The sequence below is a fragment of the Burkholderia sp. B21-005 genome (assembly GCF_020843965.1).
In the GTDB taxonomy this organism is placed as follows: Bacteria; Pseudomonadota; Gammaproteobacteria; order Burkholderiales; family Burkholderiaceae; genus Burkholderia; species Burkholderia ambifaria.
In genome coordinates this window covers 2866692-2979310 of sequence record NZ_CP086302.1, presented here as the reverse complement: position 1 = coordinate 2979310, position 112619 = coordinate 2866692, and the positions used below count along the sequence as shown (strand labels likewise).

General features: G+C 67.6%; 104 protein-coding genes (2 of these 104 cut by a window edge). 64 read left to right on the top strand and 40 right to left on the bottom strand.

The window, feature by feature from the left end; all coding sequences use genetic code 11:
* The 3 genes from LMA02_RS29870 to LMA02_RS29860 all read left to right on the top strand — a co-directional run.
* Positions 1-653: the 3' portion of a porin gene (locus LMA02_RS29870; RefSeq protein ID WP_228908643.1), read on the top strand. The gene continues 496 nt to the left of window position 1, outside the view; 653 of the gene's 1149 nt are visible here — the last part of the coding sequence; its start codon lies beyond the left edge, outside the window; its stop codon occupies positions 651-653.
* Between the two features lie 28 nt (positions 654-681).
* On the top strand, positions 682-2403 hold the full coding sequence (locus tag LMA02_RS29865; RefSeq protein ID WP_228908642.1) for a tannase/feruloyl esterase family alpha/beta hydrolase: 1722 nt from the start codon (positions 682-684) through the stop codon (positions 2401-2403).
* A gap of 231 nt (positions 2404-2634) precedes the next feature.
* The gene (locus tag LMA02_RS29860) at positions 2635-3252 is read left to right on the top strand and encodes a PolC-type DNA polymerase III (RefSeq protein ID WP_175741035.1); all 618 of its coding nucleotides are present in this window, start codon (positions 2635-2637) and stop codon (positions 3250-3252) included.
* 2 nt (positions 3253-3254) lie between these two features.
* Here the strand turns inward: LMA02_RS29860 and LMA02_RS29855 are convergent, their stop codons facing one another.
* Complete coding sequence (locus LMA02_RS29855; RefSeq protein WP_228908641.1) at positions 3255-3731, bottom strand: Lrp/AsnC family transcriptional regulator; 477 nt, start codon at positions 3729-3731, stop codon at positions 3255-3257.
* Positions 3732-3912: 181 nt separating this feature from the next.
* Between LMA02_RS29855 and LMA02_RS29850 the strand changes: the two genes are divergently transcribed.
* Positions 3913-5157: a diaminopropionate ammonia-lyase gene (locus LMA02_RS29850; RefSeq protein ID WP_228908640.1), complete on the top strand. Its 1245-nt coding sequence runs from the start codon at positions 3913-3915 to the stop codon at positions 5155-5157.
* A 38-nt stretch (positions 5158-5195) separates the two neighbouring features.
* Complete coding sequence (locus tag LMA02_RS29845) at positions 5196-6380, top strand: M20 aminoacylase family protein (protein ID WP_228910029.1); 1185 nt, start codon at positions 5196-5198, stop codon at positions 6378-6380.
* A 66-nt stretch (positions 6381-6446) separates the two neighbouring features.
* On the opposite strand, the gene LMA02_RS29840 is transcribed toward LMA02_RS29845, so the two are convergent.
* Positions 6447-7160: a GntR family transcriptional regulator gene (locus LMA02_RS29840; RefSeq protein WP_175714230.1), complete on the bottom strand. Its 714-nt coding sequence runs from the start codon at positions 7158-7160 to the stop codon at positions 6447-6449.
* 172 nt (positions 7161-7332) lie between these two features.
* On the opposite strand from LMA02_RS29840, the gene LMA02_RS29835 reads away from it, so the two are divergent.
* The 5 genes from LMA02_RS29835 (at position 7333) to LMA02_RS29815 (ending at position 13396) form a co-directional block, all read left to right on the top strand.
* The gene (locus LMA02_RS29835) at positions 7333-8631 is read left to right on the top strand and encodes an MFS transporter (RefSeq protein WP_228908639.1); all 1299 of its coding nucleotides are present in this window, start codon (positions 7333-7335) and stop codon (positions 8629-8631) included.
* Positions 8632-8694: 63 nt separating this feature from the next.
* Positions 8695-9423 (top strand): aspartate/glutamate racemase family protein, encoded by a 729-nt coding sequence (locus LMA02_RS29830; RefSeq protein ID WP_228908638.1) that lies wholly within the window; start codon positions 8695-8697, stop codon positions 9421-9423.
* A gap of 10 nt (positions 9424-9433) precedes the next feature.
* Positions 9434-10849: a dihydropyrimidinase gene (gene hydA, locus LMA02_RS29825; RefSeq protein WP_228908637.1), complete on the top strand. Its 1416-nt coding sequence runs from the start codon at positions 9434-9436 to the stop codon at positions 10847-10849.
* A 64-nt stretch (positions 10850-10913) separates the two neighbouring features.
* The gene (locus LMA02_RS29820; RefSeq protein WP_228908636.1) at positions 10914-12110 is read left to right on the top strand and encodes a serine hydrolase domain-containing protein; all 1197 of its coding nucleotides are present in this window, start codon (positions 10914-10916) and stop codon (positions 12108-12110) included.
* Entirely contained in the window at positions 12110-13396 is a 1287-nt protein-coding gene (locus LMA02_RS29815; protein ID WP_228908635.1) for a serine hydrolase domain-containing protein, read from the top strand. The genes LMA02_RS29820 and LMA02_RS29815 overlap by 1 nt, the downstream gene beginning before the upstream one ends.
* A 58-nt stretch (positions 13397-13454) precedes the next feature.
* Here the strand turns inward: LMA02_RS29815 and LMA02_RS29810 are convergent, their stop codons facing one another.
* Positions 13455-14813: an aspartate aminotransferase family protein gene (locus tag LMA02_RS29810; RefSeq protein WP_228908634.1), complete on the bottom strand. Its 1359-nt coding sequence runs from the start codon at positions 14811-14813 to the stop codon at positions 13455-13457.
* Positions 14814-15137: 324 nt separating this feature from the next.
* On the opposite strand from LMA02_RS29810, the gene LMA02_RS29805 reads away from it, so the two are divergent.
* Entirely contained in the window at positions 15138-17132 is a 1995-nt protein-coding gene (locus LMA02_RS29805; protein WP_228908633.1) for a glycoside hydrolase family 28 protein, read from the top strand.
* Between the two features lie 52 nt (positions 17133-17184).
* On the opposite strand, the gene LMA02_RS29800 is transcribed toward LMA02_RS29805, so the two are convergent.
* Positions 17185-17691, bottom strand: a complete 507-nt coding sequence (locus LMA02_RS29800; protein ID WP_228908632.1) for a GNAT family N-acetyltransferase — start codon at positions 17689-17691, stop codon at positions 17185-17187.
* A 266-nt stretch (positions 17692-17957) separates the two neighbouring features.
* Positions 17958-18584, bottom strand: coding sequence for a glycine zipper 2TM domain-containing protein (locus tag LMA02_RS29795; protein ID WP_228908631.1), 627 nt, complete (start codon positions 18582-18584; stop codon positions 17958-17960).
* Positions 18585-19249: 665 nt separating this feature from the next.
* Between LMA02_RS29795 and LMA02_RS29790 the strand changes: the two genes are divergently transcribed.
* Positions 19250-20434 (top strand): amidohydrolase family protein, encoded by a 1185-nt coding sequence (locus tag LMA02_RS29790; protein WP_228908630.1) that lies wholly within the window; start codon positions 19250-19252, stop codon positions 20432-20434.
* A 64-nt stretch (positions 20435-20498) separates the two neighbouring features.
* Complete coding sequence (locus LMA02_RS29785) at positions 20499-20987, top strand: nuclear transport factor 2 family protein (RefSeq protein WP_228908629.1); 489 nt, start codon at positions 20499-20501, stop codon at positions 20985-20987.
* Between the two features lie 66 nt (positions 20988-21053).
* Here LMA02_RS29785 and LMA02_RS29780 read toward each other — a convergent pair whose 3' ends face one another.
* From LMA02_RS29780 to LMA02_RS29770, 3 genes are all read right to left on the bottom strand, one after another.
* Complete coding sequence (locus LMA02_RS29780; RefSeq protein WP_228908628.1) at positions 21054-21920, bottom strand: LysR family transcriptional regulator; 867 nt, start codon at positions 21918-21920, stop codon at positions 21054-21056.
* Between the two features lie 117 nt (positions 21921-22037).
* Positions 22038-22523, bottom strand: coding sequence for a nucleotidyl transferase AbiEii/AbiGii toxin family protein (locus tag LMA02_RS29775; RefSeq protein WP_228908627.1), 486 nt, complete (start codon positions 22521-22523; stop codon positions 22038-22040).
* Between the two features lie 200 nt (positions 22524-22723).
* A complete protein-coding gene (locus LMA02_RS29770; RefSeq protein WP_165754018.1) occupies positions 22724-23203 on the bottom strand; it encodes a helix-turn-helix domain-containing protein in 480 nt (159 codons plus the stop codon).
* Between the two features lie 467 nt (positions 23204-23670).
* Between LMA02_RS29770 and LMA02_RS29765 the strand changes: the two genes are divergently transcribed.
* Together LMA02_RS29765 and LMA02_RS29760 are read left to right on the top strand one after the other, a co-directional pair.
* A complete protein-coding gene (locus tag LMA02_RS29765) occupies positions 23671-24474 on the top strand; it encodes an ABC transporter substrate-binding protein (protein ID WP_228908626.1) in 804 nt (267 codons plus the stop codon).
* Between the two features lie 57 nt (positions 24475-24531).
* A complete protein-coding gene (locus LMA02_RS29760) occupies positions 24532-25380 on the top strand; it encodes a phytanoyl-CoA dioxygenase family protein (protein WP_228908625.1) in 849 nt (282 codons plus the stop codon).
* 100 nt (positions 25381-25480) lie between these two features.
* Here LMA02_RS29760 and hutC read toward each other — a convergent pair whose 3' ends face one another.
* Both hutC and LMA02_RS29750 read right to left on the bottom strand, forming a co-directional pair.
* Entirely contained in the window at positions 25481-26218 is a 738-nt protein-coding gene (gene hutC / locus LMA02_RS29755; RefSeq protein WP_228908624.1) for a histidine utilization repressor, read from the bottom strand.
* Positions 26219-26249: 31 nt separating this feature from the next.
* Positions 26250-26792 carry a helix-turn-helix domain-containing protein gene (locus LMA02_RS29750; protein ID WP_228908623.1) on the bottom strand — a complete coding sequence of 181 codons (543 nt, stop codon included), beginning with the start codon at positions 26790-26792 and terminating at the stop codon, positions 26250-26252.
* Positions 26793-26926: 134 nt separating this feature from the next.
* Between LMA02_RS29750 and LMA02_RS29745 the strand changes: the two genes are divergently transcribed.
* The 3 genes from LMA02_RS29745 to LMA02_RS29735 are packed head-to-tail and all read left to right on the top strand — an operon-like array spanning position 26927 to position 29357.
* Complete coding sequence (locus LMA02_RS29745; RefSeq protein ID WP_228908622.1) at positions 26927-27709, top strand: aldolase; 783 nt, start codon at positions 26927-26929, stop codon at positions 27707-27709.
* A 50-nt stretch (positions 27710-27759) separates the two neighbouring features.
* A complete protein-coding gene (locus tag LMA02_RS29740; RefSeq protein ID WP_228908621.1) occupies positions 27760-28656 on the top strand; it encodes a dihydrodipicolinate synthase family protein in 897 nt (298 codons plus the stop codon).
* Positions 28653-29357, top strand: a complete 705-nt coding sequence (locus LMA02_RS29735; protein WP_228908620.1) for an MOSC domain-containing protein — start codon at positions 28653-28655, stop codon at positions 29355-29357. The genes LMA02_RS29740 and LMA02_RS29735 overlap by 4 nt, the downstream gene beginning before the upstream one ends.
* 17 nt (positions 29358-29374) lie before the next feature.
* Here LMA02_RS29735 and LMA02_RS29730 read toward each other — a convergent pair whose 3' ends face one another.
* Positions 29375-30139, bottom strand: a complete 765-nt coding sequence (locus tag LMA02_RS29730) for an SDR family oxidoreductase (RefSeq protein ID WP_228908619.1) — start codon at positions 30137-30139, stop codon at positions 29375-29377.
* A 418-nt stretch (positions 30140-30557) separates the two neighbouring features.
* Between LMA02_RS29730 and LMA02_RS29725 the strand changes: the two genes are divergently transcribed.
* Positions 30558-31268, top strand: a complete 711-nt coding sequence (locus tag LMA02_RS29725) for a YceH family protein (protein ID WP_228908618.1) — start codon at positions 30558-30560, stop codon at positions 31266-31268.
* Between the two features lie 84 nt (positions 31269-31352).
* Here LMA02_RS29725 and LMA02_RS29720 read toward each other — a convergent pair whose 3' ends face one another.
* Together LMA02_RS29720 and LMA02_RS29715 are read right to left on the bottom strand one after the other, a co-directional pair.
* Positions 31353-31775 (bottom strand): hypothetical protein, encoded by a 423-nt coding sequence (locus LMA02_RS29720; protein WP_105832578.1) that lies wholly within the window; start codon positions 31773-31775, stop codon positions 31353-31355.
* A gap of 28 nt (positions 31776-31803) precedes the next feature.
* Complete coding sequence (locus LMA02_RS29715; protein ID WP_228908617.1) at positions 31804-32358, bottom strand: hypothetical protein; 555 nt, start codon at positions 32356-32358, stop codon at positions 31804-31806.
* Between the two features lie 533 nt (positions 32359-32891).
* Here LMA02_RS29715 and LMA02_RS29710 point away from each other — a divergent pair.
* The 5 genes from LMA02_RS29710 (at position 32892) to trhA (ending at position 38263) form a co-directional block, all read left to right on the top strand.
* Positions 32892-34022: a 3-deoxy-7-phosphoheptulonate synthase gene (locus LMA02_RS29710; protein WP_012367089.1), complete on the top strand. Its 1131-nt coding sequence runs from the start codon at positions 32892-32894 to the stop codon at positions 34020-34022.
* A 401-nt stretch (positions 34023-34423) separates the two neighbouring features.
* Entirely contained in the window at positions 34424-34852 is a 429-nt protein-coding gene (locus LMA02_RS29705) for a PRC-barrel domain-containing protein (protein WP_228908616.1), read from the top strand.
* Between the two features lie 279 nt (positions 34853-35131).
* Positions 35132-37210, top strand: coding sequence for a carbon starvation CstA family protein (locus tag LMA02_RS29700; RefSeq protein ID WP_228908615.1), 2079 nt, complete (start codon positions 35132-35134; stop codon positions 37208-37210).
* 12 nt (positions 37211-37222) lie between these two features.
* Positions 37223-37429, top strand: a complete 207-nt coding sequence (locus tag LMA02_RS29695) for a YbdD/YjiX family protein (protein WP_006761279.1) — start codon at positions 37223-37225, stop codon at positions 37427-37429.
* A gap of 213 nt (positions 37430-37642) precedes the next feature.
* On the top strand, positions 37643-38263 hold the full coding sequence (gene trhA, locus LMA02_RS29690) for a PAQR family membrane homeostasis protein TrhA (protein WP_006761278.1): 621 nt from the start codon (positions 37643-37645) through the stop codon (positions 38261-38263).
* Between the two features lie 27 nt (positions 38264-38290).
* Here the strand turns inward: trhA and LMA02_RS29685 are convergent, their stop codons facing one another.
* Positions 38291-38722: a nuclear transport factor 2 family protein gene (locus LMA02_RS29685; protein WP_228908614.1), complete on the bottom strand. Its 432-nt coding sequence runs from the start codon at positions 38720-38722 to the stop codon at positions 38291-38293.
* Between the two features lie 101 nt (positions 38723-38823).
* Positions 38824-39177: a DOPA 4,5-dioxygenase family protein gene (locus LMA02_RS29680; RefSeq protein WP_175784171.1), complete on the bottom strand. Its 354-nt coding sequence runs from the start codon at positions 39175-39177 to the stop codon at positions 38824-38826.
* 493 nt (positions 39178-39670) lie between these two features.
* Here LMA02_RS29680 and LMA02_RS29675 point away from each other — a divergent pair, with 493 nt between their 5' ends.
* The 3 genes from LMA02_RS29675 to LMA02_RS29665 all read left to right on the top strand — a co-directional run bounded on the left by LMA02_RS29675 (position 39671) and on the right by LMA02_RS29665 (position 41193).
* The gene (locus LMA02_RS29675) at positions 39671-40048 is read left to right on the top strand and encodes a hypothetical protein (RefSeq protein ID WP_228910028.1); all 378 of its coding nucleotides are present in this window, start codon (positions 39671-39673) and stop codon (positions 40046-40048) included.
* A 223-nt stretch (positions 40049-40271) separates the two neighbouring features.
* Positions 40272-40751 (top strand): hypothetical protein, encoded by a 480-nt coding sequence (locus LMA02_RS29670; RefSeq protein ID WP_228908613.1) that lies wholly within the window; start codon positions 40272-40274, stop codon positions 40749-40751.
* Positions 40752-40932: 181 nt separating this feature from the next.
* Positions 40933-41193 carry a hypothetical protein gene (locus tag LMA02_RS29665; RefSeq protein WP_228908612.1) on the top strand — a complete coding sequence of 87 codons (261 nt, stop codon included), beginning with the start codon at positions 40933-40935 and terminating at the stop codon, positions 41191-41193.
* Between the two features lie 152 nt (positions 41194-41345).
* Here the strand turns inward: LMA02_RS29665 and hpnH are convergent, their stop codons facing one another.
* Together hpnH and ispH are read right to left on the bottom strand one after the other, a co-directional pair.
* A complete protein-coding gene (gene hpnH, locus LMA02_RS29660; RefSeq protein ID WP_011659819.1) occupies positions 41346-42506 on the bottom strand; it encodes an adenosyl-hopene transferase HpnH in 1161 nt (386 codons plus the stop codon).
* A 12-nt stretch (positions 42507-42518) separates the two neighbouring features.
* Positions 42519-43460: a 4-hydroxy-3-methylbut-2-enyl diphosphate reductase gene (gene ispH, locus LMA02_RS29655; protein ID WP_011659818.1), complete on the bottom strand. Its 942-nt coding sequence runs from the start codon at positions 43458-43460 to the stop codon at positions 42519-42521.
* Positions 43461-43892: 432 nt separating this feature from the next.
* Between ispH and LMA02_RS29650 the strand changes: the two genes are divergently transcribed.
* The gene (locus LMA02_RS29650; protein WP_228908611.1) at positions 43893-45080 is read left to right on the top strand and encodes a glycosyltransferase; all 1188 of its coding nucleotides are present in this window, start codon (positions 43893-43895) and stop codon (positions 45078-45080) included.
* A 108-nt stretch (positions 45081-45188) separates the two neighbouring features.
* Here the strand turns inward: LMA02_RS29650 and LMA02_RS29645 are convergent, their stop codons facing one another.
* Positions 45189-46589, bottom strand: a complete 1401-nt coding sequence (locus tag LMA02_RS29645) for a phage tail protein (protein WP_228908610.1) — start codon at positions 46587-46589, stop codon at positions 45189-45191.
* A 108-nt stretch (positions 46590-46697) separates the two neighbouring features.
* The gene (gene hpnA, locus LMA02_RS29640) at positions 46698-47705 is read right to left on the bottom strand and encodes a hopanoid-associated sugar epimerase (RefSeq protein WP_006760929.1); all 1008 of its coding nucleotides are present in this window, start codon (positions 47703-47705) and stop codon (positions 46698-46700) included.
* A 199-nt stretch (positions 47706-47904) separates the two neighbouring features.
* Here hpnA and LMA02_RS29635 point away from each other — a divergent pair, with 199 nt between their 5' ends.
* From LMA02_RS29635 to LMA02_RS29625, 3 genes are all read left to right on the top strand, one after another.
* A complete protein-coding gene (locus LMA02_RS29635) occupies positions 47905-48201 on the top strand; it encodes an acylphosphatase (protein WP_041491699.1) in 297 nt (98 codons plus the stop codon).
* Positions 48202-48213: 12 nt separating this feature from the next.
* A complete protein-coding gene (gene rarD / locus LMA02_RS29630; RefSeq protein ID WP_228908609.1) occupies positions 48214-49113 on the top strand; it encodes an EamA family transporter RarD in 900 nt (299 codons plus the stop codon).
* A 397-nt stretch (positions 49114-49510) separates the two neighbouring features.
* A complete protein-coding gene (locus LMA02_RS29625) occupies positions 49511-50635 on the top strand; it encodes an OpgC domain-containing protein (protein ID WP_228908608.1) in 1125 nt (374 codons plus the stop codon).
* Positions 50636-50690: 55 nt separating this feature from the next.
* On the opposite strand, the gene LMA02_RS29620 is transcribed toward LMA02_RS29625, so the two are convergent.
* The gene (locus LMA02_RS29620) at positions 50691-50897 is read right to left on the bottom strand and encodes a hypothetical protein (RefSeq protein ID WP_105832592.1); all 207 of its coding nucleotides are present in this window, start codon (positions 50895-50897) and stop codon (positions 50691-50693) included.
* A gap of 120 nt (positions 50898-51017) precedes the next feature.
* On the bottom strand, positions 51018-52541 hold the full coding sequence (locus LMA02_RS29615; RefSeq protein WP_228908607.1) for a peptide MFS transporter: 1524 nt from the start codon (positions 52539-52541) through the stop codon (positions 51018-51020).
* A gap of 498 nt (positions 52542-53039) precedes the next feature.
* Between LMA02_RS29615 and LMA02_RS29610 the strand changes: the two genes are divergently transcribed.
* From LMA02_RS29610 to LMA02_RS29580, 7 genes are all read left to right on the top strand, one after another.
* Positions 53040-53618, top strand: a complete 579-nt coding sequence (locus LMA02_RS29610) for a cupin domain-containing protein (RefSeq protein WP_006753630.1) — start codon at positions 53040-53042, stop codon at positions 53616-53618.
* 177 nt (positions 53619-53795) lie between these two features.
* A complete protein-coding gene (locus tag LMA02_RS29605) occupies positions 53796-55409 on the top strand; it encodes a peptide ABC transporter substrate-binding protein (protein WP_228908606.1) in 1614 nt (537 codons plus the stop codon).
* An 11-nt stretch (positions 55410-55420) separates the two neighbouring features.
* Positions 55421-56359 (top strand): ABC transporter permease subunit, encoded by a 939-nt coding sequence (locus LMA02_RS29600; protein ID WP_166725271.1) that lies wholly within the window; start codon positions 55421-55423, stop codon positions 56357-56359.
* Between the two features lie 13 nt (positions 56360-56372).
* The gene (locus LMA02_RS29595) at positions 56373-57275 is read left to right on the top strand and encodes an ABC transporter permease (RefSeq protein ID WP_228908605.1); all 903 of its coding nucleotides are present in this window, start codon (positions 56373-56375) and stop codon (positions 57273-57275) included.
* 133 nt (positions 57276-57408) lie between these two features.
* A complete protein-coding gene (locus LMA02_RS29590; protein WP_228908604.1) occupies positions 57409-58401 on the top strand; it encodes an ABC transporter ATP-binding protein in 993 nt (330 codons plus the stop codon).
* Positions 58398-59420, top strand: a complete 1023-nt coding sequence (locus LMA02_RS29585; RefSeq protein WP_228908603.1) for an ABC transporter ATP-binding protein — start codon at positions 58398-58400, stop codon at positions 59418-59420. Before LMA02_RS29590 ends, LMA02_RS29585 begins: the two co-directional genes overlap by 4 nt.
* Positions 59421-59580: 160 nt before the next feature.
* Positions 59581-61053, top strand: a complete 1473-nt coding sequence (locus tag LMA02_RS29580) for an OprD family outer membrane porin (protein WP_166725267.1) — start codon at positions 59581-59583, stop codon at positions 61051-61053.
* Between the two features lie 67 nt (positions 61054-61120).
* On the opposite strand, the gene LMA02_RS29575 is transcribed toward LMA02_RS29580, so the two are convergent.
* The 3 genes from LMA02_RS29575 to LMA02_RS29565 form a co-directional block, all read right to left on the bottom strand.
* The gene (locus tag LMA02_RS29575; RefSeq protein ID WP_228908602.1) at positions 61121-62113 is read right to left on the bottom strand and encodes a DedA family protein/thiosulfate sulfurtransferase GlpE; all 993 of its coding nucleotides are present in this window, start codon (positions 62111-62113) and stop codon (positions 61121-61123) included.
* A gap of 163 nt (positions 62114-62276) precedes the next feature.
* Positions 62277-62546 carry a hypothetical protein gene (locus LMA02_RS29570; protein WP_040138862.1) on the bottom strand — a complete coding sequence of 90 codons (270 nt, stop codon included), beginning with the start codon at positions 62544-62546 and terminating at the stop codon, positions 62277-62279.
* Between the two features lie 237 nt (positions 62547-62783).
* On the bottom strand, positions 62784-65129 hold the full coding sequence (locus LMA02_RS29565; protein WP_228908601.1) for a phosphocholine-specific phospholipase C: 2346 nt from the start codon (positions 65127-65129) through the stop codon (positions 62784-62786).
* Positions 65130-65656: 527 nt separating this feature from the next.
* Here LMA02_RS29565 and LMA02_RS29560 point away from each other — a divergent pair.
* Together LMA02_RS29560 and LMA02_RS29555 are read left to right on the top strand one after the other, a co-directional pair.
* Positions 65657-66157: a GNAT family N-acetyltransferase gene (locus LMA02_RS29560; protein WP_228908600.1), complete on the top strand. Its 501-nt coding sequence runs from the start codon at positions 65657-65659 to the stop codon at positions 66155-66157.
* Positions 66158-66508: 351 nt separating this feature from the next.
* A complete protein-coding gene (locus LMA02_RS29555) occupies positions 66509-68104 on the top strand; it encodes a thioredoxin family protein (protein ID WP_228908599.1) in 1596 nt (531 codons plus the stop codon).
* 48 nt (positions 68105-68152) lie between these two features.
* Here LMA02_RS29555 and LMA02_RS29550 read toward each other — a convergent pair whose 3' ends face one another.
* The gene (locus tag LMA02_RS29550; protein ID WP_228908598.1) at positions 68153-68404 is read right to left on the bottom strand and encodes a DUF4148 domain-containing protein; all 252 of its coding nucleotides are present in this window, start codon (positions 68402-68404) and stop codon (positions 68153-68155) included.
* 252 nt (positions 68405-68656) lie between these two features.
* Entirely contained in the window at positions 68657-70060 is a 1404-nt protein-coding gene (locus tag LMA02_RS29545) for a GntP family permease (RefSeq protein WP_175677677.1), read from the bottom strand.
* Positions 70061-70378: 318 nt separating this feature from the next.
* Between LMA02_RS29545 and LMA02_RS29540 the strand changes: the two genes are divergently transcribed.
* The 5 genes from LMA02_RS29540 to LMA02_RS29520 all read left to right on the top strand — a co-directional run bounded on the left by LMA02_RS29540 (position 70379) and on the right by LMA02_RS29520 (position 76135).
* Positions 70379-71911, top strand: a complete 1533-nt coding sequence (locus LMA02_RS29540) for a sigma-54 interaction domain-containing protein (protein ID WP_228908597.1) — start codon at positions 70379-70381, stop codon at positions 71909-71911.
* 21 nt (positions 71912-71932) lie between these two features.
* Entirely contained in the window at positions 71933-72460 is a 528-nt protein-coding gene (locus tag LMA02_RS29535; RefSeq protein ID WP_228908596.1) for a BON domain-containing protein, read from the top strand.
* A 61-nt stretch (positions 72461-72521) separates the two neighbouring features.
* Positions 72522-72806: a hypothetical protein gene (locus LMA02_RS29530; protein WP_012367057.1), complete on the top strand. Its 285-nt coding sequence runs from the start codon at positions 72522-72524 to the stop codon at positions 72804-72806.
* 103 nt (positions 72807-72909) lie between these two features.
* Positions 72910-73206, top strand: coding sequence for an H-NS family nucleoid-associated regulatory protein (locus LMA02_RS29525; RefSeq protein WP_166725803.1), 297 nt, complete (start codon positions 72910-72912; stop codon positions 73204-73206).
* Positions 73207-73777: 571 nt separating this feature from the next.
* Positions 73778-76135, top strand: coding sequence for a GNAT family N-acetyltransferase (locus tag LMA02_RS29520; protein ID WP_228908595.1), 2358 nt, complete (start codon positions 73778-73780; stop codon positions 76133-76135).
* Between the two features lie 634 nt (positions 76136-76769).
* On the opposite strand, the gene LMA02_RS29515 is transcribed toward LMA02_RS29520, so the two are convergent.
* Both LMA02_RS29515 and LMA02_RS29510 read right to left on the bottom strand, forming a co-directional pair.
* A complete protein-coding gene (locus LMA02_RS29515; protein ID WP_006754155.1) occupies positions 76770-77321 on the bottom strand; it encodes a hypothetical protein in 552 nt (183 codons plus the stop codon).
* Positions 77322-77409: 88 nt separating this feature from the next.
* On the bottom strand, positions 77410-78234 hold the full coding sequence (locus tag LMA02_RS29510; RefSeq protein WP_228908594.1) for an IclR family transcriptional regulator: 825 nt from the start codon (positions 78232-78234) through the stop codon (positions 77410-77412).
* Between the two features lie 656 nt (positions 78235-78890).
* Between LMA02_RS29510 and LMA02_RS29505 the strand changes: the two genes are divergently transcribed.
* Positions 78891-79739 (top strand): ureidoglycolate lyase, encoded by an 849-nt coding sequence (locus LMA02_RS29505; protein ID WP_228908593.1) that lies wholly within the window; start codon positions 78891-78893, stop codon positions 79737-79739.
* A gap of 192 nt (positions 79740-79931) precedes the next feature.
* Here LMA02_RS29505 and LMA02_RS29500 read toward each other — a convergent pair whose 3' ends face one another.
* Positions 79932-80315: a VOC family protein gene (locus LMA02_RS29500; protein WP_166725800.1), complete on the bottom strand. Its 384-nt coding sequence runs from the start codon at positions 80313-80315 to the stop codon at positions 79932-79934.
* A 99-nt stretch (positions 80316-80414) separates the two neighbouring features.
* On the opposite strand from LMA02_RS29500, the gene LMA02_RS29495 reads away from it, so the two are divergent.
* A complete protein-coding gene (locus LMA02_RS29495) occupies positions 80415-81071 on the top strand; it encodes a CGNR zinc finger domain-containing protein (protein ID WP_228908592.1) in 657 nt (218 codons plus the stop codon).
* Between the two features lie 69 nt (positions 81072-81140).
* Here the strand turns inward: LMA02_RS29495 and prpR are convergent, their stop codons facing one another.
* Positions 81141-83123: a propionate catabolism operon regulatory protein PrpR gene (gene prpR, locus LMA02_RS29490; protein ID WP_228908591.1), complete on the bottom strand. Its 1983-nt coding sequence runs from the start codon at positions 83121-83123 to the stop codon at positions 81141-81143.
* 170 nt (positions 83124-83293) lie between these two features.
* Here prpR and prpB point away from each other — a divergent pair, with 170 nt between their 5' ends.
* The 4 genes from prpB (at position 83294) to prpF (ending at position 89450) form a co-directional block, all read left to right on the top strand.
* The gene (gene prpB / locus LMA02_RS29485) at positions 83294-84187 is read left to right on the top strand and encodes a methylisocitrate lyase (protein ID WP_228908590.1); all 894 of its coding nucleotides are present in this window, start codon (positions 83294-83296) and stop codon (positions 84185-84187) included.
* A gap of 199 nt (positions 84188-84386) precedes the next feature.
* Entirely contained in the window at positions 84387-85559 is a 1173-nt protein-coding gene (prpC, locus tag LMA02_RS29480) for a bifunctional 2-methylcitrate synthase/citrate synthase (RefSeq protein WP_166725730.1), read from the top strand.
* Between the two features lie 79 nt (positions 85560-85638).
* On the top strand, positions 85639-88233 hold the full coding sequence (gene acnD / locus LMA02_RS29475; RefSeq protein WP_228910027.1) for a Fe/S-dependent 2-methylisocitrate dehydratase AcnD: 2595 nt from the start codon (positions 85639-85641) through the stop codon (positions 88231-88233).
* Positions 88234-88259: 26 nt separating this feature from the next.
* A complete protein-coding gene (prpF, locus tag LMA02_RS29470) occupies positions 88260-89450 on the top strand; it encodes a 2-methylaconitate cis-trans isomerase PrpF (RefSeq protein ID WP_166725732.1) in 1191 nt (396 codons plus the stop codon).
* Positions 89451-89516: 66 nt separating this feature from the next.
* Here prpF and LMA02_RS29465 read toward each other — a convergent pair whose 3' ends face one another.
* The 7 genes from LMA02_RS29465 to LMA02_RS29435 form a co-directional block, all read right to left on the bottom strand.
* Entirely contained in the window at positions 89517-90455 is a 939-nt protein-coding gene (locus LMA02_RS29465) for an alpha/beta hydrolase (protein ID WP_228908589.1), read from the bottom strand.
* Positions 90456-90502: 47 nt separating this feature from the next.
* Positions 90503-91657, bottom strand: a complete 1155-nt coding sequence (locus tag LMA02_RS29460) for an acyl-CoA dehydrogenase family protein (RefSeq protein WP_228908588.1) — start codon at positions 91655-91657, stop codon at positions 90503-90505.
* Positions 91658-91694: 37 nt separating this feature from the next.
* Complete coding sequence (locus tag LMA02_RS29455; protein ID WP_228908587.1) at positions 91695-93017, bottom strand: MFS transporter; 1323 nt, start codon at positions 93015-93017, stop codon at positions 91695-91697.
* A gap of 10 nt (positions 93018-93027) precedes the next feature.
* Entirely contained in the window at positions 93028-94080 is a 1053-nt protein-coding gene (locus LMA02_RS29450; RefSeq protein WP_228908586.1) for a porin, read from the bottom strand.
* A gap of 58 nt (positions 94081-94138) precedes the next feature.
* Positions 94139-94939: an enoyl-CoA hydratase/isomerase family protein gene (locus tag LMA02_RS29445; RefSeq protein WP_228908585.1), complete on the bottom strand. Its 801-nt coding sequence runs from the start codon at positions 94937-94939 to the stop codon at positions 94139-94141.
* On the bottom strand, positions 94936-96156 hold the full coding sequence (locus tag LMA02_RS29440) for a CaiB/BaiF CoA transferase family protein (protein ID WP_228908584.1): 1221 nt from the start codon (positions 96154-96156) through the stop codon (positions 94936-94938). The genes LMA02_RS29445 and LMA02_RS29440 overlap by 4 nt, the downstream gene beginning before the upstream one ends.
* A gap of 70 nt (positions 96157-96226) precedes the next feature.
* Entirely contained in the window at positions 96227-97009 is a 783-nt protein-coding gene (locus tag LMA02_RS29435; RefSeq protein ID WP_228908583.1) for a crotonase/enoyl-CoA hydratase family protein, read from the bottom strand.
* A 135-nt stretch (positions 97010-97144) separates the two neighbouring features.
* Between LMA02_RS29435 and LMA02_RS29430 the strand changes: the two genes are divergently transcribed.
* The 6 genes from LMA02_RS29430 to LMA02_RS29405 all read left to right on the top strand — a co-directional run bounded on the left by LMA02_RS29430 (position 97145) and on the right by LMA02_RS29405 (position 101962).
* On the top strand, positions 97145-97909 hold the full coding sequence (locus tag LMA02_RS29430; protein WP_228908582.1) for an IclR family transcriptional regulator: 765 nt from the start codon (positions 97145-97147) through the stop codon (positions 97907-97909).
* A gap of 189 nt (positions 97910-98098) precedes the next feature.
* Positions 98099-99148, top strand: coding sequence for a CaiB/BaiF CoA transferase family protein (locus LMA02_RS29425; protein WP_228908581.1), 1050 nt, complete (start codon positions 98099-98101; stop codon positions 99146-99148).
* Between the two features lie 267 nt (positions 99149-99415).
* Positions 99416-100093 (top strand): PAAR domain-containing protein, encoded by a 678-nt coding sequence (locus tag LMA02_RS29420; RefSeq protein ID WP_228908580.1) that lies wholly within the window; start codon positions 99416-99418, stop codon positions 100091-100093.
* Positions 100090-100650, top strand: a complete 561-nt coding sequence (locus LMA02_RS29415) for a hypothetical protein (RefSeq protein WP_228908579.1) — start codon at positions 100090-100092, stop codon at positions 100648-100650. Before LMA02_RS29420 ends, LMA02_RS29415 begins: the two co-directional genes overlap by 4 nt.
* Positions 100647-101261: a hypothetical protein gene (locus tag LMA02_RS29410; protein WP_228908578.1), complete on the top strand. Its 615-nt coding sequence runs from the start codon at positions 100647-100649 to the stop codon at positions 101259-101261. The genes LMA02_RS29415 and LMA02_RS29410 overlap by 4 nt, the downstream gene beginning before the upstream one ends.
* Positions 101258-101962: a hypothetical protein gene (locus LMA02_RS29405; protein ID WP_228908577.1), complete on the top strand. Its 705-nt coding sequence runs from the start codon at positions 101258-101260 to the stop codon at positions 101960-101962. Before LMA02_RS29410 ends, LMA02_RS29405 begins: the two co-directional genes overlap by 4 nt.
* Positions 101963-101994: 32 nt before the next feature.
* Here LMA02_RS29405 and LMA02_RS29400 read toward each other — a convergent pair whose 3' ends face one another.
* Positions 101995-102438 (bottom strand): PaaI family thioesterase, encoded by a 444-nt coding sequence (locus LMA02_RS29400; protein ID WP_228908576.1) that lies wholly within the window; start codon positions 102436-102438, stop codon positions 101995-101997.
* A 260-nt stretch (positions 102439-102698) separates the two neighbouring features.
* Here LMA02_RS29400 and LMA02_RS29395 point away from each other — a divergent pair, with 260 nt between their 5' ends.
* The gene (locus LMA02_RS29395) at positions 102699-104324 is read left to right on the top strand and encodes a methyl-accepting chemotaxis protein (RefSeq protein ID WP_228908575.1); all 1626 of its coding nucleotides are present in this window, start codon (positions 102699-102701) and stop codon (positions 104322-104324) included.
* Here LMA02_RS29395 and LMA02_RS29390 read toward each other — a convergent pair.
* Positions 104297-105406, bottom strand: coding sequence for an AGE family epimerase/isomerase (locus tag LMA02_RS29390; RefSeq protein ID WP_228908574.1), 1110 nt, complete (start codon positions 105404-105406; stop codon positions 104297-104299). The two genes, LMA02_RS29395 and LMA02_RS29390, sit on opposite strands and share 28 nt — an antisense overlap.
* Before the next feature lie 111 nt (positions 105407-105517).
* Here LMA02_RS29390 and LMA02_RS29385 point away from each other — a divergent pair, with 111 nt between their 5' ends.
* From LMA02_RS29385 to LMA02_RS29365, 5 genes are all read left to right on the top strand, one after another.
* A complete protein-coding gene (locus LMA02_RS29385) occupies positions 105518-106216 on the top strand; it encodes an MgtC/SapB family protein (RefSeq protein ID WP_105830587.1) in 699 nt (232 codons plus the stop codon).
* Between the two features lie 103 nt (positions 106217-106319).
* Positions 106320-107750, top strand: a complete 1431-nt coding sequence (locus LMA02_RS29380) for a flagellar hook-length control protein FliK (protein ID WP_228908573.1) — start codon at positions 106320-106322, stop codon at positions 107748-107750.
* Positions 107751-107911: 161 nt separating this feature from the next.
* Complete coding sequence (locus LMA02_RS29375; RefSeq protein WP_166726631.1) at positions 107912-108067, top strand: hypothetical protein; 156 nt, start codon at positions 107912-107914, stop codon at positions 108065-108067.
* 143 nt (positions 108068-108210) lie between these two features.
* Positions 108211-108690 (top strand): GNAT family N-acetyltransferase, encoded by a 480-nt coding sequence (locus tag LMA02_RS29370; protein WP_006754996.1) that lies wholly within the window; start codon positions 108211-108213, stop codon positions 108688-108690.
* Positions 108691-108953: 263 nt separating this feature from the next.
* A complete protein-coding gene (locus LMA02_RS29365; protein ID WP_228908572.1) occupies positions 108954-109190 on the top strand; it encodes a hypothetical protein in 237 nt (78 codons plus the stop codon).
* 54 nt (positions 109191-109244) lie between these two features.
* On the opposite strand, the gene LMA02_RS29360 is transcribed toward LMA02_RS29365, so the two are convergent.
* Positions 109245-112055, bottom strand: coding sequence for a heavy metal translocating P-type ATPase (locus LMA02_RS29360; RefSeq protein ID WP_228908571.1), 2811 nt, complete (start codon positions 112053-112055; stop codon positions 109245-109247).
* A 393-nt stretch (positions 112056-112448) separates the two neighbouring features.
* Here LMA02_RS29360 and LMA02_RS29355 point away from each other — a divergent pair, with 393 nt between their 5' ends.
* On the top strand, positions 112449-112619 hold the 5' end (the start) of the coding sequence (locus LMA02_RS29355; RefSeq protein WP_228908570.1) for a DUF1254 domain-containing protein. 1269 nt of this gene lie beyond the right edge of the window; the window shows 171 of its 1440 coding nt (coding positions 1-171); its start codon is at positions 112449-112451; its stop codon lies beyond the right edge, outside the window.

Genomic DNA, 112619 nt, shown 5'->3' with positions numbered 1-112619 from the left:
GCGGCGTGACGCTCGGCGCCGCGTATTCGTTCGGTCGCGACGGCGCGGGCACCGGCAACTCGCCGGGGCAGGGCACGTGCGCGGGGCAGGTGCCGGGCGACGCGGTGCAATGCCGCAACTGGTCGGTGATGCTCAAGTACGACAGCGCGTATTTCGGTGCGGCGGCGTCGTACGAGGAGCAGCGCGGCGGCACGGGCGCCGCCGCGAACTTCTTCGACGGCGTCGCGCCGGTCGCCTTCACCAGCAGCGGCGGCAAGGATGCACGCACGCACGTGAGCGCCTACGCGCAGGCGGCGGGCGCGCGCATCGGCGCGGGCTGGATCGGGCGGCGCGTGTCGACCGGTTCGCCGGCCGCGGCCGGCGCGCATTCGGACCTGTTCTTTCTCGACGCGTCGTATGCGATCAAGCCCGACTTCGTCGTCGACGGCGAAGGCTACCGGATCGTCAACAGTGCGCACGACACGCGCGCGACGATGGCCACGCTGCGCGCGACCTATCTGCTGACCAAGCGCACGGCCGTCTACGCGCAATCGTCGTATCTGTGGAACAGCGCGCATGCGCGCTACGCGGTCAGCGGCGGCGGGGCCGGCACGACGCCCGGCCAGGGGATGGGGCAGCTCGGCGCGATGGTCGGCGTCCGGCACATGTTCTGATTCGGCAGCCTGACGAACGGGAGATATCGTGAAGAGAAAATCTGCATTCCTCTGTATCGCGCCGCTGTCGGCGGCCATGCTCGCCGGTTGCGGCGGCGACGATTCGGTCAGCTCCGCGCCGACGCATCTGAGCGCCGCGACGCCGGCCGCGATGACGCAGACCTGCGACGCGCTCGCCGCGAAGCTCGCGTATGCGAACACGTCGTTCACATCGGTGACGACCGCGGCCGCCGGCGCGCTGACGGTGGCCGGCAAGCCGATCGCCGAGCACTGCGTGATCGCCGGCAAGATGAACGAGCGCGTGAGCGCGGTGGACGGCAACACCTACGCGATCGGCTTCCAGATGCGCTTGCCGAAGGCGTGGAACGGCCGCTTCTTCTATCAGGCGAACGGCGGCCTCGACGGCAACGTCGTAACCGCGACCGGCGAGATCGGCGGCGGCGGGCCGCTGACCGACGCGCTGAACATGGGTTTCGCGGTGATCAGCTCGGATTCCGGGCACAGCGCCGCGCAGAACCCGCTGTTCGGCCTCGATCCGCAGGCGCGGCTCGACTACGGCTACGGCGCGGTCGATGCGCTCACGCCGATGGCCAAGCAGGTGATCCGGCTCGCGTACGGGAAGGCGCCCGACCGCAGCTATTTCGGCGGCTGCTCGAACGGCGGCCGTCACGCGATGGTCACGGCCGTGCGCAACCCGGCCGACTACGACGGGATCATCGCCGGCGACCCGGGCTTTCACCTGCCGAAGGCGGCGATCGGCGAGATGTACGGCGCGCAGCAGTTCGCGAAGATCGCGTCCGCCACCGGCTCGAACGGGCTGCCGGACATCCGCAGCGGCTTCAACGACGCGGAGCGCCAGTTCGTCGGCGCGAAGATTCTCGACAAGTGCGATGCGCTCGACGGCTCGACGGACGGCATGGTGCAGGACGTCGCCGCCTGTCAGGCGCACTTCAGCGTCGAGACGGACATCCCGGCCTGCGCGAACGGCACGCGCACCGGAGCCTGCCTGACGACCGCGCAGAAGAGCGCGCTCGAGAACGTGTTCGCGGGTGCGCGCAACAGCGCGGGCAAAGCGCTCTACGCGAGCTTTCCGTACGATCCGGGTGTGGCCGCCGCCGGCTGGGCCGGCTGGAAGCAGTCGAATTCGATCACGCTCGACCCGGCCGCGATGGCGTTCACGTTCATGACCCCGCCGAAAACCGCCGCCACGCTCGCGAACCTCGCCGGCTTCGCGCTCGGCTTCGACATGGACAACGACGCGCCGGCGATCTTCGCGACGAACGGCGTGTACACGCAATCGTCGTGGTCGTTCATGACGCCGCCCGACGAGACCAACCTGTCCGCGTTGAAGTCGCGCGGCGCGAAGCTGCTCGTCTATCACGGTACCGGCGATCCGGTGTTCTCGTTCAACGACACGCGCGACTGGTATGCGCAGGTCGCACAGGCAAACGGCGGCGATGCGTCGAGCTTTGCGCGCTTCTATCCGGTGCCGGGGATGAACCACTGCGCGGGCGGGCCGGCGGCCGACCAGTTCGACATGCTGACGCCGCTCGTGGCGTGGGTCGAGCAGGGGCAGGCGCCCGCCGCCGTCGTTGCCACCGCGCGCGACGCGACGAACGCGGTGCCGAATGCGGACGTGCCGAGCTCGTGGGGGGCCGGCCGCACGCGTCCGCTGTGCCCGTATCCGCAGGTCGCGCGCTACAACGGCTCGGGCGACGTGAACTCGGCGGCGAGCTTCAGTTGTCGCTGACGTAGCGGGTGTGCGGATGTGCCGATGGGTACGTGGATCGGACCATCCGCCGTGGTTCCGCCGCGGCAATGGCGCGCGCGCCGGTGCGCAGGGAAAAAAACGGCGGTGAGCCGCGCGTGACGAGGGCGTTTGCCGCCGCAGGCGGCGTCCCGGGATACTATGGCGCTTTCTTGTCGGCGCGACGCGTGCTGACCGACGTTCCTCGCCAGGTATCTTTCCTCCGATTCAACCATGCAAACCGTAGCGGTACTGGACTTCGAAACCACCGGGCTTTCTCCGAACCTGGGCGACAGGGCGACCGAGATCGCCGTGATCCTTCTGCGCGACGGCGAGATCGTCGACCGTTACCAGAGCCTGATGAACGCGGGACGCCGCATTCCGTCCGACGTCGTCGCGCTCACCGGGATCACGAACGAGATGATTGCGTCGGCGCCGCCGGTGTCGACGGTCATGAAGGAAGCCGCCGCGTTCGTCGGAAACCATCCGGTCGTCGCGCACAACGCCGGCTTCGACAAGCGGTTCTGGCAGGCCGAGCTCGGGATGCTCGGCATGGCGGCCGAGCATGCGTTTGCGTGCACGATGCTCGTCGCGCGGCGCATCTATCCGCACGCGCGGAGTCACCGCTTGTCGAGCCTGGCGGACATGCTGCGCTTGCCGCAGACGGGCCGCGCTCACCGGGCGATGGTCGACGCGGAGATCGCGAGCCATCTGTGGTGCCGGTTGCAGCGCGACATCGGCGCGACTTACGGCCTGCGGCACATCGATCACGGGCTCATGTCGCGCTTGCAGACGACGAGCAAGGCCAAGGTCGCGACGTTTTTCGGGTCATTGGCCGCCGACGGGCGCTGACGTCACGCGTCGAGGTCCACCGGCACCTCGAGCCCGACCTTCACGCGGCTCATGCTCACCAGCGTCTTGAACCGCTTCACGTTGTTGTTCGCGAAGAACAGCGCGCGCGTGAGCGCGCTGTACTGATCCATGTTGCGCACGGCCAGGATCAGCACGAAATCCCATTCCCCGGTCACGTAGTAGCACTGCTGGATCTGCGGGCAGCGCTCGAAGGTCCGCTTCATCGCGTCGAGCAGATCGATCTGCTCGCTCTCGACCTCCACGTTCACGACGATCGTCAGCGGATGATCGACCTTGTCCGGCGCGACCACCGCCGTGTAGCGCTCGATCACGCCGTCGTCCGCGAGCCGCCGCAGGCGGCGGTTCACGGCGGCGGTCGACAGGTTCACGCGGGCGCCGAGTTCATTCTGCGGCGTGTGCGCGTCGCGCTGGACTTCCATCAGCAGCTTGCGATCGAATGCATCGAGTGGGGTGGGCATGATGGCGCGGCAACCTCGAAAGAATGAGAAATTTTTGCGTCCGGTCCGTCGATTTGGAGATTTTTTTGACCGGCCCGCGCAATATTATTTTTCGGACCGACGGCGAGCGCAACCCGTATGCGCCCGCACCGCACCCACTGACGGGCCGCCCGCGCGGCCCTTTTCCGGAGCCCTTCCCGCCATGCTGATCGCCAACCCCCGTGCGTCGCGCACCGACTATCCCGATACGCTGCGCCGCGTCATGAACATCGCGGCGGCCGACGAGAGCGGCGCGTGGCTGTCGCACTGGCCGCTCGTCGGCGCCGCGCGCACGCCGTTGCGCATGCTGCCGGATCTCGCCGCGCGGCTCGGCGTCGCGAGCGTCAGCGTGAAGGACGAGGCGTGCCGCTCGCCGCTCGGCAGCTTCAAGGCGCTCGGCGCGCCGATCGCGCTGATGCGGCTGGTGAAGCGGTTGCGGCCCCGCGAGGAACTCGATCCGCAAGGGCTCGTCACGGGCCGCTACGCGGCGTCGCTGGCCGACCTCACGGTGATCAGCGCGACCGACGGCAATCACGGCCGCGCGCTGGCCGCCGCTGCGCGCGCGATCGGTTGCCGCTGCGTGATCGTGCTGCATGCGCACGTCGACGCGGAGCGCGAGCACGCGATCGCCGCGCACGGCGCGCGGATCGTGCGGATCGCCGGCAACTACGACGAATCGGTCGTGCACGCCGCGCGGCTCGCGCACGAGAACGGCTGGCACGTGGTGTCGGATACGTCGTACGACGGCTACGAAGCGATTCCGCGCGACGTGATGCAGGGCTACGGCGTGATCGCGGCCGAAGCGCTCGCGCAGCAGCGGGCGGACGATCCCGACGATGGCGGCCGGCCGTTCACGCACGTGTTCCTGCAGGGCGGCGTCGGCGGTCTGGCGGCCGGCATCGCGAGCTATCTCTGGGAGCACGCTGGCGTGCGGCGGCCGCATTTCATCGTCGTCGAGCCGCGCCAGGCCGATTGCCTGTACCAGAGCGCGCTCGCCGGGCGCGCGACGAAGGCGACCGGCAGCGTCGACTCGGTGATGGCCGGGCTCGCGTGCGGCGAGGCGTCGCCGCTCGCATGGGACTTCCTCGAGCCGAGCATCGACCACTTCATGCTGATCGACGACGACGACGCAGTGCGGGCGATGCGTGCGCTGGCCGCCGGCAGCGCGCGCGACGTGCCGTTCGTGTCCGGCGAATCGGGCGCGGCGGGCATCGCGGGGCTGACCGTGCTGATGCGCGACCCGGCGCTGGCGCGTCAGGCGGGGCTCGATGCGCATTCGCGCGTGCTGGCGATCAACACGGAAGGCGCGACTGCGCCGTCTGTCTACCGGCAGTGCGCCGGCGACACGGCCGACGCGGTGCTCGCGCGCCAGCGCGACTGGCTGAACCACGCGGCCGCGATGGCCTGAGCGAACCGAACGACATGACGATCGACGAGGCAAGCACGATGGACGCAATCGACGCAACGGAAGAAAGCACGCTGCAGGGGCAGCTGAAGACCTGGCGCCGGCATCTGCACCAACACCCGGAGACGGGCTTCGAGGAAGTGAACACGTCGGACTACGTCGCACGGATCCTGACGACGCTCGGGCTCGACGTGCATCGCGGGATCGGCGGCACGGGCGTCGTCGCGAACCTGACGGTCGGCACCGGCACGCGCGCGATCGGCATCCGCGCGGACATGGACGCGCTGAACATCGCTGAGCACGCGCCGGGCCGCGAACATGCGTCGCGCACGCCGGGCAAGATGCACGCGTGCGGGCACGACGGCCACATGTCGATGGTGCTCGGCGCCGCGCGGCTGCTGGCCGAGCGCAAGGGCTTCGACGGCACGGTGCGCTTCATTTTCCAGCCGGCCGAGGAGCATGGGCGCGGCGCGAAGGCGATGATGGCCGACGGCCTGTTCGAGCGCTTTCCGGTGGACGCGATCTTCGGTGCGCACAACATGCCGGGCATGCGCGCCGGCACGTTCTCGACGCGAGCGGGCGGCATCATGGCGAGCGAGGACAACTTCGTGATCCGGATCGACGGGCGCGGCACGCATGCGGCGCGCCCGCACATGGGCATCGATCCGATCGTGATCGGTTCGCAGATCGTGCTCGCGCTGCAGACGATCGTGTCGCGCAATCTCGATCCGGGCCAGCCGGCCGTGATCTCGTGCACGGAGTTCATCACCGACGGGCTGCGCAACGTGATTCCGTCGACGGTGACGATCAAGGGCGACACGCGCAGCTATTCGCGCGACGTGCAGGCGCTGCTGGAAACGCGGATGCGCGAGATCAGCGACGGAATCTGCCGCACGCACGGCGCGACCTGCACGTTCGAGTACACGCACGAGTTCGCGCCGACGGTGAATTCTCCGGAATGGGTCGACACGGCCGTGCATGCCGCCGCGCAGGTCGCGGGCGCCGACGCGGTGAACCCCAACGTGCAGCCGATGATGATCTCGGAAGACTTCGGCGCGTTCTTGCAGGCGGTGCCGGGCAACTTCGTGTTCATCGGCAACGGCGAAGCGGCCGGGCACGGCGGCGTGCCGCTGCACAACGCGACGTACGATTTCAACGACGAGATCCTGCCGGTCGGCGCGCGCTATTTCGCGGAAGTGGCGCGGCGCGCGTTGAAGGCCGCGTAGCGCGGCGCTGGTGGGCCGCCACGCGGCCGGTTCGGTCGTGCGTTTGTGCGTTCGTTCGGCAGGCCGCTACGCGCGGGCCGCCCGCTTGCCGGGCGCGTCGGCGGTGCCGGTGCGATCGAGGATCGCCAGCACTTCGCGCGCGGTGTTCTCCGAATGGCGGCGCAGCACCTGTGGCAGCACCGCATGGTCGGGATCGGCGAGCGCTGCCATGATTTCCTCGTGCTCGTTCAGCGATTCGGCCCAGCGCAGCGTGTCGGCGTTCGCGGCGCCGCGCGCGCGGTGCACCTTCGACATCAGCGACGCATAGATGCCCGACAGCACCGGGTTGCCCGCCGCGTCAATGATCATCTGGTGGATCTGCTGGTTCAGCCGGAAATATTCGACCCGCTTGCCGGCCTCGTGGCACTCGACCATCCGCCGGTGCTTCGCCTGCAGCGCGGCGAGCGCGGACGCGCCGATGCGCTTGCGCAGCAATTCTCCCGCCATCGCCTCGAGCCCGTGCAGCAGCTCGAACGTCGAGACGAGATCGTCGACGTCGATCGACGCGACCCGATAGCCGATGTACTGGCGATGCGTGACGGCGCCTTCCGCGACGAGCACCTTCAGCGCCTCGCGCAGCGGCGTCTTCGACACGTCGAACGCGAGGCTCAGCTCTTTTTCGTCGATGCGCGCGCCGGGCGGCAATTCGCCCTCGTCGATCATCACGCGCAGGCGCGCGGCGATCTCCGCGGCCATGCCGCGCGTGCGCAGAAGGAGGGGATTGCGGGGTGTCTGGCTCATGATGGTGCGAGCTTATCACGATATCGGGGCTTACCCTGCACCATCGCAGTGACAAAACAAATTCAATAAAACCAATCGTTTACGATAACTGTAATTATAAATTTCTAATCCTATACTCGGCTCAACGTTGCGCGACGTCCTGATCATCCTCGTCCATCCCTGGAGTCCGTCCATGTCTTCAACCTCCGGTGTCGCTGCCATGACGGTCGGCAAGTCCGCCGTCCGCTGGAAGATATTCGTCGTCATGCTGAGCCTCATCGCGATCAACTACGTCGATCGCGCGTCGCTGTCCGTCGCCATGCCTTACATCTCGCAGGAGTTCCACATCGGGCCGGCGATGGAGGGTCTGATCCTCAGTTCGTTTTTCTGGACCTATGCGGTCATGCAAATCCCGGGCGGGATGCTGGCCGACCGGTTCAAGCCGCGCATCGTGATCGCGATGGCGACCGTGTTCTGGGGCTTCTTCCAGGCGATCGCCGCGCTGTGCACGAACGCACCGTCGCTCTTGCTCACCCGCCTCGGCCTCGGTGCGTCCGAAGCGCCGATCTACCCGGCTGGCGGCAAGCTCAACGCGATCTGGATGACGCAGACCGAGCGCGGCCGCGGCGCCACGCTGCTCGACGGCGGCGCGCCGCTCGGTGCGGCCCTGGGCGCGGTGCTGATCGCCGGCCTGATCGCGCTGCTCGGGTCGTGGCGGCTCGCGTTCGCGGTGGCCGGCGTTGGCACGGTGCTCGCCGGTTTCCTCGCGTGGCACTACATCCGCAATACGCCGCGCGAGCATCCGGGCGTCAATGACCTCGAAGCCGACTACATCGAGGCGTCGCACGCGAGCGATCTCGCGGCCGAGCCGGCCGGTGCGTCGGGCCGCTCGCGCGACTTCTTCAAGTACCGCTCGGTGTGGTGCATGTTCTTCGGCTGGATGTGCTTCAACAGCGTGTTCTACGGGCTGCTCACGTGGATGCCGAACTACCTGCACAAGGTGCACGGCTTCGACATCAAGCAGATGGGCGGCTCGACTTTCATTATCTTTTTCTGCGGCTTCATCGGCGAGCTGCTCGGCGGCTGGATCGCCGACAAGTGGAAAGCCGCGGGCGGCCGCCCGAACGTCGTGATGCGCACGCTGTTCGGCATCGCCGCGGTGATCGCGACCGTGTCGATCTTTTCCGTCGCCTATGTGAAGAGCCCGGTGGTGTGCGTCGCGCTGCTGTCGTCGACGCTGTTCTTCCTGCGCTGGTGCGGCCTGTACTGGTGCATCCCGTCGTCGCTCGGCACGCGTAACAAGATCGGCTTCCTCGGCGGCCTCATGAACCTCGGCGGCAACCTCGGCGGCGTCACCGTGCCGATCCTCGTCGGCGCGATCGTGCAGTTCACCGGTTCCTACTTCCTTGCGTTGATGGTGTTCGCGGCGGCCGGCGTCGGCCTGCTCGTGTGCTCCAGCGCGATCGACTACGAAAACAAGCTCCCGGTCTGACCGACCCCTTGACCGACCCTTTTCACCGCATTGATTGCATTCACTGGTAGAGAGAACCTCATCATGAAGAAACGTACCCTGCTCGGCATGCTCACGCCTTCCTCCAACACGTCGCTCGAGCCGCTGACGAGCGCGATGGTCGCCGGGCTGCCGGGCGTGTCCGCGCACTTCGCGCGCTTTCCGGTCACCGAGATCTCGCTGACGGGCCAGGCGCTCGGCCAGTTCGACGACGACAAGATCATCCAGGCCGCGATGCTGCTCGCCGATGCGAAGGTCGACGTGATCGCGTGGAACGGCACGTCGTCCGGCTGGCTCGGCTTCGAGGCCGACGAGCGGCTGTGCGAGCGCATCACCGAAGCGACCGGCATTCCGGCCACGACCTCGGTGCTCGCGCTCAACGAGATCCTGAAGAAGACCCGCGCACACGAGTTCGGCCTCGTCACGCCGTATCTCGACGACGTGCAGACGAAGATCGTCGACAACTACCGCCGCTCGGGCCTGGACTGCGTCGCCGAGCGCCACCTGAACCTGAAGGTCAATTTCTCGTTCTCCGAAGTGACGGGCGACCAGATCGGCGCAATGGTGCGCGAAGTCGCGGAGGCCGGCCCGCGCGCGATCTCGATCTTCTGCACGAACCTGAACGCCGCGCACCTGGTGCCCGCGCTCGAGGAAGAGACGGGCATCCCGATCTACGACACGATCTCGACCGTCGTGTGGAAGTCGCTGCAGCTCGCCGACTACGACACGCGGCAAGTGAAGGGCTGGGGGCGTCTCTTCAGCGACGTGATCTGAGGCGCGCGTCATGTCGAACGATCTCGATTTCGTAATCCGTCACGCGGACGTCGTGACGGCGGCGGACCGGTTCTCGTGCGACATCGGCATCCGCGCGGGGCGCGTGGCCATGCTCGGCCACGGGCTGCCGCGCGCGCCGCGCGAGCTCGATGCGAGCGGGTTGCTCGTGATGCCGGGCGGCGTCGATGCGCACTGCCATCTCGACCAGCCGATGCCCGACGGACTGAAGATGGCCGACGACTTCCTGTCCGGCACGCGCTCCGCGCTGTGCGGCGGCACGACCACCGTGGTTCCGTTCGCCGCGCAGGCGAAGGGGCAGTCGCTGCAGGCGGCCGTCGACGACTATCACCGGCGCGCGCAAGGGCGCGCGCTGATCGACTACGGCTTTCACCTGATCGTCGCCGATCCGACGCCGCATGTGCTGGCCGAGGAGCTGCCGCGGCTGATCGCGAACGGCTATACGTCGTTCAAGGTGTACATGACCTACGACGACCTGAAGCTGAACGACCGGCAGATGCTCGACGTGCTGTCGGTCGCGCGCGAGCACGGCGCGCTCGTGATGGTGCATGCGGAGAACTCGGACTGCATCGGCTGGCTGACCGAGCGGCTGCTCGGCGACGGCCACGTCGCGCCGCATTTCCATGCGCAGGCGCGGCCGGCCGTGGTCGAGCGCGAGGCGACGCATCGCGCGATCGCGTTTGCGGAACTGGTCGACGTGCCGATCCTGATCGTGCACGTGTCGGGTGCGGAAGCGATCGAGCAGATCCGCTGGGGGCAGTCGCGCGGGTTGCCGATCCTGGCCGAAACCTGCCCGCAGTACCTGTACCTGACGGCCGACGATCTCGGCCACGGCGGTCACGACGGCTACGAAGGCGCAAAGTGCGTGTGCAGTCCGCCGCCGCGCGACCCGGCGAACCAGCAGGCCGTGTGGAAGGCGCTGAAGCAGGGCGTGTTCTCGGTGTTTTCCTCGGACCATGCGCCGTTCAACTACGACGATCCGTGCGGCAAGCATCCGGGCGGCCATGCCGTTTCGTTCGACCATATTCCGAACGGAATTCCGGGGCTCGAGACGCGCTTGCCGCTGCTGTTCGACGGCGTGCGCAACGGACGGATATCGCTGCACCAGTTCGTCGAGCTGACGTCGCTGCGGCCCGCGAAGCTGTACGGGCTGTATCCGCGCAAGGGGACGATCGCGGTCGGCGCCGATGCGGATATCGTCGTATGGGATCCGGACAAGCGCGTGCGGATCGCGAATGCGTCGCTTCATCATGCGGTCGACTACACGCCTTATGAAGGGATCGAGGTGACGGGCTGGCCGCGTCATTGCCTGTCGCGTGGCGAGCTGCTCGTCGAGGATGGCCGGCTGCTCGCGGCGGAGCCGGGGCGCGGACAGTTCCTGCCGGCCGGCAAACCGTGTCTCGACTGACGTCACGGCACGTGATGTGACGTGCCGCCGGAGACGGCGGTTGCGCATTTCAACAGGAGCAACGATGAGCGTTTCCCAAGCAATGCGCGGCATCGCGGCCGTCGCGATCGTCGCCGGGTCGTGCGGCGGCCCGGCGCTGGCCGCCGGTAGCGCGCCGCAGGATCTGCCGAGCGTGGTGCCCGAAGCGGCGGGCGTCGATTCGGCGCCGCTCGTGCGGATGTCCGAATGGCTGCGCCGCGACCGGATGGATGTACGCAGCCTCGTCGTCGTGAAGGACGGCAAGATCGTGTTCGAGCGCTACGGCGACGGCCTCACGCGCGACAACAACTACGAGCTCTATTCGGTGACGAAGACGATTACCGCGCTGCTCGCCGGCATCCTCGACGGCGAGGGCAAGCTCGGCCCGTCGACGAAGATCGCGCCGCTGATCGGCGCCGCGCGGCCCGATCTCGCGAGCGAACTCGCGGACAAGCAGGACATCGAGCTGCGGCACCTGATGTCGATGTCGAGCGGCTTGCGCTACACGACGCGCGAAGGCACCGATCCGCTGTATTACGACGCGCCCGACCGGCTGCGCGTCGCGGTGACGAGCCGTGCCGCGCAGCCGCCCGGCGCGCATTTCGACTACATCGACGTGAACCCGGTGCTGGTCGGCACGGCCGTGTCGATCGCCGCGGGCGAGCGCGAGGACGACTTCGCGCGCAAGCGGCTGTTCGCGCCGCTCGGCTTCGCGCACTACCGCTGGAGTGGCGCCGACGGTACCGGCGCGGTGGCGGGCGGCTGGGGCCTGCGGCTGCGCGCGATCGACATGGCGAAGATCGGCATGCTGCTGCTCGACCAGGGCCGCTGGAACGGCAAGCCGATCGTGCCGGCCGGCTGGGTCCGGCAGATGACGACGCCGTCGCCTGCCGCGGCCGATTACGGCTATTACTGCTGGATCAGTCATGTCGTCGAGCACGGCACGCCGGAATTCGGCGCGATGGGTTTCAAGGGGCAGTTCATCACGGTGCTGCCCGCGCAGCGCGCGGTCGTCGTGATGACGAGCCTGCTGCCGACGGATGGCGGCCTGCGCGATGCGACCTACCTGAACCTGTATCGGCGGATGGTCGGCGACTACATCCTGCCGGCGCTCACGCCGGCGCGGCCGCCGGTCGAAAGCGTGCAGGCCACGCAGGCGCTGCGCGACGAACTGGCGCGCAGCCGGCAGACGAAGGGCGTGCCCGGTACCGCCGCCGCGTTCAACGATGCACCGGAGATTTGATGAGGATCACGAACGTCATTGGCCAATTACCCGCGTGGCCCGATGCGCGGCGGCCCGCAGCGCCTCTCGTGCGCCGGCTGCTCGCGCGGCTCGCGGCGCTGCTGATCGGCGGCGGTGCGCTTTCGCCGGTGCCGATGCTGTCTGCGGCGCACGCGGCCGACGCGCTGCCGCCGCTGCATGAAACCGGCCTCGCGGCGGCCGCACCCGAAGACGCCGGCGTCGATTCGCGCAAGCTCGTCGACCTGTCGCGCTGGATCCGCGAGCAGAAGCTCGACGTGTACAGCCTGCTCGTCGTGAAGGACGGCAAGCTGATCTTCGAGCGCTACGGTGCGAATGCGTCGCGCGATTCGACCTACGAGCTGTACTCGGTGACGAAGGCCGTGACGTCGCTCGTCGCCGGCATCCTGGTCGATCGCGGGGCCGTGCATCTCGACGAGCCGGTGGCCGCGCGGCTCGCCGCATGGCGCCCCGACCTCGGCGGCGCGCTCGCGGACAAGCGCGGCATCGCGCTGACGCACGTGCTGTCGATGTCGAGCGGGCTGCATTACGACTTCAGCCCGAAGGACGATCCGATCTACTACACCGCGCCGGACCGGCTGAAGCTCGCCGCGTCGGCCGCACCGAAGGTCGCGCCCGGCACCGCGTTCGAGTACACCGACGTGAACCCGATCCTCGCATCGGCGATGTTGAGCGCGGCGGCCGGCGAGCCCGTCGAGCGCTATGCGCAGACGCATCTGTTCGGCCCGCTGGACATGAAGCGGGCCGCATGGGAACGCGCGGACCGCACGGGGCTCGTGTCGGCCGGCTGGGGCTTGCGGCTGCGCGCGGTCGACATGGCGAAGATCGGCATGCTCGTGCTCGACGGCGGGCGCTGGCAGGGGCGGCAGGTGGTGCCGCAAGCGTGGATCGCACAGATGACGGCGCCGCGCGTGTCGCCGCATTTCGGCTACTACTGGTGGATCAACAACATCGTCGAGCGCGAGCCCGAATTCGACGCGATGGGTTTCAAGGGGCAATTCATCACGGTGCTGCCGAAGCGCAATACGGTGATCGTGATGACCGGCGTGCTGCCGGTGGACGGCGGCCTGCGCGACGCGGAGAACGTGAAGCTGTTCCGCCGGATGGTGAACGGCTACATCCTGCCGGCGCTCGACGGTGGCGCTGCGTCGGCGCAGGGTCCGGGCGGTGGCGATACGCGCGCGGCGTTGCGCGACGAGCTTGAAGTGAGCGCACGCACTGCAGGCGTGCCGGGCACGCAGGTCGATCCGACGGATCTGCCGAAGTAGCTTGGGTGCAGGCGTCGGGCTCGCGCATGCCGGCGAGCTCGACGCGCCGCTCGTCACATCACGCCAGCTCGCCCAGACACGCGTCGAACTGCGCGACGAGCGTGTCGACGTCGTCGGCCGTCGTCTGCGGACACACGAGCATCATGTTGTGGAACGGCGTGATCAGCACGCCGCGGTTCAGCAGGTACAGATGCACGATGTGCTCGAGTTCGCTGTCGAGCTGTTCGCCCGCGATCGTGCCGTTGCGCGGCGGCGTGGGCGAGAACTGGAACTCGGTGCGCGCGCCGATGCGTGTCACGCACCACGGCAGACCGTGTTTCGCGATCGCCTGTTCGAGCCCGGTGGCGAGTCGCGCGGCCAGTTCGAACATGTGCGCATACGCGGCGTCGGTCGCGACTTCGGCGAGCGTCGCGCGCATCGCTCGCATCGCGAGCATGTTCGCGGTGAGCGTCGTACCGATCCCGGAATGGCCGGGCGGCGCGTTCAGCTTCGCCTGCTTCGCGCGTTCCGCGAATTCGGCGCTGAAACCGTACACCGCGCACGGCACGCCGCCGGCGATCGGCTTGCCGACCACCAGCGCGTCCGCCTCCAGGCCGTGCGCGGCAGCGTAGCCGCCCGGGCCGCTGCTGATCGTATGCGTTTCGTCGATCACGAGCAGCGTGCCGTAGCGGCGCGTCAGCGCGCGCGCCGCCTCCCAGAAGCCCGGCTCCGGCAGCACCATCCCGATGTTCGTCATCGCGGGCTCGGCGAGCACGCATGCGACATCACCGTCCTTCAGCGCCACTTCGAGCGCGTCGAGATCATTGAACTCGACGACGCGCGTGTTCGCGAGCAGGTCGTAGGATTGCCCGAGCAGGCTGTCGCGCTGCATGGGGCGGCCGTTGACGAGATCGACGAACACGTCGTCGACGGTCCCGTGATAGCAGCCGTTGAACACGACGATCGTGTTGCGGCCGGTGGCCGCGCGCACCCAGCGCAGCACGAAGCGGTTCGCGTCGCTCGCGCTCAGCGCGAACTGCCAGACCGGCAGCCGGAAGCGGCGCGCGAGTTCGCGCGACACCCAGGCGGCGTCCTCGCTCGGCAGCATCGTCGTGTAGCCGCGGGTCGCCTGGTCGGCGAGCGCGCGCGCGACCGGCTCGGGCGCATGGCCGAACATCGCGCCGGTGTCGCCGAGGCAGAAGTCCGCGTAGCGATGACCGTCGACGTCGGTGAAGGTCGCGCCGCGCGCCTCCTTCACGACGAGCGAGAACGGGGTCGACCAGTCCTGCATCCAGTGCAACGGCACGCCGAACAGCAAATGCTCGGCGGCTTCCGCGGACAACGCGCGGGAGGTCGGCATGGCTTCGGTGAATGCACGCCGCTCGCGATCGAACAGCGCGCGGGCGCGGATGAGGTCGACTCCGTGTCGGGTCTGCAATTGAGGCTCCTGTGACGGGTTGGAATGGACGGGTGAGGCCCCCGCGAGCTTGTCATATTCCACGCACGCGGTCGATTCGGGCTCGACCGCGTCGCCGTCAGACATCGAGTTTTTGCGCATAAAGATACGACAACATATATCTTTGTGTGTGGATCAAAAAGTGAGTGCGTGCTCACATATTCGATGTTAAGCCGGTAAAACAGGGTAAACGACAGATACATCCGCGGCTTCGATCGCGTCTAGACTGCGCGATGTAGTCCGACGACGTATGAATCGTGATCCGCCGTCCGGCGCATCGATCCCCCCACCATTGAAGGAGTGCCCATGGCCGCAAACCGTCGCCGTTCGTCTTCGTCTGTCCGATCGCCCGCGTCGCGGCGTGTATCGCGTCGCGACTTCATCGGCTGGACCGGCGCGCTCGCTGGCGGCGCCGCACTCGGCGGACCGCTCGCGGCGACCCGCGCGTTTGCGGCCGGCACGTCGCCCCATGCGGCGGTCGACCTGATCTGGGGCGAGCACGGTGCGGCGGCGCGCATCGCGGCATCGCTCGCGCATGTGTCGCGTCTCGCGTTCCGCAGGCACGACTTCGACGTCACGCACTACGGCGCACGCGCGTGCGCGACCGTCGCGCAGACGTCGCCTTACCCGGCGGCGAAATCTCCGGTCAGCCCCGGTTCCGAACTGACGACCGCGCCCGGCGCGTTCGACTCGCGTCCGGCGTTTCTCGCGGCGATCGACGCGTGCGTGCGCGCAGGCGGCGGCCGCGTGGTCGTGCCGCCCGGCAACTGGTACTGCGCGGGGCCGATCGTGCTGCAGAGCAACGTGAATTTCCACCTCAGCGCGAACTGCACGATCTACTTCAGCCCGAACCCGGCCGACTACGCGAAGGACGGCCCGGTCGACTGCGGTGCGAACGGCCGCCTGTACTACAGCCGCTGGCAGGCGAACGACTGCCTGAACTACGGCGCACCCGTCTATGCGCGCAACGCGACGAACATCGCGCTGACCGGCGAAGGACCGACGTCGGTGCTGAACGGACAGGCGATGACGCCGTTCTCCGGCACCGGCAGCAGCAGCGTGTGCTGGTGGACTTACAAGGGTTCGTCGGGTGCATACGGTGCCGGCGCGACGGTGCCGGCCCAGAACTATGCGAATCCGAACAACGTCGACCTGCGGATCGTCGCGCCCGCGATCCCCGACGCGCTCTATGCGCTGCTCACGTCGCCCGTCACGCCGTGGCAGCAGGATCAGAACTACCTGCCCGCGCTGTCCGAGGCCGGCGTGCCGGTCGAGCAGCGCATCTTCGGCCTCGGTCACTACCTGCGGCCGTGCATGGTCGAATTCATCGGCTGCACCAACGTGCTGATGGAGCACTACCAGACGCAGAACACGCCGTTCTGGCAGCACCATCCGACCGCGAGCCGCAACGTCGTGATGCGCGGCGTGACGACGAACAGCATCGGCCCGAACAACGACGGCTTCGATCCGGACGCGTGCACCGACGTGCTGTGCGAAGGCTGCACGTTCAACACCGGCGACGACTGCATCGCGATCAAGTCGGGCAAGGACCGCGACACGGAGTACGGCCCCGCGAAGCGGCACCTGATCCGTAACTGCACGATGAACAGCGGGCACGGCGGCATCACGCTCGGCAGCGAGATGGGCGGCGGCGTCGAGCAGATCTACGCGACCAACCTGTCGATGCTGAACGCGAACTGGCAGACCAACCCGCTGAACATCGCGATTCGCGTGAAGACGAACATGAACCGGGGCGGCTACGTGAAGGACTTCCACGTGAAGGGCGTCACGCTGCCGAACGGCGTGACGCTGAAGGGCGGCGGCTACGGCAGCGCGCTGCTCGCGGGCAGCCCGGTCAACGCGAGCGTGCCGCTCGGCGTGGCGACGCCGTCGGCCGGCAATCCGTCGGCTGCGCAGGGCGGCATCGTCACGTTCGACTGCGACTACCAGCCCGCGAACGACGCCGTGCGCACGCGGCCGCCGGTCGTGCAGAACGTGACGATCTCCGACGTGAAAGCGAGCAACGTGACGCTGAACGGCGTGACCGCGTCGTGCTTCCAGGCGATCGTCGCGCAGGGGCCGGTCGCGTTCGACTACAACGGCACGCCGCCGACGCCGGCCGTGCAGCCGATCTCCGGCGTGACGATCAGCAACTGCGACTTCGGCACGCCGGTCGCGTCGGGCACGCCGACCGTCACGTCGCCGGGGCCGATCTACGCGTTCAACGTGAGCGCGATGACGCTGACGAACGTGACGATCGCCGGGCAGGCCGTCAACATGACGGTCACCGACACGCGGTGACGGAACGCGCGAGCACGCGTTCGCGTGCGGCCGGTCGATGCACGCGAACGCGTTACGCCAGTGTCTTGACCATGTGGTGCTCGTCGTAGAAGCGGCCGTCGATGAGCAGCGCGCGCGGTTCCGTGCCGAACCGCACGAACCCTTGCGATGCGTACAGGCGTTCGGCGGTGCCGTTGATCTCGTTGACGCACAGCATCAGTTGCCTGCATTGCCAGGCTTGCGATGCATGCGCGGTCGCGCTGTCGAGCAGCGATTGCGCGATGCCGCGCCCGCGATACGCAGGATCGACGAACACGCCCCAGATCACCGCCTTGTGCGCGACCTTCGCCCGTGGATCGCGGCGCACGCCCGTGATGCCGACGAGCGTTGCGCCGTCGAACGCGCCGAACACGGCCCGCACGCCGCTCGGCGTGATGCGCGTCGCGAATTCGTCGACCGTGATGCCGGCTTCTTCGTCGCGGGTCGGCAGGAACGAGGTCGGCGACGTGTCGATTGCGCGCAGGCGCACGGACTGGAACTGCGCCGCATCGGCGGCGTCGAGCAGGCGGATCGTGATCATCGGATGCGGTTCTTGTTGGGGTGTCGGAATCTGCTGCGCGATGCGCGGCAGGGCATCGACAATGCTAAGCGCAAACGGGTTGCGCGCGCGAGTATCGGCGGTGTGCGGAAGCTGGCGGTGACGTGTCTGCGCGGCAAGCGTGCTGCGCAGACAGAAGGAAGGAGATGAAGTGGAGCGCGCTCGCTGGCGCGCCGCGGCGGCGCGCGGCGTCGAGGGCGCGCAATCCGCGCGATGCGCCCGATCAGGTCAGGCGCATGCGGTCTGGATCAATAACGCGACAGCTGATTGCCGTTGATCTGCACGCGATCGCCCGGGCGCAGGTCGCCGGGCGACTGCACGTCGAACGAGCGCGTCGAGCCGTCGCTGACCCGCACGTCGATCCGGTAGCTGCTCGGCGGTTGGGCCGCGCCCATCTGCTGGCCGATCTGGTTGCCGGCGACGGCGCCGCCCAGCGCGCCGATCACGGTAGCCGCATCGCGGCCGTGGCCGCGGCCGAACTGGTTGCCCAGCACGCCGCCGACCAGCGCCCCGACGACGGTGCCGGCCACGCCTGACGTGCCGACCGAGCCGTTGACCGGCTGGATGTTCGCGACCGTGCCGTATTGCGTTCCGTATTGCGCGCCGTAGCCGTTGCCGTACTGGCCGCCGTAAGGCTGCGGGTTGCCGTATTGGTCGTACTGCGGCGCCTGATTCGGATAGGCTGGCTGCTGCGGCTGCACGTAGCCGGGTTGCGAATACGCGGGCTGTGCGTAGCCGGGCGTCGCGTATTGCTGCTGCGGATAGCCGGGTTGCGCACCATAGTAGCCGGGCGCGACGCAGGCGGTCAGCGGAAGCGCCGCCACGGCGACGAGCGAGGCGAACAGAACGGTCTTCGTGGAAGGCATGCGCATCATGATGGTTCCTGCATCGGCAACGTGTTCGCCGACGGATTCCGGGACGGGTGGCGAACTCGGCGTGAGTATAAGGAATGGGCGGATGCGCGTCCGGTGCGGCCGGGTAACAACGTGTAAAGTCTGTTGCCGAGCAACTCGCCGGCACGGCGGGGCGTTGAAGTGGGCGCCCGACACGGCGCGACGTGGCCTCCCGGCGCTCATATTCCGGTGACGCGGCGCGCTGCGCGACGGTTGGCCTTTTCGCCGCTTCCGCCGCTTCCACTGCTTCCGCCGTTTCCACTGCTTCCGCCGTTTCCGCCGTTTCCGCCGTCTCCGCCGTTTCCACCGCTTCCACCGCTACCGCCGCTACCGCCGCTTCCACCGCTACCGCCGCTTCCACCGCTTCCGCCGCTTCCGCCGCGATCCCGCCCCATCGTCGCGCCCGGTCAGCCGAGCATGCGCGCCGCGCATCGCGAAATCGAATGCGCGGCATCGCGACATTTAATTGGCCTCGGTCGGCCCCGTCCGATATCGTGACCGCATTCCCTGCCACCGGTCGCGCTGCGCCGGCCGCGGTTGCTTCCCCTGTCCGCGCCGGCGCTGCGTTTCACGCGATCACGACCTGACCGCCGTCATGGTGCGTGCATCGTGACGGCCCTGCTCTGACCGACCACCCCGGAACCGACATGACGAACCTGCTGATCCGCAACGTCCGCACGCACGCCGACGAAGCGCTCGACATCCTGATCGAAGGCGAGCGCATCGCGCGCGTCGGCCCGTCGCTCGACGCGCCCGCGGGCTGCGCGATCGAGGACGGCGCGCTCGCGCTTGCGCTGCCCGGCCTCGTCGAAGGCCACACGCATCTCGACAAGACCCACTGGGGCATGCCGTGGTATCGCAACGCGGTGGGGCCGCGCCTCGTCGACCGCATCGAGAACGAGCGCAACTACCGCGCGACGAGTGGCCACGATGCGGGCGCCGCGTCGCTCGCGCTGGCGCGCGCGTTCCTCGCGGCCGGCACGACGCGCATCCGCACGCACGTCGACGTCGATACCGATGCCGGGCTGCGGCATCTGCACGGCGTGCTCGCGACGCGCGAGACACTGCGCGGCCAGGTGGACATCCAGATCGTCGCGTTTCCGCAGTCGGGCGTGCTCAAGCGGCCCGGCACCGCTGCGCTGCTGTCCGACGCGCTCGGCGCGGGCGCCGACCTGCTCGGCGGCCTCGACCCGTGCGCGATCGAAGGCGATCCGGTCGAAGCGGTGGACGTGCTGTTCGGAATCGCCGAGCGCTACGGCCGCGGGCTCGACCTGCACCTCCACGAGCGCGGGTCGATGGGCGCGTACTCGCTCGACCTGATCCTGCAGCGCACGGCCGCGCTCGGCATGCAGGGAAAGGTCACGATCAGCCATGGCTTCTGCCTCGGCGACGTTGCCGAACGTGAGCGCGATGCGCTGCTCGCGCGGATGGCCGAACTCGGCGTCGCGATCGTCACGACCGCGCCGGCCGCGGTGCCGGTGCCGTCGGTCGTCGCCTGCCGCGCGGCCGGCGTGACCGTCATCGGCGGCAACGACGGCGTGCGCGATACGTGGACGCCGTACGGTTCGCCCGACATGCTGGAGCGCGCGATGCTGATCGGCATGCGCAACGATTTCCGTCGCGACGACGCGCTCGAAGTCGCACTCGACTGCGTGACGCACAGCGCGGCGCGCGGTTGCGGCTTCGCCGACTACGGGCTGGAGGCCGGCAAGCGTGCGGACGTCGTGCTCGTCGATGCGCTGACGTTCGCCGAGGCCGTCGTCGCGCGGCCGACGCGTCGGCTCGTCGTGTCGTCGGGGCGGATCGTCGCGCGCAACGGCGTGCTGGTCTGAGCGCGGTGCTGCATCGCGCCGGGTATGATCGGGCTCTTTCAGCCTGATCCTGCGGGAGACGACGATGCGACACACACGCACGATGGCGGCACGCGCCGCGCGATGGACGCGATGGATGGCCGCGGCGACGTTCGCGGTGACGGCCGCGCACGCGGCGGCGGCCGGACCGGATCAAGCGCAGCAGGAAGCGAATCGCCGCACGGTGCTGGCGTTCTACGAGAAAGGCCTGAACGAGAAGGATGCCGATGCCGCGCTCGCGTATGTCGGCGACCAGTACGTGCAGCACAACCCGAACGCGGCCGACGGCCGCGACGGTTTCCGCAAGTTCGTCGCGTTCCTGCGCGACAAATATCCGCAGTCGCACAGCGAGATCAAGCGCGCGTTCGTCGACGGCGACTACGTGATCCTGCACGTGCATGCGGTGCGCGAGCCCGGCACGCGCGGTAGCGCGATCATGGACATCTTCCGGCTGGAGCACGGCAAGATCGTCGAGCACTGGGACGTGAACCAGCCGGTGCCCGAACATGCGGCGAACGGGAACACGATGTTCTGACGGGCGCGGTCTTCCACGGTTACGCCGCTGCTCCGTCGACGCCGATCCGCATCGCGACGGCTGCGCTTATTCCGGCTCGTGTTCGAGCATCGCCGCGAGCGCTTTCGTCAGTTCGCTGACCATCGGATCGGCCGTCGGCCGATGCAGGATCGCGATGTCCATGTTCTCGATCGGCGCGAAGCCGCCGTGCTCGTCGGTCAGCACCACGTGTTCGTCGGTCACCACGCGCGCGGGCAGCACGCTGATGCCGAGCCCGTCCGCGACGGCCGCCTGAATGCCGCTCAGGCTCGACGTCGTGAAGCTGATCCGCCAGCGGCGGCCGCGTTCCTCGATCGCCTTGATCATGTCGTCGCGATAGAGCCCGCGCGGCGGAAACACGACGAGCGGCACCGGGTCGAGTTCGATCGTCGGATGCCGCGCGCTGTCGATCCAGCGCAGCTTCTCCGGCCAGCGCACCACCGCCTCGCGGCTGTCGCGCCGCTGCTTGATCAGCACGAGATCGAGCTCGCCGCGATCGTAGGCCGCGCAGATGTCGCGGCTCAGCCCGCACGTCACTTCGAGTTTCACCTGCGGATGATCGCGCTTGAACGCGGCGAGCGCATGGGTCGTGCGGCCCGCCGCGAAATCGTCGGGCACGCCGAGCCGGATCGTGAGCGCGACGGTCGCGCCCGACAGCGCTTCCAGCATCTCGTCGTTCAGCGCGATCATGCGCCGCGCGTAGCTGAGCACCGTCACGCCGGCATCGGTCGGCCGCACGTCGCGCGTGCCGCGGTCGAGCAGGCGATGCCCGGCGATCTCCTCGAGCCGCCGCACCTTCTGGCTGACCGTCGACTGCGTCGAATGCAGGCGCGCGGACGCGGTCGTGAAGCTGCCGCAATCGGCGACCATCACGAGTGCGCGCAACAGGTCGAGGTCGAACAAAGGTCGATTCATTTCTGCACTTTTCTGGATTCGAGCATTTCATTTCCAAATGCGTGCGACGACTTTTAGCATGGCCGGAGACCGTGGGCAATCGCGGTTTCGCCGGACACGGGGCTGCTGGCGGTAGGGTCAGCGCGGGGGCGATTTGCGGGCGGTGCTGGTGTCGGGAAGCTGTCGGAGAAACTCGCTGGCCAGCTTCACGCAGTAGTCGAACGACGGCATATAGCCGAGTGTCCGGATATCGTCGAAACGCGACTGCACGAATGCACGGCGCTCGTCGAGCAGACTCAGGAAGGTATCGCGATGACGAACGAGAAATGCGCTTGCGTCCATCAAGCTCTCCGGTTCCCGCTCGATGACCAGACAGAGATCGAACAGGTCTCGCGCGGTGGGCCGATCTCCGCGATGCCACATTTTCTTGGCGATGATTTCCGCTGAAGTCTCGACCTTGACGACGTGGTCCATCAGCGTCCATTCGTCATAACCGGGGGACATCAGGTTTCGGGAAACCACGAAGTCGATCTCGCCGTCGGGCAACACCAGTTTCACGAAGCCGGCGTGTTCCTCGTATTCGCTCGTGATGTCCGATGCGGCGTCGCTGATGCGCGGGTTCACGTACCCGAGATACTGCGGGTCGGGTACGAAGATGTCGATGTCCTTGCTGACACGATGTCAGTGACGCAGCATGAGGACGGTGCCACCGCCGAAGGTCCAGAACGGGCGGGACGTGCCGTGCTTCCGTATCTCGTCGATGAGTGTCAGTGCGTGACGGAAAAGGCCTTGCCACGGGCCGTCGGGCAAAGCGGCTGGTGCAATCATGCCCATACCTCCCGGTACAGATGAAGATCCTTCGACCATGCGGCAAGGTTCTTCCAGATGGCGCGAAGCGGCGTGCCGGAGCGTGCGGCAGCTTCTTCGGCGGCCTTTACCACCACCGGCAACGGCACTTCGTCGAGGATCACGGAGATCTGCGATTCGTATCCTGCGGGAATCTGTCCCGTGGTCAACGCGTCGGCCAGCAGTCGCTCGGTCAATTCACCTCTATAGCTGACGTTTGAGCTCACAACCGCCTTGTAGAGGCCGCTTTGGGCCGGCCTTGGCTGTGCCTGGAGTTCGATGCCGAGCACGCCGAGCAGCGGGATCAGCTTGTTGACGCCAAGATCCTTGATCTTGCCGGTTTCAAGCTGGTTCACCGTGAGGCGAGACAATCCGGCGAGTTTCGCAAGCTGGGCCTGTGTGAGGTCGAGTTCGGCCCTCCGTTTTGCAACGGCCTGGCCGATTTCATAGAGTTGCATGTTGACCTCCGGACGCAGGTTTATCGCGCGTGAATGTAAAGTATATCTTACATCTCGACGAGGCTCGTCGCCACCCATGGTTGGTGGTGCGGTATAGGGTGCATGGGCGGCGCAGGTGAAAAATGTCTCGATGGACCGCGCTGTATAGACATTCGCCTCCGGCGGATATCCGCGAAAACTCGTTCTGTGGCAGCCAAACATCACGCCGGGTAAACACTAGAAACACAAGGAAAATCCCGCGAATTTGGCTATTTCCCGGTCATCAATCCAGCCCTTCGTTCTGATTTAACCCTGGAGCCTCCGCCAACCCGCTCTCCCCGCTTGCGCTCAAAAATTGAGCGGTCTAGACTGCATCGCAGTTTCATCGAAGTCCCAGTCTTTCGCGTACCGCGCCGGGCCTGCCGGCACGACGCTCCCCAACGGACGCCCGGCGCTTGCCCGCCGCGTCGAGACCACAAGGACACACCATGAACCGCACTGCAAAGCTCATCGTTTCGGCGCTGGCGTTCGCGCCGCTCGTCTCGTTCGCGCAGGACACGGCGACGATCCGCTGGGGCATCGATCCCACCTATCCGCCGTTCGAGGCGAAGCAGCCCGACGGCTCGCTCGCCGGCTTCGACATCGACCTGCGCAATGCGATCTGCGAGCAGCTGCGCGCGAAGTGCGTGTGGGTCGAGCAGGGCTTCGACGGGATGATTCCGGCGCTGCGCGCGCGCAAGTTCGACGTGATCATGTCCGCGATGACGGCCACCGACGAGCGGCTCAAGCAGATCGACTTCTCGAACAAGCTGTACGCGTCGCCGGGTGCGCTCGTCGCGCCGGCCGGCTCGAAGCTGCTGCCGACCGCGGCGTCGCTCGCCGGCAAGCGCATCGGGATCGATCAGGGCACGACGCAGGAGGCGTACGCGAAGGCCGAATGGGCGACCAAGGGCGTGACGATCGTGTCGTACCAGAACCAGGACCAGGTGTATCAGGATCTGGTGAATGGCCGTCTCGACGCGACCTTCCAGGACAAGACGCAGGCCGGCTATTCGTTCCTGAAGACGCCGCGCGGCAAGGGCTACGCGTTCGCGGGCCCCGACGTGACCGACGTGCGCATCACCGGCTACGGCGTCGCGATGGGCGTGCGCAAGGGCGACGCCGACATGAAGAAGCGGCTGAACGACGCGATCGCCGCGATCCGCGCGAACGGCACGTACCAGAAGATCGCCGCCAAATACTTCGACTTCGACATCTACGGGGCGAAGCAGCAGCTGACCAGCGCGCCGTGACCGCATGCGCCCCATGCCCCCCGTGATCCCGTGCTTCATTCAATCGACAGGCAAGCCATGACGAGTATCCAGGACCGCGTCGCGAAAGCCGTGACGTCCGAACTGATCGCCGCCTTCCGCGACGAAGGCGCGGTGTGCATCAAGGGCATTTTCTCGCCCGACGAAGTGGCCGCGCTGCGCGCCGGTATCGACGCGAACCTCGCGCAGCCGAGCGAGCGTGCGAAGGTCGCGAGCCGACCCGACGACCCGGGCTGGTTCTTCGAGGACTTCTGCAACTGGCGGCACAACGATGCATACCGCGACTTCATCGTGCGGTCGCCCGCGCCGTCGGTGGCCGCCGCGCTGATGGGCACGAAGACTGTTCGCCTGCATCACGACCATCTGCTCGTGAAGGAGCCCGGCACGCGGCAGCGCACGCCGTGGCACCAGGACCAGCCGTACTACAACATCGAAGGCGACGACAACGTCAGCATGTGGATTCCGGTCGACCCGGTGCCGCTCGAATCGACGCTGGAATTCGTCGCGGGTTCGCACCAGGGGCCATGGCTGATGCCGCGCACGTTCATGGACAAGGAGGCGAAGTGGTTCCCCGAAGGCAGCCTCGCCGACCTGCCCGACATCGAGGCCGACCGCTCGGCATTCCCGATTCGCCACTGGGCGCTCGAGCCCGGCGACATGGTGTGCTTCCGGATGCTGACGCTGCATGCGTCGGGCGGTACCCAGAACCGCCGGCGCGCGTTCTCGATCCGCTTTGTCGGCGACGACATCCGTCACGCGCCGCGCCGCTGGAAGACGTCGCCCGATTTCCCCGGGCTGGCCGACGAACTGCCGGACGGCGCGCCGCTCGAGCATCCGCTGTTTCCGGTCGTGTGGACGCGCGACGCGGGGCAGGTCGGGACGATCTGAGCGGTGAATATCGACGACATCGAGCGACGTCACACGCGCGGCGGCCGTTTCGCGGTGAAGCGGCCGCCGCGCGTGGTCGTTTTCAGGTGCCGAAGCAGGTTCAGGTCTGGTGACGTCCGGCGCCCGGCTTGAAGCGCGAGCCGAGCCGGTAGCGATTGCCCGGATGCAGGAAGTGCACGAACGTGACGGGCAGCCCGTTCGTCCAGGTGCGGCGGGTGAGGGTGAGACACGGTTCGTCGGCGCGCATGTCGAGCAGCCGCGCCTGTTCGCTCGTCGGCAGCGCCGCGTCGACGACGTGCTCGATCTCCAGTTCGTAGTGCGACACGTTGTTGAACAGGTATTCGGACGGCGGCTCGGCCTGGAAGTCCTGATCGATGAATTCGGGTGCGGCGGCCGGATTCACGTAGCGATCCTCGAGCTGGATCGGGCGGCCGTTTTCCTCGTGCACGCACACCACGTGAAAGACCGGCGTGTTGACCGCCAGCCCGAACGCGGCCGCGACGTCGAACGACGCGGGTTCGCGCGACTGGCTGAGCACGCGGCAGCGATATTCGTGCCCGCGCGCGCGGATCTCGTCGCGGATGTGCGCGATCATCAGCAGGTTCGACTGCGGCTTCACTTCGGCGACGAAAGTGCCGACGCCCGCGATGCGCTTGAGCACGCCTTCCTCGGTCAGCTCGCGCAGCGCGCGGTTCACCGTCATGCGCGCGACGCCGAATTGCGCGGCGAGATCGAGTTCGGACGGAATGCGGTCGCCCGGGCGCCAGTCGCCTGCCTCGACATTCTGGCGAACGAGCGTCTTGATCTGCTGGAACGGTGCGGTGGCCTTGGTGACCATCGGAAGATCCTTGCGCGAAGAAGTGACGAGGCTAGTCGTCGTGACTGACGATGACCAGGATCTCCGCCTGCGCGGCGCCGAGGCTGCGCGTGCGGTGCGGGATGAGTGCGTTGAAATAGACTGAATCGCCGGTCTTGAGTTGCACCGTCTCGTTCGGGAATTCGATTTCGACGCGCCCCTTGTGCACGAACAGGAATTCCTCGCCTTCGTGCTCGCGGAACGTCGACGCGACGAATTCGTGCGGCGGATGCACGACGAACGGCAGCATCTTCTTCGGCGCGACGCCGGCCGCGATGCTTTCGAAGCGGTGCGCGTGGCTGTCGGCCGTCGCACCCATCGCCGTGCGCTCGCCGGCGCGCGTGACCGTGATCAGCTCGCGGTTGTGGCTTTCCGAGAACAGCTGCTCGACGTCGATGTTCAGCGCCTTCGACAGCTTCAGCGCGACCGCGATCGACGGCACGCTCAGGCCGCGCTCGACTTTCGACAGGTAGCTCTTGGTCAGGCCGGTCTCGTCGGCCAGCACATCGAGCGTCCAGCCCTTCTGTTTTCTGAGCAGCTTCAGGCGAATCGTCATGGGGCGCCGGGTGTTCTTCGAAAAATCGATTGTAACGCATGACACAAAGTGTCCTGTGGTGTATCGTGTGTCTTGCGTGTCCACGGACACGGCCGCGGACGGCGCGGCAGATCCGATCCATTCAGGAGGTGAACATGGCGGAAACGCTGAATTTGACGAAGGAGGCGCTGGTCGCGCTGGCGGAGCGGCGTCTCGAGAACGAGGTGGGCGACAGCGGCTGGTCCGCGCGGCAAAAGCTCGCGCTCACGTGCCGGATCCTGTTCGACGCCGGTCACGATTCGGGCCTGGCCGGGCAGATCACCTGCCGCGCGGGCGACGCCGGCACGTACTACACGCAGCGGCTGGGGCTCGGCTTCGACGAGATCTCGGCCGCGAACCTGCTGCGCGTCAACGAGGATCTCGACGTCGTCGACGGCGAAGGCATTCCGAACCCGGCCAACCGGTTCCATACGTGGATCTATCGCGAGCGCCCGGACGTGAACTGCATCATCCATACCCATCCGGCGCATGTCGCGGCGCTGTCGATGCTCGAGCAGCCGCTCGTCGTGTCGCACATGGACACCTGCCCGCTGTACGACGATTGCGCGTTCCTGAAGGACTGGCCCGGCGTGCCGGTCGGCAACGAAGAAGGCGAGATCATTTCGAAGGCGCTCGGCGGCAAGCGCGCGATCCTGCTGTCGCATCACGGCCAGCTCGTGGTCGGCAGGACGACCGAGGAAGCCTGCATCCTCGCGCTGCTGATCGAGCGGGCCGCGAAGCTGCAACTGCTGGCGATGTCGGCCGGCGAGATCAAGCCGGTTCCGCCGGCGCTCGCGCAGGAAGCGCACGACTGGATTTCGAAGCCGAAACGCGATGCCGTGACGTTCGACTACTACGCGCGTCGCGCATTGCGCACGCATCGGGACTGTATTGCATGAGCGGGCGCATGGCTTCCGTCTCGTCCATCCATCATTGAGGAATCCACATCGTGTCCATCCTGCTGCAAGGCGTCATCGCCTATCCGGTTACGCCGTTCTCTGCCGACGGCGGCATCGACCTGCCGGCGCTCGATGCGCTGATCGAGCGCCTGATCGCCGATGGCGTCCACGCGATCGCGCCGCTGGGCAGTACCGGCGAGAGCGCGTACCTGTCCGACGCCGAATGGGAGTCGGTCGCCACCGCGTCGATTCGCGCGGTGCGCCGGCGCGTGCCGACCGTCGTCGGCATCTCCGATCTGACGACGGCCGGTGCGGTGCGCCGCGCGCGCTTCGCCGAACAGGCCGGCGCCGATGCCGTGATGGTGCTGCCCGTGTCGTACTGGAAGCTCGGCAACGACGAGATCGTCGCGCATTACCGCGCGATCGGCGACGCCATCGGCATCCCGATCATGCTGTACAACAACCCCGCGACGAGCGGCGTCGACATGTCGCCCGACCTGATCGCGACGATCTGCAGGACCGTCGACAACGTGACGATGGTCAAGGAGAGCACCGGCGACATCGGGCGGATGCACCGGCTCGCGCAGTTGAGCGACGGGACGATTCCGTTCTACAACGGCAGCAATCCGATGGCGCTTGCCGCGCTGGCCGCGGGCGCGGCCGGATGGTGCACGGCCGCGCCGAACCTGAATGCCGCGTTGCCGATTGCACTGGTCGACGCGATGCGCGTGGGCGACCTGGCGCGCGCCAGGACGGTTTTTCACGCGCAGTTGCCGCTGCTGCAGTTCATCGTCGACGGCGGCCTGCCGGTGACCGTGAAGGCCGGGTTGCGGCTGCGCGGCTTCGACGCGGGCGACCCGAGGCGGCCGTTGCTGCCGCTCGGCGACGTGCGCACGCGCGAGCTCGAACGCCTGCTTGCGGCGCTGCCGGACGGTGTGCCGGCATGAGCGGCGACGCGCGGCCGGTGATCGCGGTCGCCATCGCCGCGGTGCGGGTCGGCACGAGCCGGCCGCTGGCCGGCACGCCGCACCTGAGTGCGATCGACAAGCAGCCGGTCGACGCGCGTCTGTGGCTCGGCGCGCTCGGCTTTGCGGGCGACGGGCAGGCCGATGCGCGGCATCACGGCGGCCCCGACAAGGCGGCCCATCACTATGCGTACGATCACTATGCGTGGTGGTCCGAGCAGATCGGGGCGCGCGACGTGCTCGGGCGGCCGGGCGCATTTGGCGAGAACCTGTCGACGCACGGCGTGACCGAGCACGACGTGTGTCTCGGCGACGTGTTCACGCTGGGCGGCGCCGTGCTGCAGGTGTCGCAGTCGCGGCAGCCGTGCTGGAAGCTCAATGCGCGCTTCGACCATCCGCGCATGGCGGCGCTCGTGCAGCAAAGCGGCCGGACCGGCTGGTACTACCGTGTGCTGGACGAAGGCTGGGTGGCGCCGGGCGATGTGCTGGCGCTGCACGAGCGCCGGTATCCGCAATGGCCGCTGTCGACGGTGCTCGACGTGCTGTACCGGCGCACGCTCGACATGGCCGCGCTCGATGCGCTGTGCGGCGTTCCGGTATTGCCGCCCGGCTGGCGCAAGATGCTCGACAAGCGCCGGACGGAGCGGCAGGTCGAAGACTGGACGAAGCGGCTCGAAGGCTGACGCGCCGCGTGCGCGGCTTAAGCCGCCGGCAGGTTCCGCACGTCGGTCGTCGGCTCGGCGCCGAACGCGTCGCTCAGCGCATGGCCGATCAGGTGCCGCGCGGCGGCCTCGGGCGTCGACAGCGCGCCGCTCGCCTTCAACTGGTCGAATTTCTCGCGCATCGGGAAGTTCGCTTCGGCGGTCGAGCGGATCGTCGCCTGCATCCCCGTATCGACGACGCCCGGCGCGACGCTGCAGATCCGCAGCGCGCGGTTCGCGTCGAGCGCGACGGCGCGTGCGTGATGATCGAGCGCGGCCTTGGTCGCGCAATAGACGCTCCAGCCCGCGTATGCGTTGCGCGCGGCGCCGCTCGACACGTGCAGGATCCGGCATTCGGTTCGCGCCGATACCGCCTGCACGAGCGCGGCCGACAGCATCAGCGGCGCCGCGACGTTCAGGCCGACCGCGCGTGCGACGAGCGCCGGGTCCTGCGCGTCGAGCGGCCCGATCGGATCGACGATGCCCGCGTTGTTGAAGAGCAGCACGATCGACGCGCCGTCGACGAAGCTGCGCAGCGTGTCGCCGGCCAGCCACGTCGCGACGGCCGACGTATCCGACAGGTCGAGTTCGATTTCGGCGAATCGGTCGCCGGCCTGCGCGGCGAGCGACGGATGACGGCTGCGCGACACGCCGAGCACGGCGATGCCTTCCTGCAGCAGTTGTTCCGCGAGCGACGCGCCGAGGCCGCGCGTGTGTCCGGTGACGATGGCGCGCACGTTCGGCGCTGAAGAGGATGTGGTCATGGTGGTGAGCGAGTGAACGGTTGAACCGTGTTGACGAGTGACGAGTGACGCGCATGCGCGGCAACCCGGCGTGCGGGGACGGGCGATGCGCGGTGCCGGCGTGGCGTGCGAAGGCGGCCGCGTGCGGCGGCGCCTCTCCGGCTGAACGCGTATCGTAGCGCCGGCTTGCACGACGCGCAAACGCGCAGCGATGCCAGGCGCGGCCGCGCGGCGTGAATGCGCTGCGCCGAATGCACGCATCGTCGCGCGCCGCCGCACGCCCGATCCGTTGGACGAAAGCCGTCTGCGGCAAGTGCGCGCGGCGCGGCGGCAAGTGGCGCCGGCCCCCACGTCGCGAGCTATCATATGGCTCGCCCGTTCGCGACGCCGGACGGGCCGCGACGTTTCCCTTCACCTGCTGCACGCTGCGACGCCATCCATGAACACCACGCCGGATATGCCCACGCCACGCGCCCTGCGCGAACTCACGCCTCTCGAGGCCCGCATTCTCGGGGTGCTCGTCGAGAAGCAGCATACGGTGCCGGACACCTATCCGCTGTCGCTGAATGCGCTGACCGCGGGCTGCAACCAGAAAACCGCACGCTCGCCGGTGATGAATGTCAGCGACGACGAAGTCACGGCCGCGCTCGACAGTCTCAAGCACCTGAGCCTCGTGATGGAGGGCAGCAGCAGCCGCGTGCCGCGTTTCGAGCACAACATGAATCGCGTGCTCGGCATCCCGAGTCAGGCGATCGCGCTGCTGACGATCCTGTTGCTGCGCGGCCCGCAGACGGCCGCCGAACTGCGCCTGAACAGCGCGCGCCTGCACGGCTTCGCGGACATCTCGTCGGTCGAGGCCTTCCTCGACGAACTCGCGGCGCGTGCGCAGCCGCTCGTCATCCGACTGCCGCGTGCGGCCGGTGCGCGCGAGAACCGCTGGATGCACCTGATGTGCGGCGAGGTGAACATCGCTGACTTCGCCGGTCCGGATACCGGTGGCGGCACGGATTCCGTTCCGCCGTCCGAGTTCGAGGCGCTGAAGGCCGAGCAGAAGCGGCTTGCGGATGAAGTGGCGCGGCTGAACGCGCTCGTTCAGCGGATGGCGACCGAACTCGGGATCGACGTCGACGCGCCGGGCGACGCGGGCTGACGGGCTGCTCGAGTCAACCTCGCGCCGGCGCGCAAGCGGGCGCGCCGGTTGACAGCCTCGCGTCGCGATACCGCCCGATCCGGATCACCAGCGGCACCCCGTCTTCGCGGACGCATCGACGTCCTGCGCCCACGCGAAATCGGTCTTCTTGCCGGTACGCGCGTTGGTGTACGTCATCGAATAGACGATCGCACCCTGACTCATCATTTCATATTCGCCGTTGATCTTGCCGTCGACCATTTCCCACCACGTTGTCGTGTACTGGTACGGGCGGCCTTCCGCGAGTTCTTCGTGATCCTCGTGCTTGAACAGCAGCGGAATGGCCGACTTCGATTTTGCATACCGGACGACGCCACCTTGCCACTTGGCCACGTCGTCGTAATACGTGCGCAGCTCGAATCGCACGGGTTTGTCGCCGGTCGTCCTGAAGCACAGCACTTCCGTGCTGACCTCGGCCGACGCGGGCAATGCGATGCACAGCAGCAACGCGGCGAATGCTTTTTTCATGTTGGCAGGTGAGTGAGGGAGAGGCGATTCAGCCGATGCTGATTCGCGTGGCGCCTGCGTCGACGAGCCGGAACAGCAGGTCTTCCACGGCCGCGCCCGGCGCCGAACCGAGATCCGCGTTGACCCGCCATCCGTGCTCGGTGCGCACCGGCTCCGACAGATAGTGAACGATGCCGTGCAGGCCGTCCTCGGCCGGCACGCGTGCGTCGTCGGTGTCGAACCACGCGAAGAACCATGTCTTGAACGCGTCGGTGGCCGCGGCTTCGTCGAGCCCGTCGGCTTCGACCGTCACCCAGTCCCACACGAACGGCCGGATCGACACGGCCGCCGTTTCGAGTTCGAACGCGAACGGTTCGAAATCCAGTTGCGCGGTCGAGTCGACCATCGCCGGCTGGCCGGCCGATTCACCTCCGGTGTGAACGAGATCGGCGCGGCATGGCAGCGCGAGCGGGCCTTCGGTGGCCAGCGTGCCGTCGGCTTTCCGGTAGGCCGGTTCGACGACGGCCACTGGTTGCGCCGCCGCTTGCGCGAGCAGGTCGGCATAGGGCTGTCGAATGGCGCTGAGCAGTTCGGATACGGTCATCTTCGCGGGTCGGGTCAGGTTGCGAACGATCAATCACGGACGGATGGGGCGTCGTGCCGCCGGCGTCGAACGAGGGCCCCGCATCGGCAGGGGACAGCCATGATCGTACGGTACTTCGGCGACATGCGACCACTCGGCCGAACGGCCAGATCGCTTCGCGATGCGTGCGCGCTGGCGCAGAAATTCTGCGCCAGCGGCGTGCCGGTCGTGAACCCCGAATCTCCGCTGGAGCATGTCGGCGCGATCGCGCCGTGGTCGCCGGGATGCTGCCCTGGCTCCACGACCGTTTCGGCAGGAACACCGCGCCGGGCAATCGCGCACGGACGGCGTTGCCGCCGAGCAGTTCGCCGCACCCGAGACGCTGCGCCAGACCCGCCGCGCAACGCGCCGAATGCCCGCGATCCCTCGCGGATCGCTTTTTCCGTCCGGCGTCTTGACGCCGATCGCATTCCCCCGCCACGCCACGCCGCCGCCTTCCGCGAGTGCCATAATCGAGGCTGCCAATCATTCCAGACGTCCCCCGGAGAATTCCCATGCAGAACCTCGACAATCCTTCCCACGATCGCGAGGTAGGCAGCGCCGACGCGACGCAGGACACCACGCGCATCGACGACGTCCGCATCGGCGCCGTGCGTCCGCTGATTTCCCCCGCGCTGCTGCAGGACGAACTGCCGGTGCCGGCCGCCACGCAGACGCTCGTCGAGGACACGCGCCGCGCGATCGGCGACATCCTGCACGGCCGCGACGACCGGCTGCTGCTCGTCGTCGGCCCGTGCTCGATCCACGACCACGACCAGGCGCTCGACTACGCACGCCGCCTGAAGGCCGCCGCCGATGCGCTGAAGGACGACCTGCTGATCACGATGCGCGTGTACTTCGAGAAGCCGCGCACGACGGTCGGCTGGAAGGGATACATCAACGATCCGCGCCTGGACGGCAGTTTCCGCATCAACGAAGGGCTGCGCGCCGCGCGGCAGCTGCTGCTCGACATCAACGCGCTGGGCCTGCCGGCGTCGACCGAATTCCTCGACCTGCTGAGCCCGCAATACATCGCCGACCTGATCGCGTGGGGCGCGATCGGTGCGCGCACGACCGAGAGCCAGAGCCATCGCCAGCTCGCGTCGGGGCTGAGCTGCCCGATCGGCTTCAAGAACGGCACCGACGGCGGCGTGCAGGTGGCGTCGGACGCGATCGTCGCCGCGCGCGCGAGCCACGCGTTCATGGGGATGACGAAGATGGGGATGGCCGCGATCTTCGAGACGCGCGGCAACGACGACGCGCACGTGATCCTGCGCGGCGGCAAGAACGGGCCGAACTACGACGCCGAGCACGTCGAGGCGAGCTGCGCGGTGCTGCGCAAGAGCGGGTTGCGCGAGCAGGTGATGGTCGATTGCTCGCATGCGAACTCGAACAAGTCGCATGAGCGGCAGATCGACGTCGCGCAGGATCTCGCGCGACAGTTGGGGCAGGGCGAGCACCGGATCGTCGGCGTGATGGTGGAGAGCCATCTCGAGGCCGGGCGTCAGGACCTGAAGCCGGGTGTGCCGCTGCAGTACGGCGTGTCGATCACCGATGCATGCCTGAGCTGGTCTCAGACCGAGCCGGTGCTCGACGTTTTGGCCGAGGCGGTGCGGCATCGCCGGGTGTATTCGCGTAACGCGTGACGCGGCGTGGCTGCGGGGCAGGGCGGCGGGGTGGCGCCCGCCGCGCAGTTCGATGCACCGGTGACGCCGGTTGGCTGTTTGCCATGTTCTCCTGATCGACAGGCCGCGGCGTCGCTTTTTCGCGCCGCGCGCACCAACTATCCGCAGGGTCATTGATCTTGCTCCGGCTCGCTCCGCCTGCCGCGTTGCACGCTGGACGCACGATCCGGCGAATGTCGCTACCATGAAAGCCGTGTTGCACGCTGCGGCCCGGCCATGCCGGTCCGTCATGCACACACGCAGTGGCGGCGCGGGGCCGACCGCCACGCGACCGACGAAGCGCGGGGTGCTCACCGATCAGCCGTTGCGCCCGCGTCGCTTCGCTCCCGGAATCAACAACAACCGAACCGGAGTGCAACTACATGAAGTTCTACAAGACCCTCATCGCAGCAACCATCCTCGCATCGAGCGTCAGCGCGCACGCGCAGATCGCCGGCGCGCAGCCGCTCAGCGTGACCGTCGAGCAATCGCAGGCGCTGCTCGAAGGCTGGAGCGTGAAGAAGAGCGTGCTCGGCAAGGTCGTGTACAACGACGCGAACCAGAAAGTCGGCACGGTGCGCGACCTGATCGTCGCGCCGGACGGCTCGGTGTCGGCGGCGATCGTGTCGGCCGGCGGCTTCCTCGGCGTGGCCGCGCATGACGTCGCGGTGCCGATCGGGTCGCTCGACGTGCGCAACGGCAACATCTACCTGCCGGGCGCGACGAAGGATGCGCTGAAGGCGACGCCGGCGTTCCAGTACGCGAAGGTGCCGTCGCCGCCGAAGCCGAAGAAGGTCGACGACAAGCACTGATGCAAGCGGCCCGGCCCGGTGCGCGATGTGCCGGGCCGGCCGAGTGTCACGTCGTGCCGCGCGGCGATCCAGCACCGCCGCGCACCCTCATCCCCCCTGTCTACGTAATTCTACGTAGCCCCGCATACGTAGTTGTGCGCTTGTAAGCCGCCCCCATCGCGCGGAATACTACGGCCCACCGCCGCGGCTTTCACAAGACGCGGCACGACGCATCGACGTCACGCGGGTTCGGCCCCACGCCGCATCCACTCAAAAACACATTGGAGACCAGGAGACGCCATGAATCGGGCTTCCAGTACCCTGCTCTGGATCGCGATCGCGCTGCTCGGCGCATTCGCGTTCGGGACGATCGCACTTGGGCACGGCGAACGTGTCAGCGCGCTATGGATCGTGATCGCCGCAGTCTGCGTGTATCTGATCGCATATCGCTTCTACAGCCGCTTCATCGCCAGCAAGGTCATGCAGCTCGACGGGCTGCGGATGACGCCGGCGGTCAAGTACAACGACGGCCTCGACTACGTACCGACCAACAAGTACGTGCTGTTCGGCCATCACTTCGCCGCGATCGCCGGCGCCGGGCCGCTCGTCGGCCCCGTGCTCGCCGCGCAGATGGGCTACACGCCCGGCATGCTGTGGATCCTGGCCGGCGTCGTGTTCGCCGGCGCGGTGCAGGACTTCATCGTGCTGTTCATTTCGACGCGTCGCGACGGCCGCTCGCTCGGCGACCTCGTCAAGATGGAGCTCGGCACGGTGCCCGGCGTGATCGCGCTGTTCGGCGCGTTCCTGATCATGGTGATCATCCTCGCGGTGCTCGCGCTGATCGTCGTGAAGGCGCTGACGAATTCGCCGTGGGGCACGTTCACCGTCGCCGCGACGATTCCGATCGCGCTGTTCATGGGCGTCTACACGCGCTACATCCGTCCGGGCCGCATCGGCGAAGTGTCGATCATCGGCTTCGTGCTGTTGATGGCATCGATCGCGTTCGGCCAGCACGTGCATGATTCGCCGATGCTCGCCGCGTGGTTCACGTTCAACGGCACGCAGCTCACGTGGATCCTGATCGGCTACGGCTTCGTCGCATCGGTGCTGCCGGTGTGGCTGCTGCTCGCGCCGCGCGACTACCTGTCGACGTTCCTGAAGATCGGCACGATCCTCGGCCTCGCGATCGGCATCCTGGTCGTCGCACCGGAACTGAAGATGCCCGCGCTGACGAAGTTCGTCGACGGCACCGGCCCGGTGTGGTCGGGCAACCTGTTCCCGTTCCTGTTCATCACGATCGCGTGCGGCGCGGTGTCGGGTTTCCACGCGCTGATCTCGTCGGGCACGACGCCGAAGCTGATCGACAACGAATCCAACGCGCGCTTCATCGGTTACGGCGCGATGCTGATGGAATCGTTCGTCGCGATCATGGCGCTCGTCGCCGCGTGCGTGATCGAGCCGGGCATCTACTTCGCGATGAACGCGCCGGCGGCCGTGCTCGGCTCGACGCCGGAAGCCGTCGCGAACACGGTCACGCAGTGGGGCTTCGTGCTGACGCCCGACATGCTGACGCAGACCGCGAAGGCCGTGGGCGAGACGACGATCATCGCGCGCGCGGGCGGCGCACCGACGCTGGCCGTCGGCATGGCGCACATCCTGCACCAGGTGATCGGCGGCGAAGCGATGATGGCGTTCTGGTATCACTTCGCGATCCTGTTCGAGGCGCTGTTCATCCTGACGGCCGTCGACGCCGGCACGCGCGCGGGCCGCTTCATGCTGCAGGACCTGCTCGGCACGTTCCATCCGGCGCTCAAGCGCACCGAGTCGCTGCCCGCGAACCTGGTCGCCACCGCACTGTGCGTGGCCGCGTGGGGCTACTTCCTGTACCAGGGCGTGGTCGATCCGCTCGGCGGCATCAACACACTGTGGCCGCTGTTCGGCATCTCGAACCAGATGCTCGCCGCGATCGCGCTGGTGCTCGGCACCGTCGTGCTGTTCAAGATGAAGCGTGAGCGCTACGCCTGGGTGACGATCGTGCCGACCGCGTGGCTGCTGATCTGCACGCTGACGGCCGGCTGGCAGAAGATTTTCGATTCGAATCCGAAGGTCAGCTTCCTCGCGCATGCCGCGAAGCTGCAGGCCGCGGTGGACGAAGGCAAGGTGCTCGCACCGGCGAAGTCGATCGCGCAGATGCAGCGGATCATCTTCAATGACTACATCGATGCGGCGCTGGCCGGCCTGTTCATCTTCGTCGTCGTGGCGATCGCGGTGTACGGGCTGCTCGCCGTGCTGCGCGCGCGCCGCGAGTCGAAGCCGACCGTGCGCGAGACGCCGTACGAGTCGATGCCGGCCGCGCAGGCGCTCGGCAGCGGACGATAACGGGAGGCCGCGATGTTCAGCGATCTCGGCGGCGACCTGCGCAGCGCGGGGCGTTACCTCGGACAGGCGCTGCGGCTGATGGTCGGCCTGCCCGACTACGACACCTACGTCGCGCACATGCGCGAAACCCATCCGGACCGCGAGCCGATGACGTACGAGGAATTCTTCCGCGAGCGTCAGAATGCGCGGTACGGGTCGGGGGCGGGGAAGTGTTGCTGAACCGGGCCGGTGAAGCCGCCCTGTAGGGCGGTCCGGTGACGGACCAGGAGGCGCCGCGAAGGCATTCGCGGCGCTTTTTTCTTTTGGGGCCGGGCGGCGCGCGCGGGCGCCGCCGTCGCCGCGGCGTTTGACCGGCTTCAGCATGGCTCGCTCGCCGCGCCGGTATCATAGGGTTTTTGCTTTTTCCGATGAATCCGCGCAGGAGAATCCGTCGTGCATGTCGGTGAGCGTTTCAACAGCATTTCCCATCTCGTCGGCGCGGTGTTGTCGGTGGCAGGGCTGGTCGCGCTGGTGACGATGGGCGCGCTCGATCGCGATCCCTACAAGATTGTGAGCTTCAGCGTGTACGGCGCGATGCTGATCCTGCTGTACGCGATCTCGACGCTGTACCACAGCGTGCGCAACCCGCGGCTCAAGGCGATCCTGCAGAAGTGCGACCATTCGGCCATATATTTGCTGATCGCGGGCAGCTACACGCCCTTCGCGCTCGTCACGCTGCGCGGCCCGTGGGGCTGGTCGCTGTTCGGCGTGAGCTGGGGGCTCGCCGCATTCGGGATCGCGCAGGAGCTCACGCTCGGACGGCGCACGCGCATCGTGTCGATGGTGCTGTACGTGCTGATGGGCTGGCTCGCGCTCGTCGCGATCCGCCCGCTGATCCATGCGTTGCCGCCGGTGGGGACCGCCTGGCTCGTGGCCGGCGGCGTCATCTACAGCGCGGGCATCTACTTCTTCATCAACGACGAACGCATCCGCCACGGGCACGGTATCTGGCACCTTTTCGTGCTGGCCGGCAGCCTGTGCCAGTTCGTCAGTGTCGCGATGTATGTTGCGTGAGTGTGGGCGTGGACGGCGCGGTGCGCGTCATTCGCGCCCGGCCGCCTGGGCTGCGCCGCGCAGCGCCATGAACCCGACCCATCCCCAGTAGACGCGGTGATGCGCGATCAGCCCGTCGCGCAGATCCATCACCTCGACGAGATCGACCTGATCGCCTTCCGGCGTTTCGCGCGGATATTCCCATATGAGTTGCCGCCCGTTCGAGAAGAACAGGCCCGTGCGGTGCCAGCGTCCGAGCTTGTTGCCCGGATTGCGCAGGCCCGCCGCGAAGAACGCGCCGATCGCGGCCTTGCCGTGCAGCACGCCCGTGCCCTGATCGGGCAGCGTGACGACGATCAGCGGCGTTTCGAGGATCGCGTCGTCCGCGTACAGCGACATCAGCGCGTCGAGGTCGCGTGCGACGACGGCGGCGTGCCAGTCTTGATGGATGCGTTGCGCATCGGTGTCGGCGTGTGTCATGACGGGTTCCGGCAAGCGTGGATAACGGAACCACTGTATTGAGGCAACACCCCCGGACGTTTCAGCGCGAACCGAAACGTGGATGTCGCGCAAGCCGCCCGTCAGCCCCCCAGCGCGCCGAGATTCAGTTCATGCGACTTGCCGATCCACACCGCGCTGTCGCGGTGGTCGCGCAGTTCGTCGTTCGTGTTCGGATGCAGGAAGATGTCGAGCGCGCCGTGATTCAGCACGAGCCACGGCACGATGGTGTCGAACCGCGCGGCGTCGAACGCGATCTGGTACGACCACGCCGGATGCGGGCCGACGAGGCGTTCGTGAAAGCGGCCGAGCTCGATGATCGCGCCGAACCGTTCTTCGACGACGAGGCGAAACGCCCAGGCCGCGTCGCGACTCGCGGCGTCGAAGTAGACGTGTGCGTGCCAACTGTCGATGGCGGTGGTGTCGATGGCGGACATGGCGGACTCGAATGAAGAATAGGGAAGGCATGAGAGCCGTGACATACGGCCAATGCTCAATTATCGCGCTTACTCGTCGGACACGTCTTGTCGCGGAGCGGTAAATCGGCGCGGAGGATTTGTCGCGCGTCAGGGAAACCGGCTCGTTCGACGAGACTTTTCTCGCGTGAGTTCACGCATCCTGCATCGCGCCGAAAGCCTTGCCGGGCCAAGCTTCGGCCGAAATCTCGACGGCAATATGTCATTTCGAAAACTGCAACGGCGATTCACGTGCCGCTTCGAATCGTCTGCGAAAACGCGATCAGGTAGTTGAATGAAATAAAGAAATTCCGGTCAGGCGGCAGTGGCGAAATGCGCGGATCGCGCCCCGGGTGCCGGTGCCGAAAATATCAATTGCGGAATCGGCTATTCAAGCGCATGGCCACGCGTCATACGATGATTGCACCGCATCGATCATCAAGATCGATGCGGAAGCAACCATCTGGAGGCCATGATGCGATCCCTTGTTTCCCTTGCTGTCCTGTCCGGCGCGCTTGCCGTGCTGCCCGTCGCGAGCTTCGCGCAGTCCGTCGACACCGAGTCGCAGTCGAACGCCGCACCGTTGAACTGGAAGGCGGCGCGTGCCGAGACCGACGTGCAGCTGATGCAGATGACGCGCGCCGGCTATCGTGCGACGACAGCTGGCAACCAGAACTATCCGCTCGCGATGCAGCGTGCGCTCGAACGTGTGCGCAACCCGTTGCCCGACCGCTCGCAGGAAGAGAAGGCGGCGATGCAACTGCGTGCGGCGCGCGACGCGCAGAGCGGCCATCCGGTGAAGGCGTTCTTCGTGAAGACCGCGTACTACCTGAAGGGCGAGAACACGTTCTGATGCGGGAGACGAGCATGGCATGCGCGAACCGACTCCCCGCTGCGTTGCGCGCGTCGCTGATTCGCCGGCTGCCAGCGGCGTGCGCGACGCGGCGGCGGGACGACGTGTACGGCGCACGGCGCCGCGCGAGCGGCAATCGCGACGCAAGCCGCGGTGCGGTCGCGTGCCGCACCGGGTGGCCGGCATTCGATGCGGACGACGTTGCCGCAAGCGAGGACGAATCATGAAGGCCGTCCGGAAAGGCCGTCGCCGCCCGCCGTTGACGCGCGAGTGGCTGCTGCCGCTGCCGCCCGCGCATGTGCGCGACATTTCGCTGAAATGCCACATGGCGCTCGTCGCGCTGCGCGGCGAGCACGGCAGCGAAACGTTGCTGATGCGGCTGCGCACGAGCGTCTATCTGGTGTTCCTCGCGCTCGACGATGCGGTATCCCCCGATGCGAGCATCGACCTCTGCGTCGAGGCGGAGCGCGTGCTCGACGCGAGCGTGGCGCGCGCCGCGCAAAGCGGTGCATGGACGCTGCGCGACGACGAATGCGCGGTGCTCGAGCGCGTGCTCGCCGCGAACGACGCGTGCGTCGCGACGCTCACGCGACATCGGCTCGCCGAGCTATGGAATCACGTCTGCACGTTTGCGTCGGACGAACAGCCGGCACTGGTCGCGCACGCGGCGGCGAAGATGCGGGAGCCGGCCGTTCTGCATTGAGCGGCGGCAACGCGACCGACGTCCGGGCCGTGTTTCGTACGAGTCCCATTCACGGGGGCTGACGCTCGCCGTCTAATGTCACGACAGGAGCCGAACGGGTTCGGTCGATGACGATCCATCCTCGCGTTTGCGACGATCGTGCGTGTCGGCGCGAACGCATTCGTTTCGGTCAGGAGGAGCGATGGCGCTATACAGGATCGGCGGCTACTTCACGTGCGGAATCGGCCGCGCATTCCGCGAGAACCTGCCGCCGGGCAGCGAAGTGAAGATCGCGGGCATCTATCGATGCACCGTGTGCGGCGACGAGATCGGCATTGCGAAGTGGCAGACGCTGCCGTCCGAGGAAACCCATCAGCACGATCTCGATCCGCCGTCCGACCCGCTGCTCGATCCCGGCCCGACCGCATGGCAGCTGATCGCGGCGGCGGAGTCGAGACACTAGGCGAGCGGCGTGCGCCTTGTCATGCGTGCGCGGATGCGCGGCGGTCCCCTTGACGAGGCCCGACAAAACAAAAGCGCCACGGAGCGAACTCCGTGGCGCTTCCTTGCCGCCTGCCCGTGCGGAGGCGTCAGCCCCCGCGCAGCGACACGCGCTTAAGCCGCCGTTGCCGACTTCGCCGGCTTCTGCAGCTTGCCCTTGCCGGCGCGCTGGATTTCGTCGAGCTTGATCTCGACGTGGCGCGAGAACACGTACTCGGCCGGACGCTGCTTCGCGATCGAGATGTCCGGTGCGAACGGGCCGTCCGTCTTGATGCCCTTCTTGCTCACGCGCAGCGCCTTCAGCGGATGCGAGATCGTGTCCATCACGGCCGTGGCTTCGAAGCCGCAGTGGACCATGCAGTCCGCGCACTTCTCGTAGTTGCCGACGCCGTAGTTGTCCCAGTTCGTGTCTTCCATCAGTTCCTTGAAGGTCTTCACGTAACCTTCGCCGACCAGATAGCACGGCTTCTGCCAGCCGAACACGGTGCGTGCGGGGTTGCCCCACGGCGTGCACTTGTACGTCTGGTTGCCGGCCAGGAAGTCGAGGAACAGCGACGACTGGCTGAACGACCAGCGCTTGCCGCCTTCGCCGCGCTTCAGGATCTCGCGGAACAGGTTCTTCGTCTTGTCGCGGTTCAGGAAGTGCTGCTGATCCGGCGCGCGCTCGTAGGCGTAGCCCGGCGACACGGTGATGCCGTCGACGCCGATCGGCTCGAGCGTGTCGAAGAACTTCGCGACGCGCTCGGGGATCGCATCGTTGAACAGCGTGCAGTTGATGTTCACGCGGAAGCCGCGGCGCTTCGCTTCCTTGATGGCCGCGACCGCCTTGTCGTACACGCCTTCCTGCGACACGGAATGGTCGTGCATCTCCTTGTCGCCGTCGAGGTGGACCGACCAGACGAAGTACGGATTCGGCTCGTAGTCGTCCATCTTCTTTTCCATCAGGAGCGCGTTCGTGCACAGGTACACGAATTTCTTGCGCTTCATGATGCCCTTGACGATCTCCGGCATCTCCTTGTGGAGCAGCGGCTCGCCGCCGGCGATCGACACGATGGGCGCGCCGCACTCGTCGACGGCTCCCAGGCATTCCTCGACGGACAGGCGCTGGTTCAGGATCGGGTCCGGATAGTCGATCTTGCCGCAGCCGTTGCACGCGAGGTTGCAGCGGAACAGCGGCTCGAGCATCAGCGCGAGCGGATAGCGTTTGTTGCCGGACAGGTGTTGACGCATGATGTATGCGCCGACGCGGACTTGCTGGAGCAGCGGAATAGACAAGAGTTGTCCTCCTTAAACTTCGCGGGCGACAGCTTGCGTAAGCTTCGCCGGCAACTTGAATTCGACTTTTTCTTCACGGCCCGCCATCGTCGTGACATCGACGGGCCCCAGCGCGCGCAGCGCGCCGATTACATCCTCAACCATTTCCTCGGGTGCCGACGCGCCGGCGGTCAGGCCGACCGTCTGCACGCCCGCGAACCATTCGGGCTTCACTTCCGAGCCGTCGGCGACGAGATAGCTCGGCACGCCGCTTTCGGTGCCGATCTCGCGCAGGCGGTTCGAGTTCGAGCTGTTCGTCGCACCGACGACCAGCAGCACATCGACCTGGCCGCTCAGTTCGCGCACGGCGGCCTGGCGGTTCTGCGTCGCGTAGCAGATGTCGCGCGTGTCCGGGCCGACGATGTCGGTGAACCGGCGCTGCAGCGCTTCGATGATGCCGCGCGTGTCGTCGACCGACAATGTAGTCTGCGTGACGTACGCGACCGGCGTATCGACCGGCAGCGTCAGCGTATCGACTTCTGCCTCGCTCTGCACGAGGATCACCTCGGCCGGAATCTGGCCGATCGTGCCTTCGACTTCCGGATGGCCCGCGTGGCCGATCAGGATCAGCCGGCGGCCCGCCGCGACGTACTGGCGGCCCTGCACGTGCACCTTCGTGACGAGCGGGCAGGTGGCGTCCAGCACGTCGAGCCCGCGCGTTTCGGCGTCGCGCTCGACCGTCTGGGCGACACCGTGTGCGCTGAAGATCGCCACGGCGCCGTGCGGCACCTCGTCGAGCTCCTCAACGAATCGTGCCCCTTTATTACGCAGATTTTCGACGACATGCCGGTTATGCACGATCTCATGACGCACATAGACCGGCGCGCCGTGCTGTTGCAGCGCGCGATCGACGATCTCGATTGCGCGGACAACCCCCGCACAGAAGCCGCGGGGCTGGGCAAGGATGACTCGCATATATGAGCGAACTCCGACGACAGACGCCGGGGTTCGAGGAGCTGGCACGGCTCGCTCGCCCCGGCTTGATGTTATGAAGGCAGGAACGAACCGGCCAGGCCAGGCCCCGGAACCCCGAATTAATCGCGCATTTTAACCCTATCGGGCCGTCCGTGCTCTGGTGCTGTATCCACCGTGTTGCATCCATAGCAGAGCCGCGTCGGCGCTGGCGCGCGCGGAACCCGGTAAACTGCGCGCTTTCGCGGGCAGCCGGTTCGGCTGCCCGGCGTCGCGCTCATTTCAAGGCCATTCGATGACCGTCGATTCTTACGCGTATTGCCCTGCCGCCTGTGCGGTCATGGGCGCTTTTACTCCGACCCTCAATATGCTCGACCGCTCATGCGCCGCGGGCGGCCGGGCCGTTCGCGCCGGTGTCCGGCAGGAGGCTTGCCGATGATGCTGGCGATTACCTTCCTGGTGTCCGGCCTGTCGCTGCTGATCTGGATCGTGCTGCTCGTCGCGCGCGGCGGCTTCTGGCGTGCGCGGCCCGCGCGGGCGCTGCCGCCGCAGGCGCGCGGCGCCGCGGCCGAGGCCGGCTGGCCGGCCGTCGTCGCCGTCGTGCCGGCGCGTAACGAGGTCGACGTGATCGCCCAGGCGGCGACGTCGTTGCTCGAGCAGGACTATCCGGGCGATTTTCATCTGATCATCGTCGACGACCACAGCGACGACGGCACCGCCGACGCGGCCCGCGCGGCCGCGCTCGCGATCAACCGCGCCGAGCGCCTGACAGTGCTGGCCGCGAAGCCGCTGCCGTCCGGCTGGTCGGGCAAGGTATGGGCGCAGTCGCAGGGCATCGCGGCGGTGCGCACGCTCGGGCTGCCGGCCGACTACCTGCTGCTGACGGATGCCGACATCGGCCATCCGCCCGAGGCCGTCGCCCAGCTCGTCACGCGCGCGCAGGCCGAGCAGCGCGATCTCGTGTCGCTGATGGTGCGGCTGCGCTGCGATTCGTTCTGGGAGAAGGCGCTGATCCCGGCGTTCGTGTTCTTCTTCGCGAAGCTCTATCCGTTCTCGTGGATCAACAATCCGCGCAACCGGACGGCCGGCGCCGCGGGCGGTTGCATGCTGGTCAAGCGCAGCGCGCTCGAGGAGGCGGGCGGCATCGAATCGATCCGCGGCGCGCTGATCGACGACTGCAGCCTCGCCGCGCAGATCAAGCATCGCGGCAGCGGCCGGCATCCGATCCGGCTCGATCTGGCCGAGCGCAGCGTGTCGCTGCGTCCGTACGACAGCTGGCGCGACATCTGGAACATGATCGCGCGCACCGCGTTCACGCAGCTCCATTATTCGCCGCTGCTGCTCGCCGGCACGCTGCTCGGGATGACGATCATCTACCTCGTGCCGCCCGTCGCCGCGCTGGTCTATGGCGCGCGCGCATGGCCGGCGTGGCTCGCGTGGGCGTCGATGTGCACCGCGTATGCGCCGATGCTGCGCTACTACCGGCGCTCGCCGCTGTGGGCGCCCGCGCTGCCGCTCGTCGCGCTGTTCTACGTCGGTGCGACGTTCGCGTCCGCGTGGCGCTACTGGCGCGGCAAGGGCGGCCAGTGGAAGGCGCGGGTGCAGGCGCCGGTGGAGCGTTGAACTGAATGACGCCGGCGTGTGCCGGCTGACCTCCAGGCCTCGGAAAGCAGACAGCCCGATCGGTGCGAATCGATCGGGCTGTTTCTTTTGCGGCGCCGCCGCGCCCGCTTACCGCTGCGTCAGCATCATGTACATCTGGATCACGACATCGGGCGAGAACGTGAACGGCACCCAGCCGTAGCCGGTGTGGCGCGCGACCAGCAGGCGGTCGCCGTTCGACTGCTTCTGCACGGCCATCATCGGGTTCTTCGTCGTCACGAAGCGCCAGCCGGCCGGGATGCCGGGCGGCGGTTCCGGTTGCATCGACGCGCGCGCTTGCGCGAGTTCCTCGATCAGCTGGCCCAGCTGCTCCGGGTGCAGCGTGATCGACTGGCCGTTGACGGTCAGCGTCAGTTCGTTCTGCGACGGGCGTGCGACGTGCAGCGTCGCCTTGTCCGCGGACGCGTCCGCTGCTTCGACGGGGGCGACTTCGATTGCGCTATCGGCGGCGTTCGTCGCGATGACGGCGGTGCTCGCGTCGGCCGGCGCGGCAGCGCCTTCATCGGCGGTCACTGGCGTGGCGGCTGGCTCGGCGGCCGGTTCGACGGCCGGTTCGACGACTTCGGCCGCGACTGCCGTCGCGGTATCGGACGCCACCGGGTTCGTCGCGGCGTCCTTCATGACGGCTTCGACGAGCGCTTCCGCGTCGGCGATCGCCTTCGCGTGACGTTCGGCGGCCGCTTCGGCCTGCGCGATCGCTTCGCTGTGGCGTTGCGTGACGGCCTCAGCCTCGGCAGTTGCCTGCGCGTGGCGTTGCGCGGCCGCGTCGGCTTGCGCGATGGCTTCGGTATGGCGCTGCGTGATGGCTTGCGCTTCGGCGGTCGCATCGGCGTGGCGCTGCGCGGCGGCTTCCGCTTCAGCGATCGCTTGCATGTGACGCTGCGCGAGCGCTTCGGCCTCGGCGATCGCGGCCGCGTGACGTTGCGTCGCGGCCTCGGCTTCGGCGGTCGCATCCGCATGGCGTTTCGCGGCGGCCGCGGCCTCCGCGGTGGCGGCGGCATGGCGCTGCGCGGCGGCTTCCGCTTCGGTCGCGGCGGCGTGATGACGTTGCGCGGCGGCCTCGGCTTCGGCGATCGCGGCCGCATGGCGCTGCGACGCGGCTTCCGCATCCGCGTGACGCTGCGCGAGCGCTTCGGTCAGCGCGGTCGCTTCGGTGTGCCGCTGGACGGCGGCTTCGGCCTGCGCGGCGGCTTCGTTGTGGCGTTGAGCGGCGGTTTCGGCCGCGGCGGTGGCATCGGCGTGGCGCTGCTGCGCGGCGGTGGCGTCGGCGGCTGCGGCCGTGTGGCGCTGCGCGGCGGCCAGTGCTTCGGTCTCCGCCGCGGCGTGACGCTCGGCGGCGGCCTGGGCTTCCGCCGCGGCGGCGCGCGCGAACGCTTCCGCGCTGCGTGCCGCCTGCTGCGCGGCGTGGTGATCGTGGAGCAGCTGATCGACGCCCGCGTTGAGCGAATCGATCTGATCGTTCAGGTTCATGCGTGTCTTCTCTGCGTAAGACCCGCGATTTTAACCGCTGCGCCGGTGCCGGTCCGTCAGCGACGTGTAACAAAGTGCGCAAAGCGGCGTGAAACACGCCGCGCTGTGCTATTTCAGGTAGCCCGCCGAGCCGAACCAGTCGAGCGCGTCGCGCAGCCCTTCGCGGTACGGACGCGCGCGGTAGCCGAGCTCGCGCTCGGCCTTCGCGGACGTGAAATACATCTTGTTCTTCGACATCCGCAGCCCGTCGACGGTCACGAACGGTTCCTTCTTCGTGAACTTCGCGACGGCCTCCGCGCCGAGCGCGAGCGGGTAGAGCGGCCAGCGCGGCAGCGCGATCGTCGGCGCCTTGCGGCCCGTCATCTGCGCGATGTCGGCCAGCATCTGCTGCAGCGGCAGGTTCTCGCCGCCGAGGATGTAGCGCTCGCCGATCCGGCCGCGCTCGAGCGCGAGGAAGTGGCCGTGCGCGACGTCGTCGACGTGCACCAGGTTCAGGCCGGTATCGACGAACGCGGGAATCTTGCCGAGCGCGGCCTCGACGATGATGCGGCCGGTCGGCGTCGGCTTCACGTCGCGCGGGCCGATCGGCGTCGACGGGTTGACGATCACGGCCGGCAGCCCTTCGTCGGCGATCATCCGCTCGACCGCGCGCTCGGCCAGCACCTTGCTGCGCTTGTACACGCCGATCGCCTGCTCGGCGGTCAGCGGCCGGTTTTCGTCGGACGGATCGCCGGCGCTCGTGACCTTCAGCGTCGCGACGCTGCTCGTGTAGACGATCCGCTCGACGCCTTCGGCACGCGCCGCGCGCATCGTCGCGACCGCGCCTTCGAGGTTCGCGCGCTCGATCTCGTCCGGATCCGGCGCCCACAGCCGGTAGTCGGCCGCCACGTGCAGCAGGTAGCGCACGCCGCGCAGCGCGGCGCGCATCGACGTCTCGTCGCGCATGTCGCCGGTGACGATCTCGGCGTCGAGATCCGCGACGTTCGTGCGCGGGCTGGTCGGGCGCACCAGCACGCGCACCGCATAGCCTTTCTGCTGCGCGATGCGCGCGACGGCCGAGCCGACGAAACCGGACGCGCCGGTGACGAGAACGAGATCGCGGGAGGTATCAGTCATGCGTTTCCTTCAGGGCCGCGCGCGGGCGGCGCGGCGGTTGTGCGTCGGCGAGATTGTACGTGGTCGGCGCGCCCGGCGACGCGAGCGCCGCGCGGGCGGCGGCTCCGGGCGGCGGCCGATGGCCGGCCTGCCGGGCGCGTGTAGGAAGCGGCCGACGCGACTACAATGCCGGGCTTGAATGCAACAGGAGGGCGACGCGATGAGCCGCAATGAACTGGACGAACGGATCGAGACCTACTACGTGCGGGTGCGCGGCGTCGTGCAGGGCGTCGGCTTCCGTCACGCGACGGTGCGCGAGGCGCATGCGCTGAAGCTGCGCGGCTGGGTCGCGAATCTCGAGGACGGCAGTGTCGAGGCGATGATCCAGGGCCCCGGCGCGCAGATCGACCGGATGCTCGCGTGGCTGCGCCACGGGCCGCCGGCCGCACGCGTGACCGAGGTCACGTTCGAGGAACGTCTGATCGAAAGGCGCTTCGATCGCTTCCAGCAGCAGTAAGGCGAAAACAACATGACGGGGTATCCGGAGGCCGGGCGCGGCATCGTGCTGTCGGTGATGGCGTCGACGCTGTTCGCGCTGATGTCCGCTTACGCGAAACTGCTCGCGCCGCTCACGGGGCTCGACATCTTCGCGTGGCGCATCGTGTGGACCGCGCCGGGCGCGCTCGCGCTGATCGCGCTGCGCGGCCGCTGGCCCGCGCTCGTCGAGCTCGTCCGACGCAGCGTGCGCGACTGGCGCCTGCTGATCGCGCTGCCGGTGAGCGCGGCGCTGCTCGGCCTGCAGCTGTGGCTGTTCCTGTGGGCGCCGCTGCACGGGCGCATGCTCGAAGTGTCGCTCGGCTATTTCCTGCTGCCGCTGACGATGGTGCTCGTCGGCCGCTTCTACTATCACGAACGGCTCGATCCGCTGCAATGGGCGGCGGTCGCGTTCGCGGCGCTCGGCGTCGCGCACGAAGTGTGGGCGACGCGCGCATTCGCGTGGCCGACGCTCGTCGTCGCACTCGGTTATCCGCCGTATTTCGTGCTGCGCCGCCGGATCAACGCCGATTCGCTGGCCGCGTTCGCGGTCGAGATCGTGCTGCTGTGTCCGGTCGCGCTCGCGATGGTGTCGACGAGTCCGACGCCGGTCGCCAGCCATCCGCTGCTGTGGGCCGTGCTGCTGCCCGGGCTCGGCGTGCTCAGCACGCTCGCGCTCGCGAGCTACTTGAAGGCGAGCCGGATGCTGCCGATGGCGCTGTTCGGCATCCTCGGCTACGTCGAGCCCGTGCTGCTCGTCGCGGTGTCGCTGCTGCTGCTCGGCGAGACGCTGAGCGTCGCGCAGCTCGCGACGTACGGGCCGATCTGGGTCGCCGTCGCGCTGACCGCGTGGCACAGCGCGATGCTGATGCGGCGCCTGCCCGCGCGTCGCTGAGTGTCGCTCAGCGTCATCTCCCGCTGCACGACGGCCGCGCGGAAACGGGCTGCGCCTTGCGCGTTCGTCGCGTCGAATCCCGCGATCCTGGCGTCGAACTGGCGACGCACTGACGTCACGCTGGCCGCGTCGCCAGCTTCGACTCGTCGCTGTCACGCGTGTAATCGAATAGAAGATTCCGTTGCATTTTGTTACTTAGGGTATCCCCCGACCGGCCGCTAGACTGACCTGACCGTCTTCTCTTCGTATGCGGCTTTTCCATGAACGGTCATCTCCGTGCCGGGCCGGCCGGGTTGGCGCGATGCGAGCATACGCGTATCGCTGCTGATCGGCTTCGCCTTCTCCCTTCCGAATCCTCCACCGGTGCATGCCGCGCCGTCCTCGCGCAGGTGCGGCCATGTCGCTGAGCATGTCGCTCGCCACCCCCGCTCCGCCGGCGCGCGGCGGCCGCCTGATCGAAGTCGATTTCTTCCGCGGGATCGTGCTGCTGATGATCGTCGTCGATCACATCAGTGCGAGCGTGCTGTCGCGCGTGACGCTGCACGCGTTCGCGCTGTGCGACGCGGCCGAGGTGTTCGTGTTCCTCGGCGGCTTCGCGACCGCGAGCGCCTACGGCGCGATCGCCGACCGGCACGGCCCGCGCGCCGCGCAGCGGCGGTTCGTGCACCGCGCGATGCAGATCTATCGCGCGTTTCTCGCGACGTCGACGCTGATGCTCGTCGTGTCCGCCGTGCTCGACCATTACGGGATCGACGCGCCGAACCTCGCGCTCGACGACGTCAGCGTGATGCTCGCGTCGCCGCTCACGGGCGCGGCCGAGCTGCTCACGTTCCAGCGCCAGCCGTATCTCGCGTCGGTGCTGCCGATGTACGTGCTGTTCGCGCTCGCGTCGCCGGTCGTCGTGCCGTTCGCGCGCCGCCACCCGTGGCTGCTCGTCGCGTTCAGCGCGGCGTCGTGGCTCGCGGCCGGCTGGCTTGGCCCCGAACTGCTGGACACCGATGCGTTCCGCTGGAGTTTCAACCCGTTCGCGTGGCAGCTGATGTTCGTCGGCGGCGTGCTCGCGCGCAGCCAGCCGTTCTATCGGCACGTCGCGCTCGGGCGCTGGAGCGCCGCGGCGACCGGCGTCGCGTGCGCGATCGTGCTCGGCTGCGCGAGCTACAAGCTGTTCTCGGGGCTGCCGGTGCCGGAAGGCGTGCTCAAGCGCGATCTCGCGCTGCCGCGCATCGTGAGCTTCGCGGCGCTTGCATGGCTGATGGCCGATTGCGTGCGCTACGGCTGGATCGCGCGCATTGCGCACGCCGTGCAGCCCGTGGTCGCGATCGGCCGGCGCGGCTTGATCTGCTTCGTCGCGGGCGCGGCGATCTCGCTCGTCATCGATTCGCTGCTGCATCCGGTTGCGAACGGCGCCGAGCTGCGGCATATCGGCGTGGGCCTCGCGGCCGACGCGTGCGCGGTCGGGCTGATGATGGCCGTGGCCGGGTCGGGATCGTGGTTCGCGCGCTGGCGCGGCGCGGCCGCATGAGCGGCGCGGGAGCGCGCGCAGGCGGCTCGCAAGGGGCCGCGCGGCGTCGGGGCGCTCAGTGAGGTGAGCCGATGCGGGAGCGGGGGGCCGCCGTCGCGTCGTCGGATTCGGCGTCGTCGCGTTCGTCGGACTTCGGATCGTCCTCCTGCGCGAGTACCGCGTCGGCTTCGGCCGCGGCCCGGGCCGCGCGCAATGCGGTGCAGCGCTGCGCGTGCCGGATGTCCGACAGTATCCTCAAGAGCCGAGTCGTTTTGCTTTTCATGATCTTCTCCCGCCAGTGCGCATCACGATGGAACGGATGCGCCGTTGCAACCAGTGTAGGACGTGCTGGCCGCGCCGGCGGGAGAATGTGGCGTGCATGCCGCACGCCGAGGGATAGTACTTACTGAGCCGAGGCCATCGCCTGCGCCTGTGCCGCTTCTTCCTCGCGGCGCTCGTCCGCGCAGCGCTGATGCTGGCGCGACAGGCGGTTCATCATCGGCAGCAGCAGCAGCGCCAGCAGCATGCCGATCGCGGCGAGCCAGCCGAGCTTCTCGAACAGCGACAGGTAGAGCGGCAGCGAGTCGGTGGCCGGCAGGTCGTGCGACGGCATCTGCGCGAAGTTCGCGACGACGCTGCCGAGATACTGCGACACACCCGTCGCGACGAAATACGCGCCCATCATGAAGCCGCTCATGCGCGCCGGCACGTAGCGGGCGATCATCGCGAGGCCGAGGCCGCTCACCAGCAGTTCGCCGAGCGAGTAGAGGCCGTAGCCCCACACCATGAACCACGACGACACGCGACCGTCCACCGCGTAGCGGCCGCTGATCGTGAACACCAGGTAGCCGGCCGCCACCGCGCCGAAGCCGAAGGCGTACTTCGCCGCGACCGGCAGGTCACGGCCGCTCTTCGAGAACGCGTTGTAGATCCACACGAGCAGCGGGCTCAGCATCATGATCCAGATCGGGTTCAGTGCCTGGAACTGCGCGGCGCTCCACGTGAACAGCGTCGTGCCGAACAGGATGAAGCGCGGATCGACGTTGCGCAGCGCGAACAGCGTCAGCGACGTCGACATCTGCACGTAGAAGATGAAGAACAGGATCACCTGGCCGATCAGCACCAGCGCCGCGATCAGGCCCGCCCGCTCCGAACGTTCCGACTTCGCGATCATGTACGCGAAGATCGCCAGGATCGCGAACGCGGCCGTCCATACGCTCGCGACCGCGAGCTGCTTGTGCTGCAGCACGTACAGCGTGATCAGCGCGAGCGCGACGCCGCCGGCCGCCACGCCGCCGAGGCGCTTCCAGCGGATCGGTTCGTCGTCGGGCTGCGAGCCGATGTGCGCGAGCGTGCGGTGCATCAGCATGAAGTTCAGGATCGCGAGCAGCATGCCGGCGCAGCAGACCGCGAACGCGGTGTGCCAGCCCCAGTGATCCTTGATCCACGGCGTCGCGAGCATCGACACGGTCGAGCCGATGTTGACCGCCATGTAGTAGATCGTGAACGCGCTGTCGATGCGCGCATCGTCGCCTTCGTAGATGCGGCGCACGAGGTTCGCGGCGTTGGCCTTGAACAGGCCGTTGCCGACGACGATCACGCCGAGCGATGCGTACATGTACGCCAGCGCGTCGTTCGGAACCGCCAGCATCAGGTAGCCGGCGCACAGCACGGCCGCGCCGATGATCATCGTGCGACGGGCGCCGAGCACCTTGTCGCCGATCCAGCCGCCGATCGACGGCGACGCGTAGACGAGCGCGGTAAACGCGCCCCAGGTCAGGTTCGCATGGCTGTCGGTGAAACCGAGCCGGTCGACCATGAAGAGGACCAGAAGCGCGGCCATGCCGTAGTAGCCGAAGCGCTCCCACATTTCGATGAGGAAGACCGTCGTAAACGATCGGGTTTGTGAAACAGGTGCGTGCATCATCAATCTCGTTTCAAACGGACGGCGCGGATCGCGCGTCGCCTTGGGGTCGAACTGGCGCCGTAGCACGGGGGCCGGGTAGGCTTTGCGTCGGCGATGGAGCAGTCGGGCGGGTTAGCCCGGGCCGGGGTCGGACTCCGCCAGATAAGGCGGCGCGCGGCCCCGACCGGCGCGCGAATGGTAACGTTTGCCGGTCCGGTGCGTCGGGTCCGCGCCACTCAGGGAAACTCCCAATATGGCAGCAGCTTTCAGGAACATTTGTCTCGTCATTTACTTGTAAGCTCTGCGCCCGTTCTCCGCAAATTCCCGGAGAGCCGCTTGCAGCTTGCCTGTGAAGCCGGCGAGTCTGGCAAGATAGCGCGTCGTTTCGCACGCTTCGTGCCCTGTTTAGTGCACCGGGCTCGACACCGAAGACGTGTGCGAACCTGAAGATTAAGGCATCTCGATTTAACTTAGTTACTTTCCATCAAACATTTTTTGACGACCACTTTTCGGCCTGCTATGGTTTCCCCCACTGAAAACTCGCGATCGGCAGACGCTGCCGCTCTGGGCAGCAAGATTCGCGCGTTGCGCCAACGACTCAAGCGCACGCTCGACGACACCGCTACCGCCGCGGGTATTTCGAAGCCGTTTCTGTCTCAAGTCGAGCGCGGGCTCGCGTCGCCGTCGCTGACGTCGCTGGCCGGTATCGCACAGGCGCTCGGCGTGACGGTGCAGTACTTCGTGGACACACCGAGCGAGGAACGCTCGGTCTGCAGAGGCGAGCAGTTGCGCTTCTTCGGATTCGCCGATTCGGCGAACCTGTTCGCGAGGCTGACGAACGTGTCCGAAGGGCGTCAGCTCGAGGCGATCCTCGTGCGGTTGCCGCCGGGGCAGAAGCGGTCGGAAGTAACGACGCATGCAGGAGAGGAATTCCTGTATGTGATTGAAGGGGAAGTGTCGCTGACGCTGGAAGGCAAGACGTTCGTCTTGCAGGCCGGTGACAGCTCGCACTATCAGTCGACGGTCCCGCACAGCTGGGTCAACACCGCGAAGATCGAATCGGTGGTGGTCTGGGTCGGTACACCGAGGCTGTTCTAACGCACAGGTATTCCTTCGTTTCAGAGACGGAATGCCTGTCGAAAGAAACGTAAGGAATACTAAGATGCAATACGAGAACCACGGGCCTCCCCAATCGCTGCACCCGTCAGCGTCTCAAGCGTAACCGCGGCATTCGCCGCGCGACGCTCACCGAACAACCTTCTCAAGACTGCCACGATGAAATCCTTGCATGCCATGTCGGCCGTGCTGGCCGCGCTCGCCCTGACGACGCCCGCCGCTCACGCCGTGACCGTTCCGTCGAACGTCGCGCTCGCTCCTCAACAGGACCTGACGCGCCAGGTGCCCGCCGAAGTCGAGTCGCTCGACCCGGCGCACATCGAATCGTGGACGGGCAACACGATCGGCCTCGATCTGTTCGAAGGGCTCGCCCGCATCGATGCGGCCGGCCAGGTCGTGCCGGGCGTCGCGCAGTCGTGGGAGCGCAAGACGCCGCAGACGTGGATCTTCAAGCTGCGCCACGATGCGAAGTGGAGCAACGGCCAGCCCGTGACGGCCGCCGATTTCGTCTATTCGTGGCAGCGTCTCGTCGATCCGAAGACGGGCTCGAAGTACACGATCCTCGTCGAGTTCATCAAGAACTCGAAGGACATCATCGCCGGCAAGGCCGCGCCGACGACGCTCGGCGTGCGCGCCGTCGACCCGTACACGCTCGAAGTAACGACCGACGTGCCGGTCGCGTTCTTCCCCGAGCTGACCGCGATGGCGCCGCTCGCACCGGTGAACAAGGACACCGTCGCGAAGTTCGGCGACGCATGGACGCGCCCCGGCAACATCGTCAGCAACGGCGCATACCAGCTCGTCGACTGGCAGCCGAACAACCGCATCGTGGCGACGAAGGATGCGAAGTACTGGAACGCGTCGAAGGTCGTGATCAACAAGGTCACGTACCTGCCGATCGAAAGCGACGAAACCGCGATGCGCATGTACCAGGCCGGCCAGATCGACTACAGCTACTCGATCCCGTCGGGCATCTTCCAGCAGGTCAGCAAGCAGTTCGGCGGCGAACTGCGCCCGGGCCTGCAGCTCGCGACCTACTACTACTACCTGAACAACAGCGACCCGGCGCTCAAGGACAAGCGCGTGCGCCAGGCGCTGTCGATGGTGATCGATCGCGAGGTGCTGACGTCGAAGCTCACGCAGGCCGGCGAGAAGCCGATGTACGGCCTGATGCCGAACGGCACGAAGGGCGCGCAGCCGTTCACGCCGGAATGGACGGCGTGGCCGATGGCCAAGCGTGTCGCGACCGCGAAGGATCTGCTCAAGCAGGCCGGCTATTCGGACGCGAAGCCGCTGTCGTTCACGCTCACATACAACACCAACGACCTGCACAAGAAGGTCGCGCTGTTCACCGCATCGGAATGGCGCACGAAGCTCGGCATCAACACGAAGCTCGAGAACGTCGAGTTCAAGGTGCTGATGAAGGAGCGGCATGACGGCAAGGTGCAGATCGCGCGCGACGGCTGGTTCGCCGACTACAACGACGCGATGACCTTCTTCGACCTGATCCGCTGCGGCAGCTCGCAGAACACCGTTGGCTACTGCAACAAGCAGATGGACTCGCTCGTCGACGAAGGCAACCAGAAGCTCGACGACAAGGCGCGCACCGCGCTGCTCACGCAGGCGCACGACACGGCGATGAACGACACGCCGATGGTGCCGCTGTTCCAGTACTCGGCCGACCGTCTCGTGAAGCCCTACGTGGGCGGCTACTCGCTGAAGAACGTGATCGACATGCGTGCGTCGCAGGACATGTACCTGATCAAGCACTGAGCGGAGCGATCATGCTGGCCTATGCATTGAGACGCACGTTGTGGGCGGTGCCGACGATTCTCGCCGTCATCACCGTCTGCTACCTGCTGCTGCATTTCACGCCCGGCGGTCCGTTCGATACGGAGAAGCAGCTGTCCGTGGCGACGCTCGCGAACCTGAACGCGAAGTATCACCTCGACGAGCCGCTGTGGAAGCAGTACCTGCTGTATCTCGGTTCGCTGCTGCGCGGCGATCTCGGCCCGTCGTTCCGCTACGTCGACTGGTCGGTGAACGATCTCGTGAAGAAGGCGCTGCCCGTGAGTCTCGGCGTGGGCGGCGTGTCGATCCCGATCTCGATCGTGTTCGGCGTGCTGCTCGGTACCGTCGCGGCCGTGCGCCGCGACAGCCTGATCGACCGCTTCGTGATGCTGCTCGGCAACTTCGGCAACGTCGTGCCGCCGTTCGTGCTCGGCCCGGTGCTGGTGTGGATCTTCGCGATCCTGCTGAAGACGTCGGCCGGCAACGGCTGGCTGCCGGCCGGCGGCTGGGGCGATGGCGGCTGGCAGTACCGGCTGCTGCCGATCGTGCTGCTGACCTTCATCAACGTGTCGCTGCTCGCACGCGTGATGCGCGGCTCGATGATCGAGACGCTGTCGAGCAACTACATCCGCACCGCGCGCGCAAAGGGCCTGCCGGGCTCGACGATCGTGCTGCGCCACGCGCTCAAGCCCGCGCTGATGCCGGTCGTGTCGCTGTTCGGCACGGTCTGCATCACGTCGATCACGGCGGCTGTTGTCACCGAATCGGTGTTCGCGCTGCCGGGGCTCGGGCAGCTCGTCGTGAACGGCGCGATCAACCGCGACTACACGCTGGTGCTCGGCCTCGTCGTGCTGACGACCGTGTTTGCAGTGCTGTTCAACCTGCTGGTCGACCTCGCGTACGCGTGGCTCGATCCGCGCATCCGTTATTGAGCGAGGCACTGCGATGACTCCGACTACTCCCGTCGTCAGTCTGCCCGTGCAGACCGACTCGCCGCCGCGTTCGCGCTCGCCGCTCGCGCTCGCGTTCGCGCGCTTCCTTCACAACCGCGCGGCCGTGTTCAGCCTCGTGCTGCTCGCGCTGATCACGCTCGCGTGTTTCGCCGGCCCGTGGCTGCTCGCGGCCGATCCCGCGGCGAGCGACTGGGGCTCGATCAGCCTGCCGCCGGCGCTCGCGAACCAGCACTGGTTCGGCACCGACGAACTCGGCCGCGACCTGCTCGTGCGCACGCTGATCGGCGGGCGCGTGTCGATCGAGGTCGGCCTGCTCGGCACGCTGGTGTCCGGCCTGTTCGGCGTCGCGTGGGGCGCGACCGCCGGCTTCGCGGGCGGCCGGGTCGACTCCGTGATGATGCGCATCGTCGACATGATGTACGCGATCCCGTACCTGCTGATCGCGATCCTGATGATGACCCTGTTCGGCCGCTCGTTCATGCTCGTCGTGCTGACCATCAGCGCGTTCTCGTGGATCGACATGGCGCGCGTCGTGCGCGGCCAGACGCTGTCGCTGCGCAACCGCGAGTTCGTCGATGCGGCGCGCGCGATCGGCGTGTCGCCGGCATCGATCGTGCTGCGCCACATCGTGCCGAACCTGCTCGGCGTGGTCGTCGTGTACGCGACCGTCTCGGTGCCGAACATCGTGCTGACCGAATCGGTGCTGTCGTTCCTCGGCCTCGGCGTGCAGGAACCGATGACGAGCTGGGGCGTGCTGATTCAGGACGGCGCGCAGAAACTGGAATCGATGCCGTGGCTCCTGCTGGCACCGGCCGTCATGCTGTGCGTGACGCTTTACTGCGTGAACTTCGTTGGCGACGGCCTGCGTGACGCGCTCGACCCGAAGGATCGCTGAGAATGAAACGACCCCCACGCTCATGTTATTCGCTGTCGACCGGAGTTGGCGCTTCAGCGCTTACTCCGGTCCCATGCACGGCTCCCCCCGAGGGGGCGACCAGCCTCCTTGGGGCGGCCCGGCGGAGGCTGGCATGACAGCACTACTTGAAGTCGACAACCTCGGCGTGCGCTTCACGCGCAAGGATGCACCGCCGATCGACGCCGTGAGCGGCGTGTCGTTCTCGCTCGAGGCCGGCAAGACGCTCGGCATCGTCGGCGAATCGGGCTCGGGCAAGAGCCAGACCGTGATGGCGCTGCTCGGCCTGCTGGCCGGCAACGGCGCGACGACGGGCACGGCCCGCTATCGCGGCGACAACCTGCTCGAGATGGATACGCGCGCGCTGAACGCGGTGCGCGGCGACCGGATCGCGATGATCTTCCAGGATCCGATGACGTCGCTCAATCCGTTCCTGACGATCGAGCGGCAGATGACCGAGACGCTGCAGCTGCATCGCAAGCTGTCGCGCAAGGACGCGACCCGGCGCGCGATCGAGGCGCTCGAGTCGGTGCGCATTCCCGATGCGGCACGCCGCATCCGCATGTATCCGCACGAGTTCTCCGGCGGCATGCGGCAGCGCGTGATGATCGCGATGGCGCTGCTGTCCGAGCCGGAAATCCTGATCGCCGACGAGCCGACCACCGCGCTCGACGTGACCGTGCAGGCACAGATCATCGACCTGCTGCGCGAGCTGAATCGCGAGCGCGGCACCGCGATCGTGCTGATCACGCACGACATGGGCGTGGTCGCGGGCCTCGCGGACGACGTGATGGTCATGTATGCGGGCCGCACCGTCGAATACGCGCCGGCCGATTCGATCTTCGCGGCGCCGTCGCATCCGTACACGATCGGCCTGCTCAACGCGCTGCCGCGCCTGACCGACGCGGACGATGCGCCGCTCGTCGCGATTCCCGGCAATCCGCCGATGCCCGGCACCGCGCCGGCCGGCTGCGCGTTCGCGAAACGCTGCACGTATGCGGAGGAGCGCTGCGGTGCAGCGCGCCCCGTGCTCGAAACCTATGGCGCGGTGGGCGCGGTGCGCGCATGCCACCGGCCGCTGGCCGATCTGACGGGAGGTCTGCGATGAGCGTCGAAGCACGCCGCAATGCCGGCGCGACGGGCGACACGCTGCTGTCCGTCGAGGATCTGAAGGTGCATTTCCGCGTGCCGCTCGGCGGCTATCCGTGGTCGCCGAAGGGCACGCTGCGCGCGGTCGACGGCGTGTCGTTCGACGTGAAGCGCGGCGAGACGGTCGGGCTCGTCGGCGAGTCGGGCTGCGGGAAGTCGACGCTCGCGCGCGCGCTGATCGGCCTCGTGCCGATGACGGCCGGCACGGTGCGCTGGCGCGGCGATGCCGTCGCGCCGGATCACCTGCGCGGCACCGCGATGCGCCGCGAAGTCCAGATGATCTTCCAGGATCCGCTCGCGTCGCTCGATCCGCGCATGACGATCGAACAGATCGTCGCGGAGCCGCTCGTCACGCACCACGCGGGCCTCGGCCGCACCGAAGTGCGCCGCCGCGTGATCACGATGCTCGAGCGTGTCGGCCTGAATGCGCATCACCTGCTGCGCTATCCCCACGAATTTTCCGGCGGGCAGTGCCAGCGCGTCGGGATCGCGCGTGCGCTGATCAGCGAGCCGAAGCTCGTGATCTGCGACGAACCCGTCTCGGCGCTCGACGTGTCGATCCAGGCGCAGATCGTGAACCTGCTGCGCGATCTGCAGCGCGACCTGTCGTTGTCCTATCTGTTCGTCGCGCACGATCTGGCGGTGGTGAAGGCCATCAGCCAGCGCGTGCTCGTGATGTATCTCGGCCGCGTGATGGAGTTCGGCACGCGGCATGACGTGTATGGCGTGCCGCAGCACCCGTACACGAAGGCGCTGCTCGATGCGGCGCCGACGCCGGAGCCGGCGCGCGAGCGTGCTCGCCGTCCGATGCTGCTGGCGGGCGAGATGCCGTCGCCGCTCAACCCGCCGTCCGGCTGTGCGTTTCGCACGCGCTGCCCGGTCGCGATCGACGCGTGCGCGCAGGACGTGCCGCTGCCGGAAGTGCGGCAGGGCTCGGCGGCGCGTGTCGCGTGCATCCGGGCGGGCGCGGCGGCGTGAAGTGACGCAGCAAATATAACCAGGCAGGTCAACAGGGGTAGGGTGCGGCGCGAACAACCTTCGCGCCGCGGGTAAAGGCGCGTCCTTAACCGGGCTCGCCGGGGGGCTGGAAGCGGATCGCAACCGGCGTGGACGACATCAACACAAGACGAGAATGACGATGAAAAAGCAAAAGACGATCGGGACGGCATCGAAGATGCTGCTTGCATGGGGCTTGCCGGCGCTCGCGGGCGTGTCGCTGACCGGCGTCGCGCACGCCGACGACGCGGCCCCCGCACCGCTGACGGTTGCGCAGGCTGCGCCGTCCGCCGGCGCGAGCACGACCGTTGCGCAGGCAACGACCCCGAACGCCATTATCAACGCCGAAGCGACCCAGGCCGTCACGCCGCCCGACGAGCCGTCGGCCCAGTCGAAGTCGAAGGGCTTCATTGCCGACAGCCATCTCGACTTCCTGTTCCGCAACTATGCGGACGTGCTCGACAGCAAGGGCGGACCGCATCGCCACGCGTGGGTCCAGGGCGCGATGGCGAACTTCGAGTCGGGCTTTACGACGGGCTTGATCGGGATCGGCTTCGACGCGTCGCTGTATGCGGCGCTGAAGCTCGACGGCGGCCAGGGTGCCGGCAGCATGGTGCACATCGCGAAGGGCGGCGGTGGCGGCAACCAGCTCGCGTGGGCCTACCCGGGCATCTACGACATCAAGGCGCGCATCTCGAACACGGTGGTCAAGTACGGTCTGCAGGCCGTCGACAACCCGTTCATGGAGCAGCACGACAACCGCGCGCTGCCGCCGACGTTCCTCGGCGCGACGATCGTCAGCAACGAATTCAAGAACGTGATGCTCGAGGCCGGCAGCTTCACGAAGACCGACGCACGCGGTCATACGACGCTTACGAACCTCACGACGCAATACGGCGGCACGCGCATCAACCGCCTGACTTACGTGGGCGGCACGTGGGACTACTCGCCGAACGGCGAAGTCGCGCTGTACGCGAACCAGGCCGACGACGTGTGGCACCAGTACTACGCGTCGGTGAAGCACAGCATCGGCAGCACGCAGACGATCAAGTGGACGGGCTTCGGCAACGTCTACTCGACGCACGACACCGGCGACGCGCTGCAAGGCAAGATCGACAACAACGCATACAGCCTGTCGCTGGCCGCGCAGCACGGTCCGCACGAGCTGCTGCTCGGCTTCCAGCAGGTGCTCGGCGACCAGTTCTTCGACTACCTGAACGAAACCAACGGCATCTTCCTGACCAACTCGATGGACGTCGACTACAACGCGCCGCACGAAAAGTCGCTGCAGCTGCGTTACACGTTCTACGGCAAGGAAGCGGGCCTGCCGGGCTTCAAGGCGATGGTCTGGGGCGTGACGGGCTGGGGTGCGGACGGCAGCGCGGGTGCGGCGAACGATCCGAGCAAGTCGAGCATCTACTGGAGCAACGGCGCGCCGGTGCAGGGCCGTCACCACGAGTTCGGCTTCATCCCGTCGTACACGTTCCAGAGCGGCAAGCTGAAGGACACGAAGGTCACGTTCATCGCGATGTGGCACAACGGTTCCATGCACTCTTCGGACGCGACGAACCGCGAGTATCGCCTGGTCGTGAACCTGCCGTTGCACGCGTTCTGATCGAAGGGGGATGCAACGTCCCCCGCGGTATTTCCCGTCTTGCGCGGCCGGCCTGCCGTCAGTTCGATCAGGCCGGCTTGTGCAGGCCCGCCACCGGATCGTTCGCGGCGGGGATCTCTTCCACCAGTGACGTGAGCTGGCGGCCGGTGTCGCGCCAGGCATCGAGGCCGCCGCGCAGCGGCAGCGCATCGGTGAAGCCCGCGTCGAGCAGGCGCTTGGCCATCAGTGCGGCCGTCACTTCGTTCGGGCACGAGCAATACACGACGAACTTCTGCGTGAGCGGATAGCGCGCGACGATGTCGGCGATACGCCGCTCGTCCGCGAACTGCGCGCCGGGAATCGTGAACGGGTCGAGCTTGCGATGCTCGGGCGAACGCACGTCGAGCACCACGGGCGCCGACGCATCGGCCAGCAGGCGATCGAGTTCGTCGACGCCGATGCGCGCGGTCGCGAGCTGGCGGATCAGCGCGCGGCGGCGCATCCAGCGCACGGCCGCATAGATCGCCAGCAGCGCGACGATCACCAGCAGCACCGCGCGGCCGAGCCGGCTCGCGCCGGCGAACAGCCAGTCGATCTGCCGATAGAACACGACCCCCGAGACGAGCCCGACGATCGTCCACAGCGCGGCGCCGAGCGCATCGTAGCCGGCGAACGTGCGGTAGCGCGTGCCGAGCGCGCCGGCCATCGGCACCGACACGAGCGACAGCCCCGGAATGAAGCGGGCGACCGCGAGCACGCGCACGCCGTAGCGGCCGAAGAAACGTTCGGTCTTCTTCACGCAGGTATCGCGCGACAGCGACAGCCGGCAGATCGTCTTCAGCGTCGTGCCGCCGTAGCGCCGCCCGGCGACGTACCACACGGTGTCGCCGATCAGCGCGCCGAGCACCGACAGCGCCAGCACCGTCACGAGCTGCGAGCCGATCATCGCCGGATGCATCGCGGCCATCGCGCCGAACAGCACGAGCGTCGGCATCGCCGGCACGGGCAGGCCGATGGCCGCCGCAAGTACGTTGGCGAAGACGAGAAGCGGCCCGTATTGGGCGACGAGGTCACGGAGCATGACGGCTGGCCGAAAAGGAAGCGCGTGAGGAGACCACACAGATGGGCCGATTATCGGCCATTTTCAACCGTGCGTCGGGGAATGACGGAAAGCGCCTGACGGCGGCAGGGGGATGCGGGCAGAACGGTGAGCCGAGGCGTTGCGCGCGGCTCACCGTTCGACTTCAGGAAGGGGTGCGGGCGAGCGATGCGGCGCCGTGGTTTTCGCCGGGCAGCTCGGCGCCGTGCGAGCGGATCGCCGCGATCAGTTCGGCCGGCGTGATCTCGTAGCGGACCTCGCGGTGAATGCCGGGCTTGCGTTCGTCGATCTCGATCAGCAGCACGCTCTTGCCGTCGCCGGTCGATTCGAGCCGGAGCGAGCGCAATTCGCGGCCGTCGGCCGGGTCGTGTTCGGTGAGCAGGGTCATTGCCCCGGATGAGCCGGTAGTGCGCATCGAACCTATCCTCGTGTCGTGTGTGCCAGATTGGCGAAGATGTCGTTGTTGAATGCAGCTTGACGAAGTTTAACGCGAACGGGCCGCAACACGGAGCATTTTCGGTGGCCCCGAAAAGAGGGCTGTACCACCGATCCTTCTGATGTTTGAGCCGCGCCGGGCGGGCGTTTCAGCCGGATCGGGCCATGCCGCGACCGCCGCCCGGCCAGTGATCGGGCCGGGCGGGCGCGGGTGCCGTCAGAAGCGGTCGGCGAGCCCCATCGCCGGGTCGCTGACCGAGTGGCGGCCCGTTTCGACGCGGCCGGCCACGCGGCGCGAGAAGCTCGCGTCGCTGTCGGCGGTGACGACGAAGTCGTACCAGTGGCCGGTCGAGTCGAGCTTCCAGTGCAGTTCCGACTGGCCGCCGGCGTGCACCGTGACGGTCCACGTCGTACCGGTGTCGTTGCCGTGCCCGTGACCCTGGCTATTGCCGTCCTCGTTGCCGTGGCCGCGATCGTCGTTCGCGCCGCGGCCGGACAGTGCGCCGTACACCTCGTTCGACTTCACCGTGAAGCGCACGGGGCCGCCGCCGTCGTTGCGCAGCCGCAGATGCAGGTTGCCGCTCGCGCCCGCATAGCCGACCCGGATCTCCGGGTGCGGCGCCCGCCCGCCGGCCAGCCGGGCCAGGTCGCCGGTGAAGCGGCGGTGATAGCCGTTCGGGCCGAGCACCCACAGGTCATATTTGCCGCTGTCGTCGGCGAGCGCCGCCCAGTCGCCGCGCAGCGCCTTGCCCGGCTCGACGATGTAGCGGCGCGGCACGCGGTCGAGGTGCAGCTTGTCGTAGACGTGGAACACCGCCGCCGCGCGACCGGTGTTCGCGAACTTCAGCGTGACGGTGCCCTTGCCGGCATCGACCTGCGCGCTCGCATGCAACTCGTACGGCAGCGCGCGCGACGGGCGCACGCCGGTGGCCTGCGCGGGCAGCGACGGCGTGGCCGGCGGCGTGATCTTCGGCGCCGCCTGCTGCGCGGCGCTCAGTGCGTCGACCTGGCTTTTCGTCGTGCGGCCCGCGAGCGTCGGCAGCGGTTCGTTGTTCGGCGCGCGGAAGTTGAACGCGCTCGTCAGGTCGCCGCACACCGCGCGACGATACGCGCCGATCTGCGGCTCGACCACGCCGAAGCGCTTCTCGAGGAAAAGCAGCGTCGACGTATGGTCGAACACCTGCGAGTTGACCCAGCCGCCGCGGCTCCACGGCGACACGACCCACATCGGCACGCGCGGGCCAGGACCGTACGGACGGCCGTCGGCCGCGGGCTGGCTCGACGTGGCCGGCGCGAAGTCGTGATACTCGACGGCGACGTCGGCAGCCGCGAGCGTATGGCCGCCCGCGAGCGAGCCGTCCGCGTTGCGCGACGGCACGGCCGGCGACGGCATGTGGTCGAAGAAGCCGTCGTTCTCGTCGTAGTTGATCAGCAGCACGGTCTTGCTCCACACGTCCGGGTTCGCGGTCAGCGCGTCGAGCACCGCCTGCACGTACCACGCGCCCTGCGCGGGGCTCGACGGCCCCGGATGTTCGCTGTACACGGACGGCGGGATGATCCACGACACCTCGGGCAGCGTGCCGTTGCGGATGTCGTCACGGAACGTTTCGAGGAAGCCGTACGGCATCGTGTTGCCGAAACCCTTCGCGAGCGGGCTCAACGGATCGTCGATCGCCGGATCGTAGAACGCGCCGGCCGCCGTCACCGGCTGCGTGATGTCCGTCGACGCGACGTACGCGGGCCGGCGTGCGGCCGGCATCTGCTCGATGGCCGCGCGCCAGTGGCGGAAGCTCATCATCTCGTTGCAGCCGAAGTTGTCGATCAGGCTCTGGTAGACCTTCCAGTTCACGCCGGCCTGCTGCAGCCGGTCCGCGTAGGTCGTCCACGTCCAGCCCTGGCTCGACGGGCCGATGTCGTTGCCACCGTTGAACTGGTTGTTCAGCGCGGCGAGCTTCACGCGGCTGCCGTCGGCCGGGCTGATGCCGTTCGGGCCGTTGGTGCCGCTCCAGTAGAACAGCCGGTTCGCGATCGTGCCCGTGTGCATCCCGCAGTGGTAGTGGTCGCACAGCGTGAACGCGTCGGCGAGCGCGCGCTGGAACGGCACTTCGGCCGCGTCGTAATAGCCCATCGACAGCGGCGTCTTCGCGTCGGGCCAGCGGTTCATCCGGCCATGGTCCCACGCGGCCTGCGCGTCGGCCCACGTATGCGGCGTGCCGCCCGCGCGCTGCGCGTTGCCCTGGCTCGCGTCGAGGTGGTACGGCGTGAGGGTCGTCGCGGGCGTCGCTTTCGTGTAGGTCTGGTGGAATACGTCGCGGCCGTTCGGCGACGGCACCGCGAAGCGATCGCCGTAACCGCGCACGCCCTTGAAGGTGCCGAAGTAGCCGTCGAACCCGCGGTTTTCCATCATCAGCAGCACGACGTGCTTCACGTCCTTGATGGTCCCCGTTTCGTGAAACGCGGGAATCGCGAGCGCGCGGCGGATGCTCGGCGGAAACGCGGACAGCGCGGCGGCGGCGAGGCCGGAAGTCGCGGTTTGCTGAAGGAATTTGCGGCGTGACGTCATGGCGTTCTGATCCTGTGATGATGGGAGCGTTCGTGACTTCGTCTGGTTGCGCCCGTGCGTCGTCCCCCTGGGACGGTCGGCGATGCGTGTGCGTTTCGGCGCGTCGGCCGTTGTCGCGCTCCTGCGTGCCGCACGCTCGTGATGCGCGGGGCAGGATGTCGGCCCGCGCGTGCCCGGCGCGTGCGGGGCGGGGCGGCGCCCAGTCTAGGGAGCGCAGATGACGTCGACGTGATGCGGAAATGACACGCGATGACGTGCGGTGCCGGTGGCGGTGACGTTGCGAGCGCAACTAATCGGCGACGCGCCGCGAAGATGCCGGAGTGGTCGGAAATTACCGATTTCCGTGGCAGGGGTGGTCATAAATTACCGATTACGTGAAGCCGGTGTGATGCGTGGTGGTTGTGCGTGCAACGGAATCGCGTTGCGCTGTGACCATGTTTCATTCGTGTGAAATCGGATAAGCTCGATGCGTTGTTGCGTTCGCGCGGCAACGTGCCCCGGCCCGATACTTTCGACTCTACCCAGTCATGACCGATATCACGATCCGGCACAGCGAGACGCACGACGTCGACGCGATCCGGCAAATCGTCGCGCATCCCGCGGTGTACATGAACACGCTCCAGCAACCGTTTCCGTCGCACGAGAAATGGCAGCAGCGACTCGAACGCCTGCACGAACAGGGCGTGAGCCTCGTCGCCGAGCTCGACGGCGCGGTGGTCGGCCATCTCGCGCTGCATCCGGAGCAGAACCCGCGCCGGCGTCATGCGGCGTCGCTCGGGATGATGGTCGATGCGTCGCATCATGGTCGCGGCATCGGCGGCCGGCTCCTGGCCGCCGCCATCGAACTCGCCGAAAACTGGCTGAACGTCACGCGCCTTGAATTGACCGTATTCGTCGACAACCCGGCGGCCGTCGCGCTGTATGAAAAGCACGGTTTCCGGATCGAGGGAGAGGCGCCGGACTATGCGCTGCGCGACGGCGCGTATGCGTCGGTGTATCAGATGGCGCGGATCAAGGGACGGCAGTAATGGAAGGCTGCATGCAGCGCGATGCGTCGTTGCGCTCACGGCGCATGAGCGCACGTCGGCGATGCCGCACGTCATATCCATTCGAGAATTCGTTCGTTTTCAACCGGCCGCGTGAATCGTATCGTCGAGCGATTTGCCGGTCGCGGCTTTCTGCGTCGATGCCTGCACGACGCGCACGGCCGGTTCCGGCATGCGCGGCGCCATCCGTCGACGCCCTTCGCTGTTTCTTCGTTTCGCCGTGTGTTCGCCTTGCCGCTTCGCACGCATGGGCCGGCCGTCGCTGACATGCCGGCTCCGACCGTCGCGCGACGCCGCTTCCCGCAACCGTCTCTTTCAACGGAACCCGCCTCGATGAAAACCGTTCTCCGGAACCTGACTGCCGCCTGCCTGTTCGCCGCCGCGGGTGCGGCGTTCGCCACCCCCGCGCCGCAGGGCGCTGCCGTGTTGAGTCCTTCGGGCGACGGCGCGCATCTGCCGCCCGGTATCGCGTGGCAGCAGGGCGACGTCGATGCCGCGTTCGCGCTGGCGAAGCGCACCGGCAAGCCGCTGCTGCTGTACTGGGGCGCGGTGTGGTGCCCGTCGTGCAACCAGGTGAAGTCGACGATCTTCAGCCAGCAGGCGTTCAAGACCCGCTCGTCGTTCTTCGTGCCGGTGTATCTGGACGGTGATACCGAGAGCGCGCAGAAGCTCGGCGAGCGCTTCAAGGTGCACGGCTATCCGACGATGATCCTGTTCCGCCCGGACGGCACCGAAGTGACGCGGCTGCCGGGCGAAGCCGATCTCGATCGCTACATGCAGGCGCTGTCGCTCGGGATGACGGCCACGCACCCGGTGCGGCAGACGCTCGCGACCGCGCTGAACAACGGCGCGTCGCTGACGCCGGACGAATGGCATCTGCTCGCCGACTATTCATGGGACACCGACGGCGCGCTGCCGGTGCCGCCCGATCGGGTCGCGGTGACGCTGCAGACGCTGTCGCAGCGTGCGCGGGCAGCCGGTGCGAAGGCGGACGCCGCGCGGTTCGCGCTGAAGTCGGCGGTGGTCGCGGCCTCGGACGATCCCGCGCAGGCTGGCGCGCTCGACAAGGCCGCGCTCGCCGATGCGTTGCGCGCGGTGCTGCGCGAGCCGGCGCTGGCGCGGGCCGATTCGGATGTGCTCGTCGCGGCGCCCGCGCGCGTGGTCGCCTACCTTGGCGGCGATGCCGCGCAGCGCGCGAAGCTGCGCGGCGCGTACGACGCGGCGCTCGCGCGGCTGTCGACCGACACGACACTGTCGTCGATCGACCGCCTGATGGCGCTGCACGGCCGCGTGCTGCTCGCGCGTGGCGACGCGCACGACGGCGCGCCGCTCGCCGCGCCGGCGCTGGTCGATGCCGCGCGCAAGCAGATCGCGGCATCGGTGCAGGGCGCCGCGAATCCGTACGAGCGGCAGGCGCTCGTCAGCGAAGCGGCGGACACGCTGACCGACGCAGGGCTGTACGACGAATCCGATGTCTTGCTGAAGGCCGAGTTGGCGCGTTCGGCGACGCCGTACTACTTCATGTCCGGACTGGCCGCGAATGCGAAGGCGCGCGGCGACAAGGCCGCGGCGCTCGACTGGTACCGGAAGGCGTACGACTCGGCGAGCGGACCGGCGACGAAACTGCGCTGGGGTGCGACCTACTTCGCGAATGCGGTCGCGCTGGCGCCGGACGATTCGGCGCGGATCGAGGCGATCGCCGCGAGCGTGCTCGCGCAGGCCGGGAAGACCAGGGATGCGTTTTATGGGGCGAACCTGCGCGCGCTGACCAAGGTCGTCACGCAACTGAACCGCTGGCGCGGCGGCGGCGCGCACGACGCGTCGGTCAGGTCGGTCGTGAAGCAGTTCGACGGGGTATGCGCGAAGCTGCCGGCGGGCGATCCGCAGGCAGCGGCATGCGCGAAATTGATTCAGCCGGTGAAGGCGTAACGGCGGGAAAGGGTGCGGTCGGGCGGGCTGGGGGAGCGGAGGCCGCGATTACTGGCTCGACTCCGACGACGCGCCGCGATCGCTGCCATACCCGGCACTCTGCTCGCGGGCGAGCTTCGCTTCGGCGGAAACGATGCTGGCCGGATAGAACCAGTCGCTCGACTGGAAGCCGGCTTGCTTGAGCGCTTTCACTTCGGCGTGGACCTGCGCACGCGTGAGCGGCGGGTTCGACTGCGCGTGCGCGGCGAGCGGGGCAGATACGGCCAGGGCGATGGCAACTGCATGAATCAGGCGCTTCATGATCGAGACCTCCATGTTTCCGACTGGGCGGCCGGCCTTCGTTCGACGAAGCGGCTGCGGTTGAAAACAGTGTAGGCGCGGGCACGCGTGGGAAAAATGCGATCGCTCCCAACGCAGTGTTCTGCTGCTGGTAACAATGGGAGTGGGAAGGGCGGTGCCGGATGGTGGCCCGTGGCGGGTGCTGAGCGTTGGCCGCGTCGATGCGGCCGACCGAGGTGGGGCGGCGTGCGGAACGCCGCCCGATGCACAGCGTTACACGAGGCCCGTCGTGTAGTACACGGCGATCACGAAGAACACCGCGAGCGTCTTGATGATGGTGACCGCGAAGATGTCGCGATACGACTGGCGGTGCGTGAGGCCCGTGACCGCGAGCAGCGTGATGACCGCGCCGTTGTGCGGCAGCGTGTCCATGCCGCCGCTGGCCATCGCGACGACCCGGTGCAGCACTTCCAGCGGAATGTTGGCCGCCTGCGCGCCCTTGATGAACAGGTCCGACATCGCGGCGAGCGCGATGCTCATGCCGCCCGACGCCGAACCGGTAATGCCGGCGAGCGAGCTGACCGATACGGCCGCGTTCACGAGCGGGTTCGGAATGCTCTTCAGCGCATCGCTGACGACGAGGAAGCCCGGCAGCGCGGCGATCACGCCGCCGAAACCGTATTCCGACGCGGTGTTCATCGCGGCGAGCAGTGCGCCGGCGACGGCGGCCTTCGAGCCGTCCGCGAAGCGGCCGCTCACGCGCTTGAACGCGGTCAGGATGACCAGCACGATGCCGAGCAGCAGCGCGGCCTCGACCGACCAGATCGCGACGACGGTCTTGATCGACGTCGTGACCGGCGCGTGCACGCCGGGCAGCACGTCCGGCGCGACCGTGTACGACGCGGCGCCGTACCACTGCGGGATCAGCTTCGTGAACGCGAAGTTCGACACGCCGACGAGGATCAGCGGCAGGATCGCCAGCGCCGGATGCGGGAGTGACTTCGCTTCGACGCGTTCCGGTTCGTTGACGAGCGACGTGCCGTAGCCTTCACCCTTCGCCATCGCCGAACGGCGGCGCCATTCCAGGTACGTGAGGCCGACGACGACGATGAACAGCGAGCCGATCGTGCCGAGCACGGGCGCGGCCCAGGCAGTCGTCTTGAAGAACGTGGTCGGGATGATGTTCTGGATCTGCGGCGTGCCGGGCAGCGAGTCCATCGTGAACGAGAACGCGCCGAGCGCGATCGCGCCAGGCATCAGCCGTTTCGGAATGTTGCTCTGGCGATAGAGTTCGGCCGCGAACGGATACACCGCGAACACCACCACGAAGAGCGACACGCCGCCATAGGTGAGCAGCGCGCACACCGCGACGATCACCGCATTCGCACGCGAGCGGCCGATGTAGCGGATCGCCGCATGGACGATCGACTCGGAGAACCCGGACAGTTCGATCACCTTGCCGAACACGGCACCGAGCATGAACACCGGGAAATAGAGTTTGACGAAGCCGACCATCTTCTCCATGAAGATGCCGGAGAAGACCGGTGCGACGGCGGCGGGGTCGGTCAGCAGGACCGCGCCGAGCGCGGCGATCGGCGCGAACAGGATCACGCTGTAGCCGCGATACGCGGCGAACATTAGAAACGCCAGCGCGGCGAGGACGATCACGAAAGACAAGGGAGTCTCCTAATTGCTTGGAATGGCTTTGGTTGTTGTTCGATCGCGGGACGCGCCGCGGACCGGGACGGGTTCGTGCAGGTTTCGTGCCATCGGCCGGATTGCGCCGCCGGACATGGGTCCGGCGCAGGCCGGCGGGCCCGCGCCGGCCAATGTCTGAAGATTCTACATAAATCGTCTCCATCCGGAGACGATTTGGCCGTCCGGACAACCCGTCGAATCGGCCAGGACTTTCCCTGACAAGGCATTCCGGCGTGTCTCCGAAATGAGATACTTCGTCTCGTCCCGGAGACATCCGGCCAAGCATATGCGGAGACGATGATGAACGACTGGGCCCGCCTGCCCGTCAATTACGGCGACGTGCTGCGGCGCGCTGCCGAGTCGCTGTTTCGTACGTTCGAGGATTCGAGTGCGGGCACGGTGGTCGTCGATCGCGACGCGCGCGTCGTGTGGATGAACGAGCGTTATGCGGCGCGTTTCGGGTTCGCCGATCCGCAGCAGGCAGTCGGCCTCGACTGCGAGGCGGTGATTCCGAACAGCCTGATGCGCGAGGTCGTGTCGACCGGACAGCCGATCCTGCTCGACATCATGGAGACGGGCCGCGAGCCGCTGGTCGTCACGCGCCTGCCGTTGAAGAACGAGGCGGGCGAGACGGTCGGCGCGATCGGCTTCGCGCTGTTCGACCAGTTGAAGACGCTCACGCCGATCTTTTCCCGCTACGCGCAGCTTCAGCAGCAGCTGATCGCGACGCAGCGTTCGCTCGCGCAGGCGCGCCGAGCGAAATACACGTTCGCGAGCTTCGTCGGCACGAGCGCCGCGAGCCTCGAAACCAAGCGGCAGGCGCGGCGCGCGGCGCAGGTCGATTCGCCGGTGCTGCTGCTCGGCGAGACGGGCACCGGCAAGGAACTGCTCGCGCATGCGATCCACGCGGCGTCGGCGCGCGCGCTCCAGCCGCTCGTGACCGTCAACGTCGCGGCGATTCCCGACACGCTGCTCGAAACCGAATTCTTCGGCGCGGCGCCGGGTGCGTACACCGGTGCCGACCGCAAGGGGCGCGTCGGCAAGTTCGAGCTGGCCGATCGCGGCACGCTGTTTCTCGACGAGATCGGCGACATGCCGCTGCCGCTGCAGGGCAAGCTGCTGCGCGTGTTGCAGGACAAGGAGTTCGAGCCGCTCGGCTCGAACCGGATCGTGCGCGCGGATGTGCGGATCATCGCCGCGACGTCGGCCGACCTGCCCGCGTTGGTCGAGGCCGGCCGCTTTCGCGCGGATCTCTATTACCGGCTCAACGTGTTGACGATTCACGCGCCGCCGCTGCGCGAGCGAGCGTCCGACATCGCGGCGCTCGTCTACGCGACGCTGGAGGAACTGGCCGCGCAGCACGGCCGCGCCGCCCACTGCGAACTGACCGACGATGCGCTCCGGGTGCTGTGCGCGTACCCGTGGCCGGGCAATGTGCGCGAGCTGCGCAACACGCTCGAGCGTGCGCTGATGCTGTCGGATCGCTCGGTGATCGACGCGCGTGCGCTCGCACCGTTCCTCGGGCCGATGCGCGTGGCGCCCGACAGCGTGCCGGCGGGCGCGCGGGTTGCGCCGTCGCCGGCCGGCCGGGACGCCGGCGACGCATCGGCTGGGCCTGGTGCGCCGGTCGTTTCGTATACCGATGCATTGGCCGCGTGGGAGCGCCAGTTCCTGATCGATGCGCTGGCCGCCTGCGACGGCAAGGTGGTGGAAGCGGCCGCGCGCATCGGCATCGGTCGGGCGACGCTTTACAAGAAACTGGCGGCGCTGGGAATCGACCGGTGGCCAGCGGCGGCGGATGCGCGCGGACATGAGGAACGGCACCGGTGAAATGCCCGACAGGAGACAATGATGAAGCGAATCGGCATCGTCGGATGGCTGGCCGTACTGGTGACGACGTCCTCGTTCGCGCAATCGAGTGACGCGGATGTACCTGCGGCACGGCGCAACTGGTACAACGATCCGTTCGTCGTGCTGTCGCGGGATTTCGCCGAATGCCCGCTGCCGCTCGGCCCGTGGATGACGCGCGCCGAGATGGAGGACGACGCGCACTACCGGGTCGAGCGCGGGACCACCTGCTGGCTCGCCCACCGCTGCGCGAAACCGAATTCCTATATGTATGACGCGCCGATCGCCGCGGCGGCCAAAGCGCATTTCGCGGTCACCGATCGTCTGCACGGCACGAGCCTGTGGATCACCGTGCAGCGGCGCTTCATTTACGTCGAAGGGTGTGCCGATCCGGCATTCGACCGGCAGGCGCTCGCGCGTGAACTCGGCGCGCTTCCCGACGTCGAGCAGGTATTCGTTCGCATCACCGACGATCCGCGCCGTGCCGTGCCGTACAAGACGCGCGGACGCCCCGACCGGACACCCGACTGAACGCGGGGCGACAGTGCATGGCATACTCGCGACATTCAAAAATAGGTTGACGGAAACAACAATGAAACACATGCTTGCGGCGGTCTGTCGGTGGCCTCGAACGCATTGGTGTCGGGCCGGATTGTTGGCCCTGGTTGCGGGGCTCGGCGGGTGCGGCGGCGGGGCGCCACTGTTCACTTCGGACGGACGCCCCACTACGCAGGTGCAGTGCACCGGCGGTGACTGGAGCAATTGCACGGACAACGCCCGAGCCCTCTGCAATGGGGAATTCGATGTCATCCAGCGATCGACCGATGACGCCGTGCGAAATCTTCTCTTCGCATGCAAGAAGAAAAGCGGTTATTGATCCCGTCATGACCGGCTGAGGAGACCATGATCGGGTGAAGCGCTTTTCTATTCGCTTGGAGTCGGCTATTTTTCATGAATAACACTCACGGAGTCCCATCCATATGGCGACCTACAGGCAACTGACCGCGCAGCTCGAAAGACTTCAGCAAAAGATCGACAAGGAACGCGAAAAGGCGATTACCGATGCGATTGCCGCCATTCGGGCGAAAATCGAGGAATTCGACATTACGGCCGAGGAGCTCGGTTTTCTTCCGATGGGCACCGCCGCTGCCGCGAAGCCGAAGCGTCCGTTGCCGCCGAAGTACCTGAACCCGAAGACGGGCGAAACGTGGAGCGGCCGCGGGCGTGCGCCGGCGTGGCTCGGCAAGAACCGGGCGCGTTTCCTGATCAAGGACTGACTCCCGAAAATCCTCACCTTTCGTGCGCTGACTGACGGTGCGAACGGCCATGCGGCCGTCGCACCGTTTTGTTTTTGGGCAGCCGCAATGCGATTCGGGGCCGCGAATTGAACGGCAATGCTGCGCGATTAATGGATACCTTTTTGCGAATTCGCTGCGAATCGCCCGGATATCATCGCAAATTCCGGTAAACAACCCCGCAATGACGCGGCGTGCGCGCATTGGCATGCTCGATCTTGGCGGTGCTGACGTACGGCCGATTGCCGTCACCTCTCGCGTATTTACACACTGCGCCGTGCTATTCCCGAACTTGCTCACCATGGCTCCTGTAAATCCTCACCTTTGAAGTGGCGACCGGATGACCGCATCGTGTCGCCTTCGCCCGTTGCATCGTGCGAAGGCGTCGGTTACCGGCTCATGTTGCGGTCATTGATGCGCGTCGCACAGTCGGCCGTTCGGCATATAGGCAGCCGCATCGGGTTCGCCTATGCTTGGAGTTCGCGTCGGCCGGCACGTGGCTATCTGGTCCGTGTGCCGGTCGGATCGTCTTTCGTTACCGTAGGGAGCCGATGTGACCGTCCGCCATCTCGATGCATTGTTCCAGCCCAGGTCCGTTGCCGTCGTCGGTGCATCGTCGCGCGCCGGCAGTATCGGTGCGATGGTGTGGGCGCGCGTGCTCGACGGTGCGTTCGACGGGCCCGTGTGGCCCGTCAATCCGAAGTACCGTGAACTGAACGGGCATGCGGTCGTGGCCGATGTCGATCGCCTTCCCGCGCCGCCATCGGTCGCCGTGATCTGCACGCCGCCTGCCACGTGGGCCGGCATCGTGCGCAAGCTCGGCGAGCTCGGCACGCGCGTCGCGGTGATCGTCGGCGAAGCGCGCACCGACGCCGATCGCGCGGCACTCGATCGCACGCTCAAGGCCGCGAAGCCGTTCGTGCTCCGTATCGTCGGGCCCGGCAGTCTCGGCGTGCTGTCGCCCGCGCGGCATGCGCATTTCGGCGCGCCGGCCTATACGGCGCGATCGGGCGGCGTCGCCTGGGTGTCACAATCGAACGCGCTGACGAACGCGGTACTGGGCTGGGCCGATGCGCGAGGCCTCGGCTTTTCGCACGTCGTCGCGCTGGGCAGCGAGTCCGACGTCGATGCGGGCGATGTTCTCGACTACCTCGCCAGCGATCCCGGCACGCGCGCGATCCTGCTCGAGCTCGACACCGTATGCGCCGCGCGCAAGTTCATGTCGGCAGCGCGCGCGGCGGCGCGCAACAAGCCGGTGCTCGCGCTGCGCACCGGGCGCGCCGATCCCGGCGATGCGCTTTACACGGCGGCGTTCCAGCGTGCGGGGATGGTGCGCGTCGATGCCCTCGACGATCTGCTCGACGAGATCGAGACGCTCGGCGTCGGTCGCGTCACCGCGCGTGGCGCGGCGACGCTCGTGACGAGCGACGCGGGCGTCGCGAAGCTTGCGGGCGATGCGGTCGCGGAGGTACGCGACGTGCTGGCCGACTGGCCGGCGGCGGCAACGTCGGCGGTAGCGGCCGCGCTGCCGCATCTCGCCGGGCCCGGCAATCCGCTGACGCTCGGCGACGATGCGCGTCCCGAGCATTTCGGCGCTGCCGTCAAGGCGCTCGCGCCGTTTCCGCAAACGGGCACGCTATTCGTCGTGCATTCGACGTCCCACAGCGCGCCGGCCGATGCGGTCGCGCGCACGCTGATCGAATCGCGGCAATACGCATACCGCGGCATCCTCGCGTGCTTCTTCGGTGCAGTTGACGCGGCGACGCGCGACGCCCTGCACGCGAACGGGATCCCGGTGTACACCACGCCGCAGCGGCTTGCGCGCGCATATGCGCGGCTGGTCGACTACAACCTCGGGCGGCAGTTGCTGATGCAGACGCCGGAGGGCACGCCGCTGCAGCCGGTCGAGTGCGTCGCGTCCGCACAGGCCGAGGCCCGCCGGATGGTCGAGGCCGGCGAGCATGAACTGGCCGGCGATGCAGCGTTGCGCTGGCTCGCTCACTTCGGGATGCACGGTGAGCCGGCCGACGCGTCGGCGGCCGCCCGAGTCGTCGATGTCACGGTGGACATGTACGACGATTCGAACTTCGGTCCGGTGTTCCGCTATGCCGTGCCGCCGGCGGACGGCGTATCTGCGCCGTTCATCGTGTACGGGCTGCCGCCGCTGAATACGGTGCTCGCCCGTGCGGTCATGGAGCGCTCGCCCTACGCGCGCCGTGCGCCCGTCGAGCCCACGCTCGATGCGTTGACGGCGCTGTCGCAGGTCGTTTGCGACGTGCGCGAAGTCGTCGCGATGTCGATCACGCTGCGCGTGTTGTCCGACCGTGTATACGTCATCGCGCCGCGCCTCACGCTGGCGGCGGGGCGCAGCCGGCTCGCGATCATGCCGTATCCGCGTCATCTCGAGCAGACGCTCGAATGGCGCGGCGAGACCGTGACGATCCGTCCGATTCGTCCGGAAGACGAGGAGGCGCACAACGAGTTGCTCGGCGCGATGACGCCGGACGATCTGCGAATGCGGTTCTTCGGTGCGGTGCGCAGCTTCGATCATTCGCAAGTCGCGCGCATGACGCAGATCGACTACGACCGCGAGATGGCCTTCATCGTGTCGTTTACCGACGTGTCGGGCCGGTCGCACACGCTCGCGGTGGCGCGCGCGGTCGCCGATCCCGACAACGAGACGGCAGAGTTTGCGATTGCCGTGCGGCCCGATCAGAAGGGCAAGGGGCTCGGGCGGCTGATGATGACCCGCATCATCGACTACGCGCGATCGCGCGGCACCGCATGGATGATCGGCGAGGCGCTGCGCGAGAACACCGCGATGATTTCGCTGGCGAAGTCATGCGGTTTCGCGGTGTCGACGACGGAGGAACCCGGCGTGGTTGGGTTCAGGATGAAGCTGCAATCGTAGTCGCATGGGCGAGGGCGCGTGGACCTGTGGCCGTATCGCGCGCTGTCGACGCGGAACGCATGATGTGGCGTGACGCACGGCCGCGGTTGCGCGGATTCTTCATGGTTCGCAATGCAGACCATTCGGCGCGTTCGATCGAATCTGCGAAGCGATGCGACGCTCCGTGACCAGCGGGGAAAGGCGCTCGCGTCGAGTCATCGCATCCGGGGCGGGCGAGTTGCGTGCGTCGATGGCCTTCGCATTTCGCCGATTCGGGTGGCGTAGCGCGGCGTGCTGACACCCGCATTCGCACCCGCAGCATCGGAAACAGCACGAAGGTGAGATTTTTCGGGAGCCGCGAGTGAGCTTTTCCGGGAGCGGCTGGGTGAGCCGATACGGGAGCATTCGGTGAGCCTTCCCGGGAACGGACAGTGAGCGTCTGCGGGAGGCGTCGGTGAGGACGTTCGGGAGGGGGCGGTGAGCCTCTTCGGGAGCGTTGGGTGAGCTTTTACGGGATGCTTGGGTGAGCGCTTACGGGGCGCTTCGGTGAGGCTTTTCGGGAGCCTGCGGACGCAGTGTTCCGCCAGGCGCGGCGCCAGCCTTTGCCGACGTCCGCGCCGGTGTGGGCACGCATGAACCGTGCCCGCGACAGCGTTTACGCGGCGAGTTTCGACGCCGCGTCGTTCACCTGGTCACGCGAAATCGCGAGTTCCTCGAGGTGCGCGTCCGCATAAACGCCACCGGTTTCGCGCTCGAGGCGGGCGATGGTCAGCGCGCAACGCGCGGTGTCCTTCGGCATCGCGATGAAGCGCTTGACCGATTCGCCGGACGTAAACGCGTCGAACAGCGCGCCGCGCACGTCGTCCGGAAGCGTCTTGGTCCATTGGTACGGCTTGCCGTTGAACGTGATCGACGGCGGCAGCGTGCGTTCCTTCTTGGTGGCCGTGATGAGGCCGTAGGTGCGCGCGGCGTCGCCGATCTGCTCGGGCGAGAAGAGTTCGTCGGGCGTGATGCCGAACTGCTCGATGTAGTTCTCGATCGCCAGCATCGCTGCGGCACGATCGTCACGCTTCTTCTGAGCGCGCGCGACGATGTCGCGCAGCTCGTCCGCTTCCTCGGGGGTGATCGTGAAGCTCGCCTGCTTCTGCTGAAGTTCGGAGAAACGCTGGAATTCTTGATCGTTCAGAAGTTTGGCCATGACATCCATCGGACACGACGGCCGTGACAGCCGGCCGCCGTAGTTTTTGAGAGGGCCGCTATTCTAGCGTAGCGCCGGGCGCGCGGCGCTCGCACATTCAGCAAGTTTCCACGCGGCACATCGACAACTGACCGGCCGTATCGCGCAGCCCTGCGACGACTACCTCGACGGACGGCGCCATGTGCGCGTCGATCCGGCGCATGTACGGGCAGGTCAGTACCGCGATCGCATGGCCGGAGGGCCCGAGGATCGGCGCGCTCAGGTCGGTGACGCCGTATGCCTGGCGGCTGTCCTGGCGCACGTAGCCGGCCTGCCGGATCGACTGGCACGCATACGCGAGTTCCTGCTCGTTGATCGGCGTTTCACCCTTGACCTTGCGGTGCTCGGCCAGCATGTGCGCACGCTGCTCGGAACCCTGGAACGACAGCATCACCCGCCCCGACGCCGTGTCGGCGAGTCCGACGCGCGAGCCGAGCCGCACCGACACGCCCCACGGGCCAGGCCCGTCGACCTGCGCGATCACGAGCAGGTTGCCGCGATCGTAGACGGTCAGATGGCACGACTGCTCGGCGGCGTCGGCGAAGCGCTGCATCAGCGGCAAGGCTTCGGCGATCAGCCGGTTCATTGGCGGATGCCGGTGCGCGAGCGCGAACAGTTTCAGGCTGAGCGTGTAGCGGTCGCCGCCGCTCGAGCGCATCACATAGCGGCGCGCAACGAGACGTTCGAGCATCCGGTAGATCTCGCTCGCGTTGCGTCCGAGCTCCTTCGTGATTTCGGTGCGAGTAAGCCCTTCCTTTTGTTCCGACAGCAGTTCGAGAATGTCGAGACCCTTGTCGAGCGCGGGTGCGCGATAGCGGTCGGCTGCACCCATCGACTCCCGTGCGTCGCTGCCGGGGAGCGGATCATTGGTCGTTTGCATCATGAGTAGGAAGTCCGGGAGTTGCCAATCGGTGGGCGACGCACGCTGGCCGGCTTTGCACGCGGATTCGGGAAGCCGCATGCGGTTCTGACCGCCGTCCGCGCGAGCTTAACAACAAACTTTCAGTGTGCAATGCAGCGTGTTTTTGCCGATCGTTACCGAACAAGAACGGATCAACTGCAGTTTCCGATGACAGGGTCGCAACAAATATTGTGTATTCGTGGTCCGATGGCAACGCAAGGCGCCATTCGACACCGTGTCGTTGCACAGGCGTCCCGGATGCTGCGATGCACCACCCGCAGGCGCACCAATAGTCGGTATCCGTCGCGCGCCATTTCACGGCGGGCCGCCGATGGTACAAAGAGCGGCGGGCCAGCGACGGCGCGGCCGCGCGTGAAGCCGGCCGGCACAGGCCGGCACATGGCGCGGATACCGGGCCGTCGTCGCCGATGCGCAGACCGGCGGCCGCCCGTTCGATGCGCGTCGCACTTCGGTGTGACGCCGCGATCGCTGCGCCCGCGCGAGCCTCGCGTGTCGAATGGCGTGCCGGATACGGCGCCGACGCGCGTCATCGACGATCGACATTCAGTCCGGCGCGTGGCCGCAAGCGGCTGCGTCGGCCGGTATCCTGTCCCATTCGACAACAGAGGTTGAGCACGATGAAACTGCTTCGCTATGGCCCGTCCGGCCAGGAAAAGCCCGGCATTCTCGACGCAAATGGCCGGATTCGCGACCTGTCCGCGCACGTGCCGGATCTTGCCGGCGACGCGCTGTCCGACGCCGGTCTCGCGCGCCTGCGCGCGATCGACCCGGCCACGCTGCCGCTCGTCTCCGGCGAGCCGCGCATCGGCGCGTGCGTCGGGCGCGTCGGCAAATTCATCGGCATTGGTCTGAACTATGCCGATCACGCAGCCGAAGCCGGCATGCCGGTGCCGAAGGAACCGGTGGTATTCGGCAAGTGGACGAGTTCGATCTGCGGTCCGAACGACGGCATCGACATTCCGAAGGGTTCCGTGAAGACGGACTGGGAAGTCGAGCTCGGTGTCGTGATCGGCGCGACGTGCAAGGACGTCGACGAAGCGCGCGCGCTCGATTACGTCGCCGGCTACTGCGTCGTCAACGACGTGTCCGAGCGCGAGTGGCAGATCGAGCGTGGCGGCCAGTGGGACAAGGGCAAGGGCTTCGACACGTTCGGCCCGATCGGCCCGTGGCTCGTCACGCGCGACGAGGTGCCCGATCCGCAGCGCCTCGACCTGTGGCTCGAGATCGACGGCCACCGCTATCAGAACGGCAACACGCGCACGATGGTGTTCACCGTCGCGCAACTGGTCGTCTACCTGTCGACCTGCATGACGCTGCAACCGGGCGACGTGATCACGACCGGTACGCCGCCGGGCGTCGGGATGGGGATCAAGCCGTCACCGGTATTCCTGAAGGCCGGCCAGACGGTGCGCCTCGGGATCGACGGGCTCGGCGAGCAGCTGCAGAGCACGCGCAACGCGCAGTAAGCGCTTGCGCGGGTCGAATGGCGGGTGCAACCGGCCGCTACGCGCCGCCATCCGCCGCGCCGTCCAATCGCCTCGCATGATCGCCGGCGCTGACCGTCGCGATCCGAACACTGATGCAGCAAAGACAAGGGCCCGATTCCGCGCGATGCGGAATCGGGCCCTTGTCGTTCATCCGCGTCCGTACGAAGCGGATCAGACGACGTTGTCGAGCTCGCAATGGGCTTCGAGCCGATACCCGTCGGGATCGACGACGAACGCCGCGTAATAGCCGGGGCCGTAGCGTTCGCGTTTGCCCGGCCCGCCGTTGTCGTGCCCGCCGTGCTGCAGCGCGGCTCGGTAGAACGCATCGACTTCCACCGGCGACGCTGCGCGGAACGACACATGCAACCCCGACTCGGGATCGGCGACGACGGGGCGCGCCGCGTGCTGCAACCACAACACCGGTTCGGTGGTGCCATAGCCGAGGGATCCATCGTCGCTATACAGCCGCTTGTAGCCGAGCGCGCCGAGCGTGCTGTCGTAGAACGCGCGGCTGCGGTCGATGTGGGCAACGCCAAACGAAAGGTGATCGATCATCTTTGGCTCCTTGAACTGAAGGGGGACGTCAGTGCGGCAAAGCTGTTTTAACCACCATGCCGGTTATGTTAGAAAGCGCCCTCGCGCTTGTCAACCGGCATGGTGGTTAGATACGATCGCGGGATGGACAAGACGCAACCTTCCGTCACGACGGACTGCCTGATTCCGGCGCCGTCCGACACGTTGAGCATCGATTTCGCGAACACGCTGTACTGGCGCGGCGCCGACGCGCCGACCGAAACCTTCGGCACGCTGGACGACCTGTTCGCGTGGTGCCGCGAGCAGGCGGGCGTGCCGGCCGAGCTGGCCGACGCATGTCGCGCACAAGAGAAGAAACAGGATGACGAGCCGGCGATGCTGGCGCGCGCGCTCGCGTTGCGCGAGGCGCTGTACCGGCTCTTTCACGCGCAAGCGGAGCGGCGCGAGCCGCACGCCGACGATCTCGCGCTGCTGGGCGGTTTTCTGACGGAAGCGGCGCCGCGCGTCGCGCTCGCGCGGATCGACGGCGGCTATGCGTGGCGGATCGGGGGGGGCGCCGGCGCGGGCGCGACGCTCGCGGGGTTGTTGAGCCCGGTGTTGTGGTCGGCGACCGACCTGCTGGGCAGCGCGCGGCTCGGGAAGGTCAAGCGTTGTGCGAACGACGCATGCCAGTGGCTGTTCATCGACGACAGCAAGAACGGCAGCCGCCGCTGGTGCTCGATGTCGTCGTGCGGCAATCGCGCGAAGGCATACCGCCACTATCACAAGACCGATTGACGGCGGCGCGCGTCCAGCGCGTCCTGCCTGCGACGCGCAATCCGCGCATCCCGCGCATCGCGCCCGAACCTATTTCGCCGACAGCTTGCGCCACAGCGTCGTCTTGCTGATGCCGAGCATCGCGCACGCGCGATCGCGGTCGCCGCCGCACGCGTCGAGCACCGCGCGGATCTCGTCGGCTTCCGCGCGGCGGCGGCGTGCTTGCAGCGTCTGCGCGTCGTCGGGATCGGCCGCGTCGGGCGGTGTTGCGAACAACTCCGGCGCGATCGCCTGCAGCGCCTCGGGCACGAGCGCGGCGCACGGGGCGCCCGGGTCCTGCTCGTCGACTTCCTCGGCCAGTTCCACCGCGATCCGCTCGACCACGTTCTGCAGCTCCCGCACGTTGCCGGGCCAGCGGTAGCGGGCGAGCGTCGTCTGCGTCGCGCCAAGCACGCGCATCGCATCGCCGACCTCGCGCACGCGTTCGGCCAGCCGCGGCTCGCGCCGCGCGGCCTGCACGAGCAGCGTGGCCGCGAGCGCCGGAATGTCGGCCGCGCGCTCGCGCAGCGGCGGCAGGCCGATGTTCAGGATGTTGAGCCGGTAATACAGGTCCGCGCGGAACGTGCCGGCTTCGACGGCCGCGAGCAGCGGCCGGTGCGTCGCCGCGATCACGCGCACGTCGATGCGGATCGGCTCGGTCGAACCGAGGCGGATCACCTCGCGCTCCTGCAGCACGCGCAGCAGCCGGCTTTGCAGCGACGGTGGCATCTCGCCGATCTCGTCGAGAAACAGCGTGCCGCGGTGTGCGGCCTCGAACAGCCCGGTCTTGCCGCCGCGTCGCGCGCCGGTGAACGCGCCTTCCTCGTAACCGAACAGCTCGCTCTCGAGCAGCGCTTCCGGAAACGCGCCGCAGTTGATCGCGACGAACGGATAGCTGCGCCGCACGGACAGCGCGTGCAGGCTCTGCGCGATCATCTCCTTGCCGGTGCCGCTCTCGCCGAGCACGAGCACGGTGGCGTCGGATTTCGCGTAGCGGCGCACGAGGTCGCGCACGCGCGCCATCGGCGCGGACGCGCCGACCACGTCGTCGAGCGCGTAGCGCGCCGCGAACTGCTGCGTGTTCGGCTGCGAACGCAGCGCGCGGTCGAGTCGTTCGACCGCGCGCGATTCCTGGAAGGTCAGCACGCTGCCCGACGTGACGCCGCGATCGACGAGCGGCCCGCGATGCACGACGTAGCGCACGCCGCGTACCGTCGCGAGTGCGTCGCCGTCCTCGCCGCGCAGCGTGCGCAGCTCGGGCCGCAGGTCGACGAGCGCGCGGCCGACGGCCGCCGCGGGTTCGACCCCGAGCGCCGACGCGAGCCGCTCGTTGATCGCCTCGACGCGACCGCGCGCGTCGAGCGCGACCACGCCGTCGCGCAGGTGCTGCAACAGGTTGTCGAGGCGCTGACGGCGAAACGCCTCGGCGTGGGTCGCGTATGCGACTTCGAGCGCCGTTTCGACCGCCTTGCGCACCGACGCGTGCGAATACAGGAACACCGCACCCATGCCGGCACTTGCCGCGAGATCGGTGACGAGGCCGGGGCCGACGATCGTCTCGATGCCGCGATCGTGCAGGTCGTGCACGCAGGCTTCCGCTTCCTGCGCGGACTGATATGACGCAAACTGCACGTCGAGGCCGTAGGCGGCGACGAAGCGGCGCACCTCCGGCGGCGTCTCGCCGGCGCTGACGAGTGCGATCCGCGATGCGTCGCGCCGTGCGCGCGCGAGCGCCTGCATCACGTCGAAGCCGGTCGGCGACACGACCACGACCGGCACCTGCGCGCGCGTTTTCAGGAAGCCGCCGTTCGAGCCGGCCGCGACGATCACGTCGGGCCGCGCGGTGCCGGCTTCCGCGATCGCGCTCAGCGCGTCTTCGTAGGCCCGCGTGACGATGCGCACGTCGGCGCGTTCGTCGAATTCGCCGGCGATCTCGCGAAACAGGTCGCGCAGGCGGCTGATGCCCATCGCCCAGATGCGCGGGCGCACCGTGCGGTCGGCCGGGCCGACGGGCTTGGTCGAAGAGAGGTCCATGGCGACCGATTATGCGCGCGCGATTTCATTTTTGAAACCTGAAATTGCCAAACTGAAATCACCGGACGATTCAGCGCTCGTGCCGGTTGCTTAAGAATCAGTGGGTTAGCGGTATTTCGCGAGCTGGCCCGGTCCTTGCTGTTAATGGTCATTCCTTCAGGAGGCCGTTCATGAGCAACACGCATCTTCAGAGCGCCGGCGCGAAATTCCGCGCGGCAGTCGCGGCCGAGCAGCCGCTGCAAGTGGTCGGCGCGATCACCGCGTACGCAGCCAAGATGGCGCAGGCGGTCGGCTTCAAGGCCGTCTACCTGTCGGGCGGCGGCGTCGCCGCGAATTCGCTCGGGATTCCCGATCTCGGCATCAGCACGATGGAAGACGTGCTGATCGACGCGAACCGGATCACCAATGCGACCGACCTGCCGTTGCTCGTCGACATCGATACGGGCTGGGGCGGCGCGTTCAACATCGCGCGCACGGTCCGCTCGTTCATCAAGGCCGGTGTCGCTGCGGTTCACCTCGAAGACCAGGTGGGCCAGAAGCGCTGCGGCCATCGTCCGGGCAAGGAAGTCGTGCCGATCGAGGAAATGGTCGATCGCGTGAAGGCCGCGGTCGATGCACGCACCGACGACCAGTTCGTGATCATGGCCCGCACCGACGCGGCCGCCGCCGAAGGGATCGACGCCGCGATCGAGCGCGCGATTGCCTACGTGGAAGCCGGCGCCGACATGATCTTCCCGGAAGCGATGAAGACGCTCGACGATTACCGTCGCTTCAAGGCAGCCGTGAAGGTGCCGATCCTCGCGAACCTGACCGAATTCGGCTCGACGCCGCTGTTCACGCTCGACGAACTGCGCGAGGCGAACGTCGACATCGCGCTGTACTGCTGCGGCGCGTATCGCGCGATGAACAAGGCCGCGCTGAACTTCTACGAGACGCTGCGCCGCGACGGCACGCAGAAGGCCGCCGTGCCGACCATGCAGACCCGCGCGGAGCTGTACGACTTCCTCGGCTATCACGAATACGAGCAGAAGCTCGACGAACTGTTCGCGCAGGGCAAGAAGTAACGCGGCCCGCGCACCGGGACACGGTTCCCGGAACCCTTTGCACGAGATCGGGCCACGCGGACAAACACCTGCGGCCCGGCCGAGCCGCCAGGCGCTGAAGCGCCAAGCGCGGTCGACCGCTTTGCATGGGACCGCACTAAGCGCTGAAGCGCCAAGTGCGGTCGACAAGATACCCAGATACCTATTGGAGAACGGAAACATGAGCGAGACGAAAGACGCAGCAGCACCGGCCGCCGCAGGCGCATTCAAGCCGAAGAAGTCGGTGGCGCTGTCGGGCGTGACGGCCGGCAACACGGCGCTGTGCACGGTCGGCAAGACCGGCAACGACCTGCACTACCGCGGCTACGACATTCTCGACGTCGCCGAGTCGTGCGAGTTCGAGGAAATCGCGCACCTGCTCGTGCACGGCACGCTGCCGAACCTGACCGAACTGGCCGCGTACAAGACCCGGCTGCGCGCGATGCGCGGCCTGCCGAACGCGCTGAAGGCCGTGCTCGAGCAGATCCCGGCATCGGCCCACCCGATGGACGTGATGCGTACGGGCGTGTCGGTGCTCGGCACCGTGCTGCCGGAGAAGGAAGACCACAACCTGCCGGGCGCGCGCGACATCGCCGACCGCCTGATGGCGTCGCTCGGCTCGATGCTGCTGTACTGGTATCACTTCTCGCACAACGGCAAGCGCATCGAGACGGAAACCGACGACGACTCGATCGGCGGCCACTTCCTGCACCTGCTCCACGGCAAGACGCCGTCGAAGTCGTGGGTCGACGCGATGCACACGTCGCTGATCCTGTACGCGGAGCACGAGTTCAACGCATCGACGTTCACCGGCCGCGTGATCGCGGGCACGGGCTCGGACATCTACTCGGCGATCACCGGCGCGATCGGCGCGCTGCGCGGGCCGAAGCATGGCGGCGCGAACGAAGTCGCGTACGAAATCCAGAGCCGCTACAGCTCGCCGGACGATGCCGAAGCCGACATCCGCCGCCGCGTCGAGAACAAGGAAGTCGTGATCGGCTTCGGCCACCCGGTCTACACGATCTCCGATCCGCGCAACAAGGTGATCAAGGGCGTCGCGCACAAGCTGTCGAAGGAAGCGGGCGACCTGAAGCTGTACAGCATCGCCGAGCGCCTCGAATCGGTGATGTGGGACGCGAAGAAGATGTTCCCGAACCTCGACTGGTTCAGCGCCGTGTCGTATCACATGATGGGCGTGCCGACCGCGATGTTCACGCCGCTGTTCGTGATCTCGCGCACGTCCGGCTGGAGCGCGCACATCATCGAGCAGCGCGTCGACAACAAGATCATCCGTCCGAGCGCGAACTACACGGGGCCGGAAGACCTGCAGTTCGTGCCGATCGAGAAGCGCTGATCCGCCAGCCGCGCGCCGGCCCCGCGAGACGGGCGCCGGCGCGCGCCGGACGTCATACCCCGATTTCCCGCCCCACATGATGAATACTGCCTACCGCAAACCCCTGCCCGGCACGTCGCTGGACTATTTCGACGCGCGTGCCGCGGTCGAAGCGATCGCGCCCGGCGCCTACGACACGCTGCCGTATACGTCGCGCGTGCTCGCCGAAAACCTCGTGCGCCGCTGCGATCCGGCGATCCTTGCCGATTCGCTGAAGCAGCTCATCGAGCGCACGCGCGACCGCGATTTCCCGTGGTTCCCGGCGCGCGTGGTGTGCCACGACATCCTCGGGCAGACGGCGCTCGTCGATCTCGCCGGCCTGCGCGATGCGATCGCCGACGGCGGCGGCGACCCCGCGAAGGTGAACCCGGTCGTGCCCGTGCAGCTGATCGTCGACCACTCGCTCGCCGTCGAGTGCGGCGGCTTCGATCCGGACGCGTTCGCGAAGAACCGCGCGATCGAGGATCGCCGCAACGAGGATCGCTTCCACTTCATCGAGTGGACGAAGAAGGCGTTCGAGAACGTCGACGTGATCCCGCCGGGCAACGGCATCATGCACCAGATCAACCTCGAGAAAATGTCGCCGGTGATCCAGGCGCAGGACGGCGTCGCGTATCCGGACACCTGCGTCGGCACCGACAGCCACACGCCGCACGTCGATGCGCTGGGTGTGATCGCGATCGGCGTCGGCGGTCTGGAGGCGGAAAACGTGATGCTCGGTCGCGCATCGTGGATGCGCCTGCCCGACATCGTCGGCGTCGAGCTGACCGGCAAGCGCCAGCCCGGCATCACCGCAACCGACGTCGTGCTCGCGCTGACCGAGTTCCTGCGCAAGGAAAAGGTGGTCGGCGCGTATCTGGAATTCCGCGGCGAAGGCGCCGCGAGCCTCACGCTCGGCGACCGCGCGACGATCTCGAACATGGCGCCCGAATATGGCGCGACGGCCGCGATGTTCTTCATCGACGGCCAGACGACCGACTACCTGCGCCTCACCGGCCGCAGCGACGAGCAGGTGAAGCTGGTCGAGACCTACGCGAAGACGGCGGGCCTGTGGGCCGATACGCTGGGCAACGTGCAATACGAGCGCACGTTGACGTTCGACCTGTCGAGCGTGGTGCGCAACATGGCCGGCCCGTCGAACCCGCACAAGCGGCTGCCGACGTCCGATCTTGCCGCACGCGGGATCGCCGGTCAGTGGGAAGAAAAGGCGGGCGAGATGCCCGACGGCGCGGTGATCATCGCCGCGATCACCAGCTGCACGAACACCAGCAACCCGCGCAACGTGATTGCCGCGGCGCTGCTCGCGCGCAACGCGAACGCGAAGGGCCTCACGCGCAAGCCGTGGGTAAAGAGCTCGCTCGCGCCGGGCTCGAAGGCGGTCGAGCTGTATCTGGAAGAAGCGAACCTGCTGCCGGAGCTGGAAAAGCTCGGCTTCGGCATCGTCGCGTTCGCGTGCACGACCTGCAACGGGATGTCGGGCGCGCTCGATCCGAAGATCCAGCAGGAAATCGTCGATCGCGACCTGTACGCGACGGCCGTGCTGTCCGGCAACCGCAACTTCGACGGCCGTATCCACCCGTACGCGAAGCAGGCGTTCCTCGCGTCGCCGCCGCTCGTCGTCGCGTATGCGATCGCCGGCACGATCCGCTTCGACATCGAGAAGGACGTGCTGGGCCATGACCGGGACGGCAAGCCCGTCACGCTGAAGGACATCTGGCCGACCGACGAGGAGATCGACGCGATCGTCGCGTCGAGCGTGAAGCCCGAGCAGTTCCGCAAGGTCTACGAACCGATGTTCGCGCGCACGGCCGATGCGGGCGAGCGTGCGGCGCCGCTGTACGACTGGCGTGCGCAGAGCACGTATATCCGTCGCCCGCCGTACTGGGAAGGCGCGTTGGCCGGCGAACGCACGCTCAAGGGCATGCGTCCGCTCGCGGTGCTCGGCGACAACATCACGACCGACCACCTGTCGCCGTCGAACGCGATCCTGCTGGACAGCGCGGCTGGCGAATACCTCGCGAAGATGGGCCTGCCGGAAGAGGACTTCAACTCGTACGCGACGCACCGGGGAGACCACCTGACCGCGCAGCGCGCGACCTTCGCGAACCCGACGCTGATCAACGAGATGGCGGTCGTCGACGGCGCGGTGAAGAAGGGCTCGCTCGCGCGCGTCGAGCCGGAAGGCAAGGTCATGCGCATGTGGGAGGCGATCGAGACGTACATGAATCGCAAGCAGCCGCTGATCGTGATCGCCGGCGCCGACTACGGGCAGGGCTCGTCGCGAGACTGGGCCGCGAAGGGCGTGCGGCTCGCGGGCGTCGAGGTGATCGTCGCCGAAGGGTTCGAGCGGATCCACCGCACCAACCTGATCGGGATGGGCGTGTTGCCGCTCGAGTTCAAGCCGGGCACGAACCGCACCACGCTCGGCATCGACGGCACCGAGACCTTCGACGTGATCGGCAAGCGCACGCCGCGCGCCGATCTCACGCTCGTGATCCACCGCAAGAACGGCGAGCGTGTCGAGGTGCCGGTGACGTGCCGGCTCGACACGGCCGAGGAAGTGTCGATCTACGACGCGGGCGGCGTGCTGCAGCGCTTCGCGCAGGACTTCCTCGAATCGTCGCAGGCGGCTTGACCGGATCACACAGGGATAACGCAAACATGGCTCACATTCCGCAAATCAGGATTCCGGCGACCTATATCCGCGGCGGCACCAGCAAGGGCGTGTTCTTCCGGCTGCAGGACCTGCCGGATGCCGCGCAGACGCCGGGCGCCGCGCGCGACGCGCTGCTGCTGCGCGTGATCGGCAGCCCCGATCCGTACGGCAAGCAGATCGACGGGATGGGCGGCGCGACGTCGTCCACCAGCAAGACGGTGATCGTGTCGAAGAGCACGCGGCCCGGTCACGACGTCGACTACCTGTTCGGGCAGGTCGCGATCGACAAGGCGTTCGTCGACTGGACCGGCAACTGCGGCAACCTGTCGGCGGCGGTCGGCCCGTTCGCGATCAGCGGCGGCCTCGTCGATGCATCGCGCGTGCCGCGCGACGGCGTCGCGACCGTGCGGATCTGGCAGGCGAACATCGGCAAGACGATCGTTGCGCACGTGCCGATCACGAACGGCGCGGTGCAGGAGACGGGCGACTTCGAGCTGGACGGCGTCACCTTCCCGGCCGCCGAAGTGCAGCTCGAGTTCATGAACCCGGCCGCCGAGGAAGAAGGCGCGGGCGGCTCGATGTTCCCGACCGGCAACCTCGTCGACGACCTGGCCGTGCCGGGCATCGGCACGCTGAAGGCGACGATGATCAACGCGGGGATTCCGACCATCTTCGTCGAGGCCGAAGCGATCGGCTATACGGGCACGGAGCTGCAGGACGCGATCAATGGCGACCCGAAGGCGCTCGAGAAGTTCGAGACGATCCGCGCGCACGGCGCGTTGCGCATGGGCCTGATCGACACGCTCGACGAGATCGCGACGCGCCAGCACACGCCGAAGGTCGCGTTCGTCGCGAAGCCGGCCGACTATGTCGCGTCGAGCGGCAAGCGCGTGAATGCGGGCGACGTCGACCTGCTGGTGCGGGCGATGTCGATGGGCAAGCTGCACCACGCGATGATGGGCACGGCGGCGGTCGCGATCGGCACGGCCGCGGCGATTCCCGGCACGCTGGTGAATCTCGCGGCGGGCGGCGGTGCGCGCAACGCGGTGCGCTTCGGGCATCCGTCGGGCACGCTGCGCGTCGGCGCGGAAGCGCAGCTCGAGAACGGCGAGTGGACCGTCACGAAGGCGATCATGAGCCGCAGCGCGCGCGTGCTGATGGAAGGCTGGGTGAGGGTGCCGGGCGACGCGTTCTGATCGTACCGGTCGTCGTTCCGACGGCAGCAAGGGCGGCTTCGGCCGCCCTTGTCGTTTCGGTTCGGCTCAGCCGTGCAGGAAGCGCTGCAGCGCTTCGTGGCTGATGCGGCGTGCGGCGGTCGACACGCGCGCATCGGGCACGATGTCGAAGCCGTGCACGCCGCCCGCGAAGACGTGCAGTTCGGTCGGCACGCCGGCGCGGATGAGCCGCTGCGCGTAGTCGATGTTCTCGTCGACGAACAGGTCGACCGCGCCGACCGCGATGAACGCAGGCGGCAACCCTTCCATTCGTTCCGCGCGGGCGGCGGCCGCATAGGGCGACACGTCGTCGCTGCCCGGCGCGTGGCCGAGCAGCGACGTCCATGCGAACCGGTTGTTGGCCGCATGCCAGACGAATTCGCCGGCATGCGGATGCGGCGCTCGCACGCAGGTGCGGTCGTCGAGCATCGGATACATCAGGTGCTGGAAGGCCAGCGGGTATTCGTCGCGGTCGCGCGCCAGCAGCGCCAGCGCGGCCGCTAGACCGCCGCCCGCGCTTTCGCCCATCACGCCGATGCGCGCCGGATCGATGCCGAGCGCGTCTGCGTGGCGGAAGGTCCAGGCAAGCGCCGCGTAGCAGTCGTCGATCGCGCCGGGAAACGGTGTCTCGGGCGCGAGGCGGTAGTCGATCGAGACCAGCGCGCACTCGAGCGCCTTCACCAGCGGGCGATGCACGGCTTCGAGATCCTTCGCGGCCCCACGCACGTAGCCGCCGCCGTGCATGTGCACGATCGCCGGCAGCGGGCGCGTCGCGTCGTCGGGCAGGTACACGCGAACCGGCACGTCGGGTGTGCCGCCGGGGCGTGGCACGCGCCGATGCTGGAGCGTATTGCCGACCGTGTCGATCGGCGGCAGCGGAAGATTGCGTTCGCGATGCCGTGCGAGGTTGTCGGCGCCGAGCGTGACGGTGGGCCAGATGTCCAGCCAGGGACGGATGTCGGGATCGACGAGATGACGTGTATCCAAGATGCGGCTCCGTGGTGAAAACGGCGCAACGCGCGCCGACCATGGCGTCACAGCGCGCTGCGCGCGACGACCCATCGATGCACCTCGCTCGGGCCTTCGAAAATGCGCATCAGCCGCGCTTCGTTCGCCATCTGATGCAGCGGCAGCTCCTTCGTCATGCCCATCGCGCCGAGCGTCTGCATCGCATGATCGATGACGCTCCACGCCATCTCGGTCGCGAACACCTTGACCATCGAGATCTGCGTGCGCGCATCCTGTCCGGCATCGACCCGCGCGGCCGCTTCGTAGGTCATCAGCCGGCACGCGTGGATCTGTGTCAGCGCGTCGGCGACCCACCACTGGATCGCCTGGCGTTCGGCGAGCGGCACGCCGAAGGTCTTGCGCTGTTTCGCATGGTTGCACAGCAGCGCGACCGCGCGTTCGGCGCGGCCGATGCACCATGCGGCCATCTCCAGCCGCCGGTTCGAGAGGCGCGCCTGCATCGGCGCAAAACCGGCGCCTTCCTGGCCCAGCAGTTGTGAGGCAGGGATGCGGCAATTCTCCAGCACGATTTCGTAGGTCGACAGTCCGCCGATCATCGGAATGCGGCGTTCGATGACGAAACCCGGCGTGTCGCGCTCCACGATGAACGCCGATATGCCGCCGCGCTTGCCCTTGTTCCGGTCGGTCAGTGCCATCACGATCGTCCAGTCGGCTTCGCGTGCATGGCTGATCCAGATTTTCCGGCCGTTCAGCACCCATGCGCCGCCGTCGCGGACGGCCGTCGTCGACAACGCGCCTGGATCCGAACCGGCGCCCGGCTCGGAAATCGCCATCGCGGAGCGCGTGACGCCGCGTGCGTACGGTTCCAGGTAGCGTGTGCGCTGCGCATCGTCGGCCGCGTCGCACAGCATTCGCAGGTTCGGTGAATCGGGCGGCAGGATGTACGGTGTCACGGTCGTGCCGATCGCTTCGTTCACGCCGACCATCGCGACGGCCGGCAGGTCCGAGCCCCCGGCATCGACGGGCGCGTCGAGTCCCCATAGACCGAGTTGCCGCGAGCGCTCGTCGAGCCGCGCGCGTTCGTCGGGGAGCAGCGTGAAGCGCTGGCCGTCAGCCTCGCGCGCCATCACGGCCGCTTCAAGCGGCATCAGCTCGTCCGTCACGAAGCGTGCGACGAGATCCTTGATCATCCGGTGGTCGAGATCGAGTTCGAAATTCATGAGTCTGTCGATGAAGGTGTGAAGGGAAGGCGCGCGCTCAGGCCGCGCGCGCCGGGGATGCCGACCGGGCCCGCAGCGTGCCGAGGAGCGCCACGCAGCCGGCCGCGAGCAGCGCGGCGTTGAAATAGAGGCCGCCGCGCATCGAGCCGGTGGCGGTGTTCAACACGCCCATCAGGAACGGGCTCGCAAATCCGCCGATCGCGCCGGACATCGTGATCGCCGCGATCGCGACCGCCATCGAACGCTTCGGCAGCGCGAGCCCCGGCAGCACCCAGAACGCGGGCAGTGCCGCCGCGTGCGCGGCGACCGCGACGCAGAGCGCGATCGTCAGGTTCACGGTGCCGTCGACGCACCCCAGCACGACGAGCGCTGCCGCGCACGCGAGCATCGCGGTCGAGCCGTGTTCGCGCCATGCCTGCCGGCGTTCGGCGTACCAGCCCATCCCGAGCATGCCGACGAGGCCGCACAGGTAGGGCAGCGCGGACAGCAGGCCGATCTGCATCGCGCCGTGCAGGCCGCCGCGGTGCAGGATCACGGGCATCCAGAACACGAGCGCGTAGCCGGCTGCGGCGATCGCGAAATTGGCCGCGCACAGCAGCCAGAAGTCGCGGTGGGCGAGCAACGGTCGTGTCGGGGTCGCGCCGTTGTCGGCGCCGGCATCGGCAAGCGCGTGTGCATCGCGCAGTGCGGCCTTGTCGGCGTCCGACAGCCAGCGTGCGTCGTCCGGCCGATCGTCGAGAAACCGCAGCGCGACGAAGCCGAGCGCGCTGCTCGGCAGCCCTTCGACGACGAACAGCCATTGCCAGCCGCTCAGGCCGGCGACCCCGTCGAAGTACGTGAGGATCGCGCCCGACACCGGGCCGGCGATCAGCCCCGCGAGATACAGCGCGGTCATGAAGAGCGCGAACGCCTTCGCGCGCTGCCTGGGCGGATACCACGCGCCGAGATAGAACAGGATGCCGGGGAAGAAGCCGGCCTCGAACACGCCGAGCAGGAATCGGCACACGTAGAACTGCGCGGGTGTCGCGACGAACATCGTCGCGGCCGAGCCGAGCCCCCACAGCACCATGATTCGCGCGATCGTCCGGCGCGCGCCGATCCGCGCGAGCAGCGCATTGCTCGGAATCTCGAAGGCCATGTATCCGATGAAGAAGATGCCCGCGCCGAGCCCGTAGACGGCGTCGGAGAAGCGCAGCTCGGCGGCCATCTGCGCGTGCGCGAAGCCGATGTTGATCCGGTCGATGAACGATAGCGTGTAGCAGAGGATCAGGAACGGCAGCAGGCGCCGCGAGATCCGGCGATAGAGCGCCGGCATCGCGTCGTCGCGAACGCCGGCCGGGGTGGACAGGGTCGGGGTCATGGGCACTCCGTCAGAAGCGGTGAGTGATGCCGAGCGCCAGCACCTGCTCGGTGCCGCCCGGTTGCGGTTGCACGCCGGCGACCACCGTGTTGCGTGCGTCGCCGCCGTTCTTCAGGTACAGATAGCGGGCGTACACGGAGGTGCGCTTCGACAGCGGGTGGTCGTAGCCGACGCCGACGGCGGTCGCGTCGTTCGCCGAGCCCTTCACGTCGCGGCGCACGATCGACACCAGCACACGGTCGAGCGCGCCGACGTTGATCGCCGCACCGACGCTCGCCGTCGAGAACGCGGGCAGGCCGTGCGCCGTGCTGGCGCCGTAGAGGAATGCGCCGTACAGCTTGACCCGTGCGAACGCGTAATTGGCGCCGAACACGTAATGGTGGGTGGTCGTCGGTTGGACGACGGGCGCGAGGTTGCCGGTCGATACGTCGCCCTGAAAACCCGCGCCGACATAAAGGCCGCCGATCCGGTACTGGAGTCCCGCGCCGTAGTTGCGGCCGGCCTGCGTGGACAGCGCGTTCGGCGTCGGAAAGCCGTAGGTGGCCATCATGCGCAGGCCGTTCCAGTCCGGACCGAGATACGACGCCGCCTGGTTGAAGCGCGCAATCGGCGGCGTCGTGTTCGTCGTGATCGTGTCCGTCGACGTCGCGAGCAGCGCGAGCGGCGACATGCGCTCGTTCAGGCCGAACGGATCGCCGTCGTACACGATGTAGAACGCCGGTGTGTATTGCCGGCCGAGCCGCAGGTCGCCGTAGCGCGTGTCCTGCAGCGCCACGTAAGCCTGCCGGTAGAACAGCGTGCCGCCCTGGAACGATCCGTCGGCCGGCGAGAAGCCGCTTTCCAGCACGAACTTCGTCGAGGTCCCGCCGCCGAGATCCTCGACGCCGGTCAGCCCGATGCGGCTCGTCGATCCGCCGCCGCCGCTCTGCCGGAAGCTCGACAGGCTGCCGATGCGATCGAACTCGACGTAGCTGTCGACGATCCCGTACAGCGTGACCGACGACCCGTGCGCATGCGTCGTGCTCAGCACGCACGCGCCGATCAGGAGTGCTTTCCGTTGCATGAATGTGTCTCCGTTCCATGTTTTTTATGTGTCGCGCCCGCGTTCGGGGCAGCGGGGCTCAGCGTCCCTTGAACACCGGCTTGCGTTTCTCGAGAAATGCGCGCGCGCCTTCGACCCGGTCTTCGCTCGCGTAGACGTCGGGGCCGACGTCGAGCCGCAGCGCCGCGGCAACCGGCAGGCCCCAACTGCGCGTTGCCGTCTCCTTGATGCGGCGGATCGTCAGCGGCGCGTTCGCGGCGATCGACCGCGCCAGTTCGCGCACGGTGTCGTCGAGCGCGGCGCCGGGGACGATGTGGTTCAGCAGCCCGATGCGCCGTGCTTCGTCCGCGTCGATGCGGCGGCCCGTGAACAGCAACTCCATCGCAACCGCGCGTGGCAGCATGCGCGGCAGCAGCACGCTCGCGAAGTTCGCGCCCATTCCGACGCGTGATTCGGGCAGCGCGAAATACGCGTGCTCGGCGGCGATCCGCAGGTCGCATGCAAGCGCGATTTCGAAGCCGCCGCCGATCGCGTAGCCGTTGATCGCCGCGATGGTCGGCTTGCGCAGTTCGAGGATCAGCTCGTGCACATTGCGTGCAAGCCCGCGCATCGGCCGCATGCCGCGGATCTCGGGATCGCCGAGATCGACGCCCGCGCTGAAAGCCCGGTCGCCCGCGCCGCGGATCACGATCGCGTGAACCGCGGGGTTGTCGTCGAGCGTGACGAGTTCGTCGCACAGCCGCCGGATCGCGTCGGCGGACAGCGTATTGGCGACATGCGGGCGATGGATCGTCAGCCACGCGATGCCGTCGTCGTCGGTGCGCAGGACCGACGGGGCGTCGTCGCCGGTCAGGGAGGAGAACGTGCGCGGCGCGGTCATGACGCGCTCCCGGTGGTGCCTGCGCGCTCGTCGTGGACGACGCCGGCCTGCCGCAGCGCATCGCGGCGGGCCGCGTCGAGGCCGAGCGCGTCGAGCAAGGCATCGGTGTCGGCCGCGAATGGCCGCGGCGGCCGGCGGATCGAGCCGGGCGTGCGCGACAGCCTGGCCGGGATTCCCGCGCCGGTATAGGTGTCTGTTTTGACGAGCATCCCGTTGCGGGCCGCCTGCGGATGGCCGAACCCGTCCGCGATGGTATTGACGGGCCCCGTCGCGACGCCGGCCCGCATCAGCCGGTCGACGACATCGTCGGCGAGCCGCTCGCCAGTCAATTGCCCGATCAGCGTATCGAGCGCGTCGCGGTGCGCGACACGCTGCGCGTTTGTCGCGAAGCGCGGATCGCGCGCAAGCTCGGGCACGCCGAGCGCTTCGACCATCTTCGCGAACGTGCGGTTGTTGCCCGCGCCCGTTGCCACCGGCTTGTCCTTGCACGGATAGACGCCGTACGGCGCGATCGCGGCGTAGACGTTGCCCGTTGCAACAGGCACGTCGCCGGTCGCCATCCAGCTCGTGCTGAGCGGATGCAGCATCGACAGCGCGGTGCTGAACAGGTCGATGTCGACGTGCTGCCCGAGGCCGGAGCGCGTGCGCTCCACCAGCGCGAGCAGGATGCTCGACACCGCATTCAGCCCGGCTGCGTGATCGACGACCGGAAACGGTACCTTCAGCGGCATGCCGCCCGGTTCGCCGTTGATCGACATGAAACCGGCCAGCCCTTGCGCGACGGCGTCGTAGCCCGGAAACCGCGCGAGCGGGCCGTCGGTGCCGTAGCCGGAGATCGAGCAGTGGACGAGGCGCGGAAACCGTTCGCGCAGGCAGTCGTCGTAACCGATGCCCCAACGTTCGAGCGTCCCCTGCTTGAAGTTGTCGACCAGCACGTCGGCCGTCTCGAGCAGGCGGAACAGCACGTCGCGTCCGTCGGGATGCGACAGGTCGAGCGCGAGGTTGCGCTTGTTGCGGTTGAGCCCCCAGTAGTAGCTGGAGATGCCGCCCGGCATCGCGGGGCCCCAGTCGCGGGTTTCGTCGCCTTGCGGCGGTTCGATCTTGATGACGTCCGCACCGTGGTCGGCGAGCGTCTGCGCGCAGAACGGGCCGGCATAGACGCGGCTGAGGTCCACCACGCGTACGCCCGCGAGCGCACCTTCGTTGTTGATGATCATGACGATGTTTCCTTCGATGGTCGGTGATGTCGGCGTTCGCCGGCCGAGTGCCGGGCGAGGCTCGGCGGGTTCAGTCGCGTGCGGCGAACAGCGCCGCGACCGCCGCGCGGTGGTCGGGCGTCGCGTGCGCGAATGCCTGGTACGACGCGGACAGGTCGAGCAGCGTGTCGAGGCTCGCGTGCCGGCCTTCGCGCAGCAGTCGCTTGGTCAGGCGCAGCGCGGTGCCCGGATGGCGCGCGATGCGCCCGGCGAGCGCGTGCGTGTGCGCAAGCAGTTCGCCGGCGGGGACGACGCGCGACACCAGCCCGTGACGCAGCGCCGTTTGCGCATCGACCGGGTCGCCCGTGAACGACATCTCGGCCGCGAAGGCCGCGCCGACGATCTGCGGCAGGAACCACGCACCGCCGTCGCCCGGCACGAGGCCGAGCGTGATGAAGCTTTCCGCGAAGCGCGCGCCGTCGGCGGCGATGCGGATGTCGCACATGCACGCGAGGTCGGTACCGGCGCCAATGGCCGGCCCGTTGATTGCCGCGATGGCCGGTACTTCGAGTTGCTGGAACGCATGCGCGAGGCGCTGGATGCCGCGGCGATAGCTGGTCCGGATCGCCGCGAGGTCGTGCAGGTCCGACTCGGCGAGCGCGCGCATCGCTTTCACGTTGCCGCCCGACGAGAACACGGCGCCGGCACCCGTCAGGACGAGCACGCGGATCGATTCGTCGCGGTTCGCTTCGTCGCAGCAGGCGACCAGTGCGTCGATCGCATCGTTGTCCGAAATGGCGTTGCGCGTTTCGGGACGGTTCATCGTGACGGTCAGGATCGCTCCCTGCCGTTCACGGATCAGAAAGGCTGACATGGTGTCTCCGTATGTTTTCTACCGCGGGACTTCACGCCGCGGGCCGAAGCCTAGTATCGTCACGACGGTCGGCGGCGGGAAATCCTGTTCCACATATGTGGAAGGGCCTGCCGCGACGGGTGCGGAGAGGGCGGGATGAGCGGAAACGTGGTCAAGAGCGCGGCGCGCGTGTTCGAGGTGCTGGAGCTGTTCAGCGAGTTGCAGCGGCCACTGAGCGTGCGCGAGATCGCCACGCGCTGCCGCTATCCCGGCTCCAGCGCGGCGGCGTTGCTGACCAGCATGAAGATGCTCGGCTACCTGGCGTACGACGAGCGGACGCACGCGTATGCGCCGACGGCGCGGCTCGTCAATCTCGGCGAGGCACTCGTCGATTCTGCGGCGGGCAGCCGCCGGTACTGGCACACGGTAGCGAAACGGCTGGCGGCCGGCACGCAGGAGGCTGTTGTGATCGCGGTGCAGAGCGACCTGTACGTGCAGTACATCGACGCCGTCGCGGGTGCCCACCGGATTCCGATCCAGTTCTATGCGCCGATCGGCACGCGCCGCGAGATCTGCATGTCGGGGCTCGGCTGGGCGTTGCTGAGTCTTCAGCCGGACAGCACGATTCGCCGGCTCGTGTCGCGCAGCATCCGGCGGCTCGGGAAGTCGGGCAGGACGATCGATGAGGACGTCGTGCTGGACAAGGTCGAGGAGACGCGTCGGCTCGGCTATTCGTATTCGGCGCATACGGTAACGCAGGGTGCAGCGATGATCTCGATGGTGATCGCCGACGGCTGGAACGGCATGCCGCTTGCGATCGGCGTCGCCGGACCGGTCGAGCGGATCGACGAACATCGCGACGCGATCGTGCTCGCGATGCGCGACGCGCTCGCCGGGCGTATGGATGAGGCGGGCGGCTAGTCGTTTGGCGGCGTGTCTGCATGCGACGGCTTCTGCCGGCATCGGGCGGAGGATGCCGGGTTTTCATCCGTGCCGACGCAACCTTCGCGTCTCGCCCGGCTCGCCATCGGCGGCGCGAACGGCGCGCACGTTCGCATAGAATCGGAGCGTTGTTTCGCTCCTGTCCGGTTGTATTCCAGCGAGGTCGCCATGTCATTGAACGCGCCGCTTTCCGGCGTCCATATCGTCGAATTCGAAGGTCTCGGCCCCGGCCCGGTCGCGGGCTGGATGCTCGCCGGAATGGGCGCGCGCATCACGCTGATCGCGCGCCCGGCCGGCCGCACGAGTGCGCCGGACGCGTTGCAGGGCCGCGACGGCGACCTGCTGCGCGAAGGCAAGACGATCGTCGAGCTCGATCTGAAGACACCGGACGGCCGCGATGCGGCGCTCGCGCTGATCGCTCAGGCCGATGCGCTGATCGAGGGGCTGCGACCGGGCGTGATGGAGCGTCTCGGCCTCGGGCCGGACGCTTGTGCACGCCGCAATCCGAAGCTCGTGTACGGACGGATGACGGGCTGGGGCCAGGACGGGCCGCTCGCGACGGCCGCCGGGCACGACCTGAACTACGTCGCGCTGACGGGGCTGCTGTCGCTGTCCGCGCCGCGTGACGGCCGGCCCGGCGTGCCGCCGACCGTCGTCGGCGATGCGGGCGGCGCGCTCGGGCTCGCGTTCGGGATCGTCTGCGCGCTGTTCGACGTGCGCGGCGGCGGCCCGGGGCGGGTGGTCGACGGTGCGATCGTCGACATCGTGTCGATGCTCGGCTCGCTCGCGCTGTGGGCGCGCGCGAACGGGCAGCTCGATGGCGCGCAGCCAAGCCTTTTCCACGACGCGCCGTTCTACGACGTATATCGCTGCGCGGACGGCGAATGCGTGACGATCGGCGCGCTCGAGCCGCCGTTCTATGCGCTGCTGGTCGAGCGGCTCGGGCTGGCTGACGTCGATCCGGCGTCGCAGTACGACCGCGCGCGCTGGCCGACGCTGAAGGCGCGTTTCGCCGAGGTATTCGCGCAGCAGCCGTCCGCGCACTGGCGCGCGTTGCTCGAAGGCAGCGACGCATGCTTTGCGCCGGTGCTGAGCGTGGCCGAAGCGGTGGCGCACCCGCACAATGCGGCGCGCGGGATTTATCGCGTCGACGGGAACGGCAACGTTCGGGCGCGCGTGGCGCCGCGGTTTTTGCCGCTGATGGGCGACGAAGCCTAGGCGCATTCCGAAGTCGGATGTGTCTCCGGAGCATGTGAGCTAGGCTTATCTCGAATCGGCGGCGCGCGGAACCGGACGCGCGCCCAAGCCCGAGCATGCCCTCGACGGACAAGATGACGGATGTCGGCCGAATCGCGATATAAAGACAGAGAAAGTAATTCTCACTATTGATAGTGATTTCGAATTCGTCTGATTGTTTTTCCTTTCTCGGCTACGCACATTATGTGCTGAGCAATCCTTATTCAATTGTCGAGAAAGGAAATTCGGATGAAGAACGAGCAGAGCGAGCCGACTCATCTTTTCGCCACTATCGGCGCGCTCACCGAGCGCGGCGGTCGTGTGACCCAAGCGACCAGCAGTCTGGCCGTCGCCGGCCTTGCTGTTGCCCGTGTTGGCGATGTCGTGACATACGATGATGGCAGTGAGGCCGTCATTACCGATGGTGCGGGCAATTATGCGGTCTGCCGTGACAAGCCATTTGCACTTGTCGGTAGCCGGTTGAGTAACGGCGATCGTATCGTCGAAACGCTTCAGCTGTTGTGGGGCATTCATGTCCTCGCGGGCGAGACAGTCGACGGATTGTTCGATCCGGCTTACGTGCCTCCGCCTGCGCCGTCACGCTACCGGCTCGCAGTGCGAGGAGCAACGACTGCGCGAGGTGGCGTACTGCGAAATGTTACCGGAGCATGGGATACCGGTATCCGGCTTGGCAACGCTGGTGTCGTTGGCAACCAGGTCGACTATGCAGATGGTTCGACCGCGCGAATCGTCAGCGGCCTCACGCTGGTGGATAACCGTGATTTCGAACCGCTGGCCTTCGTTGGAAGCGAACTCGATAACGGCGACACCATTACGGATAGCCCGGAACGCGAGGGTCTCGCATCCGCCTGTACCTTCACGCCGGTGAAGCGTTCGACCATGGCGCGCCAAGGCGATGTCGCATGATCCGTTTTTTTCTTGCGAAGGGCGATCGGGGTGGTAGCGCGACGATCACGGAAGGATTGGAACACGTTACGTGTTCCAATCCTCCACCGCGCGTGCATATCGCAACGCTCTACATGAAAACCTATTGCGAGGCCTGTAAGCAGGAAGGGTTTATCGCGCCGCGAGGTCCGCGCTGGCCTGGTACCGGTCCGAATGGCAAACCTTGGGCGCTGAGCGGCGACATCAATGTCTGTGGTTGTAATCCGCCACCCGTTTTTTATGCGGAGCGCGGCATGAGCATGTCATTTACGGCCATGGAAGCGGCAACGCTCGTTGCGCCGTACGCTGACACGCGTGGTCCCGCCAATGTAGGTGTAGATGAGGATCTCGAGCGCTACTTCGAAATCTGTGATGCGGTGACCGGTTCTCCGGTCGAGGGCATGATATACACGCTGTCAAGCGACGAGCAATTTCTCGTCCACGGCGCGGCACTAAGAGGAGGGAAGACTCGCGCGTTTTCGTTGAAGGAGCATCCGAATCTCGTCTTCGTGACATGGCGTGAGGGAGATGTGCGATGAGTAGCGCGATCGATCGAGACATGCGATTGCTTGCCGCAATTGCCTATGGGGAGGCGTCCACGGCGAATGACTCGGAGGAAATCGGCGGGATTGCGTTTGCCGTTGCAAATCGATGCCGCGCGTGGGGGAGAAAGACGGTCTCCGAACTACGTACAGCAGATCCGAATTATTCGTATGCGTGGGACGGCTCCAACGCGAGATTCAACAAACTGATGCGCGCCCCCGACAGTGAAATTGCATTGAACCCGGCGATGGCGCTTGCCGTTGACTGGGCCAGAAAAGCATTACTCGATGAGCGCCCCGATCCTTCAAACGGGGCATTCTGGTGGGATGGCCTGGACTTCAAAACCAATTACGGCAATCATCCCAAGGTTCGTGACGGGTTCAAATGGGGCTCGCAATCAGACAACATTTTCGGCGTGCCGGAGAAGCGGCGTGAGGTCATCGTTCGTTGGAAAATCCGTCATAAGAGAACCGGGAAAATCGTAGACGGTGGTGAACGAGGGCGCTACGACTCGGTATGGGTGTCGACGGCCGCGCACGGTAGTACGGTGTTTTGGCAGCACAATCCTGACTACCTGAAAGCGAGCGGGGGAAAAGCATACCGATGAAATCTGCAGTAATGGTGGCGGCAATCTTGGCAGCCTTCGCAAGCGGCGCCCGTGGCTCGACCACCTACAGTGGCTATGACGAGTTTTATGCGGTCCAATCGAGCGCAGCTTTTGGCGACCCGATCGAGCACGACGCAAGCGCTCTATATTCCTACCGCGGCGGGGATGTTTACCGAGATTTCGGCGTCGAGTTGGGCGGGAAGACGGTACACGTCGAAGTAGCGGGGAACCGCCTGACGATTGGCGGCCGAATCTATCGCTTTTCGAAAGCGACGGCTTTCCCGGGTGAGCGCCCGATTGAAATTTACCCTGACAGCGCTCGCGTGTTTTTTGCCAAGCGAATGCACCATCATCCGTCCGCTCTGTGCGTGGAAGGAGATGGCAGCGGGTCAGGTGAAGCTAACCGCCACCGGCAAATTTATCTGCTGATCGATCCGCTTGCACCGAAAAGAGACGTGACGTTTCTTCATTTGCCCAGCCTGCTTTCGTCCTGTCGGGCCGTATTGGCGACACAGGACGGGAAGCTTGCATTTCCGAAGAACAGCTATCTGTTCGATGGTGCGCAGGAGTCTCGTATTGGTCTTTTAATGTCGTACTACGTGTTTGAAAAGAGACGTTTTGTCCCCGCGCTGAACGACATTCGGCTTCGATTTGTGCGTCCCGACGTTCCTTTTCAATTTTCGGTTCAGGGCGCGGAATAGTCTCGCCGACACAAGCCGGCGGCGAACCAGACTCACGCCGTTTCCTCCGGCGAATCCGACATCTTGCCGTCGCCGACGCGGTTGATCGTGCCTTGCGCGATCGCGACGAGCCGCTCGTGATCGCCGTCGATGACGAAGACGTGACACTGGCAGGTCGCCTGGTGCCGCCCCGCGTAGACGACCTTCGCGCGCGCGACGAGCGTGCCGTTCACGGCCGGCCGCAGGTAGTTGATCTTGTATTCGGCGGTGATCACGCGCGGGCCGAGCACGAGCGCGCCGGCGAACGTCAGCGCGTTGTCGGCGAGATAGCCGATCACGCCGCCGTGCACGAAGCCGTGCTGCTGGCGCAGTTCTTCCCGCACGGGCAGGCACAGCGACACCTCGTTGTCGCCGATATGCATCAGCTCCGTGCCCAGCAGCATGCTGAACGGTTGCGCGCGCAATGCGCCGCGCGCGTGGTCCGTGATGTCCGTCATCGACTTCCTCGCAATCCGTGTCCGCTTGCGCTGAACTCTAGGAAGGGGGCTGCGGATAAGCAAGGAAATTCGTCCGCGTTTCTTGCGATTACCGGCGCGATGCGCTGAGATTATTGCGTCGAACGCGCGAGTCATGCTCGTTTGCCGGCGATTCGGCGGGAATGACGGAGATCGCCGGGCCGGGAGCCTAAAGTCCGACGAAGAAATGCCGCTAATGCCGGGGCATTGCTCCATCGTCGGCTCTCCAGGAATCTCCCCCCATGTTCGGAAAAATCAAGCTCGCGTCGGGTCTGCTCGGCGTGTTGACCGTGTTTTGCCTCTTTCTCGTCGCAATCGAGGCGCTCGGCTTCTGGGCGCTCGCGTCGACGCGCAGCGGCGTCGACGATCTGTCGAACGTCGCGATCGCGCAGGTCGACGCGGCCAGTCAGGCGACCGAGCGCCTGCTCGACGCGCGCGTGAACCTGTCGCGTGCCGGCACGCGGATGGTGCGCGGCGGCCCGAAACCCGACGACATCATCCGCCATGCGAGCGCTTCGCTCGCTGAAGCGGACAAGGCGTTCGCCGCGCTGACGGCCGCGCAGGCCGTCGACGCAACGAACCGCGCGCACGTCGCGGCGCTCGCCGAGCGCTATCGCGCGCTGCACGGCGCGCTGGGCGAACTCGTGCAGTTCCTCGACGCCGACAACATCCAGGCGTTCCTCGATCAGCCGACGCAACGCTTCCAGGACGCGTATCTCGCCGAACTGCACCGCTTCGCCGACTACGGCGGCGCGTCGAGCCGTGCCGCGCTCGACACGATCGACAGCGGGATGCAGTGGTTCAAGTGGGTCGGCATCGTGTTGCTGGTGGCGATGCTCGCGGCGAGCGCGGCCATTTACGCGGGCGCGCGGCGCGCGGTGGTCGCGCCGCTGGACGAAGCCGGCCGCCATTTCGAGCGGATCGCGCAGGGCCGGCTCGACGAAGCCGTGCGGGCGGCGGGCGTGTTCGAGATCGACCGGATGCTGCGCGGCCTCGCCGCGATGCAGGCGAGCATCGCGGACACCGTGCGCACCGTGCGTCACGCGTCCGACGCGATCCACCTCGGCGCGGGCGAGATCGCCGGCGGCAACGCGGACCTGTCCGCGCGCACGGGCACGCAGGCCGCGTCGCTCGAGGAAACCGCCGCGAGCATGGAGGAACTGACCGCGACCGTCCGCCAGAACACCGACAGTGCGCGTGCGGCCAGCGCACTGGCCGACGCGGCGCTCGACGCGACGCGCCACGGCGGCGGCGTGGTCGACAGCGTGATCGACCGGATGCGCGGCATCGCGCAGAGCTCGGGGCGGATCGCGGAGATCATTTCGGTGATCGACGGCATCGCGTTCCAGACCAACATCCTCGCGCTGAACGCGGCGGTCGAGGCCGCCCGTGCGGGCGAGCAGGGCCGCGGCTTCGCGGTGGTCGCGGGCGAAGTGCGCTCGCTCGCGCAGCGCAGCGCGCAATCGGCGAAGGAGATCAAGGCGCTGATCGAGGAGTCGGTCGCGCAGATCGACGGCGGCTCGGAACTCGTCGAGCGTGCCGGTGACGCGATGCGGACGGTATCGGCGTCGATCACGCGCGTCGTGCAGACGATGTCGGAGATCACGGCCGCGTCGGTCGAGCAGAGCGTCGGCATCGAGCAGGTGAACCAGGCCGTCACGCAGATGGACCAGTTGACGCAGCAAAACGCGGCACTGGTGGAGGAAGTCGCGGCGGCGGCCGCGTCGCTGAACGAGCAGACCGCGCACCTGATGCAGGCGGTGTCGGTGTTCGAGCTGGGCGACGCGCGCGCGATTCGCGAGGTTCGCGATGAGCGCGCGCCGTCGTTTGCCGACGCCGGTTACGAAGCGGCGGGCAGCGCCGCGTAAGCGGTCGCGAGGTGGTAGGGCGTCGTCGACGGCATGTCGGCGCGCGACACCTGCCCGTCGGCCGTCTTGCACTCGAACCAGCCGCGCGGATGCAGGAAGCGCGCGGCGAAGCGCTCGATCTGCTGCGCGAGCGGCGCGGAGGCCGGCGTGCCGCCGTGCGTCGCGAGCGCGCGCAGGTATTCGGTCTGCGCCCAGATTCGCTGCGTGCCGTCGATGCACGCGCCTTGCGCGTCGACGGCCGCGCACACGGCGCCCGTCTGCGGATCGATTCCGTACTGCTCGGCGAACGCGAACGCGCGCGCGAGTGCGTCGGGAAGCCCGGTCTGCGCGAGCCGAGCGCCGGCTGCATCGACCAGATAGAACCATTCGAACTGGTGGCCGGGCTCGAAGCGGTTGTCGGGCGCCCCGAGCGGCAGCTCGGCGACGCAGCCGGTGGCCGGATCGACGAACGTGCGCTCGACGGCCTGCGCGGTGCGTGCGAGCGCATCGTTGAACGCCGCGTCGCCGAACGCATCGGCGGCCGCGAGCCATGCTTCGGTCAGGTGCATCAGCGGGTTCTGCAGCGCGCCGCCGCCCGATGACGAGAAATCGGCGTGGCGCGCGGCGTCGAGCAGCGCGTCGCCTGGCTGCGGCGCGAAGCGGTCCTGGATCAATGCGGCGGTGTCCTCGGCGACCGTGCGCGCCGCGGTGTCGCCCGACGCCGCATGCCATGCGGCGCACGCGAACACGACGAACGCGTGCGTATAGAGGTCCTTGGTCGTGTCGAGCGGCGCGCCTTGCGCGTCGACGCTGTAGAACCAGCCGCCGTGGCGCGGGTCGCGGAAGCGGCTGCACAGCGAGTCGAACAGCGTGGCCGCGTGCGCGGTGTTGCCGGCCTGCGCGAACACGAACAGTTGCCGCGCACATGCCATTGCGCGATAACGGGTGGCGGGCAGCGGGGCATGGGTGGCCGGATCGACGGCCTCGAACGGCAGCCGCAACGTGTGGTCGAACCCTGAACCCTGCCAGATCGGCAAGATGACGTGCGCAAAATGGTCGCGCAATCGGGCGGTCTGGGCGGAAGCGGAATCGGGAACGGACATGGCGGGATTGAGCGCTTGGATCGAATCGAGTCGGCGCGGCCCGGAGCGGCGCGGCCGGGCCCAAGGATAAACCATTCCGCGCGGCCGCCCCCAAAAAAGGAGATAAATCGGATGCTCGGCAACCTGGAACTCGTGATGCGGCTGGTTCTCGCGGCGGCGCTCGGCAGCGTCATCGGCTTCGAGCGTGAGCGCCTTTCGTGGGCGGCTGGCCTGCGCACGCACATGCTCGTCTGTGTTGGCTCGACGCTCATCATGATCGTGTCGGCGTTCGGTTTCGCCGACGTGCTTGGCACCAGCGACCACATCGTGCTCGACCCGTCGCGGATCGCCGCGCAGGTGGTGTCGGGCATCGGTTTCCTCGGCGCGGGCTCGATCCTGCTGCGCGGCGAGATCGTGCGCGGGCTGACGACAGCCGCGAGCCTGTGGTCGGTCGCCGCGATCGGCCTCGCGGTGGGCGGCGGCCTGTACGTCGCGTCGATCTCCGCGACGATCATCATCCTGATCATCCTGGCCGGCATCAAGCCGCTGGAGCGGCGCTACTTCACCGTGCGGCAGCGCCGCCAGTTCACGCTGACGGTGGTGAGCGGCGCGCTGACGTTCGATTCGCTGCACGCGGCGCTCGGCCCCGACAGCGCGCGCGTGAAGCAATTCATCGTGCAGCGCGCCGACGACACCGGCGAGCACGACGAGGTGCGCATCGCGCTCGGCCGCGTGTCGGATCTCGAATACCGCGCGATCTGCGACAAGCTGCGCGCGCTGTCGTGCGTGACGCGATTCGACGAAGGCAACGGGTTGTCGGGCGACGAATAGACGGCATCCGATCGGCCGGATCGGCGATCGGTCATGCGACAATGGCCGTCGCTGATTCCGTTCGACCTCCGATTCCGCGTTCGCGGGCTTGTAATCCGACTCCATGACCGAATCCGTTTCCCAGCCTCGCTCCCTTTCCCGCTCCGACCGCTCGTCGGCCCGTTCGCGCCCGCGCTCCGTCGCGGCCGCGGCAGACACCGCCGCCAAGGCCACCGCGCGGTCTGGTCACGCGGCGGGCGGCGATGCGCCGCGGGACGAACGCACGCTCGACCTGTTTGGCGATCCGGTGCTCGAGCCGGCGGCGCGTGCGCCGGTCGTCGCGCGCGATGACGCGCTCGCGGACGCCGAGACGGACGCTGTTGCGGCCGGCGAGGATGCCGGTCGCCAGGCGCTGCTGGACGGATTCGCCGCGCCCGGCCACGCTGCCGATGCGGATGGCGATGCTGTCGATGCGGTGGAGCAGGCTACCGACGTCGCGACGACGGCAGCGTCGGCATCGACGCGTGCAAATGATGATGTGGCCGATGCCGCGCGCACGGCCGATGCCGATGCCGACACAACGAAGCGCGCCGATGCGCGGCACGCCGATGGCGTCGCAGCGGCTGCGGCCGGTGAGCCGGTAACTGGCGACGGCCACGCGAAGGCCGGCAGCGTGTCGGAAGCTGGCGACGCGGCCGGGACGAACGCGGATCGTGCGACGGCGAATGCTGCGGCGGTGGGCGGTGCGCTCGACGCGGTGCTCGGCGACCGTCCCGTGAAAGCGGACGGCGACGCGGAAGGTGCCGCTGCGCCGGTCACGCACGATGAAGCAGCGCGCACGCCCGGCGAGACCACGAAGGGGCGCCGCGCATCCTCCGGCGGCAGGCGACGTGCGGCCGCCGGCAGACGCGACACGGCGGCGGTGCGCGGCGCGCGGGAAGCGGCGGCTGTCGGCGCGGAGCCGGAATCGACGCCGGCGCACGCCGCGCGCTCTGCCGAACCGCCGGCGACGGCCGAACCGGCCGAGCCCGCAGTTGCCGCGGTGGCCGCGATTGCCGCGAGCCCCCGCGACGCTGCGCGAGCAACCGCAGCGCCGGCCTCGCCGGTCGTGCAGCCGGTGGCGTCCGCCGCGTCGTTCGTGACGAAGCCGTCGGCGGATCGCGCGCAACCGGGCGCGTCGGACTTCGATCCCGACACTCATCTGCGCCCGCTGTCGGACCGGCTTGCCACGCTGCAGGCCGAGACGGCCGGCTTGAAGCAGGCGGCCGATCGCGAGATGCGCCGCGTCAACCGACTGCTGCTGGCGCTGGCGGTCGTCGTGTTCGCTGGGCTCATCGCGCTGGTGCTGCAAACGCGGCAGATCGCGCACCTGAAGCAGGATCTGGAAGCCCGGCAACAGCGGATCGACCGGCTGGCTGCCGATCTGTCGACGCAGCAGGCAACGCTGATGACACTCGCGGAACACCACGAAGCCATGCTGTCGCAGGTCGACCGGCTTCAGCGCAATGCGAACCGTGAGGCGGCGGCCGCGAAGCGCGCGCGTCGAACGCACTAAATACTCTGACCCTACCTGCAACCCTCCGCTCGACGGGGCGGGCGGGGCGGCGCGTGGCGCGGGTGCGGCAAACTGATGCGGTGAGCTGGCAGAGTTCAGGGAAAACCCTTAGAATGGAGTCCATCTAAGGGAAAACCCTAGAGCTATCTCAGGAGTCTCACATGAGCTTCATTCTTGCCCTGCTGCAAAAGATCGACGATCTGTTCGTCTCCCCGCACCTGCCGCTCGACGCGGAATACTCGTACGCTGCGCGTAGCGCCGAAGCCGATCGCATGCGTCGTGCGAACTTCGTGCCGATCGTCGTGTACCGTCGCTGATTCGCTGATTCGCTGATTCGCTGATTCGCTGATTCGGCGCGGCGCTCGCCGCCATTGCCTGCCCGTTTTTCACCGCCGCATCGCGCGCCTGTGCGACCGTCCCGCTAAACTGGAAGTTCGACTTCCTTCGCGACACCCGGGCCATGCTGCAGATGCGGCCGATGACGGCCGGCGAATTCCACGCATACCGCACGCGCGCCATCGACGGCTACGCGCGCGATCTCGTGTCATCCGGGCAGAACGCGAGTGAAGACGCGGCGGGCCGCGCCCGCGCCTGCTTCGATACGCTGCTGCCCGACGGCCTGCTCACCTCCGGCCAGACACTCGTCCAGCTGATCGACGCTGCCAGCGGCGACACGGTCGGCGACCTCTGGTACGCGATCGTGCCCGAAGGGCCGAACCGCACGCTGTTCATCTACGACCTCGACATCGTCCCGTCCCGGCGCCGCCAGGGCTGGGCCACGCGCACGCTCGATGCACTCGAGGCCGAGGCACGCCGCCACGGCGTCACCGAAATCGGGCTGTCGGTGTTCAATCACAACACGGCCGCACGTGCGCTGTATCGGGCGTGCGGTTTCGCGCCGATCACGACGACGCTGATCAAGCCGGTCGTCCCGGGCTAGCCGCGAAGATTCGAGTATCGGACGCTCACTGTTTGCGGTTCGACATGTTTTCACATGTGAGCACGCGCGAGTCGCGAGGCGCTCTGGAGTGGCCCGTCAGCCCCATTTAACACATTGAACACGGTGTACGCCATTCTGTGCCGCGACTGAAACCCAGCGTTGTCCTTTTATGATGGGTGGCCGATAAGTCTGGCGTACTCAAATCGAAGCCGCGACGAAGGGCATGCCCGAGTGTTACGTTCCACTGACGGTTCAATACTGACATGCGAAAACGCCTGTTGCGCATAGTGATCAGTGCGGCACTGCTGATGTCAATTCTGTTCGTTGTGGCGTTCAACGCGATCAATCTGAACGAGGCATACGGCGACGGTCCACCCTACTACTCCCGCACGACCAATATGGACAAATGGACGAGCCCGCTTCCGTTTCTCGGTGTCATCGACGGAGCGATGTTGGTCGCGATCGGTGCGTATTGCTTGTGGATCCGTCGAAGCCGATAAAACCTCCAAACAGCGGGCAGACTGCCGTTCCGCCCGTATTCGTGCCTCCTCTCGTCACCTTGCCCGGCCTTTCCATCTGCGCAGCAGCAACGCGTTCGTCACGACGCTGACGCTGGAGAACGCCATCGCCGCCCCCGCAATCACCGGGTTCAGCCAGCCGAGCGCCGCGAGCGGCACGCCGATCAGGTTGTAGACGAACGCCCAGAACAGGTTCTGCTGGATCTTCCGGTACGTCCGCTTCGAGATGTCGATCGCATCGGCGACGAGCGCCGGATCGCCGCGCATCAGCGTGATGCCGGCCGTATGCATGGCGACGTCGGTGCCGGTCGCCATCGCGATGCCGACGTCGGCCGCGGCGAGCGCGGGCGCGTCGTTGATCCCGTCACCGACCATCGCGACGATCCCGCCGTGCGTGCGCTTCAGTTCGGCCACCACGCGCGCCTTGTCGTCGGGCAGCACCTGCGCGTGCACTTCGCTGATCCCGAGTGCTGCCGCGACGGCCGCCGCGCTGCCGGGGTTGTCACCCGTCACGAGCACGCTCGCGACGCCGCGCGCCGACAGTGCCGCGATCGCGTCGCGCGCGCCGGGCTTCACGGTGTCGCCGAACGCGGTCAGCGCGAGCAACGCGCGCGGCGCATCGGCGCGCATCAGCCAGGAAATCGTGTTGCCCGCGTGTTCGAGTTCCGCGGCACGCGCGTCGAGTTCCGGCGGCACGACGATGCCGAGTTCATCGCGCCAGCGGGTGCTGCCGAGCGCGAGAAGCTGCCCGTCGACGTGCGCTTGAACGCCGCGTCCGGCCACCGCGCGCGCATCCGCCGCGACGATATCGGCCGAACCTGCGGCGACGCCCCGGGCCGCAACATCCGCTTCGTGCGCGGCGACCACGGCGCGCGCAAGCGGATGATCACTTTGCCGCTGGACCGCGGCCGCGAGAGCGAGCGCTTGCTCACGTGGGATGCCGACCGCGTCGAACGCGGTCACGGACGGCTTGCCTTCGGTCAGCGTGCCGGTCTTGTCGAACGCGATCACGGTCGTGCGCTGCGCGAGTTCGAGCGCCTGCGCGTCCTTGATCAGCACGCCGTGGCGCGCCGCGACGCCGGTGCCGGCCATGATCGCCGCGGGCGTCGCGAGACCGAGCGCGCACGGGCACGCGATGACGAGCACCGCGACGGCATTGAGGATCGCCGTTTCGGTGCCGGCGCCGGCGATTAGCCAGCCGATCAGCGTCAGCACGGCGATGCCGAGGATCGCCGGCACGAACACTTCGCTCACGCGATCGACGAGCCGCTGGATCGGCGCCTTTTCCGCCTGCGCGGATTCGACGAGGCGGATGATGCGCGCGAGCGTCGTCTCCGCGCCGATCGCCGTGGTTTCGACGACGAGCGCGCCTTCGCCGTTGATCGAGCCGGCCGTGACCGGATCGCCGTCGTCCTTCGGCACCGGCAGGCTTTCGCCGGTGATCAGCGATTCGTCGACGTGCGAGCGGCCCGACACGATGCGCCCGTCGACGGGCACGCGCTCGCCGGGACGGATGCTGACGGTCGTGCCGACGCGCACCTGCGCCAGCGGCACGTCGCGTTCGACGCCGTGCTCGACGACGCGCGCGCGGTCGGGGCGCAGCGCGTTCAGCGCGCGGATCGCCTCGCTCGTCTGGCGTTTCGCGCGGGCTTCGAGCCATTTGCCGAAGCGCACCAGCGTGACGATGACGGCCGATGCCTCGAAATACAGGTGGCCCGGGTCGACGGGGTCGCGCACCAGCATCCACAGGCTCAGGCCGAACGCGGCCGAGGTACCGAGCGCGACGAGCAGGTCCATGTTGCCGGTGCGCGCCTTCACGGCGTGCCAGGCGGCGCGGTAGAAGCGCGCGCCGAAGCCGAACTGGACGATCGACGCGAGCACGAGCTGCAGCCAGCCGGGCAGCATCGCGTCGATGCCGAACGGCGCGACGAGCATCGGCACGATGAGCGGTGCGCTCAACACGGCCGAGCCGATCACCAGATTGCGTTCGCGGATCGCTTCGCGGCGCTTGCGGGCCTCGGGGGCTTGCGCCGGGTCGCCGGCGGGGACTTCGGCTGCGCCGCCGGTGGCGGCGTCCGGCGCGGCGGCGAGCGATGCGCGGTAGCCGGCGGTCGTGACCGCCGCGATCAGCGCGGCGGCGTCGAGCGCGCCGCCGCCATGCACCGACGCGCGCTCGGTCGCGAGATTGACCGACGCGCGCGCGACGCCCGGCACCGCGGCCAGCGCTTTTTCGACGCGGCCGGCGCAGGATGCGCACGTCATGCCGCCGATGTCGAATTCGAGATCGCGGGAAGCGGCCGGCGGCGTCGCGGCGACCGCTGTCGCGCCGTAGCCGGCCTGCTGCACGGCTTCGGCCAGTCGCGACGCGGAAACGTCCGGTGCCGCGTCGATGGTCGCGCGCTCGGTGGCGAGGTTGACCGACGCACGCGTGACGCCCGGCACCTTCGCCAGCGCCTTTTCGACGCGCGACACGCACGACGCGCAGGTCATGCCGTCGATATCGAGTTCGATCGTGGCCGCGGTCGCGGGCGGTGCCGCCGGCGTGGCGGGCAGCGCTTCGGCGCGTGGCGCGTGCTGCGCCTGCGCGGCAGCAACGGCTTCGAACGCCGCTTCACGCACGGTCGCGCGATAGCCCGCCGCGCTGATCGCATCGACGAGCTGCACGGGCTCGACCGTGTCCTGCACGGTCACCGTCGCCGCCTGCGCGTCGAGATCGACCGCGGCCTCGACGACGCCCGGCACGGCGGCAAGTGCACGCTGCACGCGGCCCGTGCAGCCGCCGCAATGCATGCCGTCGACGGACAGTTCGATCGTTTGCAAGCCCGCGGAGGCGAGTGGTTCAGTCATGTCGGATTCCCCAAAAGCGCGGTTCGTGCCGCGAATGATCCCAGTATCAACATTCCCATGATGGGAAGGTCAAGGGGGGCGACGATGAAATGCACGGACGTGTATACCGGCTCGGGGCTGCTGATGCGTCCCTCTATTTGCCGGAGCCCGGGGCAGCCAATGCATTGCGTCCGGACGGCGTTGCCTTCCGCCGCCTGGGGACTGTCGACGCCGCAACTACCGCTCCGCCCGTTATTCGGCATATTGGGGGATGCCCTTAGGCGCTATGATACCGGCCTGACATCAGCGCCCGCCCAGCGAAGCGGCGACCGGGCAGGCTGGGGTGCCTTGCTTTCGCCGATCGTGAGTCGAACAAGGCGTTGACTGACAAGAACGATATTCGGCCAGTACACAATGATTGAAAACCTACGAGAATCAATTTCGCTGCGGCGCGCGGCAGGCGCGTCGCTGGCCCTGGCGGCGCTGCTGGCGGGCTGCGCGTCGCAACCGGACGCGATCCAGCGGAAAACCGGCTGGTTGCGCGCCGAAGTGGCCGATTCCTATGTGTATGCGTATCCGCTCGTG

Excerpts from the sequence above, each read along its gene's own strand:
- LMA02_RS29860 (WP_175741035.1), top strand. The coding sequence starts at position 2,635 with ATGCAAACCGTAGCGGTACTGGACTTCGAAACCACCGGGCTTTCTCCG.
- LMA02_RS29855 (WP_228908641.1), bottom strand. The coding sequence starts at position 3,731 with ATGCCCACCCCACTCGATGCATTCGATCGCAAGCTGCTGATGGAAGTC.
- LMA02_RS29850 (WP_228908640.1), top strand. The coding sequence starts at position 3,913 with ATGCTGATCGCCAACCCCCGTGCGTCGCGCACCGACTATCCCGATACG.
- LMA02_RS29845 (WP_228910029.1), top strand. The coding sequence starts at position 5,196 with ATGGACGCAATCGACGCAACGGAAGAAAGCACGCTGCAGGGGCAGCTG.
- LMA02_RS29840 (WP_175714230.1), bottom strand. The coding sequence starts at position 7,160 with ATGAGCCAGACACCCCGCAATCCCCTCCTTCTGCGCACGCGCGGCATG.
- LMA02_RS29835 (WP_228908639.1), top strand. The coding sequence starts at position 7,333 with ATGTCTTCAACCTCCGGTGTCGCTGCCATGACGGTCGGCAAGTCCGCC.
- LMA02_RS29830 (WP_228908638.1), top strand. The coding sequence starts at position 8,695 with ATGAAGAAACGTACCCTGCTCGGCATGCTCACGCCTTCCTCCAACACG.
- hydA (WP_228908637.1), top strand. The coding sequence starts at position 9,434 with ATGTCGAACGATCTCGATTTCGTAATCCGTCACGCGGACGTCGTGACG.
- LMA02_RS29820 (WP_228908636.1), top strand. The coding sequence starts at position 10,914 with ATGAGCGTTTCCCAAGCAATGCGCGGCATCGCGGCCGTCGCGATCGTC.
- LMA02_RS29815 (WP_228908635.1), top strand. The coding sequence starts at position 12,110 with ATGAGGATCACGAACGTCATTGGCCAATTACCCGCGTGGCCCGATGCG.
- LMA02_RS29805 (WP_228908633.1), top strand. The coding sequence starts at position 15,138 with ATGGCCGCAAACCGTCGCCGTTCGTCTTCGTCTGTCCGATCGCCCGCG.
- LMA02_RS29800 (WP_228908632.1), bottom strand. The coding sequence starts at position 17,691 with ATGATCACGATCCGCCTGCTCGACGCCGCCGATGCGGCGCAGTTCCAG.
- LMA02_RS29795 (WP_228908631.1), bottom strand. The coding sequence starts at position 18,584 with ATGATGCGCATGCCTTCCACGAAGACCGTTCTGTTCGCCTCGCTCGTC.
- LMA02_RS29790 (WP_228908630.1), top strand. The coding sequence starts at position 19,250 with ATGACGAACCTGCTGATCCGCAACGTCCGCACGCACGCCGACGAAGCG.
- LMA02_RS29785 (WP_228908629.1), top strand. The coding sequence starts at position 20,499 with ATGCGACACACACGCACGATGGCGGCACGCGCCGCGCGATGGACGCGA.
- LMA02_RS29780 (WP_228908628.1), bottom strand. The coding sequence starts at position 21,920 with ATGAATCGACCTTTGTTCGACCTCGACCTGTTGCGCGCACTCGTGATG.
- LMA02_RS29770 (WP_165754018.1), bottom strand. The coding sequence starts at position 23,203 with ATGCAACTCTATGAAATCGGCCAGGCCGTTGCAAAACGGAGGGCCGAA.
- LMA02_RS29765 (WP_228908626.1), top strand. The coding sequence starts at position 23,671 with ATGAACCGCACTGCAAAGCTCATCGTTTCGGCGCTGGCGTTCGCGCCG.
- LMA02_RS29760 (WP_228908625.1), top strand. The coding sequence starts at position 24,532 with ATGACGAGTATCCAGGACCGCGTCGCGAAAGCCGTGACGTCCGAACTG.
- hutC (WP_228908624.1), bottom strand. The coding sequence starts at position 26,218 with ATGGTCACCAAGGCCACCGCACCGTTCCAGCAGATCAAGACGCTCGTT.
- LMA02_RS29750 (WP_228908623.1), bottom strand. The coding sequence starts at position 26,792 with ATGACGATTCGCCTGAAGCTGCTCAGAAAACAGAAGGGCTGGACGCTC.
- LMA02_RS29745 (WP_228908622.1), top strand. The coding sequence starts at position 26,927 with ATGGCGGAAACGCTGAATTTGACGAAGGAGGCGCTGGTCGCGCTGGCG.
- LMA02_RS29735 (WP_228908620.1), top strand. The coding sequence starts at position 28,653 with ATGAGCGGCGACGCGCGGCCGGTGATCGCGGTCGCCATCGCCGCGGTG.
- LMA02_RS29730 (WP_228908619.1), bottom strand. The coding sequence starts at position 30,139 with ATGACCACATCCTCTTCAGCGCCGAACGTGCGCGCCATCGTCACCGGA.
- LMA02_RS29725 (WP_228908618.1), top strand. The coding sequence starts at position 30,558 with ATGAACACCACGCCGGATATGCCCACGCCACGCGCCCTGCGCGAACTC.
- LMA02_RS29720 (WP_105832578.1), bottom strand. The coding sequence starts at position 31,775 with ATGAAAAAAGCATTCGCCGCGTTGCTGCTGTGCATCGCATTGCCCGCG.
- LMA02_RS29715 (WP_228908617.1), bottom strand. The coding sequence starts at position 32,358 with ATGACCGTATCCGAACTGCTCAGCGCCATTCGACAGCCCTATGCCGAC.
- LMA02_RS29710 (WP_012367089.1), top strand. The coding sequence starts at position 32,892 with ATGCAGAACCTCGACAATCCTTCCCACGATCGCGAGGTAGGCAGCGCC.
- LMA02_RS29705 (WP_228908616.1), top strand. The coding sequence starts at position 34,424 with ATGAAGTTCTACAAGACCCTCATCGCAGCAACCATCCTCGCATCGAGC.
- LMA02_RS29700 (WP_228908615.1), top strand. The coding sequence starts at position 35,132 with ATGAATCGGGCTTCCAGTACCCTGCTCTGGATCGCGATCGCGCTGCTC.
- LMA02_RS29695 (WP_006761279.1), top strand. The coding sequence starts at position 37,223 with ATGTTCAGCGATCTCGGCGGCGACCTGCGCAGCGCGGGGCGTTACCTC.
- LMA02_RS29685 (WP_228908614.1), bottom strand. The coding sequence starts at position 38,722 with ATGACACACGCCGACACCGATGCGCAACGCATCCATCAAGACTGGCAC.
- LMA02_RS29680 (WP_175784171.1), bottom strand. The coding sequence starts at position 39,177 with ATGTCCGCCATCGACACCACCGCCATCGACAGTTGGCACGCACACGTC.
- LMA02_RS29675 (WP_228910028.1), top strand. The coding sequence starts at position 39,671 with ATGCGATCCCTTGTTTCCCTTGCTGTCCTGTCCGGCGCGCTTGCCGTG.
- LMA02_RS29670 (WP_228908613.1), top strand. The coding sequence starts at position 40,272 with ATGAAGGCCGTCCGGAAAGGCCGTCGCCGCCCGCCGTTGACGCGCGAG.
- LMA02_RS29665 (WP_228908612.1), top strand. The coding sequence starts at position 40,933 with ATGGCGCTATACAGGATCGGCGGCTACTTCACGTGCGGAATCGGCCGC.
- ispH (WP_011659818.1), bottom strand. The coding sequence starts at position 43,460 with ATGCGAGTCATCCTTGCCCAGCCCCGCGGCTTCTGTGCGGGGGTTGTC.
- LMA02_RS29650 (WP_228908611.1), top strand. The coding sequence starts at position 43,893 with ATGATGCTGGCGATTACCTTCCTGGTGTCCGGCCTGTCGCTGCTGATC.
- LMA02_RS29645 (WP_228908610.1), bottom strand. The coding sequence starts at position 46,589 with ATGAACCTGAACGATCAGATCGATTCGCTCAACGCGGGCGTCGATCAG.
- hpnA (WP_006760929.1), bottom strand. The coding sequence starts at position 47,705 with ATGACTGATACCTCCCGCGATCTCGTTCTCGTCACCGGCGCGTCCGGT.
- LMA02_RS29635 (WP_041491699.1), top strand. The coding sequence starts at position 47,905 with ATGAGCCGCAATGAACTGGACGAACGGATCGAGACCTACTACGTGCGG.
- rarD (WP_228908609.1), top strand. The coding sequence starts at position 48,214 with ATGACGGGGTATCCGGAGGCCGGGCGCGGCATCGTGCTGTCGGTGATG.
- LMA02_RS29625 (WP_228908608.1), top strand. The coding sequence starts at position 49,511 with ATGTCGCTGAGCATGTCGCTCGCCACCCCCGCTCCGCCGGCGCGCGGC.
- LMA02_RS29620 (WP_105832592.1), bottom strand. The coding sequence starts at position 50,897 with ATGAAAAGCAAAACGACTCGGCTCTTGAGGATACTGTCGGACATCCGG.
- LMA02_RS29615 (WP_228908607.1), bottom strand. The coding sequence starts at position 52,541 with ATGATGCACGCACCTGTTTCACAAACCCGATCGTTTACGACGGTCTTC.
- LMA02_RS29610 (WP_006753630.1), top strand. The coding sequence starts at position 53,040 with ATGGTTTCCCCCACTGAAAACTCGCGATCGGCAGACGCTGCCGCTCTG.
- LMA02_RS29605 (WP_228908606.1), top strand. The coding sequence starts at position 53,796 with ATGAAATCCTTGCATGCCATGTCGGCCGTGCTGGCCGCGCTCGCCCTG.
- LMA02_RS29600 (WP_166725271.1), top strand. The coding sequence starts at position 55,421 with ATGCTGGCCTATGCATTGAGACGCACGTTGTGGGCGGTGCCGACGATT.
- LMA02_RS29595 (WP_228908605.1), top strand. The coding sequence starts at position 56,373 with ATGACTCCGACTACTCCCGTCGTCAGTCTGCCCGTGCAGACCGACTCG.
- LMA02_RS29590 (WP_228908604.1), top strand. The coding sequence starts at position 57,409 with ATGACAGCACTACTTGAAGTCGACAACCTCGGCGTGCGCTTCACGCGC.
- LMA02_RS29585 (WP_228908603.1), top strand. The coding sequence starts at position 58,398 with ATGAGCGTCGAAGCACGCCGCAATGCCGGCGCGACGGGCGACACGCTG.
- LMA02_RS29580 (WP_166725267.1), top strand. The coding sequence starts at position 59,581 with ATGAAAAAGCAAAAGACGATCGGGACGGCATCGAAGATGCTGCTTGCA.
- LMA02_RS29575 (WP_228908602.1), bottom strand. The coding sequence starts at position 62,113 with ATGCTCCGTGACCTCGTCGCCCAATACGGGCCGCTTCTCGTCTTCGCC.
- LMA02_RS29570 (WP_040138862.1), bottom strand. The coding sequence starts at position 62,546 with ATGCGCACTACCGGCTCATCCGGGGCAATGACCCTGCTCACCGAACAC.
- LMA02_RS29565 (WP_228908601.1), bottom strand. The coding sequence starts at position 65,129 with ATGACGTCACGCCGCAAATTCCTTCAGCAAACCGCGACTTCCGGCCTC.
- LMA02_RS29560 (WP_228908600.1), top strand. The coding sequence starts at position 65,657 with ATGACCGATATCACGATCCGGCACAGCGAGACGCACGACGTCGACGCG.
- LMA02_RS29555 (WP_228908599.1), top strand. The coding sequence starts at position 66,509 with ATGAAAACCGTTCTCCGGAACCTGACTGCCGCCTGCCTGTTCGCCGCC.
- LMA02_RS29550 (WP_228908598.1), bottom strand. The coding sequence starts at position 68,404 with ATGAAGCGCCTGATTCATGCAGTTGCCATCGCCCTGGCCGTATCTGCC.
- LMA02_RS29540 (WP_228908597.1), top strand. The coding sequence starts at position 70,379 with ATGATGAACGACTGGGCCCGCCTGCCCGTCAATTACGGCGACGTGCTG.
- LMA02_RS29535 (WP_228908596.1), top strand. The coding sequence starts at position 71,933 with ATGAAGCGAATCGGCATCGTCGGATGGCTGGCCGTACTGGTGACGACG.
- LMA02_RS29530 (WP_012367057.1), top strand. The coding sequence starts at position 72,522 with ATGAAACACATGCTTGCGGCGGTCTGTCGGTGGCCTCGAACGCATTGG.
- LMA02_RS29525 (WP_166725803.1), top strand. The coding sequence starts at position 72,910 with ATGGCGACCTACAGGCAACTGACCGCGCAGCTCGAAAGACTTCAGCAA.
- LMA02_RS29515 (WP_006754155.1), bottom strand. The coding sequence starts at position 77,321 with ATGGATGTCATGGCCAAACTTCTGAACGATCAAGAATTCCAGCGTTTC.
- LMA02_RS29510 (WP_228908594.1), bottom strand. The coding sequence starts at position 78,234 with ATGATGCAAACGACCAATGATCCGCTCCCCGGCAGCGACGCACGGGAG.
- LMA02_RS29505 (WP_228908593.1), top strand. The coding sequence starts at position 78,891 with ATGAAACTGCTTCGCTATGGCCCGTCCGGCCAGGAAAAGCCCGGCATT.
- LMA02_RS29500 (WP_166725800.1), bottom strand. The coding sequence starts at position 80,315 with ATGATCGATCACCTTTCGTTTGGCGTTGCCCACATCGACCGCAGCCGC.
- LMA02_RS29495 (WP_228908592.1), top strand. The coding sequence starts at position 80,415 with ATGGTGGTTAGATACGATCGCGGGATGGACAAGACGCAACCTTCCGTC.
- prpR (WP_228908591.1), bottom strand. The coding sequence starts at position 83,123 with ATGGACCTCTCTTCGACCAAGCCCGTCGGCCCGGCCGACCGCACGGTG.
- prpB (WP_228908590.1), top strand. The coding sequence starts at position 83,294 with ATGAGCAACACGCATCTTCAGAGCGCCGGCGCGAAATTCCGCGCGGCA.
- prpC (WP_166725730.1), top strand. The coding sequence starts at position 84,387 with ATGAGCGAGACGAAAGACGCAGCAGCACCGGCCGCCGCAGGCGCATTC.
- acnD (WP_228910027.1), top strand. The coding sequence starts at position 85,639 with ATGAATACTGCCTACCGCAAACCCCTGCCCGGCACGTCGCTGGACTAT.
- prpF (WP_166725732.1), top strand. The coding sequence starts at position 88,260 with ATGGCTCACATTCCGCAAATCAGGATTCCGGCGACCTATATCCGCGGC.
- LMA02_RS29460 (WP_228908588.1), bottom strand. The coding sequence starts at position 91,657 with ATGAATTTCGAACTCGATCTCGACCACCGGATGATCAAGGATCTCGTC.
- LMA02_RS29455 (WP_228908587.1), bottom strand. The coding sequence starts at position 93,017 with ATGACCCCGACCCTGTCCACCCCGGCCGGCGTTCGCGACGACGCGATG.
- LMA02_RS29450 (WP_228908586.1), bottom strand. The coding sequence starts at position 94,080 with ATGCAACGGAAAGCACTCCTGATCGGCGCGTGCGTGCTGAGCACGACG.
- LMA02_RS29445 (WP_228908585.1), bottom strand. The coding sequence starts at position 94,939 with ATGACCGCGCCGCGCACGTTCTCCTCCCTGACCGGCGACGACGCCCCG.
- LMA02_RS29440 (WP_228908584.1), bottom strand. The coding sequence starts at position 96,156 with ATGATCATCAACAACGAAGGTGCGCTCGCGGGCGTACGCGTGGTGGAC.
- LMA02_RS29435 (WP_228908583.1), bottom strand. The coding sequence starts at position 97,009 with ATGTCAGCCTTTCTGATCCGTGAACGGCAGGGAGCGATCCTGACCGTC.
- LMA02_RS29430 (WP_228908582.1), top strand. The coding sequence starts at position 97,145 with ATGAGCGGAAACGTGGTCAAGAGCGCGGCGCGCGTGTTCGAGGTGCTG.
- LMA02_RS29425 (WP_228908581.1), top strand. The coding sequence starts at position 98,099 with ATGTCATTGAACGCGCCGCTTTCCGGCGTCCATATCGTCGAATTCGAA.
- LMA02_RS29420 (WP_228908580.1), top strand. The coding sequence starts at position 99,416 with ATGAAGAACGAGCAGAGCGAGCCGACTCATCTTTTCGCCACTATCGGC.
- LMA02_RS29415 (WP_228908579.1), top strand. The coding sequence starts at position 100,090 with ATGATCCGTTTTTTTCTTGCGAAGGGCGATCGGGGTGGTAGCGCGACG.
- LMA02_RS29410 (WP_228908578.1), top strand. The coding sequence starts at position 100,647 with ATGAGTAGCGCGATCGATCGAGACATGCGATTGCTTGCCGCAATTGCC.
- LMA02_RS29405 (WP_228908577.1), top strand. The coding sequence starts at position 101,258 with ATGAAATCTGCAGTAATGGTGGCGGCAATCTTGGCAGCCTTCGCAAGC.
- LMA02_RS29400 (WP_228908576.1), bottom strand. The coding sequence starts at position 102,438 with ATGACGGACATCACGGACCACGCGCGCGGCGCATTGCGCGCGCAACCG.
- LMA02_RS29395 (WP_228908575.1), top strand. The coding sequence starts at position 102,699 with ATGTTCGGAAAAATCAAGCTCGCGTCGGGTCTGCTCGGCGTGTTGACC.
- LMA02_RS29390 (WP_228908574.1), bottom strand. The coding sequence starts at position 105,406 with ATGTCCGTTCCCGATTCCGCTTCCGCCCAGACCGCCCGATTGCGCGAC.
- LMA02_RS29385 (WP_105830587.1), top strand. The coding sequence starts at position 105,518 with ATGCTCGGCAACCTGGAACTCGTGATGCGGCTGGTTCTCGCGGCGGCG.
- LMA02_RS29380 (WP_228908573.1), top strand. The coding sequence starts at position 106,320 with ATGACCGAATCCGTTTCCCAGCCTCGCTCCCTTTCCCGCTCCGACCGC.
- LMA02_RS29375 (WP_166726631.1), top strand. The coding sequence starts at position 107,912 with ATGAGCTTCATTCTTGCCCTGCTGCAAAAGATCGACGATCTGTTCGTC.
- LMA02_RS29370 (WP_006754996.1), top strand. The coding sequence starts at position 108,211 with ATGCTGCAGATGCGGCCGATGACGGCCGGCGAATTCCACGCATACCGC.
- LMA02_RS29365 (WP_228908572.1), top strand. The coding sequence starts at position 108,954 with ATGCGAAAACGCCTGTTGCGCATAGTGATCAGTGCGGCACTGCTGATG.
- LMA02_RS29360 (WP_228908571.1), bottom strand. The coding sequence starts at position 112,055 with ATGACTGAACCACTCGCCTCCGCGGGCTTGCAAACGATCGAACTGTCC.